Here is a 115,343-nt window from a genome sequence, read left to right as displayed (position 1 = left end):
GGTGGTGACGATGCGCCCGGGATGCCCCTGCTTGGCGAAGATGCGTCGCGCGAGGCCGCCCACCAGCTCCAGACGGTCGGCGGCCGGGTCGACGAGGACGAGCTCCTCGATCGGCAGGGAGTCCCTCAACCGCGCGAATCCGTCGATGAGTTCTGGTGTGTAGGTCGACCCTCCGCCGACCACTGCGAGCTTCATATCGGTTCTCAGCCCTTTACTCCGGTGAGGGTGACGCCTTCGACGAAGGCCTTCTGTGCGAAGAAGAAGATGACGATGACGGGCGCCATGACGAGCAGGGTCGCGGCCATGGTCATGTTCCAGTTGACGCTGTGGGCGCTCTTGAACGACTCAAGGCCGTAGCTGAGCGTCCACGCGCCGGGGTTCTGGGCCGCGTAGATCTGCGGTCCGAAGTAGTCGTTCCAGCAGTAGAAGAACTGGAAGAGCGCGATGGCGGCGATGCCCGGCTTGGCCATCGGCACGACGATCTTGACCACGGTGCGGAACTCACCGCAGCCGTCCACCTTGGCCGACTCGATGTACTCCTTGGGGATGGTGAGCAGGAACTGCCGGAGGAGGAAGATCGAGTACGCGTCACCGAACGCCATGGGGATGATGAGCGGCCACAAGGTGCCCGACAGATGGAACTGCTGCGCCCACACCAGGTACATCGGAATGACGATGACCTGCGGCGGCAGCATCATCGTCGAGATGACGAGCAGCATCGCGGCGCGCCGCCCGCGGAAGCGGAACTTGGCGAGCGCGTACGCCACGGGGATGGCCGAGCAGACCGTCAAGAGGGTGCCGAGACCCGCGTAGATGAGCGAGTTGCGCCACCAGTCGAGGAAGCCCGGCGTCTCGAACACGGCCTTGTAGTTCGACCAGTGCCAGGTGTCGGGCCACAGGTCGCCGCTCATGGCCTGCGCGTCGCTCATCACCGACGTCAGGAAGACGAAGACGAACGGCAGGATGAACAGCAGCGCGACGGCTATCGCGACACTGTGTACGGCGATCCAGTGCAGGACGCGCTTGCGGCGGGCGCGGGCGGCGGCGGGGCCGCGCAGCTGCTGTGCGGCGGGGGCGGGCGCGGCGGGCGCGCCGAGAGTCGTGGTCGTCATGGGGAATCCTCAGTCCTCCGCCGAGAGCAGCCCGGAGCGCTTGCGCATCAGGAGCAACGTCACGGCCATGGCGATGGCGAAGAGCACGAGCGAGAGCACGCACGCGGCACCGGTGTTGAAGTTCTGGAAGCCCATCTGGTAGACGAGCTGGGGGACCGTGAGGGTCGAGTGGTCCGGGTAGCCCGGCTGGATGACGGACCCCGGCCCGATGTTGACGCCGGAGGCGACCTTTCCGGCGACCAGGGCCTGCGTGTAGTACTGCATGGTCTGCACGACACCCGTGACCACCGCGAACATCACGATCGGCGTGATCGCGGGCCACGTGACGTAGCGGAACTTGGCCCACGCCCCGGCGCCGTCCAGGTCGGCGGCCTCGTACTGCTCCTTGGGCACGTCGAGCAGCGAGGCCATGAAGATGACCATCAGGTCGCCGATGCCCCACAAGGAGAGCAGCACGAGTGAGGGCTTGGCGGTGTCCGGGTCGTTGAACCAGTTGGGCCCCGAGATCCCGACGGCGCCCAGCATCTCGTTCACCGGACCCGTGCCCGGGTTGAGCAGGAAGACGAAGGCGACGGTGGCGGCCACCGGCGGGGCGAGATACGGCAGGTAGAAGGCGGTGCGGAAGAACCCGGCGCCCGTCTTGATCTTCGTGATCAGCAGCCCCAGCGAGAGCCCGAAGACCACCCGCACGGCCACCATGACCACGACCAGCCAGAGCGTGTTCCACAGGGCCGGCCCGAACAGGGGCATCCGCTCGAACACATACGTCCAGTTCCGAAGACCCACGAAGGTGGGCTCCTTGATCTGGTTGTAGTGCATGAACGAGAAGTAGACGGTGGCGATCAGCGGATACGCGAAGAAGACGCTGAAGCCGACCAGCCAGGGGGAGAGGAAGCCGAGCGTGCGCAGTCTGCGGCGCGCGGGGTTGGAGAGGGTCATTGCCATGACAGGGTCCTTAGGCTCTTCATCGCTTCAGCTCTTCGACTGGAGGGTGTCGGCGTCGATCTGCTCGTCGAGCTTCCGCAGGCCCTTGCGCAGGTCACCCGAGCGCCCGGACTCGACGGAGTATGCGAAGTCCATCAGCGAGACGACGTACGCACCGCCGTTGACCGAGGGCGGCAGGGCCTCGCTGTGCTTGTTCTCCAGGATGTCGAAGAACGTCCGGAAGGTCGGATCGGCGTCCAGCTTCGGCGACTTGAGCGCGGCGAACGTGGAGGGCACGTTGTGGATGGCGTTCGCGAAGCTGACGACCTGCTCGGTGTCCGCGGTCAGGAACCGCACCAGCTCCCAGGCGGCGTTCTGGTGCTTGCTGCTGTGCGCGATCCCCGCGACGGTCCCGGTGATGAAGCCGCGCCCGTACGTCTCGGCCTGGTCGTCGGGAACGGGCAGCGGGGCCACGCCCCAGTCGAAATCGGCCTTGGCCTCCTTCAGCATGAGTCCGCGCCACTCACCGTCCAGGTGCATGGCGACCTTCCCGGTCAGGAAGGCGTTCTGGCTGGACATCTCGTCACCGAAGGTGAGCCGGAACCGTTCGAGATCGTCGAAGCCGCCCTGTGCGCGCGCCAGCTCACGCGTGGTCTTGAAGAACTCGTACGCGGCGGGCTCGTCGGCGAGCCGCGATCGGCCGTCCGCGTCGAAGTACTTCGGCCCCCACTGGGCGAAGAGCCGGTCGGGGCTGTTCTGGTAGAAGCGGAAGTTGGGCAGGTACCCGACCTGCTTGTACGAGTCCTTGCCGCTGCGGATGGTCAGCTTCTTGCTGACCTCCTGGAACTCGGACATGGTGCGGGGCGGGCGCTTGATGCCCGCCTTCTTGTAGGCGTCCTTGTTGTAGTACATGCCGAAGGCGTCGGCGAGCAGGGGAAGGGCGCACTGGTTGCCGCGGTAACTGGTGTAGTCGAGCAGCGTCTTGGGGAAGGTCTTGCGCTTGTCGAGCCCGGTCTTCTCCATGAAGGGATCGAGGTCCGCCCACATCCCGGAGTCGCAGTACTGGCCGACGTTATTGGTGGTGAAGGACGACACCACGTCCGGGGCCTTGTCGCCACCCGCGCGCAGAGCCTGGTTGACGGTCGCGTCGGAGACGTTCCCGGTGGCCTTCACGTCGATGTTCGGGTGCAGCTTCTCGAACCGGGCGATGCTGTCGTCGACGGCCTTGACCTCGCCGGGCGTCGCCCAGCCGTGCCAGAACTTCAGGGTGACCGGCTTGCTCGGGTCGTCGTTCGCGCTGCCGACGCTCGGGTTGGCACAGCCGGCGAGCAAGATCCCGGCTGCGGCGAGCGCCGCGGGTATGCGCCATCGCGGCATGGCGGACTTCCTTTACGGGGTGCGGGGAAGGGGTGCGGGGTGCGGGGTGCGGGGAAGGAGTGGCGTGGGGCTTTGGGGGCTCAGGCGGTGTCGAAGACCTGGTCGCGGGCCTGGGTGAGGGCCTCGCGGAGGGCACCGGTGAGGATCGGGTCACCGGCGAGTTCACTGATGCGGACCTGCGGGCGCGGCAGGGCGAGCCCGGTCAGCTCCTCCTCGACGCGTACGCGCAGCTTGTCGCCGCCCGCCTGGGCCACGGACCCGGAGAGGACGACGAGTTCGGGGTCGACGACGGCGATGACGGCGGCGATGCCGGTGGCGAGACGGCGGGCCACTTCGGCGAGGACCGTGTCGTCGGCGAGGGCGGCCTCCAGGGAGGCGCCGGGGCCGCCGAGTTCGCGTACGACGGGTGCGGAGACGAGGCTCTGGAATCCGCCGCCGCCGTCGGGCCCGCGGGTCGCCTCCGGGCCGCCGCGCGCCAGGGGGGCGCCGGGGAGGGGCATGTAGCCGATCTCGCCGGCGCCGCCGGTGGCGCCGCGCAGCAGGGTGCCGCCGAGCACGATGGCCGCGCCCACGCCGTCGTCGACCCAGGTCAGCACGTAGTTGTCGTGGTCCTGGGCGGCGCCTTCGTACTGTTCGGCGACCGCGGCCAGATTGACGTCGTTCTCGATGGCGACGGGGGTCCCGAGGACCGCGGCGAGGTCGTCGCGCAGGGTGCGGGAGTGCCAGCCGGGCAGGTGAGGGGCGTAGCGGAGCTGGCCGGTGTGCGGGTCGATGGCGCCGGGGGTGCCGATGACGGCGGCCCGCAGGTCTTCGTGGCCGAGGCCCGCCTGACGCAGGGCGCCGTCGACGGCCTCGGTGACGAGCTGGGCGGTGCGGTGGCGCACGTCCTCGGCCACGGCGTCGGCCTCCACGCGTTCCCTGCCGAGGACGGTGCCGGTGATGTCGGCGACGAGGGCGGTGATGCCGGTGGGGTCGGCGGACAGCGCGGCGACGTGCCCGGCGCCGGGGTCGATCTCGTACAGCAGGGCGTTCGGCCCCGGGCGCCCGCTGAGGCTGCCGGTGGTGTGCACGAGGCCGGCCGCTTCGAGCCGCCCGAGGAGCTGGGAGGTCGTCGGCTTGGACAGCCCGGTCAGCTCTCCGATGCGGGTACGGGTGAGGGGGCCGTGCGCCACGAGAAGATCCAGCACGGCCCGGTCGTTCATGGCCCGCAGGACGCGGGGCGTGCCGGGGGTGCCGGGGGTGCCCGTGCCCGTGCCCGGAGCTCCCGGGGTGCTGCCTGCTGCCATGACGCCACCTGCCTGTGCGGGTCGGCTCGCGCCGCCGGTTAACTGTTAGGAAACTTTCCAAACGTTCTGACGGGTGTGGACGCTAGGCCTGGCGTGAATATGCCGTCAAGAGAAGACGGCTCTGCGGCAACCAAGTCGTTACCTGGGAGGGGGCGGCGTTGCAGGGGCTGCGTTTCTGGCCGTGCTTACGGGGCTGGGGGGGGTGCGGGCGGTGGGGTGGGGTGGTCCGGGGGCGTTGCTTGGCTGCCGGGGCCGCCCGGTTCTCCGGAAGTGTGGCGCCTCCGCCCCGCCAGTAAAGGGCGCTCCGCGTCGGCTCCGCCGATTCCGCTCCGCTCCACCCTTGACTGCCGCGGCTCCACCGCAGGGGATTTGTTGGCCGGGCGGCCACGGGGGTGGGGCGACGGGGACGGTGGGGTGGGCGGTGCGGGTTGGCTGCCGGGTGCGGACTGGTTCTTCCGGGGCGGACGCCAAGGGGCGAGGTGGGCGGGGGCAGACCGGCTTCTCTGCTCGGGCCATCGGGTTTGGCTGCCGGGTGCGGACTAGTTCTTCCGGGGCGGACGCCAAGGGGCAGAGCGGGCGGGGGTGGAGCGGCCACTCTGCTCGGGTCATCGGGTTTGGCTGCCGGGTGCGGACTGGTTCGTCGCGGCCTCGCCGAGGGTGAGGTTGCTCGGCCGGGCGGGGTGGCTCTGGTCCGGTGGTGGTGTCGGGTGTGGCTGCCGGATGCGGGCCGGTCCATACGGGGCGCGGGTCAGCTTGTACGGACTCAGCCCGGCGGGACCGGCTGCGCTCTGGTGGTGGTGTCGGGCGTCGCGGCCGGATGCGGATCGGTCCGTCGGGTGCGGGCGTTACGGGGGGTGGGCTCGGCTTGGCGGGGCGGTCGGCTTCTCCGGCCGGGCCTCGGAGTGGGGCGCCGGATGCGGACTGGACTGGTTCTTCTGCTTCCGGCGCCGAAGGGCGAGGGCAGGGGCCGATGTCGGCGTCGGCGTCGGTCGGAGCTGAGCTCGGCTTTCCGGCTCCACCGTCGCCGGTACGCGGTACGCGGTACGCGGTGCGCGGGCGCGTAGGCCGTTCGCCGTTCGCAGGCGTGCTGGCCACGGCGATGCAGGAAAGTCCCGCTGGTCGGCTTGGTTACCTGCTTCTGACCTGTCGTTTCTCTGGCGAGGGTGGGGACTTTTCTGCAATCCCTGCGGTCAGCACGTCCGGGGCGGCCGGGGTGTGCTCGTGAAGCCGCAGATGTAGGGGCAACGGGCGGGGAGTTAACGGGCGGGGAGTTGGGGCGTTACGCCTTCCGGCTGCGCGGGCTGCGAGGGTTGCGCGGGCTGCGAGGGCTGGGCCGGGCTGTGTGGGCTGGCTGGCGGGGACCAACTTTGCTGACAGCGCACTCGCCGCCGCGTGCGCCCCCCGCTGGTCGAAACGCAACTTGCGCAAAGTTGGTCCCCGCCCCCGGCCCCCGTCCCCTTCCAAGAGGGTCGACCTCCCGCTCGCCACGCACCTTCCCGAACCTGCGTCCCGTACCGGCCCATCCATCCGCACCCAGCCACCTCAGCTGGCCCACCCCACCCAACCGGCCGGGCGCTGCTCCTGACCTGCGTCCCGTAGGGGGCCGGTCCGCACCCGGCCGCGATGCCCGGCGCCGCCACTGGAGCGCTGCCGCCCCGCCCCGCCGAGCGTCCCCGGCGACGGACCAGTCCGCACCCGGCCGCGATACCCGATGGCCCGAGCAGAGTGGCCGCTCCACCCCCGCCCGCTCTGCCCCTTGGCGTCCGTCCCGGAAGAACTAGTCCGCACCCGGCAGCCAAACCCGATGGCCCGAGCAGAGTGGCCGGTCTGCCCCCGTCCACCTCGCCCCTTGGCGTCCACGCCGGAAGGACTAGTCCGCACCCGGCAGCCAAACCCGATGGCCCGAGCAGAGAAGCCGCTCCACCCCCGCCCGCTTTGCCCCTTGGCGTCCGCCCCGGAAGGACTAGTCCGCACCCGGCACCCAACCCGCACCGCCCACCCGACCGTCCCCGTCGCCCCACCCCTGTGGCCGCCCGGTCAGCAATCCCTCTGCGGTGGAGCCGCGGCAGTCAAGGGTGGAGCGGAGCGGAATCGGCGGAGCCGACGCGGAGCGCCCTTTACTGGCGGGGCGGAGGCGCCACACTTCCGGAGAACCGGGCGGCCCCGGCAGCCAAGCAACGCCACCGGCCCAGCAAGGCTCCCGCTCCGGGCGGCCGCGTTCAGCGGAGTACCACCGCGTAGGCGCGACAGTGTCGGCGTGGACCACGTCCATCGCCGCGGACTCCGCGAAGAGGGGATCGTGGTACTTGGAGGCGTACGTTCGGAAGATCTGCCACCTTGAGCAGGTGCTTGAGCTTGAGCCGGCCCCTCATCGTGTCTGGGCCGGCCGCCGATCAACCGCCGATCATCCGCCGATCAACCGCCGAACATCTGGCGTAGGGCCGTTTCTCACACGCGCCCACGCCTTCGCTCACAGCGAGCGAACCGGCGTACTCGGACGTCTGGAACAGGCCTGGTACCAGTGAGAGTTGCCATGAGAGTTGCCAGGAGCGAACGTGGGACCGTGCCGTCACCGAGAAGGTGCGCCGCCCGTGGCGCCAGCCGTACGAGGACGGACTACTTCGCCAAGTTCGGCGGCGGCGTAATCGGCGCGGTGGCCAGCGACTGCGGGGACGTGGCCGAGGCGTAGGCCGAGGGGGCCGCCACGCCTGCCGAGGGGTCGGCGGCGTTCTCGGCCACCGCGACCGGCAGGCCGCCCACGATACGGATGCCCGCCTCGTCGAAGGCGCGCTTGATGCGCCACCGCAGCTCCCGCTCGACGCTCAGCGACTGGCCCGGCATCGTCCGGGCCGAGACGCGGACCACCATCGAGTCGAGCAGCACGCTGTCCAGGCCGAGGATCTCCACCGGACCCCACAGGCGCTCGTTCCACGGCTCGTCCTTCGCCATGGCCTCGCCGACCTCGGCCAGCGTGGCCCTGACCTTGTCCAGGTCCTCGTCCGGGCGGACCGTCACGTCGACGCCGGCCGTGGACCAGCCCTGGGAGAGGTTGCCGATGCGCTTGACCTCGCCGTTGCGGACGTACCAGATCTCGCCGTTGTCGCCGCGCAGCTTCGTGACGCGCAGGCCGACCTCGATCACCTCGCCGGAGGCGACACCCGCGTCGATCGAGTCCCCGACGCCGTACTGGTCCTCCAGGATCATGAAGACGCCGGAGAGGAAGTCCGTGACGAGGTTCCGCGCGCCGAAGCCGATCGCGACGCCCGCCACACCCGCCGAGGCGAGCAGCGGGGCAAGGTTGATCTCGAAGGTGCCGAGCACCATCAGGGCGGCGGTGCCGAGGATCAGGAACGACGCAACCGAGCGCAGCACGGAACCGATGGCCTGCGAGCGCTGACGGCGCCGCTCGACGTTGACCAGGAGACCGCCGAGCGCCGTGCCGTCCACGGCCTGCGCCGTGCGGTTCATGCGGTCGATCAGCTTGGTGATGGCCCGGCGGACCAGGATGCGCAGAGTGATCGCTATCGCCACGATGAGCACGATGCGCAGGCCGATGCCGAGCCACGCGGACCAGTTCTGCTCCACCCAGCTCGCCGCGTTCGTGGCGCTGTCCTGAGCGTCCTCGAAGGTGGGTGGCTTCGGCGATGACGTGTCGTCCGGGTTCGCTCCGGCTGCCGGAATGACGGACAAGAGCACGGCAGTACCTCCAGGAATAGCGGCCTGCCCGGCGAACGAAGAGCGATCCGCAGGGATCAACGATGAGCAGGGGGGAACCGGGCAGACCCACCACACTAACGGGGCATCGTGTGTGGATCGTTGTGATGTTCGAAGGAGGAGGGCGGGAGAGACGGTGCTCACCTGGGAAAGAAGGAAGTGACGCATCATCGCCGGACGACCTGTGGTCGAAAACACTTCAAGCCCGTTACCGGCACATGGTGGCGCTTCGACCAGGCATGAGGGGAGACTGGCAGCAGATCGTCTCGGCGCGAGCCACGCGCCGCCGGCGTACAAGGAGGCATCCGTGCCGCATGTCCTGGTCCTCAACGCGTCGTACGAGCCTCTCGGCGTCGTACCGCTCCGCCGTGCGCTCGTCCTCGTCCTGGAGAACAAGGCTCTCTGCCTCGAGGAATCCGGCGCCTTCATGCACAGTGCCACCCGCACCGTCCCCGCACCCAGCGTGGTCCGCCTCAAGCGGTTCGTACGGGTTCCCTACCGCGGCCCCGTTCCGCTGACGAGGCGGGCGCTGTTCGCCCGCGACGGCGGTCGGTGCATGTACTGCGGTGGCGTCGCAACCAGCGTCGACCACGTCATCCCCAAGAGCCGAGGCGGCCAGCACGCCTGGGACAACGTGGTGGCTTCCTGCCGCCGATGCAACCACGTCAAGGCCGACCGGCACCTCATGGAGCTCGGCTGGCGGCTGCGGCACAAGCCCGCGCCGCCCTCGGGCCTCGCGTGGCGCATCATCGGGACCGGGCATAGGGATCCGCGCTGGCTGCCGTATTTGCAGCCGTTCGGCGCGGACGACGCGATGGCTCGGATCGATGGCATTTCTGCCTAGCAAACGATCCGGGCCATTGTTGTGAAGACGTATGTGGGGACGCCTCCACGCGCGCGCGTACGCGCGCGCACGCGCTCGTAGAGGCGTCCCCGCTAGTCCTCCGCCACCGCGTACGCCTCCACGGACCAGAGCGAGTAGCCGTACCGCGTGGCGCGCTCGTCGCCCTGGACGCGGATGTAACGCGTGTCACGCGCGTCCATGCGGATCGCCTCGCGACCGCCCCTGCCGTCCCTCACGGTCGCCGCCGTGCGCCAGGTCTTGCCGTCGGTGGACGTCTGGACGCGGTAGCCGGCGGCGTAGGCGTCCTGCCAGCGCAGGACGACCTGGCCGAGCCTGACCGGCTCCGCCAGCTCCGTCTGCCACCACGCGCCGTCCTCCACCGGTGAGGACCAGCGGGTCTTCGGGTCGCCGTCGTTGGCGGCCGTCGCGGGGAAGTCCTTCGTCTCGTCGCCCGACGACGTCGCCCGCGTGCCGCGTGCCACGTCCGGGCCCGCCGTACGCGGGTAGGCGCGCACCGAGACGGTGCGGGTCTCGTCGCCGAAGGTCAGCGGGATGTCGTACGTCCCCGCGCGCGTGCCCGCCTTGACGGTGATGTCGACCGGCACCTCGACCTGTGTGCCGCGCGGCAGCGTGGACTCCTCGGGCAGCCGCACCTGGATGCCCTTCGGGGCCTCGGCGGTGAGTCTGCCCCTCATGTCCGCGGGGCGCTGGGCGAGCAGCCTCGCCGTGACGCGCCGGGGACCGCCGCCGATCTCCGCGTCCGCCTCGGTGCGGGCCAGCGAGAGGCGGGCCTCGGGGGCGTCGGCGTACCAGGGGACGAGGTGGCGGACCGTGCCGTCGGTGAGAGTGGTGCGCACGGCGTCGGCGCGCAGGCCCTTGCTCGCGGCGCCGACGGGCCCGTCCTCGCCACGCTCCTTCGCACGGCCCTCCGCACGGCCCTCCGCACGTGCCCCCGTACGTGCCCCCGTACGTTCCTTCGAGAGGTCGATCTCGGTGAAGCCGCTCTTCGAGAGCGTGCCGATCCGCCGCCAGCCCTCGCCCGGCACATGCGCCTCGACGCTGCCCTCGGTGCCGGGGTCGGTCAGCGCCGTCACCGCGGCCAGCGTGTGCGTACCGCCGAACCGTGCCGTCGGGCGGTCCGAGGCCCGCTCGCTGTCGGTGCCCGCCCAGCTCGCGTACGCCTTCTCGGCCCGCGTCAGGAACGGGTCGAGCACGCCTTCGCCGACGGTCACCCGGCCGTCCTTCAGCTCCTTGCGCAGCTCCGTCAGCTTGCGCGCGGCACGCCAGGCGGCGGCCCCGTCACCGGCGGACTGGGCCCGCAGCATGTCGACGGCGGTCTCACCGGCCTCGCCGTAGGTGCCGAGCTTCTCGATCCAGGGCCGGACCTCGTCGTCGAGGGCGGTGTCGGCGAGCCGTCGCGGCGCCTCACGCATGACGCCGAACGCCGCACGCAGGGCCTTGGCCGACTCCTCGGCCCCGGCCCGGTCCGTCGTCGTACGGGCCTGCCACAGGTCCCGCATGAGAGGGCGCAGATACGCGGATTCGTCGGCGCCGAGCACGGACGAGGCGTCATTGCCCGCGAGGGCCCGCAGCGCGCCCCGCACCTCGGGGTCGCCGCCCGCGAGGTCGTCGATGGCGGCGAGCCAGGACTCGTGGGGGCGGTAGGCGCGGGGGTTCCAGGCGTAGTCGGCGGCGGTGAAGAGCGGGATGCGGGAGGCCGACGGCTGCTCCATGGCGTTGCCGAGGAGGGCGGCCGAACCGGTGGCGACGGCGGGCTCACGGCCGGTGTAGGGGCCGAGGAAGATTCGGTCCTGCGCGAAGTCGTTGACGGGGTAGTTGTCCATCGTGACCAGGGCGTGCGGGCCGAAGGCCTCCCTGGCGCCCGCGAGTTCGCGCCCGGTGATGGTCCTGGGGACCACTCCCACGCCCGTCCACGCCACCTGGACGCGGCGGTCGAGGTCGTCCGAGAGGGCCGCGCGGTACTCCGTCGTACCCCGCTGGAAGTACTCGGTCGGCATCAAGGAGAGCGGCTCCGCGTCCGGGTGGCGCTCGGCGAGGTGCGCGGCGACGGCGTTGGCCACCCGGGCCTGCGCCTTCGCGGCGGCCTTCGGGCCCCTGCCGAACGTCTCGGCGTCCCGCTCGCAGTGCCACTCGCTGTAGCTGACGTCCTGGAACTGGAGCTGGAAGGCGCGTACCCCGAGCGCCCACATCGCGTCCATCTTGCGGGTGAGGTCCTTGACGTCCCGGTCCGAGGACATGCACATGGCCTGGCCGGGCGCGACGGCCCAGGCGAGCGTGACGTGGTTGGCCTTCGCCCGCTCGGCGAGGGCGCGGAAGTCGGCGCGCTGCCCGGCCGGGTAGGGCTCGCGCCAGCGGGCCTGGCGGTACAGGTCGTCGCCGGGGGCGTAGAGGTAGCGGTTCTGCTTCGTGCGGCCCAGGAAGTCGAGCTGGGCGAGGCGCTGGGCGCGGGTCCACGGGGTGCCGTAGAAGCCCTCGGTCATGCCGCGCACGGCGGTGCCGGGCCAGTCCCTGATCCGCACGCCCGGGATCGTGCGGGTCTTCGCCGCGGTCAACTGCCGCAAGGTCTGCACGCCGTGGAAGAGGCCGTCGTCGCCGGTTCCGTCGAAGGCGACGGTGTCCCGGCCCTCGAAGCGGCCGACGGCCAGGCGGTAGCCGCCCGGCGGGAGGTCGGCCCGGTCGCGGACGCCGAGGGAGCGCAGGGCCCGGTCGGCGCCCGAGCCGCCGGCCCGCACGACGAGGGTGCTGCCCGCGGGCAGCGGGTCGCCGTCGCGGACCTCGGTGACGCGCTGGACGCCGGCGTCGCTCAGCAGGGCGCGCAGCGCCTTCAGGGCGTACGGGTCGGAGCCCGCGCGCTCGCTTCGGGCGCCGTCGGCGGCGGCGGTCACGAGGACCACCTCGTCCCCCACGGTGACGGCGTTCCCGGCGGGGTCCATCGTCTGGGGGCGCGGCCAGACGGGCGGCAGCTTCGGCTCCGCCACGCGGTCGCCGCCGTCGCTCCCGGGGGAGGCGTCGGGGGAGGTGGCGGGGGTGCCGGGCACCCCCGGGGCCGCGAGTGCGCCCGGGGCGCCGCCGAGGGCGCCCGCGATGACGGCGATCGCGATGGCGGCCGCACTCTGCCTGCGCCGCAACTGCACGGTCGCTCCCTGTTTCCCTTGGACCCAGTGGCCCCTGACGTCACATGTGGCAGTGAGCCCACCACTGAGGCGGCTGGGGTGTCAACGGGAGGAGGTGTGCGAGGGGTGATTCTTCGCTGAACCCGCGCGAACGCGAGCCGGGGAGCCAGGGCGAGCGGGGCCGCCCGAGGCTCTGGCTCCGTTCCTCGGGCGGTGGACGATTTCCCGGCGGAGGTGCCGTCCCCGCTTGATCTTCCGGGGTGAGCCGGGCCACGGGAAGAACAACTCCCGCGCCGGGAACCTGACGTGACCAGCGTCACGTTGATACAACGTATACGTCTGCGGCCCCGCGTATTGGGTAGGGCTGCCGTGACCTGCCCCCTGACAAGGAGCTCCCACGTGGCCGCTTCAGCCAATCTTCTGCTCGACGCCCTCTCCAAACAGGTGCCCGGGCCGGTCTCCGGACAGGTGCCCCGGCAGTCGTCGGGACCCGACTGGGCCCGGGTGACAGGACCGGACTCGGCGCAGCTCTCCGGACCCGACTCGGGCCTGGACGGATCCTGCTCCTGCGGCTGCTTCGAGCCGCCCCTGACCAGCGAGCCCCCGCTCGCCGACGCCGCGCCGCTCACCAGCGAGCCGCCCCTCGCCGACGCCGCCCCCCTGACCAGCGAGCCCACCTCCACCGGCATGGCCTCGGGCCTGGACTACATGGGGGTCTGATGGCCCTACCCCGGCTGGCCGCTTCGTACGGCGTGGCCACCTCCTACTCCCCGTCCCCGGGCCGCACGGTCCCGGCCGCCGACACCGCGGTGATCGCGGCACTCGCCGCGCTGGGTGTGGACGCGAGCAGCCCCGACGCGGTCTCCGCCGCCCTCGCCGCGCGCGAGGCGGAGCTGTCCGGGCGTCTGCTCCCGCCGACCGTGGTGGTCTGGACGGACGGCGCGCCGTCCGACGCCCCCTGCCTCGCGGAGCTGCCGAGGGGCACGCGCGTGCGGGTCGAGGCGGAGGAGGGCGGGACGCACGAGTGGGTGGCCGGCTCCGACGCGGGCCCACCGCTGCCGCCGGGCGTGCACACGCTTCACGTACGCGGTCCCGACGGGCGCGAGGCCAGGGCGCACCTCATCGCCGCCCCCCGCCGGATCAAGACCCCGGAGCGCCGCGCGCACGGCCTCCTGGTCCAGCTCTACTCCCTGTTGTCGCACCGCTCCTGGGGCATGGGCGACCTCGGCGACCTGGCCGAGCTCGCCGCCTGGTCGGGCCACGCCCTGGACGTCGGTTTCCTCCAGGTCAATCCGCTGCACGCGGCCGTGCCGAGCCCGCCCGAAGGGCCGGGCGGCGACCCCTCTCCGTACCGCCCCTCCTCCCGCCGCTTCCCCGACCCCGTGCATCTGCGCGTCCAGGCCGTCCCGGAGTTCGCGGAGCTGCGGGGCGCCGCCCGGGAGCGGGCCGAGGAGCTGTGCCGCCTCGCCGACGGGCTGCGCGAGGGGGTTATCGAGCGGGGCGAGCTGATCGACCGTGACGCGGTCTGGGCCCTCAAGCGCGAAGCGCTCGAACTGCTCGCCGAAGTCCCCGTGGGCCCCGGCCGCTGCGCCGCCTACAGCGCCTTCCTCGCCGAGCAGGGCCCGGCCCTCGAAGACCACGCCACGTGGTACGCCCTCGCGGAGATGTACGGCTCCGACTGGCACTCCTGGCCCGCCGCGCTCCGCGACCCCGCGTCGGCCGCGACCACCCGCGCGCGGCGCGAGCTCCTCGGCCGCGTCGACTTCCACTGCCGCCTCGCCTGGCTCACCGACACCCAACTGGCCACCGCCCAGCGCACCGCCCGCGAGGCGGGCATGGACATCGGCCTGGTGCACGACCTGGCGGTCGGCGTGCACCCCGGCGGCGCCGACGCCTGGGCCCAGCAGCGGCACTTCGCCCGGCGCATGTCGGTCGGCGCGCCGCCGGACGCGTTCAACGCGCGCGGCCAGGACTGGGGCCTGCCGCCCTGGCGCCCCGACCGCCTCGCCGAGTCGGGGTACGCCCCGTACCGCGCCCTGCTCCGCGGTCTCCTGCGCCACGCGGGCGCCCTGCGGATCGACCACGTCATGGGCCTGTTCCGGCTCTGGTGGGTCCCCGAGGGCCACGACCCCACCATGGGGACCTACGTGCACTACGACGCCGAGGCGATGCTCGCGGTGCTCGCCCTGGAGGCCGGCCGCGCGGACGCCCTCGTCATCGGCGAGGACCTCGGGACCGTCGAGCCCGGCGTCCGGGAGACCCTGCGGGAGCACGGCGTCCTCGGCACCTCCGTGCTCTGGTTCGAGCGGGACTGGCAGGGCACGGGCCGCCCGCTGCCCGCCGAGCGGTGGCGCGCCGACTGCGTCGCCACCGCCACCACGCACGATCTGCCCCCGACCGCCGCCCGCCTCACCGGCGAGCACGTCCAACTGCGCCACGATCTCGGACTGCTGACCCGCCCCCTCGCCGAGGAGCAGGGGGAGGCCGCCGCCGACGTCCGTGAGTGGCTCGGGCTGCTCTCCCGGCTCGGCATGCTGCCGGGCGGCGTGGGCTGCGAGGAGGACGAGATCCGCGCCGTGCACCGCTTCCTGCTCGCCACCCCGGCCCGCATGGTCGGCATCTGGCTGCCGGACGCCGTCGGCGACCGCCGCCCGCAGAATCTGCCGGGCACCTGGGACGAGTATCCCAACTGGCGGCTGCCGATCGCCGACGCCACCGGACGCCCCGTCACCCTGGAGGACCTCGCGGCGTCCCCGCGGCTGCACGCGCTCCTCGCGGTGTTCCGCGAAGCCGCGCGGGACGGCGCGAAGACCCGTACGGCACCCCCGGGCGCGCACCCCGTTTAGGAGTTCGCTACGTTTGCACCGTGGACAAGAAGAACGCTCTGCGCGCCGGCGCCCTGGCTTCCGGCACGACGCTGATGATGCTGCTCATGTCGTCCCCCGCGCTCGCGAACATGCGGGACGACGGCGACGACCCGGGCCCCGGCCTGAGCGTCATCGACACGCTCGGTCTCTATGTCGCGGCCCCCATCGTGCTGTTCCTGGTCATCGCGGGCCTCGTGATGGTCGGCGACAAGACCCGCAAGCAGCACAAGTAGGGCTGACGCGCCGCCGCGGGCCCCGTCCCGCGCCGTCACGACTTTCGCGCCGAGGGCGCCCCTCACCGACGTACGTACGCCTTCCCGCGTACGCCATCGGCGAGGGGCGCCCTCGGCGCGTTCTGTTCCCGGGCCGCCGCGAGGATTCCGGCGCGGGCCCGCCGTCCTACATTGCCCACAGGCGTTGACCAACCAGCGTTGGCATCAGGAGGCAGTCATGAACGGCACGACTGAGGGCAAGAGCACCACCGCCGGGCACGCGCGGGACACCGACCGCACCGTCGTCGTCGTGGGCGCCGGCCCCACCGGCCTGCTGCTCGCCGGTGATCTGGCCGCCGCGGGCGTCGACGTCACCCTCGTCGAGAAGCGGCCGCACGGCATCAGCAACCTCTCCCGCGCGCTGGTCGTGCACGCCCGCACTTTGGAGCAGCTCGACGCCCGCGGCCTCGCCGACGAGCTGGAGGCCGCGGGGGAGCCGCTGGACAAGCTGCGCCTCTTCGACCGCCTCACCCTCGACCTCACCGGCCTGCCCTCCCGCTTCCGGCACGTCCTGGTGCTGCCGCAGTACGAGGTCGAGCGGGCCCTGGAGCGGCGTGCGGTGAAGGCCGGGGCGCGCTTCGTGTACGAGGCCGAGGTCGTCGGGCTCACCCAGGGCGCGGACGGCGTACGGCTCGACGTGCGCGACGCCGAGGGCGGCTCCCGCACCCTCACCGCCGCCTACGTCGTCGGCGCCGACGGGATGCGCAGCGGCGTGCGCAAGGCCGTCGGGCTGCCCTTCCCCGGCAGGTCCGTCATCCGCTCGCTGGTCCTCGCCGACGTCAAGCTCGCCGAGCGGCCGCCGACCCGGCTGACCGTCGACACGGTCGGCGACGCGTTCGCCTTCATCGCCCCCTTCGCCGACGGCTACCACCGCGTCATCGGCTGGGACCGCTCGCGGAACGTCCCCGACAGCGATCCGCTCGACCTCGACGAGGTCAAGGACATCGTCCGGCAGGCGCTCGGGCGCGACTTCGGGATGCACGACGCCCGCTGGATGTCCCGCTTCCACAGCGACGAGCGGCAGGCGCCCGCGTACCGCGTGGGCCGGGTCTTCCTCGCCGGGGACGCAGCGCACGTCCACTCCCCGGCCGGCGGCCAGGGCATGAACACCGGTCTCCAGGACGCCGCGAACCTGAGCTGGAAGCTGATCGCCGCCGTCACCGGCCGGGCGCCGGACGGGCTGCTCGACACCTACCAGGCCGAGCGGCACCCGGTCGGCAAGGCGGTCCTGCGCAGCAGCGGTGGCCTCGTCCGGCTCGCCATGGCCAAGCGGCCGTGGACCCGGGCGGCGCGTGCCGGGCTCGCCACCCTCGTCGGCCGGGTGGGCCCCGCGCGCGTCAGGATGACGGGGCAGATCACCGGCATCGGCATCTCCTACCGCGCCCCGAGGGGCGCCCACCGCCTGGTCGGCCGCCGGGCGCCGGACATCGCGCTGGGGGACGGGCGGCTCCACGAAGCCCTGCGCGCGGGCGAGTTCGTGCTCGTCGCGCCGCGGGGCGTGACGTTCGGGGCGGGCCGGGCGGTGGCCGCGCACTGGGCGAGCGCCCGCCGCACGACGCTCCTCGTCCGGCCCGACGGTTACGTGGCGTGGGCCGCGGAGGAGGCGGACGCGGGGGACGTGGAGGCGGCACTGAGGGAGTGGGGGTGCGGGGCGGATGCCGGGGGTCAGGGGTCGGTCGACGAGTGACGAAGTATTCGTTTCTGCTTAACAGAACAGGCGTAAAGTTTCGATGGACCTGATGGGTGGCTCGCTGTCACGGTAGTCCCGCAACGCACTCGATGTCCCCGCCGCGGCGCGGCGGGGAAGACAGGCAAGGGATACCCAGTGACAGTCCTGGACCGGACGCCCCCACACCGCACCACCCCGGCCCGGCCCGTCGGCGTGGGCGTCGGCCTCGCGCTCGCGGCCCTGGCCACGGTCGTCTGGTCGGGCAGCTTCGTCACCTCGCGGGCGCTGCACGACAGCGTGCCGCCCGTCCAGCACGCGTTCTGGCGCTGGGTCATCGCCATCGCGGCCGTGGCGCCCTTCGCGGTACGGGAGACCTGGCGGCAACGGCGGCTGCTCCGCGGACACCTGCGCTTCCTGCTGCTCGCCTCCCTGCTGGGCGTCACCGTCTACAACACCCTGGTGAACCAGGCAGGGACGACCACCACCGCGGGCAACATGGGCATGATCATGGCCGCCTCGCCCGTCCTGATGGCCGTCCACGAACGCGTCGGCGGCACCCGGCTCGGGGCGCGCCGCGTGACCGGCATGACCGTCGCCTGCGCCGGCGTCCTGCTCCTGGTCAGCAAGGGCTCCCTCGCCATGGACTTCGCGGTCGGCGACCTGTGGATCATCGCGGGGGCGCTCTCCTTCGGCTCCTACAGCGTGCTCCTCAAGCGCAGGCCCGCGGAGATCGGCGGACTGCCCTTCCTGTTCTCGACGTTCGTGCTCGGCGCGCTGATGCTCCTTCCGGTGTTCGTGGTCAGCTACGCCGTCCAGGGCGGCTTCGAGCCGACCGTCGCCACCGTCTCCCCGCTCCTGTACGTGGGCGTGGTCTCCTCGGCGGTGGCCTTCTTCGCCTGGAACAAGGCCATCTCGGTCATCGGCGCCGCCCGCGCCGGTGTTGTCTACTACCTCCAGCCCGTCTGCGTCGCCCTGCTCTCCTTCGCGCTGCTCGGCGAGGCGATGGGGTGGCTACAGGTGCTCTGCATGGGCCTGATCCTCGGCGGGGTCGTGCTCGGCTCGGCCCGCGCCACGTAGGGCACGGCCGATGGGATCGACCCCTGTGGACAGTCGGTACGTTGGCCCCATGAGCGAGTGGGACATCAAGAAACTGCAGATCCTGCGGACGTTGAGCGAGCGGGGCACCGTCACGGCGACGGCCGGGGCGCTGCAGATGACGCCGTCCGCGGTCTCCCAGCAGTTGTCCAACCTCGCCAAGCAGCTCGGCGTGCCGCTCCTCGAAGCCCATGGACGCCGGGTCAGGCTCACCGACGCCGCGCACCTCGTGCTGCGGCACGCCGAGGCGGTCTTCGCGCAACTGGAGCGGGCGGACGCGGAGTTGGCCGCGTATGCGCACGGCGAGGCGGGTCAGGTGCGCGTCGGGGCCTTCTCCACCGCCGTGCCCGCGCTCGTCGTGCCCGCGGTGCGGGCGCTGCGGTCGGCGGCGCCGGGCATTTCGGTACGGGTACGGGAGGTCGAGGCGGCGGAGGCGTACGAGCTCCTCGCGGCGGGGGAGGTCGACGTGGCGCTGTCCCTCGCGGTGCAGGCGCCCGCCTCGCCCGACGCCGACACGCGCTTCACGCGGGAGTCGCTGGTCGCCGACCCGCTGGACGTGGCGCTGCCCGCGGGCCATCCGCTGGCGGCGGCCGAGGGGCTGCGCCTCGCCGATCTGGCGGGGGAGCCGTGGATCTTCGGGGGCAGCGGGCCGTGGTCCGAGATCACGCGGGCGGCCTGCGAGGGGGCGGGGTTCAGCCCCGAGCAGGCGCATTCCGCCTCCGGCTGGACGGCGATCCTCGCGATGGTGGAGGCGGGGATGGGCGTGGCCCTGGTGCCGCGGATGGCGGCGGTCCGCAGGGACGGGGTCGTGATGCGGGACCTCGCCGCGGACCGGCCCCGGCGGCATGTGATCGCCGCGGTGCGCAAGGGCGCCGCCGGGGGAGCGGCCGTGGCCCGGGTCCTGGCGGAGCTCCGCGAGGCGGGCCGTGCACCGGCTCCTCCGGAGCGGACGGCCGCTCCCGGGGCTACCGGAAACCCGGAGTAACGGACACCCCGACAGCGCCGGGCGGGGAAACCGCTCCCCGCCCGGCCGGAGGGGCCGGCTAGTCCGCCGACTGGGCCCGCAGGGCGCGCTCGATGCCCGCTCGGGACTCCGTGATCAGGCGGCGCAGGGCCGCGGAGGGGTTCTCCGCGGCGAGCCACGCGTCCGTGGCGTCCAGCGTCGCCCGGGAGACCTGGAGCGAGGGGTAGAGCCCGATGGCGATCTGCTGCGCCATCTCGTGGGAGCGCGAGTCCCACGCGCCCTTGACCGCGGCGAAGTACTTCTCCGTGTACGGCGCGAGCAGCTCCCGCTGGTCCGTCTGGACGAAGCCGCCGATCACCGCCTCCTGGATCGCGTTCGGCAGCGTGTCGGAGTCGACGACCGAGGCCCAGGCCGCGGCCTTGGCCTCCGCCGTGGGCCGCGCGGCCCGGGCGGACGCCGCGTGACGCTCGCCCGCGGCGGTCTTGTCCCGCTCCAGCTCCGCCGCGATCCCCGCCTCGTCGAGACGCCCCGTCGCCGCGAGGCGGTTCACGAACGCCCAGCGCAGCTCCGTGTCGACGGCCAGGCCCTCGATGGACTCCGTGCCGGAGAGGAGCCCCTCAAGCAGCGAGAGCTCCGCGTCCGTACGCGCCGTCGCCGCGAAGGCCCGCGCCCACGCGAGCTGATGGTCGCTGCCGGGCTGCGCGGAGCGCAGGTGGGAGAGGGTCTCCTCGGTCCAGCGGGTCAGCGCGGCCGTGCGGTTCGCGGGCGCCGCGTACAGGTCGAGCGCCAGCTTCACCTGCCGGTGCAGCGACTGGACGACGCCGATGTCGGACTCCTTGCCGATGCCGGAGAGGACCAGCGAGAGGTAGTCCCGCGTCGGCAGCTCCGCGTCCCGCGTCATGTCCCACGCCGATGCCCAGCACAGCGCCCGCGGCAGCGAAGCCTCGAAGTCGCCGATGTGGTCCGTGACGAACGCCAGGGACTCGGCGTCCAGGCGGACCTTCGCGTACGAGAGGTCGTCGTCGTTCAGCAGGATCACCGCCGGACGGCGCTTGCCGACGAGCGCGTCCACGGCCGTCAGCTCGCCGTCCACGTCCAGCTCCACGCGGTCCGTGCGCAGCAGCTTGCCGGACGCCTCGTCCAGGTCGTAGAGGCCGATCGCGATCCGGTGCGGCCGCAGCGTCGGCTCACCCTTGGCGCCCGCGGGCAGCGCGGGGGCCTCCTGCTTGACCGCGAAGGACGTGATGACACCGGAGGTGTCGACGTCCACGACGGGGCGCAGCACGTTGATGCCGGCGGTCTCCAGCCACTTCTTCGACCAGGTCTTCAGGTCGCGCCCGCTGGTCTCCTCCAGGGCACCGAGCAGGTCGGACAGGCGCGTGTTGCCGAACGCGTGCGCCTTGAAGTAGGCCTGCACGCCCCGGAAGAACTCGTCCGTCCCGACATAGGCGACGAGCTGCTTGAGCACCGACGCGCCCTTGGCGTACGTGATGCCGTCGAAGTTGACGAGCACGTCGTCCAGGTCGCGGATGTCCGCCATGATCGGGTGCGTGGACGGAAGCTGGTCCTGACGGTACGCCCACGTCTTCATGGAGTTGGCGAACGTCGTCCAGGAGTGCGGCCAGCGCGAGCCCTCCGCGTACGCCTGGCAGGCGATGGACGTGTACGTGGCGAACGACTCGTTCAGCCAGAGGTCGTTCCACCACTCCATCGTCACGAGGTCGCCGAACCACATGTGGGCCAGCTCGTGCAGGATGGTCTCCGCGCGCGTCTCGTACGCCGCGTCCGTCACCTTCGAGCGGAACACGTACTGGTCGCGGATGGTGACCGCGCCCGCGTTCTCCATCGCCCCCGCGTTGAACTCCGGCACGAAGAGCTGGTCGTACTTGGCGAAGGGGTAGGCGTAGTCGAACTTCTCCTGGAACCAGTCGAAGCCCTGCCGTGTCACCTCGAAGATCGCGTCCGAGTCGAGGAACTCCGCCAGCGAGGGGCGGCAGTAGATGCCGAGCGGCACCGACTGGCCGTTCGGACCCTCGTACGAGGAGTGCACCGAGTGGTACGGGCCGACGATCAGGGCGGTGATGTACGAGGAGATGCGCGGCGTCGGCTCGAAGTGCCAGACGTCGTCCTTGGGCTCGGGCGTCGGCGAGTTCGAGATCACCGTCCAGCCCGTGGGCGCCTTCACGGTGAACCGGAAGGTGGCCTTCAGGTCCGGCTGCTCGAAGGAGGCGAAGACGCGGCGGGCGTCGGGCACCTCGAACTGCGTGTAGAGGTACGCCTGCTGGTCGACCGGGTCGACGAAGCGGTGCAGGCCCTCGCCGGTGTTGGTGTAGTCGCAGTCGGCGACGACCCGCAGCTCGTTGGCGCCCGCCTTGAGGTGCCGCAGCGTGATGCGCGAGTCGCGGAACACCGCGGCCACATCGAGGGCGTGACCGTTCAGGACGACCTCGTGGACCGCGGGGGCCACCAGGTCGATGAAGGTCTCCGCGCCCGCCTCCGCGGAGTCGAAGCGCACCGTGGTCGCCGACCGGTAGGTGCCCCCCTCCTGCGCTCCGGACAGATCGAGGTCGATCTCGTACGAGTCGACGGTCAGCAGCTTCGCCCGCTGCTGCGCCTCTTCGCGGGTCAGATTGGTGCCGGGCACGCGGTCATCTCCTCGGGTACGACGGATGGGATCTCGGGGATCTCGGGGATCTCGATGGTGTGGACCCCTGGGTCCAAGCGGGTGCACTTGTGGTGTTTCCGGCCATCCTTCCATGCGGGTTCGCCTGGCCGCCCGGCCCATTGTTCTCCCCCTGCCGGTCCCGCTACGCTCCGCGCGTCCGCAGGTGACCACTGGGACCACAAAGGGCGGCGGCCATGATCGACGTACTGGTGGCGGGTGCGGGCACCGGCGGGCTCACGGCCGCCCTGAGCCTGCACGCGGCGGGCATCGGCGTACGTGTGGTGGACGCGGTCGACGAGCCGCGGCCCGACGGCGTCGGAGTGGCACTCATGCCGTACGCGGTGGGCGTGTTGACGCAGCTCGGGCTCGGCGGCGAACTGGCGGGGACCGCGGTGGCGCCCGAGGCCACGGTCTACTTCGACCGGCACGGCGACCGCGTCCGCAGCGAACCGTGCGGTCTCGCGCTCGGCCACCCCTGGCCGCAGTACTCGCTGCGCCGCGGGGCCCTGCGGCTGATGCTCCTGGAAGCCGTCCGCGCCCGGCTCGGCGACCATGCCGTGCAGACCGGGACCGCCTTCGTACGCCTCGCCGAGCGCGAGGGCGCCGGGCTGCGCGTGATCCTGCGGGACGTGGCACGCGGCCGGGAGTACCGGGTGCGGGCGCGGGCCCTCGTGGGGGCGGACGGGCTGCACTCCGCGGTGCGGGCCACGCTGCACCCCGGCGAGGGGCCGCCGCTGTGGAGCGGCGTGCGCATGTGGCGCGGTGTCACGGAATGGCACCCCGTGCTTGGCGGGCGGACGGTCGTGGTGGCGGGCGACGACACCGCGAAGCTCGTCGTCCAGCCGGTGTCGCGGGGGGCCGGGGAGCGGGGGCGGTCACTGCTGAGCTGGGTGGCGGAGGTCCGGTTCCCCCCGGCGCACCACCAGGCCGTCGCCGGGCCCGCCGACTGGAACCGCTCCGGGCGGCTCTCGGACGTCCTGCCGCACTTCGCCGGGTGGCGGATGGCGGAACTCGACGTGCCCGCGCTGCTCGCCGGTACCCGGCAGATCCTGGAGTGCCCGATGGTGGACCGGGAACCGCTGTCCCGGTGGGGGCGGGGGCCCGTGACGCTGCTGGGGGACGCGGCGCATCCCGTGTACCCCGTGTACCCCGTGGGCTCGGAGAGCGGCTCCCAGGCGGTCGTCGACGCGCGGGTGCTCGCGCAGTGCCTGGCGTACGCGGGGCCCGACCGGGAGGCGGGACTGCGGCATTACGAGGACGTGCGGGGGGCGGCGGCCAACGCGGTGGTCCTCGCGGCCAGGGCCGGCCCCTGGGCCGCTGGGCGGTCCTTGCCGTTGCCTTCGGCCTGGCGAGGGGATCTCGGCTCGGCCGACCGCCGGCCGCGGCGTCCTCAATCGCCGGACGGGCCCGTGTAGCAGGACAGAGCCGCGCACCGCGCGAGGTCGTCGTCCGGAAACCGCCAGCCCCGTCGCCCGTCCCGCGCGAGGCTCGGACCATGAAGACCGCTTACGCGCCCCGGCCCATCGACCCCGAAGCCCTCGCCGAGCTGCGGCGGCGTGACGATGCCGGGCGGGACTGCGTCCCGTACGCCGATCACGAAGGCGGCAGCCCCCTGCGGTGCTGTCTGCGGCCCGTCGCCCCCGGCGAGCGCGTCGCGCTCGTGTCGTACGCGCCGTTGCGGCGCTGGGCCGCTCGGACCGGGGCCGCGCCCGGCGCCTACGACGAGCAGGGGCCCGTCTACATCCACGCCGAGCCGTGCGCGGGGCCCGAGGAGGGGCGGGCGGGGTATCCGTTCTCGCGGGCCGGGGCGCTGCGGACCCTGCGGCGGTACGACGCCGGTGGCCGGATCGTCGGCGGGCGGCTGCTGGAGATTCCCGAGGCCGAGGCGGACGGCTTTGACGCCGCGCTAGGCGAGGCCTTCGCCGATCCCGCCGTCGCCCTCGTACACGTGCGTGCCGTGGAGTACGGCTGCTTCCACTTCGAGGTGCGACGAGGGGACTGACCAGCCGAAGTCAAAGTCAAAGCCGAAGCCGAAGCCGACGTCAGCAGGGAGCCAGGGCGCGGGCGAACTCCCTCACCCGCGCCGTCTCCCCGTCCCGGTGCCACACCATCCCCAGGACGGAGTCCGGAACCCCGTCCACCGGTACGAAGACGACGTCCTTGCGGCCGTGGTACTCCGCCGTCGGCCGGCACAGCAGCATCGCGCCCCGGCCCGCCGCCACCAGCGTCAGACCCTCCTGGAGCGTACGGACCTCCGGAGCGGGCGCGTCCGAGGGGGCGTGGGCCGCACGCCAGTACGCGGGGGCCGGGGCCGTCGCCGCTATCAGCGGGATCTCCCGCAACTCCGCGGCCGTCAACGACTCCCTCCCCGCGTACGGGTGCCGCACCGACACGGCCACCGTCTGGCGCTCGCGGGAGAAGACCGGGCCCAGCACCAGATCCGCCTCCGCCACCGGCAGCAGCACGACCGCCGTGTCCACCTCACCGTGCCGCACCGCGCCGAAGGGGTCGGAGAAGGGGATCTCCAGGATGTGGGTCGTGCAGGCGGGGTGGCGTTCCTGGAACGCCGCTATCGCTGCCATCAGACGGGCGTCCGCCGTGCCCTGGAAGCCGATCCGCAGCGTGCCCTCCACGCCCCGCGCCGCCGCCCTCGCCCGTTCGACCGTCGACGCCAACTCCCCGTAGGCGGGCGTCAGTTCGGAGAGGAACCGCTTGCCGAGCGGGGTCAGCGCGACCCGGCGGCTCGTACGCTCGACGAGCCGGGCGCCGATCCGTTGCTCCAGGGCGGCCAGCAGTTGGCTGACGCGGCTCTGCGAGACGTACAGGCGCTCGCCGGTCCGCCCGAAGTGCAACTCCTCGGCGAGCACCAGAAAGCACTCCAGTTCGCGGATCTCCAGGCCACGCTCCACTGCGCCCACGGAGCGCCTCCTCTGCCACTGCTCGCCGGATCGATGAACCCGGCTCATACAAGGATGAGACCTGCGGCGTTGTTCCCCCCTACGGGCTCACCACAAGGTGGGTGACATGCCACAGAGCACACACAGCACCGCACACACCACTCCCCGTGAGGCGGGCGCGGCGGGCGAGCGGCGGGCGCGCACCGCCGTTCTCGCCGTCGCCGCCGCCACCTTCTCCGTCGTCACCACGGAGATGCTTCCCGTGGGGCTCCTCACCTCCATCGGCTCCGGGCTGGGCGTCTCCGACGGCAGCGCCGGTCTGGCCGTCACCCTGCCCGGGATCGTCGCGGCGCTCGCCGCCCTGCTGCTGCCCGTCGTGGTGCGCCGCGCCGACCGGCGTACGGTCCTGTGCGCGCTGCTCGTCCTGCTCGCCGCCGCCAACCTGGTGTCCGCGCTCGCCCCCGCCTTCGGCGTGCTGCTCGCCGCGCGTGTCGTGGTGGGCGTGTGCATCGGCGGGGTGTGGGCCATCGCCGCGGGGCTCGGGGTGCGCCTCGTCCGTGCGGAGGGCGCGGGGCGCGCCACCGCCGTGATCTTCAGCGGGATCGCCGTGGCCTCCGTGCTCGGCGTGCCCGCCGGGACGCTCCTCGGTGAGCTGGCCGGATGGCGCTGGGGGTTCGCCGCCCTCGCGGGGCTCGCCCTCGTGGTGGCCGGGCTGCTCGCCACGCTGCTGCCCGCGCTGCCCGCGGGCGAGGCGGTGCGGCTCGGCGTCTTCGCCGGGCTGCTGCGGCTGAGGCGGCTGCGGGGCGGGCTGCTCGCCGTCACGCTGCTCGTGACCGGGCACTTCGCCGCGTACACCTACGTACGGCCCGTCCTGGAGCGGGTGCCCGGCATCGGCGCGGGGCTGATCAGCGGGCTGCTCCTCGCCTACGGGGCCGCCGGCATCGTCGGCAACTTCGCGGGCGGCGCCGTCGCGGCCCGCGATCCGCGCAGGGCGCTGCTCGCCATCAGCGCGGGGCTCGGGACGGTGGTGCTCCTGCTGGTCCCGGCGGACGGCTCGCTCGCCGCGTCCGTGGTGCTGCTCGTCGCCTGGGGCCTGGCGTACGGCGGAGTCTCCGTCTCCGCCCAGAACTGGGTGATGGCCGCCGCCCCGCACGCCCGCGAAGCCGCCTCCGCGCTCTTCGCCGGGGTGTTCAACGTGGCGATCGCGCTCGGTGCCTTCACCGGCGGCCGGGTCGCGGACAGCGGCGGGGCCGGCGCCGTGCTGTGGCTCGGCGGGGCGCTCGCCGTGCTCGCACTGGCCGCCGTGGCCCACGCGAAGGGGACGGCCACCGACGAACGGTGACCGCCCCCTCCACACCGGGCGTACGACGGGCGGCGGTGGGACTCAGCCCTTGAGCTCCGCCGCGACCAGCTCCGCGATCTGGACGGCGTTCAGCGCCGCGCCCTTGCGGAGGTTGTCGTCGGAGATGAAGAAGGCCAGGCCGTTCTCGACGGTCTCGTCGGACCGGATGCGGCCCACGAAGGCGTCGTCCTTGCCCGCGGCGACCAGCGGCGTCGGCACCTCCGTGACGACGACGCCCTCGGCGGCCTCAAGGATCTCGGTGGCGCGCTCGGGGCTCAGCGGACGCGCGAAGCGGGCGTTGACCTGGAGGGAGTGCCCGGTGAAGACGGGGACGCGCACGCACGTGCCCGAGACCTTCAGCTCCGGGATCTCCAGGATCTTGCGGGACTCGTGGCGGAGCTTCTGCTCCTCGTCCGTCTCGTTCAGACCGTCGTCGACGATGGAACCGGCCATCGGCAGGACGTTGTACGCGATCGGCGCGACGTACTTGTCCGGCTCGGGGAACTCGACCGACGAGCCGTCGTGGGTGAGCTGAGGAGCGTCCTCGCCGACCTTCTTGACCTGCTCGAACAGCTCGTCCACCCCGGCGAGGCCGGAGCCGGAGACCGCCTGGTAGGTGGCGACGACGAGCGCTTCGAGGCCCGCCTCCGCGTGCAGCGGCCTGAGGACGGGCATCGCGGCCATCGTCGTGCAGTTCGGGTTGGCGATGATGCCCTTGGGGCGGTTCTTGATCGCGTGCGGGTTCACCTCGGAGACGACGAGGGGGACCTCGGGGTGCCGGCGCCAGGCGGAGGAGTTGTCGATCACGACGGCGCCCTGCGAGGCGACCTTCTCGGCGAGGGCCTTGGACGTGGCGCCACCGGCGGAGAACAGCACGATGTCCAGGCCCGTGTAGTCGGCCGTGGAGGCGTCCTCGACGGTCACGCCGTCGATGACCGTCCCGGCGCTGCGGGCCGAGGCGAACAGGCGCAGCTCGTCCGCGGGGAACTTCCGGTCCGAGAGGATCTTGCGCATGACCGTGCCGACCTGACCGGTGGCTCCGACGATTCCGACCTTCACAGGGACTTCCTCCGTATGTGCGTGCGGCCTCGTGACCTCGGCCGGTCTGTGCGGGGTGGCTCCATGATGCGTCTCTCCAGTGCCGCGTTGTCCAATCCATTGTCCGAGGTGCGGGACGCCACATTCGCCGCGCCCCCGGAGCGAACCTTTCGGACGTCCCGGGCGTCGTAGGGGAAACGCGGGGGAGGGGAGGCGCACATTGCTGCGCGGAAAGGCGCGCCGCGCGCCACAGACGCAGGAGGCGGATCCGCTCGGTCCGGACCCGCTCGGTCCGGCGCAGGAGGACCGGGTGCGGGCGGTGCTCGCGCTCGGCGGCGTGCCGTACGCCGACCTCCCCGACGGCGTCCAGCAGGTGCGGCTGAAGCTCCTGGAGCGGGCCGCGGACGGGCGTGAGGCGCCGCGGGACGTCTCGGCGTGGGCGGCGGTCGTGGCCTCCAACCTGGCCATGGACTGGCACCGGGCCCGGCGCAGGCAGGAGCGGCTCGGGGAACGCCTCGCCGTGCTGTGGCGGGAAGCGACGGACGAGGACGGCGCGGAGACGCGGGCCCTGTCGATGGCCGTGGCGCAGGGCCTCGGCGCGCTGCCCGCCGCCCAGCGGCAGGTCGTGGTGCTCCGCTTCTACGCCGACCTGCCGGTGCGCGCGATCGCCGCTGAGCTGGGCATCCCCGAGGGCACGGTCAAGAGCAGGCTGCACACGGCGGTACGGCTCCTGCGGGCGCGGCTGCACGAGGGGGAGGTGGTGTGACGGTGCCGGAGAAGGAGTTCGACGCGCTGATGTCCGCGATCACGGACGAGCCCGTCCCCGACGGGGCCCTGGACGATCCGGGCCGCGCAGCCGAGCACGCGGCGGCCCTGGCGGACGTGGCCCTGCTGCGGGAGCGGCTCGCCGTGGTGGGCGACACCCTGGCGGCGGCCCCCGCGCCCCCGCGGCAGGCGGTCGTACCGATCCGCTCCCGGCGCACGGCCCGCCGCCGCGTCACGGTCGCGCTCGGCGCGGTCGCGGCCACGGCGGCCGCCGCCATGCTCGGCGGGCTCGCCTGGCTCGCGGTGGACGCCGGGCAGGGGGCAAGTGGCATGGACGACAAGGGGGGCGCGGCGTCCGACGCGCGGAGCCGGCCCGACGGCGGCGCGGACGCGGACCTCAGCCCCGAGGGCTTCGTGGCGTGCTCGCGGCTGATCGTGGAGGGCACGGTCACGGCGGTCGACCCGCTGCCGGGAGGGTCGCGGGAGCGGGTCACGCTCGACGTGACGCGGTACGTGAAGCCGCGGGAAGGCGAGGGCACCGTCCGCTTCCCCATGGACCGCGACGCGGCCCGGCCGCTGAAGGTGGGGGACCACGCCCTGATCACCGTAGACAAGGGCGCGACGGAACCCGCCAACTGGGCCGTCGGCAAGGACCGCGACCGCCTGCGCAAGCTGATCCTCAAGGCCCTACCGCCCTCAAAGAAGATCCACTGCGGCTGAGCGGAGGGTAGACGAACGGTGATTGCAGAAAAGTCCCGCTGGAATGCCGCTTTTGGGCGGATTCCAGCGGGACTTTTCTGCAATGCCTGCGGTTACGGCGTGACCTTCTCGATCTTCACGCTGCCGCTGCCCGCCGCCGTGCCGCCCGCGTTCAGGAGCGACACCTCGCCGAACAGCTCGCGGCCCTCGGCGGCCGGGGCCTTCGCCTCGACCTTGGCCTCGACCTGCGCCGTTTGGCCGTTGCCGAGCTTGATCTGCTGGGCCTCGTCGACGGTCACGCTGCCGAGGGCGCCCGAGAAGAAGACGTCACGGTAGTCGTACGCGGTCGTGCCGGACGGCACCGAGTAGCCCGTCACCTCGATCGTGTACGTACCGGCGGCCGGCTTCGTCAGCGTCACGGACTCCTCGGAGTCGCCTCCCGCCGACGAACCGACGACCGCGCCGTTCCGCTTGACGGTCAGGTCCAGGTCGGCGGCGATGTCCGCGGGCGAGCCGATGACGGCGTCGAGCCGCTCGGCGCCGGCGGGCACGACGACCGTGGACGTCTGCGTGGCACCCTGGGCGATGCTGGGCCGGGCCGACTTGGCCGAGCCGAGCGAGCCGCCCTTCAGCTTGCCGTCGACGGCCGCGAAGTTGTTCGTGGCCTTCCAGGAGACCGGCGCCGGGGTGCCGACCTTGGCCTCGGGGAGTGTCTGCACGGCCGGGTCGAAGTCGACACCGAGCGCGGAGACCTTCAGCTCGTACGGGTTGTCGAGCAGCGGCGACGTGCGGCGCGACTCGACCTCGATCTCCCAGACGCCCGCCTGCGGCTCCGCGTACGAACGCAGGTCCGGGCGGCAGGTGTTGGCGGGGTTCTCGTAGTTCGGGTAGCAGACGATCGACGAGGTGGAGTCGACCGGGACGCCGTACGGGTGGATCGCTATGAAGCGGGTCTGGCTCTTGTCCTTCAGGCCGCCGAGGGCGACTTCGAGGGACTTGGCGCCCTTGGGCACGGTCACGAAGTACGACTGCGGGGTGTTGCGCTGCGTCGAGCCCTTGGCCGAGAACGTGTGCGACGGCTTCGCGAGCGGCGCCGAGACGACGACCGTCGACATGATCTGGTGGTCGATGCCCTCGGTGCGCTCGTCGTCGACGGTCAGGATCGCGCTGTGCAGACCGGCCGTCCTGGCCTTTGCCTGGACCTTGACGGTGACCGGCTTGTCCAGCGGCAGCGTGATGTCGTCGTCGCCGAGCAGCTTGAAGGTGCCCTCGTGGTTGTTCTCCAGCTCCAGCTCGTGGCGGACGCCGCGGTCCGGGCCCGAGGTGCGGGTGATCGTGACGTCGTACGTCCGCTTCTGGTCGGTCTTCAGGCCGCCCTCACGGTCGTAGATGCCGGTGCCGGGCTTCTTCAGCTCCTGCTCCAGGGCGGTGTCGACCGGGGCCTTCACCGTGTACGTGTGCGCCTTCGCGTCGTCCTCGATGGCCTCCCACGCGTCGACGACGTCGATGAGGCCGGTGCCCTGCGCGTACGCCTGCTCGCCGCGGATGCGGTCCGCGGTGGAGGTGAGGGCGGTGCGCAGCTTCGCCGGGGTCAGGTCGATCTTCTCGCGCTTGGCGGCGGAGAGGAGGAGCGCCGAGGCGCCCGCGGCCTGCGGGGACGCCATCGACGTGCCCTGGAGCATGGAGTAGCCGGCCGGGAGCCGGTAGCCCGCCTCGGCGACCGGGGAGCCCGGCAGCCAGGTCTGGGTGGTGTTGATGGCCGAGCCGGGGGCCGAGATGATCGGCGCGAAGCCGCCGTCCTCACGCGGGCCGCGCGAGGAGAAGGGCATCATCGCGTACTTCTTCTCGACCGTGGAGCCGTAGTTGGCGGCCCAGGTCTCCTTGGAGATGGCGGCGCCGACCGAGATGACCTTGTCGGCCAGGGCGGGGTCGCCGATGGTGTTGGCGCCGGGTCCCGAGTTGCCCGCGGAGATCACGAGCTGCACGCCGTAGGTGTCGATGAGGCGCTTGTAGAGCTCGGTGCGCGCGTTGTTGCCGTCGTTCAGCGCGGGGAGGCCGCCGATCGACATGTTGACGATGTCGACGCCGCGCTGGGTGACGAGGTCGATCATGCCCTCGGTCAGCGCCACGTTCGTGCAGCCGCCGGACCAGGTGCAGGCGCGCGAGGAGACCAGGTTGGCGCCGGGGGCGGCGCCGTTCATCCTGCCGCCGAACAGGCCGTTGGCCGCGGTGATGCCCGCGACGTGCGTGCCGTGCTCGGACTCGATGACGCCGATGTTGACGAAGTCGGCCTTCTTGCCGACCCAGTCGCCGCCGTACGGGTCGGTGGGGACGTCCTTGCGGATCTCGACGACGAACGGGACGCGCTCGACGACGTCGGTCGCCGGGTCGTCCTTGCCGAAGTAGGCGACCTGGTGGTCGTCCTTGTACGGCTTCATCGTCTCGTCGTCGGTGAAGTCGTTGTTGTCGTTCAGGTCGACGCGGACCGTGCCGGCCGCCGGGTCGTACAGGACGCCCCAGCTGTCGGTGGTGTCGCCGTCGCGGTTGATGTCGCCCTTGGCGTCGCCGCCGGTGGTGGCCGACTCGCGGAAGCGGTTGACCTGGAAGGAGCCCGCCGGGGCCTTCCACGTCTCGCTGTCCCAGGTGAAGACCGGGCCGCTGACGGGGTTGGTCATGCGGCGCCAGGTGTCGTCCGCGTCGACGATCGGGTCGGTCGCCGTCACCCAGTCGGTGATCTTGCGCTCGCCGGTGGTCGTCTTCTTCAGCGCCGGGTGACCGAGGTCGACGCCGGAGTCGAGGATGCCGATGGTGACGCCCCGGCCGTCCGCCTTGCGGTGCTTCTTCACGAAGTCCACGGCGCCGGTCTCGGCGGACGGGTTGTACGGGTTGTCCGCCGGGGTGTCCTTGCCCGGGCCCGCGTACGTGCCGCGCTCGCCGCGCTCCGCGCCCTTGGCGCGGTCGGCGGCCGGGGTCGGGTCGTCCAGCCGGATCTCGTGCCGCAGGTCGATGGCGTGCACGGACGACAGCTTGGCCGCGGACTTGATCGCCGCGTCGGCCTTGCCGGTCGGCACGGTCGCGCGGACGTAGCCGAGCTTGTCGTAGGTGCGGCCGACCGAGCCGCCCTTGACGTCGTCGAGCTGGTCGGCGACCTGCTCGGTGGCGCCGGGCGCGGTGGCGACCATCATCGTGACGGTCTTGTCGCCGTCCGCCTTGGCGTCGGCGAGCAGATCGGCGTCGGCCGAGCCGAGCTTGCCGCCCGTCGACTTGGGGGCCGGCACGGGGGACTCGTCCGCCGCGAAGGCGAGGGGGACGGCCCCGGTCGCGCACAGCGCGGCGGTGAGACCGACGGCTATCGCGAGACGGGGCGCGCGTCTGGCGCTGGAACTGGATCTGGGCATCGGCATCCCTGTACGTGAAGGTCGGGAGAGGGTGATCCGGCACCGTTTTTCGAACGGGTCCGAAATCCGGGGTCGGATGACCGCTCAGCTTTACTTAAGTGACAGGTGTTTGGGGAGAGTTGTCCGAGCTGTGATCAGTGCGTGACGCAATTCCGCCATACGCCATCGCGGACATGGCGGTGTATGGCAGGACATGCACCAGGGTCCGCGGCGGCGACGCGAGGCGGGCGGGGACTTGACGACAGGGCCTAGCGTCAACCTGTGCAGAAAGAACTTCGGGTGGCGGCCTACGCCGTATGCGTACGGGACGGGCGGATCCTCCTGGCCCGCTGGGTGGCCCGCGACGGCAGCAAACGCTGGACGCTGCCGGGCGGCGGCATGGACCACGGCGAGGACCCCTACGACACGGTGATCCGCGAGGCGGACGAGGAGACGGGCTACGTGGTGGAACCGCTGGCCCTCCTCGGCGTCGACAGCCTGCGCCGCCGCTACCCCCGCAGGCTCGGTGCCGTCGCCGACTTCCACGGCCTGCGGATCGTGTACGAGGGCCGCGTCACCGGCGGCGAACTGCGCCACGAGACCAACGGCTCCACCGACCTCGCGGCCTGGCACCCCCTGGAGTCCGTCCCCGGCCTCGACCGCGTGGGCCTCGTCGACATCGGCCTCGAACTGTGGCGCGACCGCCCCGCAGACGGCCGGAGCCGGGGCACGGACCACACGTCCTGAGCCTTCGCTTCCCCGAAAGATGAACGCGGAGTGACCGCCTCCTCTCCATTCGCGGAGAGGTGGATGACCGCGCAGGGTGCCCGGTGATCCACGTACGGTGATCGGTGCTGCGCGTTGCTGTCTCGTTCACGCGCAGGTCATCCCCGCTGCCAACGATCCAGTAAGAGCGAGGAATCCACGGGTCCGGTCGGACTCCGGGGCCCTCGCGACCACTGCCGACGCGTTCGCACCCGGGGAGACCGCGCCATGTCGCGCATACGCACCGTCGCCACCGCAACCGCCGCCATCGACCGCCGTGTCCTCCTCGCCGCCGCCGGAGCCGTCGCGCTCTCCGCGGGCATCGGCCACACCCTCGGCCCCGGCGCGGGCTCCGGCAACGCGGTGTCCCCGGGCCGCGCCGCCGTGGCCCGCTCCCGGCAGGCGCCCGCCGCGCCCCTCGCGCCCTACAAGGGCGGCACCACCCTGCTCACCGTCGCCGCCCCGCGCGGCACCTCCGGCTACCGGCGGCTCGGCGACGGGCCCGCCTGGCCGCGCGTCGTGCGCGGGGACCTCGCGGCGGCCAAGGCCGGGCGGGCGGAGCGGCGGACCGCGCTCGCCGCGTTCGTGCAGTTCACCGACCTGCACCTGGTCGACGTACAGCACCCGCTGCGGTACGAGTACCTGCGGGCGCAGACCGCGAGCGCCTGGCGGCCGCACGAGTCCCTCTCGGTGGCCGGCGCCGTCTCCCTGGTCGAACGCGTCAACGCCCTGCGCGGCGCGCCCGCCACCGGCTCCCCTCTGCACTGTGTCGTGACGACCGGCGACAACACCGACAACAACTCCCGCGCCGAACTCGACTGGTACCTCAAGGTCATGAGCGGCGGCCGCATCACCCCCAACACCGGTGACCCGCGCCGCTACGAGGGCGTACAGGCCAGCGGCAGCACGCTGTACTGGCACCCCGACGACCCCCTGCGCGACGCCGACAAGAGCCTCGGCTTCCCGCGTCTGCACGGCTTCCTCGACGCGGCGATCCGCGAGGTCAACAGCCCGGGCCTCGCCCTGCCCTGGTACTCCACGGTCGGCAACCACGACGCGCTGCCCGGCGGCTGCTGGGCGCCCAGGGACTCGTACCTCACCGACTTCGCCGTCGGCGGCAAGAAGCTGATGTCCCTCGACGAGACGCGGGGCGCCGCCCTGTGGAAGGCCGTGAAGAAGGGCCGCGACCCCAAGGGGGCCATGTTCAAGGACGTGCTGAAGTCCGAGGCGCGACGCATGCGTTCCGTCACCCCGGACCCGTCACGGGCACCCTTCACCCCCGCCGAGTACGTCCGTGCGCACCTGGACCCCGCCCACGCGGGCGCGGGCCCCGCAGGGCACGGCTACACCGAGGAGAACCTCGCGGCGGCCACCCAGTACTACTCCTTCCGCATCAGCGACGACGTGCTCGGCATCAGCCTGGACAGCACCGACCCCGCCGGGCACTACGAGGGCTCCCTCGGCACCCGGCAACTGCGCTGGCTGGAGCGTGAGCTCGCGGCCAACGAGCGGCGGGCCGGCGGGCCCTCGTACGTCGTCGTCCTCAGTCACCACACCAGCCGGACCATGCGCAACCTCCGCCAGGACCCGGCGCGGCCCGCCGAGGCGCGCCACGGCGGCGAGGAGATCGTCTCGCTGCTCGGCCGGTACCGCTCGGTCCTGGCCTGGGTCAACGGGCACAGCCACAAGAACGCGATCACCCCGCACCGGACCGCCCACGGCTCCTTCTGGGAGGTCTCCACCGCCTCGCACATCGACTTCCCGCAGCTCGCGCGGGTGGTGGAGGTCGCCGACAACCACGACGGCACGGTCTCCCTCTTCACCACCCTCATCGAGTCCTCGGCCCCGCACCGCACGGACTTCGCCGACCTCTCCCAGACCGGCCTGGCCGCGCTGTACCGCGAGCTGTCCTTCAACGCCCCCGGTGCCAAGCCCGCGCTCGGCGGCGAGGCGGGCGACAGGAACACGGAGCTGATCCTGCGGAAGGGCTGAATCACGCTCAACCACGGCGCCACCGCTCAACCCCGGCCGTCGGCCAGAGGTCTCCCGGCCCGACAACCAGCACGTACGGGAGGGGCAGCACATGACAGTGCGCGGGAAATGGGCCTCAGTGGCGGCGGCGTTGGCCGCGACGGTGGCGGCGGGGGCACTTTCGGCGCCCGCGTTCGCGGCGGACACCGGGGGCGGGGAACGGCACCGCGCCACCCAGCGGGCGATGGAGGCCGCACTGAAGGACGACGTCCCCGGTGTCACCGCGCAGGTCAAGGACCGCCACGGCACCTGGAACTCCGCCGCGGGCATCGGTGATCTCGTACGGCAGAGCCCGCGCGGCGCCCACGACCACTACCGGATCGGCAGCATCACCAAGACCTTCGTCGCCACGGTGCTCCTCCAACTGGAGGCAGAGGGCGGACTCGACCTCGACGACAAGGTCGGCCGATGGCTGCCCGGGGTCGTGGAGGGGAACGGGCACGACGGCGACCGGATCTCGCTGCGGCAACTCCTGAACCACACCAGCGGCATCTACAACGTGACGTCCGACCCCTCGTTCCGGCGCAAGGTCTTCAGCGAGGAGTTCCTCGTCCACCGCTACGACACGTGGACCGCCGAGCAGCAGGTCGCCCTCGCGATGGGCCACCGGCCGGACTTCGCTCCCGGCGAGGGCTGGAAGTACTCCAACACCAACTACGTGCTCGCCGCGATGGTCATCGAGAAGGTCACGGGGACGTCTTACGCGCACCAGATCGGGCAGCGCGTCATCAAGCCGCTCAAGCTGCGCGGCACCAGTGTCCCCGGCACCCGGTCGAACATGCCGAAGCCCAGCTCCAAGGCCTACACCAAGCTGTCCGACGACGCGGACGCCGAGATCCAGGACGTGACGCTGCTCAACCCCTCCGTGGCCGGCGCGTCGGGCGGGATGATCTCCGACTCGGCCGACCTGAACCGCTTCTACTCCGCGCTGCTGCGCGGCAAGCTCCTGCCGGAGAAACAGCTCGCCGCGATGAAGACCGCCGTGCCGAAGGGCGAGAACCGGCCGGGCGAGCGCTACGGACTCGGCCTCGAACCCGTCACCACCTCCTGCGGCACCGTGGTGTGGGGTCACGGCGGCGACATCCACGGCTCGTCGTCCGCGGCCATGACGACGGCGGACGGCAGGCATTCCCTGGCAGTCAACACGAACGGCCCCTCGGATGACCTGCCCTCGGTCATCGACGCCGAGTTCTGCGGCAAGCGGTAGGGCGGGCCGCTACCGGGCCGGGCCGCTACCGGAGCGTGCCGTTACCGGGGGAGCGCCACGACGTACGCCGCCGGGTCGCGGTCGTGCGACGCCATCAGGGCCGTCCGTACGACGGTGGCCTGCTGGTCGGGGGCGTCCCTGAGCTTCTTCGGGGTGAGGTGTACGACCGTGACGCCGAGCCGCTCCAGGTGCTCGCGCTTGCGTGCGCACTCCGACCACAGGGCGTCGTCGTCGTGCTGCGGGCCCTGCCGGGGCGTGCGGGTGTCGAGCTCGACGGCGACGGCCTGGTCGGGCCAGTAGGCGTCGACGCCACCGAGGTACGGGCCGCCCGGCAGCCGCAGGTCGACGTTCCACAGGGGGTCGGGCAGGGCGTGCTCGGCGACCATGCGGTAGAGCCGGTCCTCGGCGATGGCGCGCCCCTCGGCGAGCAGCGAGTCGACGGCGTCCACGACATGCGGCAGGGACAGCAGCCGGGCGCGGCGCAACTCGCGGACGACTGCCGCCGGTTCGCAGTGGCCGCCGCGCACCGCCTCGGTGAGCAGCCGGCGCACGGTGGCCGCGTCGACGAGCTGGGCCACCGCGTCGGCGAGGGCGCGCGGCACCGGCGCCACCGGAACCCCCGCGATCCGCTGGGTGGTCGGCATCTCGGGGCTGCGCACGAGCCGGGCGAACCCCACGGACCGCAGGCGGCGCGTGCGGGGCACCAGGATGTCGATGCGGTCGAGCGAGAGCGGCGGGGGAGCGGCGGCGAAGCGGTGCAGGGCCAGGGCGGCGAGGCCGGTGACCATCGCGTCGGCGTACGGGGCGTGCGGCTCGCCCGCGCCGGGCTGCGCGGGCACGGACCTGGCCTGGCGGGTCGGTGGGCGTCCCGCGTACAACAGGGCGCAGTGCAGCCGTTCGTCACTGGTCGGTGGGCCCGGGTGCAGCAGCCATACGCCGGGCAGGAGTTGCTGCCAGGGGCCGCCGGGCAGGCACTGGGCGTTGGCGTCGGCGGCGGAGACGCCGTGCGCGCGGAGCTGGGCGGCGCTCATGACGCGGGGGCGGGCGTCGGCGGCGAGGTGCTGGAGGGGAAGGGGGGAGAGCGGGGTCTCGTGGTTCATGCCCGGGTCGTTCCCTCACGTGACCGGCGCTCTAACCCACCGCCGACCCCTGTTACAAGCTCGTCGACAAACCTGGACAACCCTGCCCTAAAGCACGGACGTTCGACCGCCGATGATCTCTGGCCCCTGGGCCTCCCGGGAAACCCCCCGGCGCCCTGTTTCACCTGGGCGGCCTCGGGGGGGCGGCGTTCAGGGCTGCCGGTCCGCCACGGGCACCCCGGGGTGGAGGCGCGGGATGCCCGTGGGGCAGGTCAGGCGGGGGTCATGACGCGTCGCAGGCCTGCGCCCGCAGGGAGCGGGCGAGGTCGTCACGGGCTTCCAGGACCAGGCGGCGCAGGGCGGGGGCCGAGGCTTCGTGCTCGGTGAGCCAGGCGTCGGCCGCCGCCAGCGTCGCCTCGTCGGACTGGAGGTGGGGGAACAGGCCCCGCACCACGTCCATGCCGATCTGGATGGACCGCTCCGCCCACACCCGCTCGATCGCGTCGAAGTACTTCGAGACGTACGGCGCGGCGAGCTCCCGCTGCGACGGCTGCGAGAACCCGGAGATCGTCGCCTCGACCAGCGCGTTCGACAGGGTGCTCGACTCGACCACGGAGGCCCACGCCTGCGCCTTGACCGCAGCCGAGGGCCGGGCGGCCAGGCACCGCACCTGGTGCCGCTTGCCGGAAGCCGTGTCGTCGCGGGCCAGCTCCGCCGCGATCGCCTCCTCGTCGGCGGCACCGTGCGCGGCCAGCGGGCCGAGCAGCGCCCAGCGCATCTCCTGGTCGACATCGAGGCCGTCGATCTTGGCCGTGCCGTCGAGCAGTCCCTGAAGGAGCTGGAGATCGGCCGGGGACGAGGCCACGGCGGCGAAGAAGCGGGCCCACGTCAGCTGGTTCTGGCTGCCGGGACCGGCGTTCCGCAGCTCCCGCAGGGCCCCTTCGGCGAGCGCCCGGGCGCCCTCCTCGCGCCACTCGGGCGCGGTGTAGTGCGTGAGGGCGGAGTTGGCCCACGTGTGCAGCATTTGCAGTACGCCGATGTCGCTCTCGCGCCCGGCGAAGCGCAGCACGAGCCCGATGAAGTCCCGCGCGGGCATCAGCGCGTCCCGCGTCAGGCTCCACAGGGCGGACCAGCACAGGGCGCGGGCGAGGGGGTCCGTGAGGTCGCCGAGGTGTTCCCGCAGCGTGACGAGGGAGTTCTCGTCGAAGCGGATCTTGCAGTAGGTCAGGTCGTCGTCGTTGACCAGGACCAGGTCGGGAGCGTGTTCACCGGCCAGCTCGGCCACGACCGTGCGCGGCCCCTCGACGTCGAGCTCGGCGCGGGCATACCGCTCCAGGGGGCCGGAGGCCGTCCTGCGGTAGAGGCCCACCGCCACGCGGTGCGGACGCAGTTCGGGGTGGGACTCGGCGGCCTCCTGGAGCACGGAGAGCTCGGTGATGCGGCCCTCCGCGTTCAGGATGACCTGCGGGGTCAGGGAGTTGACGCCCGCGGTCTGGAGCCAGGCGCGCGACCAGCCCGCCATGTCACGTCCCGAGGTCTCCTCCAGGACGGAGAGCAGATCGCCGAGGACCGTGTTGCCGTACGCGTGGCGCTTGAAGTAGCGGCGGGCGCCCTCCAGGAACGCGTCGCGTCCGACGTACGCCACGAGCTGCTTGAGCACCGAGGCGCCCTTGGCGTACGTGATCCCGTCGAAGTTGAGCTTCGCGTCCTCCAGGTCACGGATGTCGGCGGTGACCGGGTGGGTGGAGGGGAGCTGGTCGGCGCGGTAGGCCCACGCCTTGCGGTTGTTGGCGAAGGTGATCCAGCCGTTGGTGAAGCGCGTCGCCTCGACCATGGAGAAGGAGCCCATGAAGTCGGCGAAGGACTCCTTGAGCCACAGGTCGTCCCACCACCGCATGGTGACGAGGTCGCCGAACCACATGTGCGCCATCTCGTGGAGGATGACGTTGGCCCGGCGTTCGTACGACGCCTGGGTCACCTTGCCGCGGAAGATGAACTCCTCGCGGAAGGTCACGAGGCCCGGGTTCTCCATCGCGCCCAGGTTGTACTCCGGCACGAAGGCCTGGTCGTACTTCCCGAAGGGGTAGGGGTAGTCGAAGTTGTCGTGGAAGAAGTCCAGGCCCTGCTTGGTCACCAGGAAGACGTCGTCGGCGTCGAAGTGCGGGGCGAGGCCCTTGCGGCACATCGCGCCGAGCGGGATCTCCAGGAGCGAACCGTCGTCGAGAACGCGTTCGTACCGGTCCTCCACGTAGTGGTACGGGCCCGCCACGACCGCCGTGATGTACGTCGAGATCGGCTTGGTCTCGGCGAACTTCCAGACGCCGTCGGCCAGTTCACCCACGCCGTTGGACCACGCCGTCCAGCCGTCGGGGACCTGCACCTGGAAGCGGTAGGGCGCCTTCAGGTCCGGCTGCTCGAAGTTGGCGTAGACACGCCGGGAGTCGGCCGGTTCGTACTGGGTGTAGACGTAGACCTCGCCGTCCTCGGGGTCGACGAAGCGGTGCATGCCCTCGCCGGTGCGGCTGTAGGCACACTGCGCGTCCACCACCAGTTCGTTCTCCTCGGCCAGGTCTTCGAGCGCGATCCTGGTGCCGTCGAAGACCTCGGAGGGGTCGAGGTCCCTGCCGTTGAGGGAGAGAGCCGTGACACTCGGCGCGACGAGGTCCGCGAAGCTCGTGGCGCCCGGCTCGGCGCGGAAGCGGATCGTGGTCACCGAACGGAACGTGCGCGGCTCCTGACCGCTCTCACCGACTGCCGAGCGCAGGTCGAGGAAGACCTCGTAACCGTCGACGGACAGCAGCGCGGCCCTCTCATGGGCCTCGTCGCGGGACAGATTCTCACCGGGCACGGGCGGCACTCCTTCGTGACTCGCTTGACGAATGGCTACGATCCTCGCATGTGCCGTCGGCAGCCGACATCCGGGAATGCCCTGGTGGACCCCCGACGTTCCCCTCCCCAGGCGCCGAACACATTCCTTAGGGAGAGACATGTCAGAGAACACCGGTAAGACACCCGTCGACTTCTGGTTCGATCCGCTGTGCCCCTGGGCGTGGATGACGTCCCGCTGGATGCTCGAAGTGGAGAAGGTCCGCGACGTAGAGGTCCGCTGGCATGTGATGAGCCTCGCCGTCCTGAACGAGGACAAGATCGACGAGCTGCCCGAGGAGTACCGCGAGATGCTCGCGACCCAGGCCTGGGGCCCGGTCCGCGTCGTCATCGCCGCCCAGCAGAAGCACGGGGACGAGATCACCGGGAAGCTGTACACCGCGCTGGGCACGCGCTTCCACAACCGCGGCGAGGGCCCCACGCGTGAGGCGGTCGCCGGAGCCCTGGAGGACGCCGGCCTGCCCGCCGACCTCGTCGAGTACATGGATTCCGACGCCTACGACGCCGAGCTGCGCGCCTCCCACAAGGAAGGCATCGACAAGGTGGGCCAGGAGGTCGGCACGCCGGTCATCGCGGTCCCCGGCGCCGACGGCGAGCAGATCGCCTTCTTCGGCCCCGTGGTCACCCCGGCCCCCAAGGGCGAGGCCGCCGCCAAGCTCTGGGACGGCACGCTGCTCGTCGCCTCGACGCCGGGCTTCTACGAGATCAAGCGCACCCGCACGCAGGGCCCGATCTTCGACTGACCGGCCCCTTTGACCGGCCCCTTCAAAAAGGCCCCCGTGAGTCACGTCCTCACGGGGGCCTTTCCTTCATCCGCCCGCCCCGGCGAAGGTTGAGAAGACGATCACGAGGCGGGACGTTCTCACGGGGTCAGCAGGAGGCTGTTCACCCGCTGCTTGGCGGCCTCGTAGCGCTTGGCCACGTCCTGCCAGTTGACGACCTGCCACATGGCCTCGATGAAGTCGACCTTCTGGTTCTTGTACTGCAGGTAGAAGGCGTGCTCCCAGGCGTCGAAGACCAGGATCGGCGTGGAGCCCTGGCCGATGTTGCCCTGGTGGTCGTAGACCTGCTCGACGATGAGGCGGCCGCTGAGCGGCTCGTAGGCGAGCACGCCCCAGCCGGAGCCCTGCGTGGTCGCCGAGGCCTTGGTGAGCTGCGCCCTGAACTTGGCGAAGGAGCCGAACGACTCGGTGATCGCGTCCGCGAGCTCGCCCACGCCGTCGTCGGCCAGCGGCTCGCCGCCGCCACCGTCCTTGGGGCTGTTCATGTTGTGCCAGTAGATGCTGTGCAGGATGTGGCCGGAGAGGTGGAAGGCCAGGTTCTTCTCCAGGCCGTTGATGGCGCCCCACGTCTCCTTGTCGCGCGCCTCCTCCAGATGTTCGAGAGTGTCGTTCGCGCCCTTCACGTACGCCGCGTGGTGCTTGTCGTGGTGCAGCTCGATGATCTGCGGGTTGATCACCGGCTCGAGCGCCGCGTAGTCGTACGGAAGTTCAGGAAGCGTGTAAATGGCCATGATCCGAGCCCTCCGACTGCTGCTCTGCTGCGTGCGGTCGCTTATTGCAACCTATATGCAAGTGCAGGCTAACAGCAGGAGGGCTACGAAGTTGATCAGCCGTTCGTCCTAGGACCAGGCCCCGCGACGCCGAGGTGGCACCGCGTTACTCGGCGGCCGATGCCGCCGACCGCTCCGCCGCCTTCTGGCGCACGTAGCCGATCACGGCGAGCACCAGCGTGAGCGAACCCGTCGCGATGAGCTGCTTGCGCGTGTCGGGCTGCTCCGTCATCAAGTAGAAGATGTAGGCCATCGCGGCCAGCGCCACCCAGGTCAGGAAGGGGTAGGCCCACATCCGGACGACCAGCTTCTGCGGCTCGTCGCGTTCGGTCCTGCGGCGCAGGATGAGCTGCGAGACGGCGATGAAGATCCAGACGACGAGGATCATCGCGCCGATCATGTTGAGCAGCCAGGGGAAGACGTCGTCGGGGCGCCAGTAGCTGAGCAGCACGCAGACGAAGCCGAAGACCGAGGAGGCGAGTACCGCCAGGCGGGGCACGCCGCCGTAGACCCGGCCGAGCGCCTTGGGTCCCTGGCCGCGCTCGATCAGGGAGTACGACATGCGCGAGGCGCCGTAGATGTTGGCGTTCATCGCGGAGAGCAGGGCGACGAGGATGACGACGTTCATGATCTGGCCGGCGCCGGGGATGCCGAGGTGGTCGAGGGTGGCGACGTAGGGGCCCTTGTCGACGACTTCCTTGTCGTCCCACGGCAGCAGCGTGACGACGACGAGCATCGAGCCCACGTAGAAGAGGGCGATGCGCCACATGGCCGTGCGGACGGCCTTGGCGACGCTCTGGACCGGGTTCTTGGACTCGGCGGCGGCGATCGTGACGGTCTCCAGGCCCCCGTACGCGAAGACGGAGGCCAGCAGGCCGATGATCAGGCCGTCCGTGCCGTGCGGCATGAAGCCGCCCTCGCCCGTGAGGTTCGCGGTGCCGGGGGCGGAGGTGTCCGAGCCGGGCAGGATGCCGAGGGTCGCGAGGACGCCGATGCCGAGGAAGAGCGTGATGGCGCCGACCTTGAGGGCGGCGAACCAGAACTCGAACTCGCCGAAGTTCTTCACGGCCGTCAGGTTCGCGCCGCAGAACACCAGCATGAACAGCGCGACCCAGGCCCACTGTGGGGTACCGGGGAACCAGCCCACCATGATCTCCGCGGCACCGATGCCCTCGATGCCGACGGCGACGCAGAGCAGGAACCAGAAGCCCCAGCCGGCCGTGAAGCCCGCCCAGGGGCCGATGGCCCGCTCGGCGTGGACGGAGAAGGAGCCGGAGGCCGGGTTGGCGGCCGACATCTCGCCCAGCATGCGCATCACGAGCATGACGAGCGCGCCGGACACGGCGTAGGCGAGGACGATCGAGGGGCCCGCGGCGGCGATGCCCGCTCCGGAGCCCACGAAGAGCCCGGCACCGATCACACCGCCGAGGGCGATCATCGAGAGGTGCCGCTGCTTGAGGCCGTGGACGAGCGGGGAGTCGGCCGTGGGCGCCGAGCCGGGCGCTCCGTCGGGTGCTTCGCCGGGAGGGGTGTCCTGGGAGGCGGACGTCCGAGACATGGGCGGGCCCTGTTCAGTAGCCGAGACGGGGGACGAGCGGGCCCACAGTCTGAAGTCCGGCACCGCTGACAGGGAACAGCGGACCGCTATACGGACACGACGCTCACACCTGGTGAAGAAGTCACCACATTTTGTTCACGTGTCGTTTACGTGTGCCCCACACGGTCCCGGCCCTGGTGCGCTCCGCGCCGCCCGCGCCACTCCCGCAGCCCCGCGATCACCAGGACGAGCGCCGTGGCGCCCGCCGACCACAGGAGCTGGGGCCGCGCCCCGTCGTCGTCCAGCATCAGGCCGATCACGACGGCCATCGCCACCAGCGTCGCCCACGTCAGATACGGGAAGGCCCACATCCGCAGGACCAGCCGCTCGGGGGCCTCCCGCTCGATGCGCCGCCGCAGCCGCAGCTGCGACACCGCGATGAGCGCCCACACGAACAGCAGCACGGCGCCGACCGAGTTGAGCATGTAGAGGAAGACCGAGTCGGGCCACTCCAGATTGAGCAGGACCGAGACGAAGCCGAAGGCGACGGAGGCGAGGACCGCGCGGCGCGGCACCCCGCCGCCGGAGACCTTGAGCAGGGCCTTCGGTGCCTCGCCGCGCTCGGCCAGCGAGAAGACCATGCGGGAGGACCCGTAGAGGTTGGCGTTGAGCGCCGAGAGCAGGGCCACGAAGACGACGATGTTCATGATCGTCCCGGCGGACGGCACCCCGACCGAGTCGAGCACCGTGACGTACGGGCTGACGCCCGCCTGCTGCGCCGTCCAGGGCAGCACCGTCACGATGACCAGCATCGAGCCGACGTAGAAGAAGAGGATGCGGTAGACGGCGCTGCGCACGGCGCGGGCGACCGCGCGGACCGGGTCGTCGGACTCGGCGGCGGCGATCGTGACGACCTCCAGGCCGCCGAAGGCGAAGACGACGGCGAGCACTCCGGAGACGACGCCCTCCCAGCCGTTGGGCAGGAAGCCGCCGTCACCGCTGAGGTGGCTGAGGCCGACGGGGTCAGTGTCGGGGAGGACCCCGAAGACCGCGAGCAGGCCGAGCACGAGGAAGGCGACGATCGCGCAGACCTTCAGCGTGGCGAACCAGAACTCGAACTCGCCGAAGTTCTTCACCGAGGTGAGGTTCGCGCAGGTGAAGACCAGCATGAAGATCAGCACCCAGGCCCACTGCGGCACGGCGGGCGCCCAGCCATGGGCGATCTGCGCGGCGCCGGTCGCCTCCACGGCGAGCACGACCACGAGCAGGAACCAGTAGAGCCAGCCGACGCTGAACCCGGCCCAGCGGCCGAGCGCGCGCTCGGCGTGCACGGAGAACGAGCCCGAAGCGGGCATCGCCGCCGACATCTCGCCGAGCATCCGCATCACGCACATCGCGAGCGCCCCCGCGATGAGGTACGAGACGACGATGCCGGGCCCGGCGACCGCGATCCCGGCCCCCGACCCGACGAAGAGCCCCGCCCCGATGACCCCGCCGAGGCCGAGCATGGTGAGGTGCCGCTGCTTGAGACCGCCGGCGAGCGGTTCTCTGCCGTCCCCGAGGGGGTCGTTGCCGTCCCCGAGGGGTTCGTTGCCGTCCCTCACGGGTTCGACGGCGGCCTTGGGGTCGTGCATGGTGCTCAGCCGGCTTTCAGGATGCTCAAGAAGGTTTGGCGGGACTCCACAGTCTCCCCGCGTGGCGGCCCCCCGCGCAAAACGAGGCACCCACCCGCCGACCTCCGTGACGAGCGTCACGCCGGGCGAGGTGTACAAGGAGCCCTTTGTGCGGAGCCCACCAATGCCCTGCCCCCGGGTTGTCGCCCGGAGACCGTGTTTCGGGGCCCCAGCCTGGGATAGCGTCGGTCCGTCCCAGCCTGCCCACGTCCCCGCGGAGTCCCGATGAGCATCGCCGCTGCCACCACCCGCCCCGGCCAGGTCCTCGCGGACCTGCTGCCCGCGTCCCGTGCGAAGGACGCGGTCCTCGTGCTCGGCGGCGCCGCGTTCACCGGGATCGCCGCCCAGATCGCGGTGCCCGTGCCGGGCTCCCCGGTGCCGGTGACCGGTCAGACCTTCGCCGCGCTCCTCGTCGGCACCGCGCTCGGCGCCCGCCGCGGCTTCCTCTCGCTCGCGCTGTACGCCCTCGTGGGCATGGCCGGCATGCCGTGGTTCGCGCAGGCGGGCTCGGGCGTCGCGGCCCCGTCCCTCGGCTACGTCCTCGGCATGCTCCTCGCCGCCACGGTGGTGGGCGCCCTCGCCCGCCGCGGAGGCGACCGCTCGGCGCTGCGCACGGTGGGCACGATGGTCCTCGGCTCCGCGATCATCTACGCGGTCGGCGTCCCCTACCTCTCCGCCGCGACCGGCATGTCCCTGACCCAGGCCGTCGCCGCCGGGCTCACGCCCTTCCTGATCGGCGACGCCCTCAAGGCCGCGCTCGCGATGGGCGCGCTGCCGACGGCGTGGAAGCTGCTCGACCGCTAAAGAACGCCGTAGTTCCGCCTGAAGAGGTTCGCCGGGTCGTACGTGGCCTTCAGCTCGGCGAGCCTCTTCCGCGTCCTGGGGTCGTAGAGGCCATCGGGGCGGTCGCCGCCGCCGAACGCGAAGTTCAGCGAGCGCCCCATCGCCTGCCCCGCGAGGTGCCCGAACGCCTCGGCGTGCACCGCGCGTACGGACGCGACGTCCGTGCCGTCCAGCGGCGAAAGGACGCGCACGAGCCAGCCCGCGTCGCGGTGGGGCACCGCGTTGGCCGCGGGCCGCGCGAGCGCACCGCCCAGGTGGTTGACCTGGACGACGTGCATGGACGCGGCGTCGGGGCCCGTCAGGGCGAGCAGCTCACCGGCGGCCGCCACGTCGAGGCCGCTCAGGACCACGTTGTCCCCGTAGTAGGCGTGCGGGAAGTCGGGGTCGCTGTGGATGGTGTGGCTCTCGGCGTACGGCATCTCCCGCAGGGTGTCCGACACGGCGGGCCCGAGCTGCCGCAGCGGCGCCACGAGGCGTTCGCCGTCGGCCGCCGAACCCGTGGACGCCACCCGTACCGAGACGAGGTAGCGGCCCCGCAGGTGCGGCGGGAGCTGCGGGATGTCCGGGTAGGGCAGCGCGGACACCGACGAGGTCAGCGTGTCGGGGAGGGTCCGCGTCCACCGCTCGTAGCCGCTGAGCAGGGCGGCCGGGTCACTCGCGCGCCCGTCGAAGCTGATCGACCCGCCGTACAGCCGCGTCACGGGCACCAGGCCGACCTCCAGTTCCGTGACGACGCCGAGGTTCGCGCCGCCCCCGAGGAGGCCCCAGAACAGCTCCGGGTCGCGGGCGGCGGTCACCTGGCGCGGCGTGCCGTCGGCCGTGACGACGCGCAGCGAACGTACGTGGTCGGCGGTGTAGCCGAACTCCCGGGCGAGGAGTCCGAGGCCACCGCCGAGCGTGTACGAGACGGCGCCCACGCTCGGCGCCGAGCCGTTGAGCGGGGCGAGGCCATGGGGCGCGGCGGCCTCCACGACCTGGCCCCAGCGGGCCCCGGCGCCGACGGTGGCGGTACGGGCCGCGGCGTCGACGCGGACGCCGTTCATCCGCCGCGTACTGATCAGGACCCCGCCCTCCGACGCGCCCGGCAGTCCGTGCCCGGTGGCCTGTACGCCGATCGGCAGGCCGTGCCCGGCGGCGTGGGACACCGCGGCGACGACGTCGTCGGTGCTCCCGGCGCCGAAGACGAGGGCGGGCCGCGCCGCGAAGCCGGTCTGGAACCCGGCGACTTCGTCGTCGTATCCGGTGTCACCGGGCCGGAACACGAGTCGCTGTGCGGTGAAGTCCACGAGATGCCTCCGTTGGGCCGTACGTGCGCGACCACGGCCGCGCGTTCCTGCCTGACGCCGGAGAGCCTCCCGCAATAACCTGACAGCGCCCGTCAGCTTTTCTCCGCGGCCGCCGAGCCGTCGCGAGGGCGGAGCCGCTCGCGGACCAGTGAGAAGACGACCACGAAGGCGGCGGCGAGGAGGGAGAGGAGCACCTGCTTGCGCCCGGCCTCGTCGGTGAGCATGTAGACGAGGACGAACGAGATCATCGCGATCGTGACCCACGTCAGGTACGGGAAGAGCCACATCTTCACGACGAGCTTCTCCGGCTCCTCGCGCAGGATGATGCCGCGCATCCGGAGCTGCGTGAAGCTGATGATCAGCCAGACGAAGAGGGCCACCGCGCCCGAGGAGTTCAGCAGGAAGTCGAAGACGGTGTCCTTCCACTGGTAGTTGAACCAGACGGCGACGAAACCGAAGACGACCGAGCCGAGGATCGCGGCCCGCGGCACACCGCGCGCGTTGGTGCGCGCGAAGGCCTTGGGCGCGTCGCCGCGCTGGCCGAGCGAGAAGGCCATGCGGGAGGCGGTGTAGAGCCCGGAGTTGAGGCAGGAGAGCACGGCGGTGAGCACGATGACGTTCATGACCTGACCGGCGTGCGGAATGCCGATCGAGTTGAGCGCGGCGACGTACGAACCGTCCTTGAGGATCGACTTGTCGTCCCAGGGGAGCAGCGTGATGACGACGAAGATCGAGCCGAGGTAGAAGACGCCGATGCGCCAGATCACGCTGTTCGTCGCCTTGGTGACGGCGCGCTGCGGGTCCTCGGACTCACCGGCGGCCAGCGTGACGATCTCGGAGCCCATGAACGAGAAGACGACCATGAGCACGCCCGTCAGGATGGCGCCCGCGCCCTTGGGCATGAATCCGCCCGCGTCGGTGAGGTGCGCGAATCCGGCGCCGGGGTTGTCGGAGCCGGGCAGCAGGCCGAAGACGGCGAGCAGGCCGATGACGACGAACCCGCCGATGGCGACGACCTTGATGCCCGCGAACCAGAACTCGAACTCGCCGTAGGAGCCGACCGAGACGAGGTTCGTCGCGGTGAGCACCACCATCACGATGAGCGCCCAGCCCCACTGGGGGACCGCCGGTATCCAGCCGTTGAGGATCACCGCGCCCGCGGTGGCCTCCACGGCGAGGACGACCACCCAGAAGAACCAGTACAGCCAGCCGATGGAGAACCCGGCCCAGCGGCCGAGCGCCTGGTCGGCGTAGGTGGAGAAGGAGCCGGAGGCGGGCCGTGCGGCGGCCATCTCGCCCAGCATCCGCATCACGAGGACGACCATCGTGCCGACGAGGGCGTACGAGATGAGGATCGCGGGCCCCGCGGCGGCGATGCCGGAGCTCGAACCGACGAAGAGGCCGGCTCCGATGACGCCACCGATGGCGATCATGGAGAGGTGCCGGTTCTTCAGACCCGCCTTGAGGCCGTCGCCGGTGTCACTGCCGCCAGTCTGCGGATCGCCAGGCTGTGGCGGGGTGCTGTCTGGCTTCGCAAGGGAGGGTTGCGAGGTCATGGACGATTCCTTAAGTTCTCGGGTCGCGAGCCCCCGCATTCAAACTCAGGGGTCAACGGGACGGAAGTCCTGAATCCGGATCGTTGTATTCCGGACGATGGCCTGGACCAATGCCCTGACCCGCGGGATCAAGGTCCTGCCCCGGTCGCGGCTACCCGGCTCTCGACGTGCCACACTCGGACGCATGCGCGTGTACCTCGGCTCGGATCATGCCGGCTACGAACTCAAGAACCACCTGGTCGAATGGCTCAAGAGCCACGGCCACGAGCCCGTCGACTGCGGGCCCCACATCTATGACGCCCAGGACGACTACCCCCCGTTCTGCCTGCGTGCCGCCGAGCGGACCGCCGCGGACCCGGAGTCGCTCGGCATCGTCATCGGCGGCTCGGGCAACGGTGAGCAGATCGCCGCGAACAAGGTGAAGGGCGTCAGGGCCGCCCTCGCCTGGAGCGAGCAGACCGCGGCGCTGGGGCGTGAGCACAACGACGCCAACGTGATCTCGGTCGGCGGCCGGATGCACACGCAGGAGGAGGCGACGAAGTTCGTCGAGATCTTCCTGGCCACGCCGTACTCGGGCGAGGCGCGCCACACGCGTCGCATCGACATGCTGTCGGCCTACGAGAGCACCGGCGAGCTGCCGCCCATCCCCGCCGGCCACCCCCAGCAGTAGCCACCCCCACGGGGCTCCGCCCCGGACCCCGCTCCTCAAACGCCGGAGGGGCTGAATTACGGCCCCCCGGCGCTATATCCCCCTGGGCCCGAGCCGGCGGATCTCAGCCCGTCCGGCGTTTGAGGACGAGCCCTCAAGGCGATTGAACCGAAACACCCCCGGAGGGACCCCGTGCCGGAGGGGCACACCATTCATCGGCTGGCCCAGGACCATCTGGCACGGTTCGCGGGGAAGCCCGCGGCCGTACGCAGTCCGCAGGGCAAGTTCTCCGACAGCGCCGCCCTGCTCGACGGGCGGACGATGGACACCGCCGAAGCCCACGGAAAGCACCTCTTCCTCGGCTTCGGGGAGGACTGGGTCCATATCCACCTGGGTCTTTTCGGCAAGTACGCCCTCGGCGAGGCCCCCGCGCCGCCGCCCACGGACACCGTCCGCCTGCGGCTGCGCAACGACTCGTACTACTCCGATCTCCGGGGGCCGACCGCCTGCGCCCTCGTCACGGACGAGGAGAAGCGGGCGATACACGACCGCCTCGGCCCCGACCCGCTGAGGGAGGGCGACGACCCGGCGAAGGCGTACCGGCGGATCTCCCGCAGCCGGACCACGGTCGCCGCGCTCCTCATGGACCAGAAGGTCATCGCGGGCGTCGGCAACGTCTACCGCGCCGAGGTCCTCTTCCGGCACGGCGTCGACCCGTACACCCAGGGCAAGGACCTCGGCGAGAAGCGGTGGAACGCCATCTGGGCGGATCTGGTGGAGCTGATGCGCGAGGGCGTGCGCCTGAACCGCATCGACACCGTCAGGCCCGAGCACACCCCGGAGGCGATGGGCCGCCCGCCGCGCGTGGACGACCACGGCGGCGAGGTGTACGTCTACCGCAGGGCGAACCAGCCCTGCCACATCTGCGGCGGCGAGATCCGCACCGCCGACCTCGCCGCACGCAACCTGTTCTGGTGCCCCGCCTGCCAGCGACCGGCCTGAGCCCCCGCTCGCAGCCCGCGGCTAGAACCCGTGCGGAAGCCAGGGGGCCACGTCCGAGCCGAAGGCCGGCGAGGCCTCGGCGAGAGCGCCCCGGCGCAGCTCCCGCACCCGGCCCGCGCCCGCCAGCGACGTCAGGGAGGTGCCGCCGAGGTAGGCGGCGCCCAACTCCCGCACCGACAGGGCGAGGTCGGCGGCGTCCTCGGTGCGGTCGCACGAGGCACCCTTGGCGTCGCCGGTGAGCCGCCAGCGCCCCGCGTTCCAGGGGCAGAAGGCGTCCTCGACGTCGAGGACCACGTCCAGGGGTATCTGGTACGTACGCGCGGCGAGGGCCGCGCCCACGTCCACGAGCCGTACGTACAGCGAGTCGCGGACCGACACGTCGCACCGCCGGACGTCCGAGACGAGGTGGAGCAGCGGGTCGTCCACGGGGAGGTTGTTCGCGAGGACCGAGGACGTCAGGTCGATGCCGAAGAGGAAGCGCCACAGCGCCGCGTACGCCGCCGGGTCGAGGGCCTCGATGTCGCGCAGGTGGACCACGCCCTTGGGGCCCTTCGCGTCCCATTCGGGCTTGACGCAGAAGCGTACGTACCCGATGAGTTCGCCGCCCCGCTCCGCGACCACGCACTGCAACGGTGACGCGCCGGCCCGGTTCTCCTTGGGGTCCAGCAGCCCGAGCCGCTCCCAGCCGGGCTGCCGGGCCAGCATCCCCGGGCGCCCGGGGACCGCGCGGGCGTACAGCTCCTCGCAGGCTTCGTGGACGTCGGCGGGCTTGGCGTACCGCAGCTCTACGTCATCCGTACCCGCGGGGGTGGACAGACGTACCCGGGCCGTGTCGATGTCGGCCTTCGCCTGCTGGGTCGCGGCGCCGTACCCGAACCGGCCGTAGATGGCCGGTTCGGACGCGGTGAGCACCGCGAGGGGTTCGCCGAGCGCGCGCACGTCGTCGAGCTGGCGCCGCATCATCGACGTCAGGATGCCGCGCCTGCGGTGCGTGGCCGCCACGCCGACCATCGTCACGCCCGCCGCGTCCACCAGGGCCCCACCCGGCACGGTGAGCCGGAAGGAGAACGACCCCGCCGTCCCCACGCAGGCTTCCCCGTCCCAGACGCCGATCGACCGCTCGCGCTCGGTGAGCGACTGCCACAGCTCCTGTTCGTCGGGCGACTCGGGAACACCTCCGAACGCCACGTCCAACGCCTGGTACCACGTGTCCCATTCGTCCTTCGCGAGCACCCGCAAGTCTGTTGTCATATGCCATGCCTACCAGTGCGGTACGAGCCGGGGCGACAGGGTTTTCGGGGTCCATTCCGGCCACCGCGTCCCGCGCCGCGGCACTCTTCGACGAGGGACAAGTGGGACCTCCCGTGCGAAGCGCACGGCCCGCTGGATAAGGTCCACGAGCAATGGCGGTACGAGGAGAACGTCGCGAGCGGCGCGCGGAAGCCGAGACATTCACGGCCCGGATGAAAAAGCGGATGCACCGGGCCCGCACAGTGCTGCGCAAATCCGGGGTCGACTACTTCCGCGGGGACGGCTCCGACTGGGTCGCCCTGGCCGGGCTGCTCCTGACCGTCCCGCTGATCACCTGCGGCACGGTCATGAACAGCGTGTGGTGCGCGCCCGCCGCCCTGGTCCTGCCCATCGTCGCGGGCGGCCTGCTGCTGCGCCCCGCGAGCCTCCTGGGTCTCTACGCGGCCTCGGCGGGCGCCCTGATCGTGGAGTCGGTCCTGCTCGGCCCCTACACCGAGGGGAACTCACGCGTCACCCCTGGCGTGGTCCTCGTGGTGGCCGCCTGCGGTTTCTTCGGGCTCGTCATCGCCCAGTTCCGCAGCCGCGTCGGCGTGCCGTGGCGCGGCGGCGGCACGATGCTGTTCGACCTGCGCGAGCGCATCCGCGTACAGAGCAAGCTGCCCGGGCTGCCGCGCGGCTGGCACCGTGAGATGGCGCTGCGCCCGGCCGGCGGCCAGTCCTTCTCGGGCGACTTCGTCGTCGCGGCCCGTACGAACGGCGGCCGCACCCTGGAGGTCGTCCTCACCGACGTCTCCGGCAAGGGCATGGACGCCGGTTCGCGGGCGCTGCTCCTGTCCGGCGCCTTCGGCGGCCTCCTCGGCTCGCTGCCGCCGCACTCCTTCCTGCCCGCCGCCAACGGCTATCTGCTCCGCCAGGACTGGGACGAGGGCTTCGCGACCTCCATCCACCTGGTGCTCGACCTGGAGACCGGCGACTACGAACTCTTCTCCGCGGGCCATCCGCCCGGCCTCCAGCTCAGCGCGGGCACCGGCCGCTGGGAGGAGAAGACGGGCCAGGGCCCGCTGCTCGGCGTCTACGACGGCGCCCAGTTCGACCCGGTCAAGGGTCTGCTGCGCCCCGGCGACGTCCTGATGCTGTTCACCGACGGCCTGGTGGAGACCTCGGACCGCGACATCGCCGAGGGCATCGACCGCCTGACGGGCGAGGCCGACCGGTATGTCGCCGGCGGCTTCCACGGCGCCGCCTGGCATCTGATCGAGGCGGTCGCCAAGGACGTGAACGACGACCGCGCGCTGCTGCTCATCTGCCGGGAGACGTGAACCGCGACCGCCCCCACGGCGTCAGGGGCGGTCGCGGTGACACACAGGCCTTCACGGGACGGTGATACAGGCCCTTACGGGACGGTGTCCGCCGTGGCCCGTTCCTTCCGGCCCCCGGGGCCCGGGCCGTCCGCCGGGGCCAGGTCGCGGCCGCCGGGCAGCACCCGGGCCAGCCACTCCGAGCGTCCGGCGGCCAGCGGCCCGAGGACCGCGAGCAGCAGGACATAGCCCGCGATGAAGGGGGAGAGGCGCTCGTCGAGGCCCGCGCCGGCCGCCATCGTGGCGAGGATCAGCGCGAACTCGCCGCGCGCCAGGAGCGTCGTGGAGATGTTCGCCGCGGGGCCCGCCCCGAAGCCGTACACGCGCGCCGCCCCGAGGCCCGCCAGGACGTTCATCAGGAGCGTCACCGCGACCGCCGCGAGGACCGGCCACACCACCACCGGCAGATCGCCGGGGTCGATGGAGAGCCCGAACGCGAAGAAGAAGATCGCCCCGAACGCGTCCCGCAGCGGGTGCACCAGGGCGCGGATGCGGTCGCCGGACGCCGTGCTGCCCAGCATCAGGCCGACCATGAAGGCGCCGATGGCGTCGGCCACGCCGAACCACTCGGAGACTCCGGCGACGAACACGGCGGCGCCCAGGAAGGAGATGACGAGGAGCTCGTCGTCCTTGGTGTCGAAGAGGCGGCCCACGAGCCGGGTGCCGAAGCGCGCCGCGAGGGCGAGCAGCAGCAGGAACCCGAAGGCCTTGCCGCCGTCCATCACGGCCGCCGCGAGGCTGTCCGCGCCGGACAGGACGGGCTGGAGCGCCGCGAGGTAGAGGGCGAGGAAGATGTCCTCGACCACGATGATGCCGAGGATCGGCTTCGTCTCGGGGTTGCCGAGCCTGCCGGTGTCGACCAGGACCTTCGTGACGATCGCGGAGGAGGAGATGCCGAGCACCCCGGCGAGGACCAGCGCCTCGGAGGTGCCCCAGCCGAGCGCGAAGCCGAAGCCCAGGCCCGCGCCGACGTTCAGCGTCAGATAGGTGCCTCCGGCGAGGGCCATCTTGCGGCCGCCCGACCTGAGGTCGTCCATGTGGAATTCGAGGCCCAGGTAGAAGAGCAGCAGGACCAGGCCGAGCGCCGAGAGCATTTCCAGGTCGTGGGGGTCGGAGACCAGGACCACGCCGGGGGTGTGGGGGCCGAGGAGGATCCCGGCCAGGATGAAGAGGGGAATCGTGGGGAGACCGATGCGGCCGCCCAGGCGGGCGAGCACGGCGGCGGCGAGAAAGGCGCCGCCCATGGCTATCAAGGTGTCTGCGTGTCCGATGGGCCCGTTCCTGTCTGTGGGGTCGGCAAGGCAAAGAGTGCGTCAAGAACGCGTCAATAATTAGGTTACCAAACGAATTTCCGGGCCCGCCTGTCACGGAGCGCGCCGGCTCCGGGGTGGGGTTCTCCCCACCAACGGTTCGCCAGCCGCCCTCATGGTCCGCACCACCCCTTGATCCGTACGTTCGAGACATCGACGGGAACACCGGTCGGCGACGAACGAACGGAAGGCGGGCACAGCCATGGGGCTGCGACGGAAGAAGCGGGCCGAAGAGGGGACACGCGCGGTCCCGGCACCGCCGATGCCGGGCGTCCGCCCCGGTGACTGGGCCGTCGAACTGCGCGCGGTCCGCCGCCAGTACGGCCGCGGGAACTCCGCCGTGCACGCCCTGGACGGCATCGACCTCGCCCTGCCGCGCGGCAGCTTCACCGCCGTCATGGGCCCCTCGGGCTCGGGCAAGTCCACGTTTCTCCAGTGCGCGGCGGGCCTCGACCGGCCTAGCTCCGGCACCGTCCACCTCGGCGGGACCGACATCACCGGCATGAGCGAGAACAAGCTCACCGCCCTGCGCCGCACCCGCCTCGGCTTCGTCTTCCAGGCGTTCAACCTGCTGCCCTCGCTGACCGTCGAGCAGAACGTCGTCCTGCCGATGCGCCTCGCGGGCCACCGCCCCGACCGGCGCAAGGCCGCCGAGATGCTCGGCCGCGTGGGCCTGGGCGACAAGGGGCGCCGCCGCCCCGGCCAGCTCTCCGGCGGTCAGCAGCAGCGCGTCGCCATCGCCCGCGCCCTGGTCACCGAGCCCGACGTGATCTTCGCCGACGAGCCGACCGGCGCCCTCGACACCACCACCGCCACCGAGATCCTCGCCCTGCTGCGCTCGGCCGTCGACACCCTGGGCGCCACCGTCGTCATGGTCACCCATGACCCGGCGGCCGCCGCCCACGCCGACCGCGTCCTCTTCCTGGCCGACGGCGCCATCGTCGACCACCTGGAGCGCGCCTCCGCCCAGCGGATCGCCGCCCGCATGACCACCCTGACGGCCCCCGTCCACGCGGGGGTGGCCGCGTAATGGCGTACGCGCCCAACGGCCTCGCACGTGCGGCCGTCCGCTTCAAACCCGCCGCCTTCGCGGGCACCTTCGTCGCGCTGATGATGGCCTCGCTCATCGTCGCCGCCTGCGGCATCCTCCTGGAGACCGGCCTGCGCGCCTCCGTGCCGCCCGCCCGCTACGCCGGAGCCCCGGTGGTCGCCGCCGCCGACCAGGCCGCGCACCACGTCTCCGGCAGCGGCGAGGACCGCACCGAGGAATCCACGCCCCTGCCCGACCGGGCCCGCCTTGACGACTCCCTGGTGGCCAGGGCCGCCGCTGCGCCCGGCGCCCGTACCGCCGTCGCCGACGTCACCTTCCCCGTGCGCTCCGGCGGCAAGGCCCTCACCGCGCACAACTGGGGCTCCACCGCCTTCACCGGCGAGAAGCTGACCGCGGGCCGCGCCCCGCACCCCGGCGAGGTCGTCCTCGCCGCGCCCGGCGCCTCCGTGGGCGAGCGCACCACCCTGATCACGGCCGAAGGGCCGCGGGACTTCCGCGTCTCCGGCACGGTCGCGCCCTCGCGGGGAGCGCCCACCGCCTGGCTCGCCGACTCCGAGGCGATCCGGGTCTCCGGGCACCCCGGGCGGATCGACGCCATCGCCGTACTGCCGAAGGCCGGCGTCCCGGCCGACACCCTCAAGGCCCAGGTGGCGCACGCCGTCGGCGGCAAGGCCCAGGTGCACACCGGCGACGACCGCGGCACCGCGGAGAGCGCCTCCCTCGCCTACGCCAAGGAGATGCTCACCGCGCTCGGCGGCTCCTTCGGCGGCATCGCCGCCCTGACCGCCGTGTTCACCGCCGCCGGTACCGTCGCCCTCTCCGTCGGCCAGCGGGCCCGCGAGTACGCGTTGCTGCGCGCCATCGGCACCACCCCGCGCCAGATCCGCCGCACCATCGCCACCGAGACGCTGCTCGTCGCGCCGGCCGCCGCCGCGGTGGGCCTGCTGCCCGGCATCGCGCTCGCGTCCTGGTGGTTCGGGCAGCTCAAGGAGAAGGGCGCGGTCCCCGAGGCCGTGGACCTGGCGGTCTCGTTCATCCCGCTCGTCGCCGCCATCGGCGTGGCCGTCGTCACCGCGCTCGGCGCCGGCTACCTCGCGGCCCGCCGCCCCTCCCGCATCAAGCCGGGCCAGGCGCTCAGCGAGGCCTCCGTGGAGCGGGTGCGGCTCGGCTGGATCCGGACACCCCTCGGCGTCGCCGCCGCGGTGGGCGGCTTCGTCCTCTCCGGGGTGGCGGCCAACGCCGCCGGCGACGACGCGGCCAACGCCGCCCTCGGCGTCGTCATGCTCTTCATGCTCGCCGTGGCCCTGCTCGGCCCCCTGATCGCCCGCGCCTGCGCGGCCGTCCTCGGCCTCCCGCTGCGCGGAGCGGGCCCGGCGGGCTCCCTCGCCGCCGCCAACTCCCGTACGAACGCACGCCGGCTCGCCTCGGCCATCACCCCGATCGTGCTCGCCATGGCCTTCTCCTCCGTCCTCGTCTTCATGCACACCAGCGAGGACAGGGCCGCCGCCGACCAGCAGCGCGCCGGCATCACCGCCGACCACATCGTCACCTCCGATGCCGGCCTCGCCCCGGACGCGGTGCGCCGGGCCGCGGGCGCCGACGGGGTCACCTCGGCCGTCGGGCTGCTCAAGACGTCGGTGCTCGTCCCGGTCGGCTCGGCGGGCGACCACTGGCTGGAGCCCGCGTCCGCCCAGGGCATCACCGGCTCGGCCGCCGACCTGGCGAAGGTCCAGGACCTGAAGGTGGAGACGGGGACCCTGACGCTGGGCAGGAACGAGATCGCCCTGGACACGGCCCTCGCCCGCTCCGCCGACGTCGCGACCGGCGACCGTATCGCCATCCGCCTGCCCGACGGCACCAAGGCCGAACCGGAGGTCGTGGCGACGTACGGCAGGGGCCTCGGCCTCTCCCAGGTGACGCTGCCGGCCGCCGACGTACGCCGCCACGTCACCTCGCCCCTGCCCTCCGAGATCTGGACGAAGGGCGGCTCGGCCCGGTCGCTCTCCGCCCTGGGCACCCTGAGCACCCGGGACGGCTACACCACCGCCCAGTCCATGGACCGCGAGCTCAGCGCCTGGGCCAACACCACCATGGCGGCCGTACTCGGCGGCTTCGCGGCGGTCGCCGCCGTCAACACCCTGGTGATGAGCGTCCTCGACCGCCGCCGCGAACTCGGCATGCTGCGCCTGATCGGCTCCACGCGCCGCCAGGTCCTGCGGATGGTCCGCTGGGAGGCCCTGATCGTGGCGGTCGCGGGCACGGTCATCGGCTCGGCCATCGCCCTGGCCACCCTGATCCCCATGATGAACGGCCTCACGGGCGAAGCCCCGTACATCCCCCCGCAGATCTACGGCTCCTTCGTGGCGGCGATCCTGCTGGTGGGGCTGGCGTCGGCGACGATCCCGGCGAGGGCGGCCCTGGCCCGGCCGCGCGGCGGCCACTGACCCCCGGGCGGTTTCGGGACGGGGCGCGGGCTCATGCGGCAGGATTCGCGCATGAGCCCACGCCCCGTCCTCCCGCTCGCCGCGGTGGAAGCCCTGGCCCGCGAGGCCCACGCCGCCCAGCAGGACAAGGCGGGCCGTCCCTACGTGGAACACCTCCAGGCCGTGGCGGACGGCGTGCGGGACAGGGGCGGCGACGAGGAGCAGATCGCCGCGGCCTGGCTGCACGACGCGGTCGAGGACGGGGCCCTGACGGAGGAGTGGCTGAGGGACGCCCCCCTGACCGACCGCACGAAGGCCATGGTCCTGGCGCTGACCAAGCGCGAGGGAGAAGACAAGGAGGCCTACGCGGAACGCGTCAGGAGCACCCCCGGCGCCCGCCTGGTGAAGGAGGCCGACCTGGCCCACAACGCCGACCCCGCCCGTCTTGCGGCGCTGGACGAAACGACAAGGGCGCGCCTGACGGCGAAGTACACCGTCATGCGCGCCCTGCTGGGTCTGTAGGACAGGCCCGCTACGTCGACCTGGCCCGCTCCCGGGCGAGCTCCGCGGCGTCCCGTTTGAAGGCCCACTCCATCGTGGGCTCCATGGCGAAACGGAACACCCGCCGCACCGGGGGCGTGCACAGCAGCGTCACCACGGTCGCGGCGACCGCCGTCACGAAGAGCTCGCCGAGCGGCTTGTGCAGCCACTCGTACTCCTCGAACCAGCCCCAGAAACGGGAGCCCTTGGCGAGGAAGCCGTGCAGCAGGTAGCCGTACAGCGTGCCCGCGCCCAGCACCGTGAACCACATCCTGCGGCGGGGCACCCACGCGAAGAAGCACGCGGTGAGCACCACCGAGCAGCCGAAGAGCGCCAGGGTCATCACGATGCCGACCCACCACGGCACGCCCAGCTCATGGGCGCTGTCGCGGCGGTAGAACCACACGGACGTCATGCGCGGCGCCGCCCAGTAGGCGAGCAGCAGGGCGGCGGCGAAGACCGGCACGGAGAGGATCCGCACCTCGCGGCGGCGCACGAGCTGGAAGTACTCGGGCTTCATGAAGAGGCCGAGCACGAAGAACGGCAGGAACTGGAGCACGCGCTGGAGGTCGAGGTCGTCACCGATGTCCGGGGAGAGCACGGCGAGCATGGCGATGGCCAGAGCGAGCGGCACCGGCCAGCGCACGATTTTCCACAGCGGCACGGTGAGCCGCCACACGAACAGCGCGACCAGGAACCAGGTGAGGTACCAGGGGTCGAGCAGGCTGATCGGCTGGCTCGGGTCGTCGTCCGCCCAGCGCTTGAAGAACGTGTACGCGACCTCGAAGATCACGTACGGCACGGCGACGCCGGTCACCAGGCGCTTGAGGCGGTCCGCACGCATGTCGAAGCTGCGCGAGAAGTAGCCGGAGATCAGGATGAACGCCGGCATGTGGAAGGTGTAGACGGTCATGTACAGCGCTTCGGCCGTACGGCTGTGGTCCGTCAGGGGTTCCCACGCGTGGGCCATCGCCACGAGGACGATCGCCAGGTACTTGGCGTTGTCGAAGAACGCGTCGCGCTGCTTGGCGGGCTTCGCCGCGCCTTCGGCCGCGCGGTGACCGCTGGAGGCGGGGGGAGCGGCGGCGGCCTGTGGGGTCGGATGGTCGAGGGTGCGGGAGGCGCCTTGCGCCGTCGGCATCTGGGCCGGGGGGAGCGGCGTCCGATGGCGTCCGTGCGGGTGCACCGAGTTCGTCACAGGCCCTCCCGCCCAGAGCTCGGGGAGACGACCCGGGACCGCACTGCGCCTGGGGGGATGGTGGCAGCGTGGAACATCTGACGCACCCTAGCGGCGCCGCGCTGTCTTCGTAAAACCCTGGTCACTTTCGCCAGTCCTATCCGTGTCTATCCCTGAGGGGATTACCGCTTATCGAGGCCGGGTACCCGCGATTCGGTCACGCACTACAGGAAGATCTCACAACTCGACGCCCGATACGTCACATTTCATCCGGTTTAAATGGTGCATAACGCCCGCAGGCGACTCCGGTCGAATGTCCGTTACGTCGGCGGATGAAGTCCCCCGATGTGCCTCCGACGACAATTCGAATTTCCTGCGAACATCGTGTGTGGTGACGGCAACGATCAAGCCGAATTACGCATGCCCGCAGGTCGTCGAATTGCCGTGGCGGGCCCCCGTGCGCATACGCCCCTAGGGCATCGCCGCGGACGCGGTCGCGGAAGCGTTGGCCGACGATGCGTCACCCGGCGCATATGCGGGGCGCGTTGGTGGCACGATGGTCGTGGCGGGGGCGTGCGGGGCCGTACCCCCCGGGCCGGGAGAGCGACCGACCTAGGGTGTGATCAGTGTGGCTATTTCGCTGTCAGTGGTACTGCTGTTTGCGATCATCCTCGTGATGCTGTTCCGCAGGGGGTCGATCAAGGTGGGCCCCGCGATCGTCGCTGTGCTCTTCGGCTTCTTCCTGGCATCCACAGGGGTGGCGCCGTCCATAAACCGCGTCTTGAACGACCTGGCGGAGACCATCAACTCCATCAGCTTCTGACCCGGCGGAAACGCCACCGGCCCGGCCGCTGGGGTTCAGCGGCCGGGCCGGTGGTCGTGGAGCGGGCGACGGGAATCGAACCCGCGTAGCTAGTTTGGAAGACTAGGGCTCTACCATTGAGCTACGCCCGCACAGCTCGTGCCAGGCCCCACGGGGGCCGCGGCACGACAGGCATCGTAGCGGGTCATCGCCTCTCCCCGCACACCCCTTCGCGCGACCCCTGTCGACGAGGGGCCGCACCGCCTGCGGGCATGTACCCTACGTGTCGCACCGACGGGGTGTGGCGCAGCTTGGTAGCGCGTCCGCTTTGGGAGCGGAAGGCCGTGGGTTCAAATCCCGCCACCCCGACCAGCACGATCTGCCTCACGGGTTCACATCAAGATCGCATTGTGGCTCGACTCCCGCTTGCCGTTACTATGCAAGCTGTGTGCCCGTGTGTCTCTGAGCCGGGCTCAATCCCAAGAAGTCAGCCCCAAGGAGACCGAACCGTGAAGAGCGCCGTGGAGACCCTGAACCCGACTCGGGTTCGGCTCACTGTTGAGGTGCCCTTCGAGGAGCTCAAGGACAGCCTCGACGCGGCCTACAAGAAGATCAACCAGCAGGTCACGGTGAAGGGCTTCCGCAAGGGCAAGATCCCGGCCCGAGTCATCGACCAGCGGTTCGGGCGCGGCGCCGTCCTCGAAGAGGCCGTCAACGACGCGCTCCCGAAGTTCTACACCGAGGCCGTGAACGAGGCCGAGCTCAACGTCCTGGGCCAGCCCGAGGTGGACATCACCGAGCTGAAGGACAACGAGACCCTCAACTTCACCGCTGAGGTCGACATCCGTCCCGCGATCGAGATCCCGGACTACTCCGGCATCGAGGTCGAGGTGGACGCGGTCGAGGTCAGCGACGAAGACATCGAGAAGGCCGTCGAGGAGCTCCGTGAGCGCTTCGCGTCCACCTCGCCGGTCGAGCGTGCCGCCGAGGACGGCGACGTCGTGACGCTGGACCTGGAGGCCAAGGTCGAGGGCGAGGTCCTGGAGGACGGCGTCGCGTCCGGCGTCTCCTACACCATCGGCTCCGGCGAGCTCCTCGAAGGCATCGACGAGGCCGTGAAGGGCCTGGAGGCCGGGGCCGAGGCCACGTTCACCTCCGAGCTCAAGGGCGGCTCCGCCGCCGGCAAGGAGTCCGAGGTCACCGTCAAGGTGACGCAGGTCGCCAAGCGCGAACTGCCCGAGCTGGACGACGACTTCGCGCAGCTCGCCTCCGAGTTCGACACCCTCGACGAGCTGAAGGCCGACAGCCGCAAGCGCCTCGAGAACATGAAGCAGTACGACCAGGCGACGCAGGCCCAGGAGCGCGTCCTGGAGAAGCTGCTCGAACTGGTCGAGGTCCCCGTCCCCGAGAAGCTCCTCGCGGACGAGATCCAGACCCGCAAGCACAACCTGGTGAACCACCAGCTCGGCCAGATGGGCCTCGACCTCGCGAAGTACCTGGAGATCCAGGGCAAGACCGAGGAAGAGTTCGACGCCGAGACCAAGGAGCAGGCCGAGAAGGGCATCAAGACGCAGTTCGTCCTCGACGAGCTCGTCAACAAGGAGAAGCTGAACGTGAACCAGGAGGAGCTCACCGAGCACCTCATGCGTCGCGCGCAGTCCTCCAACATGTCCCCCGACCAGTTCGCCCAGGCCGTCGTCGAAGGCGGCCAGGTCCCGATGCTGGTCGGCGAGGTCGCCCGCGGCAAGGCCCTCGCGGTCGTCGTGGAGGCCGCGACGGTCAAGGACACGAACGGCGAGGTCGTTGACCTCGACGACGACGAGGAGGAGACGGCTGCCGCCGAGGGCGAGCAGCCCGAGGCCGCCGACGCCTCCACCGAGGAGAAGACCGAGGCCTGAGCTTCGCTCTGACGCGCGTACGACGAGGCCCCCGGGAGCACGGCTCCCGGGGGCCTCGTCGTGCCTCTGACGGGGCGCTCGGCGGCGTTGTGCTACCTGCGCTCACAGCGAACAGCTCACTCTGCGGGATTCTCCGAAGGGGTCCGCGCGTTAGGGTCCATGAATACGAGGGCAGGGGAGTTCCCGGAGCCGCCCCGGAGCGGCGAGCACGCGGGGTCCCAGCCCCAGCTGAAGACGTGAGACGGCCCGGCGCCGTCGTAAGACGAGCAGGTGGATACGTGACGAATCTGATGCCCTCCGCCGCCGGCGACCCCTCCATCGGTGGTGGCCTCGGCGACCAGGTCTACAACCGGCTGCTCGGCGAGCGGATCATCTTCCTCGGCCAGGCCGTGGACGACGACATCGCCAACAAGATCACTGCGCAGCTTCTGCTTCTTGCCGCAGAGCCGGACAAGGACATCTTCCTCTACATCAACAGCCCCGGCGGCTCGATCACAGCCGGCATGGCGGTCTACGACACCATGCAGTACATCAAGAACGACGTCGTGACGATCGCGATGGGCATGGCGGCCTCCATGGGCCAGTTCCTGCTCAGCGCCGGTACGCCCGGCAAGCGCTTCGCCCTGCCGAACGCCGAGATCCTGATCCACCAGCCCTCCGCGGGCCTGGCGGGCTCCGCGTCGGACATCAAGATCCACGCCGAGCGTCTGCTGCACACCAAGCGGCGCATGGCCGAGCTGACCGCTCACCACACCGGTCAGACCGTCGAGCAGATCACCCGCGACTCGGACCGCGACCGCTGGTTCGACCCGCAGGAGGCCAAGGAGTACGGCCTCATCGACGACATCATGCCCACCGCCGCCGGCATGCCGGGCGGGGGCGGCACGGGAGCCTGAGGCATCCCCTCAGCACCTCCCAGCCGAAACCTCAGCCCACGCTCCTCAGGAGACCAAGAGAGATGAACCACTTTTCCGGCAGCGGCCCGCTCGCGAGCACCCAGGCCGAGTACAGCCAGGCCGCGCAGGCCGAGTTCACCGGCGCCCGCGCCGAATCCCGCTACATCATCCCGCGCTTCGTCGAGCGCACCTCGCAGGGCGTGCGTGAGTACGACCCGTACGCGAAGCTCTTCGAGGAGCGCGTGATCTTCCTCGGCGTGCAGATCGACGACGCGTCGGCCAACGACGTCATGGCGCAGCTCCTGTGCCTGGAGTCGATGGACCCCGACCGTGACATCTCCATCTACATCAACAGCCCCGGCGGCTCGTTCACGGCCCTCACGGCCATCTACGACACGATTCAGTTCGTGAAGCCGGACGTCCAGACCGTGTGCATGGGCCAGGCGGCCTCGGCCGCCGCCGTCCTGCTCGCGGCCGGTACGCCGGGCAAGCGCATGGCGCTGCCGAACGCCCGGGTCCTGATCCACCAGCCCTACAGCGAGACGGGCCGTGGCCAGGTCTCCGACCTGGAGATCGCCGCCAACGAGATCCTCCGGATGCGTGCGCAGCTGGAGGACATGCTGGCCAAGCACTCCACGACGCCGATCGAGAAGATCCGCGACGACATCGAGCGCGACAAGATCCTCACGGCCGAGGACGCGCTCGCGTACGGCCTCATCGACCAGATCATCTCCACCCGGAAGATGAACAATGCCGCGGCGGCCTGATACGGCGCTGTAGCATCTGCCGCTCCTTGGCAAGGTTCGCGGACGACTCGCGTCGAAGCGAACCGTGCCAAGGGGGGCCCGTACGGGGCCTCCGGCAAGGTACCGTCGGATATGAGGCACCAGGAGCCGCTGAACGTGGCGTCTCCCAGGCGAAGGGGAAGCACCTCGTGGCACGCATCGGTGACGGCGGCGATCTGCTCAAGTGCTCGTTCTGCGGAAAGAGTCAGAAGCAGGTCAAAAAGCTCATCGCAGGCCCCGGTGTGTACATCTGCGATGAGTGCATCGACCTCTGTAACGAGATCATCGAGGAAGAGCTCGCGGAGACGAGCGAGGTGCGCTGGGAGGAACTGCCCAAGCCTCGCGAGATCTACGAATTCCTTGAGGGCTACGTGGTGGGCCAGGAGCCCGCGAAGAAGGCCCTCTCGGTAGCGGTGTACAACCACTACAAGCGCGTCCAGGCCGGCGAGAACGGCGGGGCGCAGGGCCGTGACGACGCGATCGAACTCGCGAAGTCCAACATCCTCCTGCTCGGCCCGACCGGCTCCGGCAAGACGCTGCTCGCGCAGACGCTCGCCCGCATGCTGAACGTGCCGTTCGCCATCGCGGACGCGACGGCGCTGACGGAGGCGGGCTATGTCGGCGAGGACGTCGAGAACATCCTGCTGAAGCTCATCCAGGCCGCTGACTACGACGTCAAGAAGGCCGAGACGGGCATCATCTACATCGACGAGATCGACAAGGTGGCCCGCAAGAGCGAGAACCCGTCGATCACGCGCGACGTCAGCGGCGAAGGCGTCCAGCAGGCCCTGCTAAAGATCCTGGAGGGCACCACCGCCTCGGTCCCCCCGCAGGGCGGCCGCAAGCACCCGCACCAGGAATTCATCCAGATCGACACGACGAACGTGCTCTTCATTGTGGGCGGCGCCTTCGCCGGCCTGGAGAAGATCATCGAGTCGCGGGCGGGCGCGAAGGGCATCGGCTTCGGTGCCACCATCCGCTCGAAGCGCGAGATGGAGGAGAAGGACCAGTTCGAGGACATCATGCCGGAGGACCTGGTGAAGTTCGGGATGATCCCCGAGTTCATCGGCCGCCTCCCCGTGATCACCTCGGTCCACAACCTCGACCGCGAGGCGCTGCTCCAGATCCTCGTCGAGCCGCGCAACGCCCTGGTGAAGCAGTACCAGCGCCTCTTCGAACTCGACGGCGTGGAGCTGGACTTCGAGCGCGAGGCCCTGGAGGCCATCGCGGACCAGGCGATCCTCCGCCAGACCGGCGCGCGCGGCCTGCGCGCCATCATGGAGGAGGTCCTCCAGTCGGTGATGTACGAGGTGCCGTCCCGCAAGGACGTCGCCCGCGTCGTCATCACCTCGGACGTCGTCCGTTCGAACGTGAACCCGACGCTGGTGCCGCGTGAGGTGCGCGGCCCTGGTGCCGGAGAGCAGAAGTCCGCGTAGGCGAAAGCCGAGCGCGCGATACGGCGTGAGTCGGAGGGGCGCCCCCGCGAAGTGATTCGCGGGGGCGCCCCTCCGTCGTACCCGGCCGTACGCCCGTGTGCGCGGGGCTACTCGCCGCGGGCGGCGGCCCTGCCGCTCGTCACAGCTTGACGCGGACTTCCTCGCGGACCTTCAGCGTGGTGGCCGAGGCGTCGTCGAGCGACACCTTGCCCGCCATCGCGTCGGCGACCCCGACCGGGACCACGACGGCGACCGTGCTGTGGTCGCCCCACATGCAGACCGGCATACGGATCTCCTTGGGGGCAGAGGCGCCCGCGTTCTCGTTCTTGATCACGGATTCCTGGCACTTGAGGACCGCGTCGTCGGTGCTGAAGTCCTTCAGGGGGCCGACCAGGCTGCCCGTATCCGTGCTGCTCTTCTCGGAGTCCTTCTTGATCTTGGCGAACATGCCGTCGACGGCCTTCTCGGGGTCGTCGACCTCGCCGTAGACGCCCATGTACTGAATGGCCTTCTGCGCCAGGGGGTTGCTCTCGTCGCCCGTCTCGTAGCCGGCGTTGACGTCCTTGGGGTCCTTCACGCCGGCCTTCTCCGCGGCGGCCATGTCACTGGAGTTGAAGCCGTCACCGCTCTGGCCCTCCTGCTTCTCGTAGTCACCGAGGAGCGTGGCGGGCGCGGACAGCTTGTGCGGGCCGTCGTCGGCGACCGAGGAGGAACCGCCGTCGCTGTCGCTGCCGCCGAGGACGAAGTACGCGCCGACGCCGATCGCGGCCACGACGGCGACCGCGCCGATGACGATCCCGGCCTTCTTCCCGCCGCCACCGCCGGCGGGCGGCGGGGGCGGCACCTGCCCGTAGGGCGCCTGCGGCGGGAGTTGTCCGTAGGGGCCGGGCTGCTGCGGATGGCCGTATCCGGGCTGCTGCTGCGGGTATCCGTAGCCGGGCTGGGGCGCTTGGGGCGGCTGCCCGTAGGGACCCGGCTGCTGGGGGTGGCCGCCGCCGTAGGGGGCGGGCTGCTGGCCGTACGGGTTCGGCTGCTGGGGCTGGCCGCCGTACGGGCCCGGCTGGTTGTGGCTCATCGCGTGGGTTCCCCCTTGGAGCGTTATGTGATGCCGACATCCTGACGCAAAGGCCCCGGTCCGCCGACCGGGGCCCCACATTCCGTCGTCATGCGGCGGCGTGGCGTCAGAGCTTGACGCGTACGTCCGTACGGAACTTGGCCGAGGTCGTCGCGGCCTCGTCCAGGTCGACGGACGTGCCGGACAGGGCGCTCGCCACGTCCGTGCCGACGACGTAACCGATGGTGCTGTGGTCGCCCCAGATGCAGGTCGACGCGGACATGTTCTTCGGGGCGGAGGAACCGGTGGTGGTGCCGGTGGTGCCCGCGCCGCCGCCGATGTCGACCTTCATCTCCTGGCATTTGAGCACGGCGCCGTCGAGTCCGCTCGGCGTGTACTCCTTGGGGCTGCCCACCAGCGTGACCTTCCCGCCGTTGGCGGTGGCGCCCTCCTGCTGCTTCTTCTCGGCGTTGGCGAACATCTTGTCGACGACGTCCTCGGGGTCGTCGATGTCGCCGTAGACACCACCGAAGCTCACGATCTTCTGCGCCATCGGGTTGTCGTCACCGCCCGACTTGTACTGGGCCGACACGTCCTTGGCGTTCTTCACCCCGGCCGCCTCGGCCTTGTCGAGGTCGATGCCGCTGGAGCTCGAACCGCCGCCGGGCTCCTTCTTGTAGTCCACGAGGACCGTCTCCGGCGTCGTCAGCTTGTGCGGGCCGTCGTCCTTGACGCCGCCGCCGTCGTCGCCACCGCCGCCCGCCACGTTCGAGGAGCCGTCCTTCTTGCCGCCCTTGTCGTCGTCACCGCCCGCGAAGGCGAAGTAGCCGCCGACCGCCGCCGCGGCGACCACGACGACCGAAGCGATGATCAGGCCGACCTTCTTGCCGCCGCCTCCGCTCGGCGGCGGGGGCGGGACCTGACCGGGGAACTGGCCGGGGACCTGCCCGTAGGGGCCCGGCGGTTGAGGCTGGCTGTAGCCCTGCTGCGGGGCCTGCTGGGGATAGCCGTAGCCCTGCTGGGGCTGCGGCGGGGGAGCCTGCTGCGGATAGCCGTAGCCGGGCGGCGGAGCCTGCGGCGGCTGGCCGTGGGGGCCAGGCTGCTGCGGCTGCTGGCCGTAGGGACCGGGCTGCTGGGGCTGCTGCCCGCCGTACGGGCCCGGCTGGTTGTAGCTCATTACTGGGGTTCCCTCCCGATGCTTATGTCTGACGAACATCCTGGCGGATGCGGACAGGGCACGGGGCGGGCGGACCGGATCGATGCGCAGTTGTTGAGGGGCTGTACCAGAGACCGGACCGACGTCCGGCGCACGAGGGCCCGGGAGCACGGCGGCGCTCCCGGGCCTTTCGTTCGCGTACGTGTACGTACAGGTGGTATGCGCGCTCACGCCTTGACGCGGGCCGCCTTGCGCAGATCGGTGGCGAACTGGGCCACGTCGTCCGTGACGATGCCCTCGCCGCCCTTGAGCATCGCGGCGACGTCGAGGCCGAAGACGATGCCGTACGTGCTGTGGTCGGCCCACATGCAGATCGGCACGGTCGTCTCCTTGTCGCCCTCCTTGAAGGCGGCCGACTGGCACTTCATGACGGCGCCTTCGAGACCGGAGGGCTCGACGGTCTCGGGGTCGCCGACGAGCTTGAACTCCTCGGGGTCGCCGGTGTTGTCGCCCGTGCCCTTCTTGGAGTTCTCGTCGGCCTTGGCGAAACCGTCGTCGACGGACTTCTCCGGGTCCTCGATCTCGCCGTACATGCCCTGGAAGCTCATCTGCTTCCCCGTGAGGCCCTGTCCCACCTGGTACGCCGCCGCCACGTTCTCGGGGTTCTTGATGCCTATCTCCTCGGCGTTCTTCTTGTCGCCGGAGCCGAGCGGGCCGTCGTCGGGCGTGTCGCTGCTCTTGTCGCTCTTCTGGTAATCGCCCACCGAGGCCGGCGGCACCAGCTTGTGCGCCCCGTCGTCCTCGACCGAGGCGGAGCCGCCGCCCCCGCCGCCGAAGACGAAGTACGCGCCCACGCCGATGGCCGCGACCACGGCCACGGCACCGATGATCAGGCCCGTCTTCTTCTTGCCGCCGCCGGACGGCGGGGGCGGCGGCGTGACCTGCCCGTACGGGGCCTGGGGCTGCTGCCCGTAGGGGCCGGGCTGCTGCGGCTGGCTGTAGCCGGGCTGCTGCGGGGGCTGCTGGGGGTAGCCGTAACCGGGCTGCTGCGGCTGCTGGCCGTACGGTCCGGGCTGCTGCTGCGGCTGCTGGCCGTAGGGACCGGGCTGCTGGGGCTGCTGGCCGTAGGGTCCGGGCTGCTGGGGCTGCTGGCCGTACGGACCCGGCTGGTTGTCGCTCATGCTGTGGGTGTCCCCCCGTGAATGCTGATGTGTCCCGGACATCCTGAAGGAAGCCGCGGCCCCGTGGGGAGCCCGGAGGGAACCGTTACCGAAGATTCCGGTTTCGGGACCGCTCGGTCACCCCTCTAAACTGACCGCGTGACCGAGAACGCTCAGCAGCAGCCCACAGCGACCACTCCCGAACTGCCGACCCAGTACGCGCCGGCCGAGGTAGAGGGGCCGCTGTACGAGCGCTGGGTGGAACGGGGTTACTTCTCCGCCGACGAGAAGAGCGAGAAGCCGCCGTACACCGTCGTCATCCCGCCGCCGAACGTGACCGGCGCGCTCCACCTCGGCCACGCCTTCGAGCACACGCTCATCGACGCCCTCACCCGCCGCAAGCGCATGCAGGGCCACGAGACGCTCTGGCAGCCCGGCATGGACCACGCGGGCATCGCCACGCAGAACGTGGTGGAGCGTGAGCTCGGCAAGGAGGGCAAGTCCCGCCACGACCTCGGGCGCGAGGCGTTCATCGAGCGCGTCTGGAAGTGGAAGGGCGAGTCCGGCGGCCAGATCTCCGGCCAGATGCGGCGCCTGGGCGACGGCGTCGACTGGGACCGCGAGCGCTTCACCATGGACGAGGGCCTCTCCAAGTCCGTCCAGACCATCTTCAAGAAGCTCTACGACGACGAGCTGATCTACCGCGCCGAGCGCATCATCAACTGGTGCCCCCGCTGTCTCACGGCGATCTCGGACATCGAGGTCGAGTACCAGGACGACGACGGCGAGCTCGTCTCGATGAAGTACGGCGAGGGGGACGACACCATCGTCGTCGCCACCACCCGCGCCGAGACGATGCTCGGCGACACCGCCGTCGCGGTCCACCCCGAGGACGAGCGGTACAAGCACCTCGTCGGCAAGCAGATCAAGCTGCCGCTGACCGACCGCACGATCCCGGTCGTCGCGGACGAGCACGTCGACCCCGAGTTCGGCACCGGCGCCGTCAAGGTGACCCCGGCGCACGACCCTAACGACTTCGAGATCGGCCAGCGCCACAGCCTGCCGAACATCGCGGTCATGGACGAGCACGCGGTCATCACCGTGCCCGGGCCGTTCCAGGGCCTCGACCGGCTCGAAGCCCGCTCCGCCATCGTCGGCGCCCTGCGCGCCGAGGGCCGCATCGTCGCCGAGAAGCGCCCGTACGCGCACTCGGTCGGCCACTGCTCCCGCTGCAAGACCACCATCGAGCCGCGCCTGTCCATGCAGTGGTGGGTCAAGGTCGGCCCGCTCGCGAAGGCCGCCGGTGACGCGGTCCGCGACGGCAAGGTCAAGATCCACCCGCAGGAGATGGAGAAGCGCTACTTCGACTGGGTCGACAACCTCCACGACTGGTGCATCTCGCGCCAGCTCTGGTGGGGCCACCGCATCCCCGTCTGGTACGGGCCGAACGGCGAGGTCGTCTGCGTCGGACCCGACGACGAGGCCCCGACCGGCGAGGGCTGGACGCAGGACCACGACGTGCTCGACACGTGGTTCTCCTCCGGCCTGTGGCCGTTCTCCACCCTGGGGTGGCCCGAGCAGACCGAATCGCTCGCGAAGTTCTACCCGAACTCCGTCCTGGTCACCGGCTACGACATCCTCTTCTTCTGGGTCGCCCGGATGATGATGTTCGGCCTCTACGCGATGGACGGCACCCCGCCGTTCCACACGATCGTGCTGCACGGCATGGTCCGCGACCAGTTCGGCAAGAAGATGTCGAAGTCCTTCGGCAACGCGGTCAATCCGCTGGACTGGATGGACAAGTACGGCTCCGACGCCCTGCGCTTCACGCTCGCCCGCGGCGCCAACCCCGGCACCGACGTGCCGATCGGCGAGGACTGGGTCCAGGGCTCGCGCAACTTCGCCAACAAGATCTGGAACGCCACGCGCTTCGCGATGATGAACGGCGCCACGATCGAGGGCGAGCTGCCCCCGGCCGAGAAGCTGTCCGCCACCGACCGCTGGGTGCTCTCCCGCCTCAACGCGACGGTCGCCGAAGTCGACGCGCTCTACGACGACTACCAGTTCGCCAAGCTCTCCGACGCCCTCTTCCACTTCGCGTGGGACGAGGTCTTCGACTGGTACGTCGAGCTGTCCAAGACGACGTTCATGGCGGGCGGCGACGGCGCGAAGGTCTCGGCCCGTGTGCTCGGCGAGGTCCTCGACGTCACCCTGCGGCTGCTCCACCCGATCGTCCCGTTCGTCACGGAGACGCTCTGGACGGCGCTGACCGGCGGCGAGTCGCTCGTCATCGCCGACTGGCCCGCCGACAGCGGCTTCCGTGACGCGGGTGCCGAGCGGGAGATCGAGACCCTCCAGCAGGTCATCACCGAGGTCCGCCGCTTCCGCGCCGACCAGGGCCTCCAGCCGGGCCAGAAGGTCCCGGCCCGCCTCACGCTCGACGGTACGGCGCTCGCCCCGCACGAGGCCGCCATCCGCCAGCTCCTGCGCCTCCAGCCGGAGGGCGACGCCTTCACGGCGACGGCGACGCTGCCGGTCTCGGGCGCCACCGTCGCGCTCGACCTGTCCGGCACGATCGACGTGGCCGCCGAGCGCAAGCGCCTCGCCAAGGACCTGGCCGCCGCCGAGAAGGAGAAGGCGCAGGCCACCGCCAAGCTCGGCAATGAGGCGTTCCTCGCCAAGGCGCCGGACAACGTGGTCGACAAGATCCGTGGCCGCCTGACCAAGGCGGACGCCGACATCGCCCGCCTCCAGGCCCAGCTGGAGGCCCTGCCGGCGGCGTGACGCCCGGCCGTACGACGGCGTACGTGGACGAAGGCCCCCGGAACCGACTCGGTTCCGGGGGCCTTCGGCGTACGGAGGAGGGCCTTCGCCGTACGGAGGAGGGCCGAGCGGTCAGCTCACGCCCTGCCTGTCGGGGGCCCGGTCGTCGGCGGGGGCCGAGGGCGCGACGAGTTCCACCGGCTCGGCGGGTGGTTCCGCGGGCGCCGGCTCCGGGGCGTCCGGCGGCGGCTCCAGGCCGAGCCGGTGGAGCTCCGCGCACGCGAGGGCGTCGAGGATCTCCGGGTCGCCCTGGCGCCAGCCCCGGGCCAGGCTGCCCGGAGTCGCGCCGGAGATCTCCGTCGCGGTGACGGCCAGCTCGTCCAGCGGCTGGAGCAGGGAGCGCAGGGCGAGCAGATCGCGGCCGTCGGCGGAGGCGGCGAGGTCCTTGGCCGTGCCCGCCTGCCGGACCCAGCGGAGCCTGCGCGGCAGCCAGACCGCGACGAGCAGGCCGGCCGGCACGACGAAGAGAGCGAGGGCGCCCATGGACACGCCCACGCGGACGACCACCGGGTCCATGGTGTCGACGGCGGCCGTCACGCGCCGCACGGCGGTGTCGAAGGGCCCACCGACCAGGGGGAACGGCGCGCGGTGCTCCTGGACGGCCTGGGGGACGGCGAGGGAACCGGCCAGCCGGTACGTGCCGACCGCGGCGGCGGCCCACAGCGCGGTCCACAGGAGGACCACGGCGTCACCGACGAGCTGATGGGTCCTTCGCGCGGAATTCTGGGCATACCACATGGTCAGATTTGACCCATGGCGGGCACGGGAACCCGTGAGCCGCGCGGCGACCGGTGCCGCACATCACCACATCAGGGTCATAAGTCCGATGATAGGGGCGAGGGGCTGGGGGCCCGTTGGACCCTGGATGAGGGGGACCGGCCTGAGGCCGCCGCGGCTACGCGGCCGTCGTCGCCTTCTCCAGGGCGTCGAAGTCCTCCACGCACTTGCCGCAGCCGAGGGCCACGCTGTCCAGCGGATCGTCGGCCACGAAGACCGGGATGCCGGTGGCGGAGGCGATGCGGAGATCGAGGCCGGGCAGCAGCGCGCCGCCGCCGGTCAGCACGATGCCGTGCTCCATGATGTCGCCGGACAGCTCCGGCGGGCACTCCTCCAGCGTCGCCCGGACCGCGGCGATGATCTGCTCCACCGGCTCGTCCAGGGCCGAACGCGCCTCACGCACCGTCAGGTCCAGGGTCTTGGGCAGGCCCCGCACCTTCTCCCGGCCCCGCAGGGTGAACGTCCGCTGCTCGAACTCCTCCTCCCCCGGCACGGGCCACGCCGAGCCGATGGCGACCTTGACGTCCTCGGCGGTGCGCTCGCCCACCAGGAGCCCGTGCTGCTTGCGCACGAAGTCGGTGATCGCCTGGTCGAAGCGGTCCCCGCCCACCCGCAGCGACTGGGCCGTGACGATGCCGCCGAGCGAGATGACGGCGACCTCGGTGGTGCCGCCGCCGATGTCGACGACCATCGAGCCGCGCGGCTCGGCGACCGGCAGCCCCGCCCCGATCGCGGCGGCCATCGGCTCCTCGATCAGGTGCACGGCCTTCGCCCCGGCCCGCTGCGCCGCGTGCACGATGGCCCGCCGCTCGACGGGCGTCACCCCGCTGGGCACGCACACCACCATGCGCGTACGGGGACGCCGGCCGGACAGGGCCTTGCGCACGAAGTGCCGGATCATCTCCTCGGCGGCCTCGTAGTCGCTGATCACGCCGTCCCGCAGCGGCCGGATCGCGGTGATGGACCCTGGGGTGCGCCCGATCGTCTCCTTGGCCTCGGTCCCGACGGCGAGCACCCCGCCCTTGCCGCCCTCCCGCACGGCGACGACGGACGGCTCGTTGAGCACGATGCCCTTTCCGCGTACGTAGAGAAGGGTGTTCGCAGTGCCGAGGTCGATACCTATGTCCATGATCACCAAGTTTGCCCGGTAGTCCTGTGAAGCGGAGGGACTTTGGTCCCGAATCGGACGGGCCAAAGGTCCCGACGAGGGCCGCTCGCGGCGCCTCGGAGGTCCCGGGCGGGGCCTGACCGCATGTGTCGGTGGCGCTCCGTAGACTGGCGTGCGTGAGTGACCTCCCCCCGCACGACGACGACCGACCCATCGAGCCCACCGACAGCTCCGACGCCTTCGAGGACATCGTCGGCGCCGAGACCGACCGGGACCCCGACCTCGCGGTGATCGAGGCGGGCAGCCGCACCCTGCGCGCCCAGGCGGGCCCGCCCGAGGGCGACATCCCCGCCCGCCCCACCGACCCCGAGGTGGACAAGGCGCTGCGCGAGGTGGAGGCCGAGCTCGCCGGGCGCTGGGGCGAGACGAAGCTGGAGCCCTCCGTCCGGCGTATCGCCGCGCTGATGGACGTCCTCGGCGAGCCCCAGCGCGCGTACCCCTCGATCCACATCACGGGGACGAACGGCAAGACGTCCACGGCCCGGATGATCGAGGCCCTGCTCTCCGCCTTCGAGCTGCGCACCGGGCGGTACACCTCGCCGCACGTGCAGTCCATCACCGAGCGGATCAGCCTGGACGGCGCCGCCATCGAGGCCGAGCGCTTCGTCGAGGCGTACCACGACATCAAGCCGTACGTGGAGCTGGTCGACGCCAAGGAGGAGTTCCGCCTCTCCTTCTTCGAGGTCCTCACCGGCATGGCGTACGCGGCCTTCGCCGACGCCCCCGTGGACGTGGCCGTCGTCGAGGTCGGCATGGGCGGAAGCTGGGACGCGACGAACGTCATCGACGGCTCCGTCGCCGTCGTGACCCCCATCGACCTGGACCACACCGACCGCCTCGGCTCCACGCCGGGCGAGATCGCCGCGGAGAAGTCCGGGATCATCAAGCAGGACGCGACGGTGATCCTCGCCCAGCAGCCGGTGGACGCCGCGCAGGTGCTCCTGAAGAAGGCCGTCGAGGTCGACGCGACCGTCGCCCGCCAGGGCCTCGAATTCGGTGTCGTCTCCCGGCAGGTCGCCGTCGGCGGCCAGCTCCTGACGCTGCGTGGACTCGGCGGGGAGTACGAAGAGGTGTTCCTGCCCCTGCACGGCGAGCACCAGGCGCACAACGCCTCGGTCGCGCTCGCGGCCGTGGAGGCGTTCTTCGGCATCGGCGCGCAGCACGCGCGCCCGCTCGACATCGACGTGATCCGCAAGGCGTTCGCCGCGGTCGCGTCGCCGGGCCGCCTGGAGGTCGTGCGCCGCTCGCCCACCATCGTGCTCGACGCCGCGCACAACCCGTCGGGCGCGCGGGCCGCCGCGGCGGGCATCAGCGAGGCCTTCGACTTCAGCAACCTCATCGGCGTGGTCGGCGCGAGCGACGACAAGGACGTGAAGGGGCTCCTCGAAGCCTTCGAGCCCCTCTTCGCCGAGGTCGTCGTCACGCAGAACAGCAGCCACCGCTCGATGGACGCGGACGACCTGGCCGCCATCGCCGTCGAGGTCTTCGGCGACGAGCGGGTCCAGGTCGAGCCGCGGCTTCCGGACGCCCTGGAGGCCGCGATCACCCTGGCCGAGGAAGAGGGGGAGTTCGCGGGCGCCGGAGTCCTCGTCACCGGTTCCGTCATCACGGTCGGCGAGGCCCGGCTGCTCCTGGGGAGGGGCTGACCCCTTATGCGTACGCTCTGCGCTTCGACCCTGATCGGCGAGTTCTTCGTCATCGGCTTCGCGGGTCTCGTCGCCATGAAGGACCCGGACCTGTCCATGGGCACGGTCTGGACGGTCTGCGGCATCGCGATGCTGCTGTCGGTGCTGCTCTGCGGTGTCATCACCCGGCCCGGCGGGGTGCAGCTCGGCTGGGCCCTGCAGATCGGGCTGATCGCCAGCGGCTTCGTGGTCCCGGTGATGTTCTTCATGGGCGCGGTGTTCGCCGCCCTGTGGTGGGCCTCGGTGCACTTCGGACGCCAGATCGACGAGGCGAAGGCGAGGTTCGCGGCCATGGCGGAGGGCCAGGCGGAGGCCGGAGGTAACACCGCGTAGCCGCCCCCGGTATCGTGCGGGCCATCCCACGTGATCGTAAAGATCGTGAAAACACTTTGGAGCCGCACATGAGCCAGCGCACCCTCGTCCTGCTGAAGCCCGACGCCGTCCGTCGTGGCCTGATCGGCGAGATCATCGGCCGTATCGAGCGCAAGGCGGGCTGGACGATCTCCGCGCTGGAGCTGCGGTCGCTGGACCAGGACACCCTGGAGCAGCACTACGGCGAGCACAAGGGCAAGCCCTTCTACGAGCCGCTGGTCGCCTTCATGGCGTCCGGTCCGGTCGTCGCGCTCGTCGTCGAGGGCGAGCGGGTCATCGAGGGTGTGCGCGCGCTCGCCGGTCCGACCGACCCGATCGCCGCGGCGCCGGGCTCCATCCGCGGTGACTTCGGCACCATCGTGCGGGAGAACCTGATCCACGCCTCGGACTCCGAGGAGTCCGCCGAGCGGGAGCTGAAGATCTTCTTCCCGGGCGTGGCGTGACGCTCCCCGGCGAAGCGAACTGACAATACGTCAGGAAGAAACCTGCCTTACCTCGGACGGCCGAACAAATTCGGCCGTCCTTTGGCATATGCGCCCCAATCGGGGGAACGTGTGGCCCTTATGGCACGTCTCTATGGGCGAGGCGGCACGTCATCTGCTGACAATGGCGAAGACCCTCGCGTCGTGCTCGCGCGGCCGAGACTACGATGGAAGCCTCCACTGCCACACAGCACCCACCTCGCCTACCTAAAAAGCCATCAAACGCTCCAATAGGGAAGGCCAGACGCATCCTCATGGGGAACAACATGTCGTTCATCGGCCGTGACATGGCTGTCGACCTCGGGACCGCCAACACGCTGGTGTACGTCAGGGGTCGGGGGATCGTGCTCAACGAGCCGTCCGTCGTCGCGATCAACACCAACACCGGTGGCATTCTCGCGGTGGGCGCGGAAGCGAAGAAGATGATCGGGCGCACGCCCGGCAACATCGTCGCGGTGCGTCCTCTGAAGGACGGCGTGATCGCCGACTTCGAGATCACCGAGCGCATGCTCCGCTACTTCATCCTGAAGATCCACAAGCGGCGCTACCTCGCCCGTCCGCGCGTCGTCGTCTGCGTGCCCTCCGGCATCACCGGTGTCGAGCGCCGCGCCGTCATCGAGGCCTCCTCGCAGGCCGGCGCGCGCCAGGTGCACATCATCGAGGAGCCCATGGCCGCGGCCATCGGCTCGGGCCTGCCGGTCCACGAGGCCACGGGCAACATGGTGGTGGACATCGGCGGCGGCACCACCGAGGTCGCGGTCATCAGCCTCGGCGGAATCGTGACGGCACAGTCGATCCGCGTCGCGGGCGACGAGCTGGACAACGCGATCATCCAGCACATCAAGAAGGAGTACTCCCTCCTCCTCGGCGAGCGCACGGCCGAGCAGATCAAGATCACCATCGGTTCGGCGTACGACATGGACGCCGACGAGCACACCGAGATCCGCGGCAGGGACCTGGTCTCCGGCCTGCCCAAGACCGTCGTCATCTCCGCCGCCGAGGTCCGCAAGGCCATCGAGGAGCCGGTCAACGCGATCGTCGACGCGGTCAAGACGACCCTCGACAAGTGCCCGCCCGAGCTGTCGGGCGACGTCATGGACCGCGGCATCGTCCTCACCGGCGGCGGCGCCCTGCTCCGCGGTCTCGACGAGCGGCTGCGCCGCGAGACCGGCATGCCGATCCACATCGCCGAGAACCCGCTGGACAGCGTGGCGCTCGGCTCCGGGAAGTGTGTCGAGGAGTTCGAGGCGTTGCAGCAGGTGCTGGACTCCCAGCCGCGCAGATGATCTGACGCGCGAAGATCCGCCGTACGAGTGCCTGCCACTTCGTGCGGCGGATCGTTGATATAGAGGCAGGACAGAAGATTCCCGGCAAGGCAGAGGAATTTCCCCGAACTCCGTGGAACTCGCATATTCCACGTCATTCCGATTGAGGAAGGCACGCCGCCGCACGTGAGGGACACACGAGAGAGCCGGCTGCTCCTGGTGCTGCTGATCGCCATCGCGTTCGCTTTGATCACGGTGGACATCCGCGGAGGCGAGGACTCACCGGTCGACGGTGCCCGCCGGGCCGCCGCCACCGTCTTCGGTCCGGTCGAGGAGGGAATGTCCTCCGCCGTCGACCCGATCGGCAACGCCATCGGCGCGGTCCGCGACTCCGGCGAGCGGCACGACCGCATCGCCGAACTGGAGCGCCAGAACGCCGCGTTGAAGGCCAGGCTCGGCAGCGACGACCGCAACCGCAGCCGGGTGCGCCAGCTCGACAGCATGCTCAAGAAGGCGGGCGCGGGACAGTACGGCATCAAGGGCGCGGAGGTCATCGGCATAGGAGCGGCCCAGGGCTTCTCCTGGACCGTCACCATCGACGCGGGCGCCAACGACGGGCTCAAGCGCGACATGACCGTTCTGAACGGCGAAGGCCTGGTCGGCCGCGTCACCACGGTCGGCCCCAGCACCGCGACCGTCCTGCTCGCCAACGACCCCGACTTCACGGTCGGCACCCGCATGGAGAAGTCCGACGAGCTCGGCTTCGCCACCGGACAGGGCGACCGCCCGCTCTCCGTCCAGCTCCTCAACGGCAAGTCCGACGTCAAGAAGGGCGACCGCCTCGTCACCTTCGGCTCCCGCAAGGACAAGCCGTTCGTGCCCGGCGTGCCGGTCGGCGAGGTCGTCCGCGTCGACCCCTCCGGCGGCGACCTGACCCGCACCGTCTACGTGCGGCCCTACGTCGGCTTCAGCCGGCTCGACATCGTCGGCGTGGTCGTCGAGGCGCCCCGCGAGGACCCGCGCGACACGGTCCTGCCGAAGAAGCCCGAGAAGCCCAAGCCGACGCCGACGGTGACCGTGACGGCCACCCCCTCGGGACAGGCCCCGGCCGACGGCGCTGCCGACCCGGCCGACGGCGCTGCCGATCCGGCCGACGGTGCCGCCAACGACGACGAGCAGTAGGAGACCGGACCCATGCGCTTCAACCGAATCCTGCTCTCCGCCGCGCTGGTCGTCGTGGCCCTGGTGATCCAGGTCAGCGTCCTCGCCCGGCTCCAGCTCCCGGGCGCCGTGCCCGACCTGGTGCTGCTCACCGTCCTCGGCCTCGCCCTGGTCTACGGCCACGTCGGCGGCGCCCTCGTCGGCTTCGGCGCGGGCCTCCTCGCCGACCTGGCCCCGCCCGCCGACCACGCCGTGGGGCGCTACGCCCTCGTGCTCTGCGTCATCGGCTATCTGGCGGGCCTCGCGAAGCCCGACACGGGCAGACTGCGCTCCGTCAGCGGTCCGCTCCTCGTGGTCGTCGCCGCCGCCATCGGCTCGACCCTGCTGTACGCGGGCGTCGGCTCCCTGGTCGGTGACACCGCCGCCCGCCACGTGGGCCTGGTCGGGCTGCTCTTCACCGCCGCGCTCTACGACCTGCTGCTCGCGCCGTTCACGGTGCCGCTGATCATCGCGCTCGCCAGACGTGCCGACAACGACCCGCTGGGCGAGAACGGCCCGGCCAACCAGGGGGCCGACGTCACCTCCGGCTGGCTCTCCTCCGGCACCGGACTGCGCATCGGCAAGCAGCGCGGCGGCCTGCGCATGAAGACCGCCAAGGCGCGGGCCGCCCGCGCCGGACGCATCAAGGGGGTCAAGCGGCTGTGACCAACATCCCCGAGACGGGACGCACGCCCCGCGTGCAGATCCGCCTGATGATCATCCAGGTGCTCGTCGTCTCCCTGCTGCTCACCCTCGGCGGCCGGCTCTGGTACCTCCAGGTCCGCAACGGCGACGAGTACGCCAAGGAAGCCTCGGGCAACCACGTCCAGCAGGTCGTCCAGCCCGCCGTGCGCGGCTCGATCCTGGACGCGCGCGGCGTGCCGATCGCCGACAACCAGACCCGCCTCGTCGTCTCCGCCTCCCGCACGGACCTGATGAAGATGAAGGACGACGGCAAGGCGGTCCTCGCCAAGCTCGCCGACGTCCTCGACATGACGCCCGAGGAGGTCGAGGGCAAGGTCCGCCTCTGCGACGCCAAGACGCCGCAGCCCTGCTGGAACGGCTCGCCCTACCAGCCCATCCCGATCACCGACGAGGCCACGCCCAAGCAGGCCCTTCAGATCCGGGAGCGCTCCGAGGACTTCCCCGGCATCACGGCCGAGCCCACCGCCGTGCGCCGCTACGCCGCCCCCGGCAAGTCCAACACCGCCCAGGTGCTCGGCTACCTCTCGCCCGTCACGGACGAGGAGATCAAGAAGGCCGAGGACACCGACTCGCCGTTCCTGCGCTCGGACATGGTGGGCCGCTCCGGCCTTGAGCGTACGTACGACAAGCAGCTCCGCGGCAAGGCCGGCGTCACCCGCTACGAGGTCGACAACCTGGGCCGCGTCATCGGCAAGGCCAAGGACGACAAGGCCAAGCCCGGCGCGAACGTCGTCACCAGCATCGACGCGCGCGTGCAGGCGGTCGCGGAGTACTGGCTGAACGACGCCATGAAGCAGGCCCGCAAGGAACACGACAAGAACACCAACCAGAACTACAAGGCCGACGCGGGCGCCGTCGTCGTCATGGAGAACAAGACCGGACGCGTCGTCTCCATGGCCTCCAACCCGACCTACGACCCGAACGCCTGGGTCGGCGGCATCTCCGGCAAGGACTACACCGAGCTCACCGGCAAGAAGTCCAACTACCCGCTGCTCAACCGCGCCATCCAGGGCCAGGCGGCCCCCGGCTCGATCTTCAAGGTCATCCCGACGACCGCCGCGGTCAACGCGGGCTATGACTTCAACGGCAGCTACCCCTGCCCCAGTTCGTACTCGGTCGGCGGCCAGACCTTCCAGAACTACGAGTCCAAGGGCCACGGCACGATCAGCCTCGGCAAGGCCCTGGAAGTCTCCTGCGACACCGTCTTCTACAAGCTCTCGCACGACCAGTGGGCGAAGGACGGCGGCAACAACCCGAAGAAGAACGCGCAGGACTGGTTCTACAAGACCGCCCACCAGTTCGGTCTCGGCAAGGAGACCGGCATCGACCTGCCCAACGAGGTCACCGGACGCGTCCCGGACCGCCAGTGGAAGAAGGACTACTGGAAGGCCAACAAGAACGCCTGGTGCAAGCAGGGCAAGAAGAGCGGCGAGTACGCCGAGCGCATCGCGTACGAGAACTGCCTCGAAGGCATGAAGATGCGCGCCGGTGACTCCATCAACTACTCCATCGGACAGGGCGACACCCTCGTCACGCCGATACAGATGGCGACGATCTACTCCGCCATCGCCAACGGCGGCACGATGTACGACCCGACGGTGGGCAAGGCGATCGTCAGCGCCGACGGCAGGCAGGTCCAGGAGATCAAGCCGCGGTCGCACGGCAAGCTGCCGATGGACGAAAAGCTGCGCAAGGACATAGACGGTGCCCTGGAGGACGTCGCCACGCGCGGTACGGCCGCCTGGCGGTTCCAGGGATGGCCGCAGGACAAGATCCCGATGCACGCCAAGACGGGTACCGCCGAGGTCTACGGCAAGCAGACCACCTCGTGGTTCGCGACGTACACCAAGGAGTACACGATCGTCATGACGATCTCCCAGGGCGGTACGGGCTCCGGTGCGTCGGGACCCGCCGTCCGCCAGATCTACAACGCCATCTACGGCCTGGACGACAAGGGCAAGCAGAACCTGAAGAAGGCCCTCCTGCCCGAGCCGCAGAAGTCCCTGCCCAAGATCAAGAGTGACGGCTCCATCCACTCCCCGAAGATCAAGCCGTACAAGCCGGAGGCGCCCAAGCCCCCGACGCCGCAGGAACTGGCGGGCCCCCCGGCCGACTGGAGGCGGGACTGACCCATGGCCATGAACAACGGCTTCTCCGTCTCCGGGTACGGCCCCGAGCGCTCCCAGCTGTCGCGACTCCTCGCCCGCGACTCGATACTGCGCCGGCTCGACTGGGTCATACTGCTCGCCGCCATCGCGCTCTCCGCGCTCGGCGCCGCGCTCGTCTACTCCGCGACCCGCGGCCGCACCGAGCTGGTCGGCGACGACCCGTACTCCTTCCTGCTCAAGCACCTGCTGAACACCGGCATCGGCTTCGCCCTGATGATCGGCACGGTCTGGCTCGGCCACCGCACCCTGCGCACGGCCGTGCCGATCCTCTACGGCATCTCCGTCTTCCTGGTGCTGCTCGTCCTCACCCCGCTCGGCGCCACCATCAACGGCGCGCACGCGTGGATCGTGATCGGCGGCGGCTTCTCGCTCCAGCCCTCGGAGTTCGTGAAGATCACGATCATCCTCGGCATGGCCATGCTGCTCGCGGCGCGCGTCGACGCGGGCGATCGGGAGCACCCCGACCACCGCACGGTGGTGCAGGCCCTCGGCCTCGCGGCCGTGCCGATCGCCATCGTCATGCTGATGCCCGACCTCGGTTCGGTCATGGTCATGGTGATGATCGTGCTCGGCGTCCTGCTCGCCTCGGGCGCCTCCAACCGCTGGGTCCTCGGGCTCCTCGGCACGGGCGCGCTCGGCGGCGTCGCCATATGGCAGCTCGGCGTCCTCGACGACTACCAGATCGCCCGCTTCGCGGCGTTCGCCAACCCCGCGCTCGACCCGGCGGGCGTCGGCTACAACACCAACCAGGCACGCATCGCCATCGGCTCCGGCGGTCTCACCGGCACCGGCCTGACCAAGGGCTCCCAGACCACCGGACAGTTCGTCCCCGAGCAGCAGACGGACTTCGTCTTCACCGTCGCGGGCGAGGAACTGGGCTTCGTCGGCGCGGGTGCCATCCTGCTGCTGCTCGGCGTGGTGCTCTGGCGGGCCTGCCGCATCGCGCGCGAGACGACCGAGCTGTACGGCACGATCGTCGCCGCGGGCATCATCGCCTGGTTCGCCTTCCAGGCCTTCGAGAACATCGGGATGACCCTCGGCATCATGCCGGTCGCGGGGCTTCCGCTGCCGTTCGTCAGTTACGGAGGCTCGTCGATGTTCGCGGTCTGGGTGGCGGTCGGCCTGCTCCAGTCGATCAAGGTGCAGCGCCCACTGTCGGCCTGAACGCTTGGCGTCTAGATTCGGTCCATGGCGGAGACGAAGCGCGAGATCGAACGGAAGTACGACGTGGCGGCGGGCGCCGAGCTGCCCGACCTGACCGGCGCGGCCGACGTCGCGGACTCCGTCGACAGAGGCGTCGCGGAGCTGGACGCCGTCTACTGGGACACCCCCGACCAGCGCCTGGCCGCCGCGTCCATCACGCTGCGCCGCCGCACCGGCGGCGCGGACGAGGGCTGGCACCTGAAGCTGCCGGTGTCCCTCGCGGAGGGGGTGCGCGACGAGATCCACGAGCCGCTCTCGGACACCGTGCCGCGCCCCCTGCTCGGCCTCGTGCGCTCCCGCGTCCGCGAGGCCGAGCTGATCCCCGTGGTCCGGCTGCTGTCCTCCCGCCGGGTGCGCCACCTCGTCGACGCCGAGGGCGCGCTGCTCGCCGAGGTCAGCGTCGACGCGGTCATCGCCGAGCGGCTCACCGACGGCGGTGGCACGGCCGCGTGGACCGAACTGGAGGTCGAGCTCGCCGACGGCGGCGACCCCGCGTTCCTCGACAAGGTCGAGAAGAAGCTGAAGAAGGCGGGCGTACGGAGGGCGGGCTCGTCGTCGAAGCTGGGCCGGGCCCTCGCCGAGACGGCACCGGCATCACGTACGGCCGACGGGAAGACCGCCCCAGTGGCCCCCTCCGAAGGGGCCGTCAGCAGCGGTGGACGGGCCGGCAAGGCCGAGGCCGTGGAGCAGGCGGTGCGCGAGGCGGTGGGGGACGGGACCGGCACCGCGGGGGACCACCTCGTCGCCTACCTCCGCGCCCAGCGCGACGCCATCGTCTCCCTCGACCCCGCGGTCCGCCGCGACCTGCCCGACTCCGTCCACCAGATGCGGGTCGCCACCCGCCGGATGCGCAGCGCCTTCAAGTCGTACCGGAAGATCCTGGACCGGACGGTCACCGACCCCCTGGGCGAGGAGCTGAAGTGGCTCGCGGGGGAGCTGGGTGTCGACCGCGACCAGGAGGTCCTCGCCGAGCGGTTCACCGCCCGCATCGACGAGCTCCCCAAGACGCTGCTGCTCGGCCCGGTCCGCGGCCGGCTCCGCGTCTGGGCCGTGACCCGCCGCACCGGATCGCGCGGCAGGACCGTCGCCGTGCTCGACGGCGGCCGCTACCTCGCGCTCCTCGACGCCGTCGACGCCCTGCTCGCCGAGCCGCCGCTGCGCCCCGCCGCCGCGCGGCCGCCGGCCGACGTGCTGCCCAAGGCGCTGCTCAAGGACTACGCCCGCCTCGCGGCCCGCGTCGAACACGCCCTCGGCCTGCCCGCGGGCCAGGAGCGCGACCGCGCCCTGCACGACGCCCGCAAGGCCGCGAAGCGGGCCCGGTACGCGGGCGAGGCGGCGACGCCCGCCCTCGGCAAGCCGGCCAAGCGGTTCGCGAAGGAGATGAAGGCCGTGCAGAGCGTGCTCGGCGACCACCAGGACAGCGTGGTCGCGCGCGAGGCGCTGCGGGCCCTGGCCGTCCAGGCCCACCTGGCGGGGGAGAACGCCTTCAGCTGGGGCCTGCTCCACGGCCAGGAGGAGGCGTCGGCCGCCGACCGCGAGCGGGAACTTCCGCAGGTGTGGGCCAGGGCCTCGCGCCGGAAGCTGCGGGCGCCGCTGGGCGGCTGAGCGGCGGCGTCACGACGGCCCGTGCGGGAGGACTCCTCAGCCGCGTTAGTCTTGAGGGTCCCCCCTGCCGGCTCATGAAGGTTCGCGATGTCTGTCGAATCGGTCTTCCCACAGCTCGAAGCCCTGCTCCCGCATGTGCAGAAGCCCATCCAGTACGTCGGCGGTGAGCTGAACTCCACCGTCAAGCCGTGGGACAGCTGCGACGTCCGCTGGGCGCTGATGTACCCCGACGCCTACGAGGTGGGGCTGCCCAACCAGGGCGTCATGATCCTCTACGAGGTGCTCAACGAACGCCAGGGCGTCCTCGCCGAGCGCACCTACAGCGTCTGGCCGGACCTGGAGGAGCTGATGCGCGAGCACCGGGTCCCGCAGTTCACGGTCGACAGCCACCGCCCGGTGAAGGCCTTCGACGTCTTCGGGCTCAGCTTCTCCACCGAGCTCGGCTACACCAACATGCTCACCGCCCTGGACCTCGCGGGCATCCCGCTGGAGTCCAAGGACCGCACCCTCGACGACCCGATCGTGCTCGCGGGCGGCCACGCCGCGTTCAACCCCGAGCCGATCGCCGAGTTCATCGACGCCGCGATCATCGGCGACGGCGAGCAGGCCGTGCTCGACATGACGGAGATCATCCGCGCCTGGAAGGCCGAGGGCCGCCCCGGCGGACGCGAGGAGGTCCTCTTCCGCCTGGCGAGGACCGGCTCGGTGTACGTCCCCGGGTTCTACGACGTCGAGTACCTCCCGGACGGCCGCATCGGCCGCGTCGTGCCGAACCGCAGCGGCGTGCCGTGGCGGGTCTCCAAGCACACCGTCATGGACCTCGACGAGTGGCCCTACCCCAAGCAGCCGCTCGTCCCGCTCGCCGAGACCGTCCACGAGCGCATGTCCGTGGAGATCTTCCGCGGCTGCACCCGCGGCTGCCGTTTCTGCCAGGCCGGCATGATCACGCGCCCCGTGCGGGAGCGAAGCATCACCGGCATCGGCGACATGGTGGAGAAGGGTCTGAAGGCGACCGGCTTCGAGGAGGTCGGCCTGCTCTCGCTCTCCTCCGCGGACCACAGCGAGATCGGCGAGATCGCCAAGGGCCTCGCCGACCGGTACGAGGAGGACAAGATCGGTCTGTCCCTCCCCTCGACCCGCGTCGACGCCTTCAACGTGGACCTCGCCAACGAGCTGACCAGGAACGGCCGCCGTTCGGGCCTGACCTTCGCCCCCGAGGGCGGCTCCGAGCGCATGCGCAAGGTCATCAACAAGATGGTGTCCGAGGACGACCTCATCCGCACCGTCGCGACCGCGTACGGCAACGGCTGGCGCCAGGTGAAGCTGTACTTCATGTGCGGCCTGCCGACCGAGACCGACGACGACGTCCTCCAGATCGCCGACATGGCGACGAAGGTCATCCAGAAGGGCCGCGAGGCCTCGGGGTCGAACGACATCCGTGCCACGGTGTCGATCGGCGGCTTCGTCCCCAAGCCGCACACGCCCTTCCAGTGGGCCCCACAGCTCTCGGCGGAGGACACGGACGCCCGCCTCCTGAAGCTGCGCGACAAGATCCGCGGCGACAAGAAGTACGGCCGCTCGATCGGTTTCCGCTACCACGACGGCAAGCCCGGCATCGTCGAGGGCCTGCTCTCGCGCGGCGACCGCCGCGTCGGCGCCGTCATCCGCGCGGTCTACGAGGACGGCGGCCGCTTCGACGGCTGGCGCGAGCACTTCAGCTACGACCGCTGGATGAGCTGCGCCGCCAAGACGCTGCCCGAGATGGGCGTCGACGTCGACTGGTACACCACGCGTGAGCGCACGTACGAAGAGGTCCTGCCCTGGGACCACCTGGACTCCGGTCTCGACAAGGACTGGCTCTGGGAGGACTGGCAGGACTCGCTCGACGAGACCGAGGTCGAGGACTGCCGCTGGACGCCGTGCTTCGACTGCGGCGTGTGCCCGCAGATGGACACCCACATCCAGATCGGCCCCACCGGCAAGAAGCTGCTGCCGCTCACGGTCGTGAAGTAGCGGCGGAGCGGGAGAAGAGAAGCAGAGGCCGAGCGTCACGTCGCCGCAGATGCCCGAACTCGTCCTGCCCACCGGCCTGGTGCACCGCTCCTTCATCGAGGCGATGGAGGAGTTCCGGGCCGAGGGGCGCGGCGGGGAGGACGACGACACGACGCTCGGCCACACCCTGCGCGAGTACGGCGCGAAGTGGCACGACCCCGCGGTCTTCGAGCGGTACGTGGCCGAGGCCCGCGCCGCCGCGTACCCGGCCGAGCCGTTCTCCGTCCCCGTCACGTCCCTCTGGTACGTCGACGGCACCGACTACCTCGGCCGCATCGCCGTACGGCACACCATCGCCACCCGCTTCCTGCGTGAGTACGGCGGCCACATCGGGTACGACGTCAGGCCCTCCGCGCGTCTGCGCGGTCACGCCACCGGCATGCTGCGCGCCGCACTGCCGTACGCCGCCGGCCTCGGCCTGGAATCCGTCCTGGTGACCTGCGACACCGACAACACCGGATCGCGCAAGGTGATCGAGGCGGCGGGCGGCCGGTTCGAGGACGAGCGGGGCGGAAAGCTGCGGTACTGGATCCGAACGCGACCGGCGGGCGTCTAGGACGACATGGACCTGGAAAAACGCCCGGCGCCCACCGAGGGCCGGCCCGCTTCCGTCGACCGGCAGCCCGCGCAGGCGGAGGGCTGCCTCGCCGTCGCCATCCGTGTTCCGGTGCGCATCGTGGTCCTGGTGCTCGTCGTGCCGGTGCGCCTCGTGTGGGACGCGCTCGCCGTGGCGGGGCGCTTCGTGTACCGCGGCGCGCTCCGACCGGTCGGACGTGGCATCGGCGCCGCCCTGGCCTGGCTGTTCAGGGCGGTGTTCGTGTGGCCGTGGGTGGGGCTGTGGCGGTACGTGATGGTGCCGCTGGGCCGGGGTGTGGCGTGGCTGGGCCGGGTGCTGGTCGTGGTGCCGGCGGTGTGGCTGTACCGGGCCGTGCTCACGCCGGTCGGACACGGCATCGCCTGGCTGGGGCGGACCCTGGTCGTGACCCCGGCGGCCTGGCTCTGGCACCACCTCGCGGTGATCCCGGCCCGCTGGTTCCACGCCCGCGCACTCACCCCGCTCGGTCACGCGCTCACCTGGCTGGCCCGCGGACTCGGCACCGGTGTCATGGCCGCGGGGCGCGGCATCGGCGTCGCCTTGGTCTGGCTGTTCAGGGCGGTGTTCGTGTGGCCGTGGGTGGGGCTGTGGCGGTACGTGATGGTGCCGCTGGGCCGGGGTGTGGCGTGGCTGGGCCGGGTGCTGGTCGTGGTGCCGGCGGTGTGGCTGTACCGGGCCGTGCTGACGCCGGTCGGGCACGGGATCGCCTGGTTCTGCGGGGGGATCGGCGCGGTGACCGTGTGGCTGGTGAGCGGCGTCGGGGCAGGTTTCTCGTGGGTGGCGCGGGGGCTCTGGTCCGGTGTCTCGTGGCTGGGGCGCGGCCTGTGGACCGTCGTCGCCACGCTCTGCCGCTGGATCTTCGTCGTACCGGCCGTCGCGGTGTGGCGCTGGGTGCTCGCACCCGTCGGGCGCGCGGTCGCCGTCGTCGCCCGGGAGGTCTGGGCCGCGCTGGGCCACGCGTGGCGCGTCGCCGGATACGTCTCGCTGGCCATCGGCCGCTTCCTCGCCGCACTGTTCCGGTGGATCTTCGTCGAGCCGGTGCGCTGGGCCTACCGCTCCGTGCTCACGTCCATCGGCCACCTGGCCCGCGACACGGTGTGGCGCCCCGCCGCCAGGGCGGTCAGGGAGGTGCGCGCCGCGACCCGGCAGGCCCTGACCTCCGCGCGGACGAGCATGCGACAGGCACGGGCCGACGTGCGCCGCATGCTTTTCGGGGCACCCGTACCGCCGGACCCGGCACCCGTGCAGCAGGTACCGGCACCCGTACCGGTGGCCCGGCGGGAACCTGATACGCCGATGGCACGTACTCTAGGTAGCAGTACGACCGCACTCACGAAGGACTGAGCGACACTGGGCAAGCGACAGCCCGAAGGCCCGCCGCCCGCACCCGCGGTGCAGCGCATCCGACTGCGCTACACCAAGCGCGGCCGCCTCCGGTTCACCAGCCACCGTGACTTCCAGCGCGCCTTCGAGCGTGCGCTGCGCCGCGCCGAGGTGCCCATGGCGTACTCGGCGGGGTTCACCCCGCACCCGAAGGTGTCGTACGCCAATGCCGCACCCACCGGCACGGGCAGTGAGGCCGAGTACCTGGAGATCGCGCTCACCGCACCGCGCGACCCCGAGCTCCTGCGCGACCTGCTGAACGAATCGCTGCCGGACGGTCTGGACATCACCGACGCCGTCGAGTCCCGCACCTCGGGCCTCGCCGACCGGCTGACCGCCTCGGTCTGGGAGCTGCGCCTGGTCGGCGTGGAGACCGCGGACGCGGCCCGCGCCGCCGAGCTGTTCCGGGACGCGGAGAAGGTCGAGGTGCAGCGCCGCACGAAGAACGGCATGCGCACCTTCGACGCGCGCGAAGCGGTCGCGAGTCTGGAGGTGGTCGCCCGGGAAGAGGCGGTCACGCACGACACCGATAGGCCGAGCGACAAGCCCTGTGCGATACTGCGGCTGGTTGTTCGGCACGTAACACCTGCCGTACGACCTGACGACGTCCTGTCCGGTCTCCGAGCTGTGGCCGACCTGGCGCCGCCGGTCCCCGCAGCGGTGACCAGGCTGGCGCAGGGGCTTTTCGATGAAGAGACCGGCACGGTGACCGACCCGCTCGCGCCCGACCGCGAGGCAGTCACGGCCGCATCAACCACGGCCGCCGTGCCCGCCGCCGCGAAGGCGCCTGCGACGGAAGGCCCCCGGTAAGGACGTACGTCAAAGCGCCGCCCTCGTACTCGGGAGCCACCTGGGTCGGGCAGCGCACTGACCGAGACTTTCGCCAGGCCGTACGCATTTGGGCGTACGGAACCGGCGAGACAAGACACAGAGAGCTCCCGTGCGGCGCCCACGCCCCCGGATGACGGCCCCGCGCATCTAGCGCGAGCCGTGGACATCACCGGACCAGGCGCGGCGCCCGGGAGCGTGACGGGAGAACCGCCCGCATGCTTGAGCCGAACGACCCCACTGAGGGCTCGCAGAACAACAGTCCCAGCGACACCCTGCCGCCGCGCCGCAGGCGCCGCGCCGCGTCGCGTCCGGCGGGTCCGCCCGCCGGCACGACCGGGGCCGCCGCTCCGGCCATACCGGCCACCCCCGCGGCCGATGCGGCCGAAGAGACCGTGGCGGCCGCCGAGGCCCCCGCGCCCGCCGCCGAGGAGAGCACCCCGGCGCCGCGCACGCGCCGCCGTGCCACCCGCCGCGCCTCCGCGCCCGCCGGTGCACCGGGGACCGCCGAGGTGGCGGAGCCCGCCGCGCCGGCCGCCGAGCCGGAGCCGGAGCCGGCCGCCGAGGAGGCCGCACCGGCCCCCCGCACGCGCCGCCGTGCCACCCGCCGTGCCTCCGCGCCCACGGGTTCCCCGCAGCCTGTGGCCGAGGAGACGGCCGTCGCCGCTGTCGAGCAGGCGCCCGCCGCCGTTTCGGAGCCGGTGGCCGAGGAGCAGCCCGTGGATGCCGCGCCGCGCCGTGCGCGTCGCCGTGCCTCCGCGCCCACGGGCTCGCCGCAGCCTGTGGCCGAGGAGACGGCCGTCGCCGCTGTCGAGCAGGCGCCCGCCGCCGTTTCGGAGCCGGTCGCCGAGGAGCAGCCCGAGGAGGCCGCGCCGCGCCGTGCGCGTCGCCGTGCCACCCGTGGTGCCTCCGCGCCCGCCGCCGAGGCATCGGCCGCCGCTGAGCCGCGTGCCGAGGAGAAGGCGCCCGCCAAGGCCGAGGCGAAGGCCGCGGGGAAGGCCAAGGCCGCCCCGGTCGAGGAGCCCGCCGCCGGGCCCGCCGGGCCCGCCGAGTCCGTCGAGCCCGCCGAGTCCACCGAGGACGAGGCCCCGCGCGGCCGTCGTCGCCGTGCCACCCGCAAGGCCGCGGCCGGTTTCTCCGCGCCCTCGGGTCACAAGGCCCGCAAGGCCGCGAGCGCCGACGAGTCCGGTGAGGAGGGCCGCCGCAAGCCGGCCAGGCCCGCCGTCGCCGTCTTCCAGGCGCCCGTGTTCGCCGCGCCGATGTTCCAGACCCCGGAGAGCGCCGCCGCCGCGGCCGCTGCCGCCGAGGCCGCCGAGGAGCCCGAGGAAGAGCAGCCCGCCGCCGCTGCCGCCCCCGTCGCCCCCGCCGCCCCCGTGGCGGAGGAGGAGCCGGCGCCGCGCCGTCGTCGCCGCCGTCGGGCCGCCGAGGAGCAGCCCGTCGCCGTCGAGGAGCGGGAGCCCGTCAGGGCCGCCGTCGAGGAGCAGCCCGCCGAGGAGCCCGACGACACCGCCGCCGAGGCCGAGCAGGCCGACTCCGAGGACGACAGCGAGGACTCCGGCGAGCGCCAGGGCCGTCGCCGCCGTCGCGGTGGCCGCCGCCGTCGCCGCGGTGACTCCGCCGACCAGGACGGCGAGCAGCACGACGCCGCCGACTCCGACGACACCGCCGAGCAGGCGGAGCACGCCGACGAGGACACCGCGGAGCACGACGACGACGCGGACGAGTCCGGCGCGGACTCCAACGGCTCCAGCAGCAGCCGCCGCCGCAGGCGCCGCCGCCGTCGCGCCGGTGACTCCGCCGAGGGCGAGCCCGGCGACGGCGACCCGGAGCGTACGGTCGTCAAGGTCCGTGAGCCGCGCAAGAAGGAGGAGCGCGAGCTCGGCACCGGCGCCGACGAGGTCCAGTCCATCAAGGGCTCGACGCGCCTGGAGGCGAAGAAGCAGCGCCGCCGCGAGGGCCGCGAGCAGGGCCGCCGCCGCGTGCCGATCATCACCGAGGCCGAGTTCCTGGCCCGCCGCGAGGCCGTCGAGCGGGTGATGGTCGTCCGCCAGAACGGCGAGCGCACCCAGATCGGCGTCCTCGAGGACAACGTGCTCGTCGAGCACTACGTCAACAAGGAGCAGGCCACCAGTTACGTCGGCAACGTCTACCTGGGCAAGGTCCAGAACGTGCTGCCGTCCATGGAGGCCGCGTTCATCGACATCGGCAAGGGCCGCAACGCCGTGCTGTACGCCGGTGAGGTCAACTTCGAGGCGCTGGGCATGGCCAACGGCCCCCGGCGCATCGAGTCGGCCCTGAAGTCCGGCCAGTCGGTCCTCGTGCAGGTCACCAAGGACCCGATCGGCCACAAGGGCGCCCGCCTGACCAGCCAGGTCTCGCTGCCGGGCCGCTACCTCGTGTACGTGCCCGAGGGCTCGATGACCGGCATCAGCCGCAAGCTGCCCGACACCGAGCGCGCGCGTCTGAAGACCATCCTCAAGAAGATCGTCCCCGAGGACGCGGGCGTCATCGTGCGCACCGCCGCCGAGGGCGCGAGCGAGGACGAGCTCCGCCGTGACGTCGAGCGGCTCCAGGAGCAGTGGGAGGACATCCAGAAGAAGGCCAAGATGTCCACCACCAGCTCGCCGACCCTGCTGTACGGCGAGCCGGACATGACGGTGCGTGTCGTCCGCGACATCTTCAACGAGGACTTCTCCAAGGTCATCGTCAGCGGCGACGAGGCGTGGGAGACCATCCACGGCTATGTCGCGCACGTCGCGCCCGACCTGTCGGACCGCCTCTCGCGCTGGACGTCCGAGGTCGACGTCTTCGCGACGTACCGGATCGACGAGCAGCTCGCGAAGGCCCTCGACCGCAAGGTCTGGCTGCCGAGCGGCGGCTCGCTGGTGATCGACAAGACCGAGGCGATGATCGTCGTCGACGTCAACACCGGCAAGTTCACCGGTCAGGGCGGCAACCTCGAAGAGACCGTGACGAGGAACAACCTCGAGGCGGCCGAGGAGATCGTGCGTCAGCTCCGGCTGCGCGACCTCGGCGGCATCGTCGTCATCGACTTCATCGACATGGTCCTCGAGTCCAACCGTGACCTGGTCCTGCGCCGTCTGCTCGAATGCCTCGGGCGCGACCGTACGAAGCACCAGGTCGCCGAGGTCACCTCGCTCGGCCTGGTCCAGATGACCCGTAAGCGTGTCGGCCAGGGGCTCCTGGAGTCCTTCTCCGAGACCTGCGTGCACTGCAACGGCCGCGGTGTCATCGTGCACATGGAGCAGCCCACCTCCGTCGGTGGCGGCGGCAAGCGCAAGAAGCGCGGGCGTGGCGGTGTCGACCAGCAGGACCACGGCCACGAGCACACGTACGAGCACGAGGTTCCGGACGGCGCCGAGAGCGCCGAGACCGAGACCGAGGCCGAGGTCGCCGCGGAGGCCGCCGCTCCGGTGGCCCTGCCCGAGCCGGAGTTCGTCGCGGACGAGGAGCTGTACAGCAGCGCCGCCGAGGCGGAGGCCGCCGCTGCCTCCCGCGGTGGCCGCTCCCGCCGCCGTGCGACCCGCAGGGCATCGGCTCCGGCGGGCGCTCCCCGCACGGAGTCCGCACCGGTCGAGGCCCCGCGTGCGGAGGCTTCGCACGCCGAGGCCGAGGTGGCGCAGGAGGAGGCCCCGAAGGCGCGCGGCCCGAAGAAGTCGGGCAAGCGGGCCAAGGCCGCCGAGAGGGCGGCCGAGAGGGCCGCGCAGGCCGAGATGGAGGCCGCCGAGGCCGAGGTCCCGGTCGTCGAGTCCGACGTGGCGCGCACCGCGGCACCGGCCGCCGAGGACCCGGTCGTGGGCACCCCGGAGGCCGTGCAGGCCGCTCACGAGGCCCCCGCGGCTCCCGAGGCCCCCGTGGACGACGCCGCGCCGAAGGGACGTACGCGCCGCCGTGCCGTCCGTAAGGCGACGTCGCCCGCCGGTTCGCCGAAGGCCGCGGAGAGCGGGCCCGAGGCCGCCGATGTCGTCGTGGCCCCGGCGCCCAAGGCCGAGCCGGTGGCGGAGCCCGTCGCCGAGCCCGTGGCCGAGCCTGTGGCCGAGGCGCTCGTGGCGGACGCCGCTCCGGCCCGTCCGCGCCGCCGTGCGGTGCGCAAGGCCACCGCGCCGACCGCGCCCGAGGAGGCGGCCGTCGTGGTCGTCCCCGCGGCGGAGAAGCCGCAGGCCGCCGAGGAGCCCCAGGCCGCCGAGGAGCCCCAGGTCTCCGAGGAGCCCGTGGCGGAGGCCGAGGCCGCCGCTCCGGCCAAGAAGACGGCGCGCAAGGCGGCGGCCAAGAAGGCGCCCGCGAAGAAGACGGCGGCCAAGAAGACCGCCGCCAAGAAGACGGCCGCCAAGAAGACGACGGCCAAGAAGACGACGAAGGCGACCGCCAAGAAGACGGCGGCCGCCGAGCAGACGGCGTCTTCCGTCTCCGCCTCCAGCGAGAGCTGACACCCGGCGCGACCTGTGCCCCTCCGCCCGGCCACCAGGCCGGACGGAGGGGCACACGCGTGTCCGCCCAGAGGCGTCGCGCGACCCGAAAGCGTGAACCGCGCCACCCTGCTCTTGGTGCACGGGTGGATACCTGTAAAACTCATGCGGTCTGACGAATGAACAGAGGCTTGAGTACCCGGTTGGGGAGACCGCGTCTCGGTCTCAGGGGAGGGATGACAGATGGCGCAAGTGCGCCTGCGTGGCACGGGACGACACCGTGCGGTGAAGCCGGTCAAGGGCGGACGCCAGGCGGTGGCCCTGGCCACGGTCCTGTCCGCGGCCGGGATCCAGGCCACGGGTTCCGTGGGCACCGCGGCCGCGGACACGCCGCGGACCTGGACCGAGGGGCCGATCTTCAACGATCCGAAGGGCAGCCCCGACGAGCAGTACGCGATCCGCAGCCGGCTCGTGGAGCTGACCGAGTCCGCGGTGCGGGGCTCGACGATCAAAGTCGCGGTCTACCACGTGTGGGAGGCCACGGTCGTCAACGCTCTGGTGGACGCCAAGAAGCGGGGCGTCCGCGTCCAGGTCCTGCTGGACGAGACCAGCAAGAGCGACCGGCCGACCAACACGTCGTACGCCACGCTCAAGGAGGCGCTCGGCACCGACAAGAGCAAGTCGTCCTTCGTGACGCTCTGCCCGACCGCGAAGTCGTGCCTCGGCAACCCGCAGTACGGCAAGTCGATCATGCACAACAAGTTCTGGCTGTTCTCGGAGGTCGAGGGCGCCAAGGACGTCGTCGTGCAGACCACGTCGAACTCGACGCCGTCGGCGCACACGAAGTTCTACAACGACGCGCTGCTGCTCCCGGACAACCCCGCGATGTACGACGCCTACGCGGAGTACTTCACGGACATGCTGGGCAAGCGCTGGCAGGACTGGGACTACCGCACGGTCAGCAGCGGGCGCTACAAGTCGTACTTCTTCCCGCGCAACGGCTCGGTCAACGAGACCGACACCATGTACTCCGTCCTGAACAACGTGAAGTGCACGTACAAGGACACCGCGGGTGTGACACAGCACACCAAGGTCCGCGCCGCGATCTTCAAGATCACGCGGAAGCAGATCGCCGACAAGCTGGTCTCGCTGAAGAAGGCGGGCTGCTCGGTGAGCATCCTGTACGCCGAGACGGACAGCGCCAAGAGCCAGAACGGCACCCCGGGCACCTGGGAGCAGCTCCACACGTCCGGAGGCCCCTCGGCGCGCTGCTTCAACGACGACCGGGACCCCTCACGCCCCGGCTCCCGGCTGACGACGCCGTACATCATCCACTCGAAGTACCTGCTGATCGACGGCATGTACGACGGCAAGCGGAACAAGGTCTCCTTCACCGGCTCGCAGAACTACACGGCCCCCGCGCTGCGCGAGAACGACGAGGCGATCGTGAAGATCGACGACGACTCGGTGCAGAGCACCTACCGCTCGCACTTCAACCGCACGTGGAACGTGGCCTGGCCGGGCAAGGCCGACAAGACCGACCTGTGCAAGGGCGTCAAGCCGCTGCCGCCGGACGGTGAGCCCACCTGAGCGGGGGTGCGGGGCCGGTTTGACCCTTTCGGGTCAGCCCCGTAACCTTGACCATCGGCGTGTTCCTATACACCGCCACCCCCTGTAAACCTTTTTCCTCCCGTTTCGTGGGCACTGTTCCGGGCCGGGAGAGGCCGTCCGCTCTGTGGGCGGCTGGACTGCGGGGGCACCGTTCCGAGCGAGAGAGAGATCCGCGTGTACGCCATCGTGCGCAGCGGTGGTCGTCAGCACAAGGTTGCTGTCGACGACATCGTTGAGGTTGACAAGATTTCCACTGCCAAGGTTGGCGACACGGTCGAGCTCTCGACCCTGCTCGTTGTCGACGGTGACGCCGTGACCAGCGACCCGTGGGTCCTGGCCGGCATCAAGGTGCAGGCCGAGGTCGTGGACCACCACAAGGGTGTCAAGATCGACATCCTTCGGTACAAGAACAAGACCGGCTACCGCCGTCGTCAGGGTCACCGTCAGCAGTACACGGCGATCAAGATCACCGGCATCCCCACGGCTGCGAAGTAAGGGACTGAGACAAGATGGCACACAAGAAGGGCGCATCGTCCACTCGGAACGGGCGCGATTCCAATGCTCAGCGGCTCGGCGTGAAGCGCTTCGGCGGTCAGGTCGTCAACGCCGGTGAGATCCTGGTCCGCCAGCGTGGCACCCACTTCCACCCGGGCTCGGGCGTCGGCCGCGGCAAGGACGACACCCTGTTCGCGCTGGACGCCGGTTCGGTGGAGTTCGGTACCCACCGTGGCCGCAAGGTCGTGAACATCGTTCCGGTCGCCTGAGTCCGTCTTACCGACTGACTGGCGCTCGTCGAGCGATTTCTGCGAGGGCGGACCTCTCTTCCCGGTTTCCGGGAAGCGGGTCCGCCTTTCGCGTGTTCTAGATAGACGTGTATTCCGGATGGGTGTGAGTTCCGGATGGACACACCATCCCCCGCAGTAAGCAATTCCCAGGAGGCACCCCGCTATGACCACCTTCGTGGACCGCGTCGAGCTGCACGCCGCCGCGGGTAACGGAGGCCACGGCTGTGCCTCCGTCCACCGTGAGAAGTTCAAGCCGCTCGGCGGCCCGGACGGCGGCAACGGCGGCCGTGGCGGTGACGTCATCCTGGTGGTCGACCAGGACGTCACGACGCTGCTCGACTACCACCACAGCCCGCACCGCAAGGCCACCAACGGCCAGCCCGGCGCCGGCGACAACCGCTCCGGCAAGGACGGTCAGGACCTGGTCCTGCCCGTTCCCGACGGCACGGTCGTCCTCGACAAGGACGGCAACGTCCTCGCGGACATGGTCGGCCAGGGCACCATCTTCGTCGCGGGCCAGGGCGGCCGCGGCGGCCTCGGCAACGCGGCGCTGGCCTCGGCCCGCCGCAAGGCCCCCGGCTTCGCGCTGCTCGGCGTGCCCGGTGAGGAGCGGGACCTCGTCCTGGAGCTCAAGTCCGTCGCCGACGTCGCCCTCGTGGGCTACCCGAGCGCGGGCAAGTCCTCGCTGATCTCCGTGCTGAGCGCCGCGAAGCCGAAGATCGCCGACTACCCCTTCACCACGCTGGTGCCCAACCTGGGCGTGGTGACGGCGGGCTCGACCGTCTACACCGTCGCCGACGTGCCCGGCCTCATCCCGGGCGCCAGCCAGGGCCGCGGGCTCGGTCTGGAGTTCCTGCGGCACGTCGAGCGGTGCAGTGTGCTCGTCCACGTGCTCGACACGGCGACCCTGGAGTCCGACCGCGACCCCGTCTCCGACCTCGACGTCATCGAGGCCGAGCTGCGGGAGTACGGCGCGGGCCTGGAGAACCGGCCGCGCCTGGTCGTCCTGAACAAGATCGACGTACCGGACGGGCAGGACCTCGCCGACCTGGTCCGGCCCGACCTGGAGGAGCGCGGCCACCGCGTCTTCGAGGTGTCGGCCGTGGCGCACAAGGGCCTCAAGGAGCTCTCGTTCGCCCTGGCCGAGCTGGTCGCCGAGGCACGCGCCGCGAAGCCGAAGGAGGAGGCGACCCGTATCGTCATCCGGCCCAAGGCCGTCGACGACAGCGGCTTCACGGTCGTCCGTGAGGAGGACGGCATCTACCGCGTGCGCGGCGAGAAGCCGGAGCGCTGGGTGCGCCAGACCGACTTCAACAACGACGAGGCCGTCGGCTACCTCGCGGACCGCCTCAGCCGCCTCGGTGTCGAGGACCAGTTGATGAAGGCGGGCGCGCGCAACGGTGACGGCGTCGCGATCGGCCCCGAGGAGAACGCGGTCGTCTTCGACTGGGAGCCGACGATGATGGCCGGCGCGGAGATGCTGGGCCGCCGTGGCGAGGACCACCGCCTGGAGGCCCCCCGTCCCGCCGCCCAGCGCCGCCGTGACCGTGAGGCGGAGCGGGACGACGCCGAGCGCGAGTACGACGACTTCAAGCCCTTCTAGGCCCGCAGGGCCCCGCAGGGCACGTCACAGGCACAAGAGAAGGGCCCCCGGAGCGCGAAGCTCCGGGGGCCCTTCTCTTGCCTCTGTGTACCGCTACGCGGTGACCGAGTCCTCCGCGCCGGGGGACTCCGCCGGGTCCTGCTCCGTCTCCTCCGCGGCTTCCTCGGCCACGCGCTGGCCGGGGATGTCCGCGTCGATGCGGGAGGCCATGCGGGCGCGCCGGGCGTCGGCCTGGGCGGACAGGGCGAGGGCCGCCGCGTTGAAGCGGACCAGGGACGGCGGGTCCGAGGGGCCCAGGAGGTGCTCCTTGAGCTCGGCACGGGCCTCCGCGCGGGTGTCCAGCTCCGGGGTGCGCACGGACTCCAGGAGGGCGGCCACGCCGTCCGCCTCGGGCGCGAGGATCGTCCCCGCGGACGCCGTCGGGAAGCTCGCGCGGAACTCCGCCTCGGACATCCCGGCCGTGTTGGCGACGGCGTACGGCTTCTCGCTGCTCAGCCAGTCGGAGACGACCGAGGAGACGTCACTGATCAGCAGGTCCGCCTGGTTGAAGCAGGAGAAGATCGGCGGGCGCGCCGTCGTGATGATCTGGTGCTCCCACTCCGGCAAGGACGCCCAGTACGCGGCCTCCCAGGCGGCCGTCGCCTCGGCCACCAGGGCCTGCTGGTCGCCGTCGGGCGAACTCTGGAGCATCATCCGCTCCTGTTCGTCCGCGCTCTTGCGGAAGGAGGTCGCCGTCAGCGTGTCGAGCGCGGCGGTCCGCCGGACCAGCTCGGCCGCGACCTCCGGGCCCGGGCGGGCACCGGAGCGCTTGGTGTTGGCCGCGAGGATCATCGCCTTGATGCGCTCGTTGGCGGCGCCCGCGCGCGGGTCCTGGGAGCCGGTCATCGGGTGTGGCTTGTACAGGAGGCGTACGGCCGGGTCGGCGAGGAGCTCGCGGACGATGTTCTCGCCGGCCAGGACGACCGAGGTGTTGCCGGGGTTGCCGTCCCAGCCCTCCCAGGTCGGGGCGTACAGGACCGTGGTGAAGGGGCCCGTGGGCGCGCCCGAGAACGGCTTGATCGGGGAGAGCTGCGGGCGGCCCACCTCGACGACGTCCTTGTCGTCCACGCCGATGTCCGCGAGCTGGTAGCGGTCGCGGGCCGCGGGGCCCGCCACCCACACCTGGTCGTACGCCTTCGCGTACGGGTTGCAGGAGGACAGCTTGTCGCTCTCGCCGTGGTTGATGAAGGCGTGCTTGATCGTCGGGATGCGCAGGACCTGGGAGGTCTTCGCGGCGTTCGCCGGGTGCAGCAGCATCTTCAGCGTCGACGTCTCCAGCGAGAACATCGTCGCGACCTTCGGGAAGCAGATGATCGGGACGTCGGTCGCGTCGATCTTCTGGACCATGAACCGCTCACGCAGCACGATCAGCGGGTTGCCGTCGAGCTGGGAGAGGGTCGAGAGCCACATGTTGGCCTGGTACGCGGACGTCGTGCCGCCCGAGAAGTACATGCCGACGGTCGGCTTGTACTCGGCCAGCCACTCGTCGAGCCACTCCATGACCTTCTGGTCGTTCATGGCCCGCTTCTTCGGCAGCAGCCAGGTGCCGAGGTAGAGCGCGCCACCGGCGATCAGGGCGATCGACACGCCGAGGCCGATGCCGCCCCAGTAGGCGTCGGTGGTGGCCGCGGCGGTCAGCAGACCGGCCGTCCCCGGCACCGAGAACGTCAGCAGGCGGTGGGCCTGGCGGCGGGAGAGGATGCGCGGCGGCGCGGCCGTCAGGTGCAGCGCCGAGGTGTCGATGTTCCGCGTGACGATCGGCAGCGACCGCGTACGGCGTACGAGCACGGCGACGGCCTGGCAGCAGAAGTGCAGGGCGTAGAAGGCGAGCAGCGCGATGGTCAGCGGCGACTGCTCGGCCAGCGGCTCGATGCCGTCTATGCGCAGCAGGCCGACCAGGATCAGCATGTCGCGCAGGAGCTGGCGGACCGTGACGTCGAACCGGATCTTGCCCAGGAGCGACAGGAGGCCCGGCTGCTTGTACTGCAGATAGATGTCGAGCGCGAGGTTCGCGGCCGCCGCGGCGACGAACACCGGGACGTAGGGGAGCAGCGCGCTCACGAGCTGGGCCGTGAAGAGCGCGAACATCGCGAACAGCGCTGTCAGCTGCACGATGCGTCGGGGAACGAGTCCGGCAGAGGGCACGGGTGTGGGCTCCTGGCGGGGGAGGGAGAGGGAGGGCGAGGGAATGGGGGGAAGTCGACCACTGACCGTATGACGCGCGGTACCTCCGTAGCAATCTTCCGTGACAACAATCACCGAAAACTGGGGCAAACAAGACTGAACCAAGGCGCTGTTTTCTCCCTCGTCACCCGTTCGGCGGTGTCAGGTCCGCCCTTCGGAATGCACGGGCGCTTCTCCCGGGTGCTCACGTAGATTGCTTCCCCGGAACATTCCGGACCCCGGATCGCGGGTCCCGGAGCACCAGATCATTTGGGGAAGAGCGTGGCAGCGGCAGCGGCAAGGCAGTCGGTGGCAGAGGCCCAGCGGGTCGTCGTCAAGGTCGGGTCCTCGTCCCTGACCACCGCGTCGGGGGGCCTGGACGCGGACCGCGTCGACGCGCTCGTCGACGCGCTCGCCAAGAGCAGAGGGGCCGGCGCGCGCGAGATCGTCCTGGTCTCCTCCGGCGCCATCGCGGCGGGCCTCGCCCCGCTGGGACTCGCCGAGCGACCCAAGGACCTGGCCCGCCAGCAGGCCGCCGCCAGCGTCGGCCAAGGGCTGCTGGTGGCCCGCTACACCGCCTCCTTCGCGCGGTACGGCGTACGCGTCGGACAGGTGCTCCTCACCTCCGACGACATGGCGCGCCGCGCCCACCACCGCAACGCGTCCCGCACCCTGGACCAGCTCCTCGCCATGGGCGCGCTGCCCGTGGTGAACGAGAACGACACGGTGGCGACCGACGAGATCCGCTTCGGCGACAACGACCGCCTGGCGGCCCTCGTCGCCCACCTCGTCCGCGCCGACCTCCTCGTGCTCCTCTCCGACGTGGACGGCCTCTACGACGGCGACCCCGCGAGGCCGGGCACCTCCAGGATCTCCGAGGTCACCGGGCCCGCCGACATAGCGCACGCCCAGATCGGCAGCGCGGGCAGGGCCGGGGTCGGCACCGGCGGCATGGTCACCAAGGTCGAGGCGGCGCGGATCGCCGCGGCCGCGGGCATCCCGGTCGTGCTGACCTCCGCGAGCCAGGCGGGCGACGCCCTCGCGGGCCGCGCGACGGGCACGTACTTCCACCGCACGGGACGCCGCTCGGGCGACCGGCTCCTCTGGCTCCAGCACGCCTCCGAGCCGCGCGGCGCGCTCACGCTGGACGACGGGGCCGTGCGCGCGGTCGTCGAGGGGCGCAAATCGCTGCTGCCCGCGGGCATCGCGGCGGTCGAGGGCGACTTCACCGCGGGCGACCCGGTCGAGCTGCGGGACACCGGCGGCCGGGCCGTCGCGCGCGGCCTGGTGAACTTCGACGCCAAGGAGCTGCCGCAGCTCCTCGGCCGCTCGACGCGCGACCTCGCGCGGGAACTCGGACCCGCGTACGAGCGGGAGGTCGTGCACCGGGACGACCTGGTCCTGCTGCACGGGTGACGGACCGGGCCCGCCCCACCCGTCGCACCAGCCCCGTCCGCCCCGGCTGAAAACCGTCGCGAACCGTCCTCGAAGGCCGCCCCGCGGGAGGTGAAACTCCCCAAAACCGCCCCGCGGGCCGGCTTGGCCTGCTCAACTTTGTCGAGAACGGTTCCGCTGAACCCCGCTGAACCGTTGCGTATCCGCATCGCCATCGCGTGAAGGAGGCCGTCGTGAGACGAGTGCGCCCTGGGGTGGCGTCCCGCGGCTCCGCGGAGCGGGCGCTGACGAGCGTCGCCGCGGGCGAGGCGTACGAGAGCGAGCCGCAGGCCGCGCCGGAGGGCGCCGCGCGCGAGAGCCGGGACGGCGAACCGGTGGAGGCGCCCCGGCTGTGGCACGTCACGCTGAGCGTCTCGGGGGCGAAGACCCCGTTGCAGGAGGTCAGACGCGGTCTGGAACAGCTCGCCCACGACCACCCCTTCCTCCTCACCAGCCGTTACGCACCCGACCACGCCGAGATCCGCTACTGGGAGGAGGCCCGCGATCTGCACGACGCCGCCGCGGTCGCGCTCCGTCTCTGGGGCGAGCACCGGCACAGCGCGCGGCTGCCCCCGTGGGAGATCGTGGGGCTCGAAGTGATCGACCGCGACACCTATCACCACCGGGTGGCCGAGGGCTACGGTCCGTTACCCGCCACCCCGGTGGGCGTGCACCCGTTTTGAGCCGACGTCCCACAGCCGCCCGCCGGTCTCGGGTACTGGAATACCGGGTGGACGCCCCGCGCGCGGGGATTACGCTGCGGACATGACGTCGCTCTCTCCCGTCTCGCCGTACGACAACCTCTCACCGGTCGCCCGGGCCGCCTACCGCTCCCGTGGCGCCGCCGCCACGCTCGCGCCGCTGCCACGGGCCGCCAAGGACGACGCGCTCCTCGCGATCGCCGACGCCCTCGAGGTGCGGACCAGCGAGATCGTCGCGGCCAACGCCGAGGACATCGCGCGCGCCCGTGAGGCGGGCACGAGCGAGGGCATCATCGACCGGCTCACCCTGACCCCCGAGCGGGTCCGCGCCATCGCCGCCGACGTGCGCGACGTGGCCGCCCTGCCCGACCCGGTCGGCGAGGTCGTCCGCGGCTCCACGCTCCCCAACGGCATCGACCTGCGCCAGGTCCGTGTCCCCCTCGGCGTCGTCGGGATCATCTACGAGGCCCGTCCCAACGTCACCGTGGACGCCGCCGCCCTCTGCCTGAAGTCCGGCAACGCGGTCCTGCTGCGGGGCTCGTCATCGGCGTACTCCTCGAACACGGCCCTGGTGCGCGTCCTGCGCGACGCCGTGCACGGCGCGGGCCTGCCCGCGGACGCCGTCCAGCTCGTCCCCGGCGAGAACCGCGACTCCGTACGCGAGCTGATGCGCGCCCGCGGCCTCGTCGACGTGCTCATCCCGCGCGGCGGCGCCTCGCTGATCAAGACCGTCGTCGAGGAGTCCACCGTCCCGGTCATCGAGACCGGCACCGGCAACTGCCACGTGTACGTGGACGCCGCCGCCGACCTCGACATGGCCGTCGACATCCTGATCAACTCCAAGGCCCAGCGCCCCAGCGTCTGCAACGCCGCCGAGACGCTGCTCGTGCACCGCGACATCGCCGGGGCGTTCCTGCCGCGCGCCCTGGACGCCCTCGCCGAGGCCGGCGTCACCGTCCACGCCGACGAGCGCGTCCTCACGTACGCCGAGGGCAGCAAGGCCACCGTCGTCCCCGCGACCACCGAGGACTGGGAGACCGAGTACCTCAGTCACGACATCGCGGCCGCCGTCGTCGACACCCTGGAGCAGGCCGTCGAGCACATCCGCCTGTGGACCTCGGGGCACACGGAGGCCATCGTCACCACCTCGCAGCAGGCGGCCCGCCGCTTCACCCAGCTCGTGGACTCCACCACCGTCGCCGTGAACGCCTCGACGCGCTTCACCGACGGCGGGCAGTTCGGCTTCGGCGCCGAGATCGGCATCTCCACGCAGAAGCTGCACGCGCGGGGACCGATGGGGCTGCCCGAGCTGACCTCCACCAAGTACATCGTGACGGGCGACGGCCACATCCGCTGAATTCCCCTGCGCCCTGCCCAAATTGCCCCTTCCAGGTCTAGTCTGGAGGGGTGCCGGAGGACGTGGGGGGCACGCCGTCGTTCCCTGACGGCTGGGAGCCCGACGACGACCGCGACCGCGGGGGTGCGGACGAAGAGTTCGCCTCCGTGGTCTTCGACGAGGACTTCGTACGGGCCGCCGAGATCAAGGAGCCGTCCGCCGTGGAGCGGCTGCTCGCGGCCGCCCGGGCGCGCGCGGAGGCCACCGAGGCCGAGAACCGCAGGGCCCGCATGCGCGGCCCGGCGCGCGACGCCCCGGACGACGAGTACTACGACGACGGCTTCGACCCCGAAGAGGGCGAGTTCGCCCACGACGACCTCGACGAGGGCTACGAACACGACACCGACGCCCGGCGGTACGGCCGCGCGGGCCGCCACCCCGGCCAGGCCCGCTGGCACCGCCCCGTCGCCTGGATGCTGGCCCTCCTGATGGGCGTCGGCATGGTCGCCCTCGCCTTCACCGCGGTCTACCGCGGCGCCTCGTCGGGCCGCCAGGACCAGGTGCCCGCGCCCGCCTCCACCGAGGTCGGACAGAGCGCCGACAGCGAGGTCGCGGTCAGCCCCTCGGCCTCCGCGGAGTTCGGCCGCCCGGCGGTGCCCGCGACGCCGCGCACTCCCTGAGCCGCCGGAAGAACTTGTGGCGTAACCGGGCGTTTACTTGCCCGCCGGGAGACCTACTCTCAAGGTATGGGCGGGCCAGAAGACCCGCCGGCGGGTACACCCGAGGGCGCTCCCGGCGGTGGCGAGGACGAGTACCGATCCGTTGTCTTCGACGAGTCGTTCGTCCGCGCTGCACGCCTCCAGGAGTACTCCGCGCAGGAGCGCATGGCCGACCACGAGCACGCCGTGCGCCGCCGCCCCGCCCTGTCGCGCCGCCGCCTGTCCCGCCAGGCCGTGATCCTCGTCGTGCTCATCGCGCTGGCCTTCGGCACGGCGATCTTCGTGGGCGTACGGCAGCCGTACCCCAGCCCGCCGGCCAAGCGCTCCGATCCGCTGCGGATGACGGTGGTTCCGCTCTCGCCGCAGGGCCGCGTGCCGGGGGCCGAGAGCGTCGCCGACCTGTACGCGCACAGTCCCGCCGCGCAGTTCCGGGTGGGCGCGGGCGGCGTGAACCTCCCCGCCGCGCGCCGTACCGCGCACTTCTCCGACAGCCAGGTGACGTCCGCGCTGACCACCGCCAAGGACTACCTGGTCGAGTCCGCCCTCGACCCCGACGTGCTCACCGGCGGATCACCGCGCTCCGTCCGGCTGCTGCTCGACCCGGAGCAGTACGACCAGTTCGACCGGAGCTTCGCGCACCCCGCCGCGGACGGGCGGCACGCGCCCACCGGCTGGCTGGTGCGGTTCGACCCGAAGCGGACCGCCCTCGCCGACCAGCGCGTCAGGGTCGAGGGCACGCTGCGGGCCGCCGAGACGGACAAGGGCACGCTTGAGGTGTTCACCGATCACACGTTCGTGTACGCGGTACGGGGGGCCGAGCCGGGCAAGGCGTCCGGCAAGGCTTCGGGCAAGGCGTCCGGCAAGGCGTCGGGCGAGGCGGAGGCGTCCGGGGAGGCGAAGGCCTCCCTGTTCACCGTGCGGCGGGAGCTGCACTTCCGCTTCGACCGTGACGACCTGCGGATGCACCAGGCCGAGCTGGTCACGTCCGACACCCAAGCCGGGCCGCTGACCTGCGCCGACGACTCCGTGAACCATCTGCGGCCGCTGCTCGCCGGGGAGCGCGCGAAGGCGGGCGGTCCGGCGGGCACCGACCCGTACGCCACGGGCCGTGCCCCGGCGCTCTGCGGCACGCTGGCGGCCGCCGCCCAGCCCTCGCTCTAGCGGGCCGCTACTTCGGGTCGGCGGGGCCCTCGGAGCCGCCGCCCTGGCCGGTGAACCTGCCCCGCAGCTTGCCGCCGAGGTCGCCCGCGCCGCCCGCGATGTCGCTGACCAGCTTCATCAGCGGGTCCTTGCTGTTGCGCACGTCGTCCGCGTAGGCGGAGGCCGACTGCCGGAAGGAGTCGGAGACGGAGGTGTCCCCGTCCTCGTCCCGGCGCGGGTAGTGCCCGTCCATGATCCGCTGGAAGTCGCGGGACTCGCCCCACTTCTTCAGCTCGGCGGCCCGCACCGTGGCGAAGGGGTGCGTGCGCGGCAGCACGTTGAGGATCTTCAGCACCGAGTCGCGCAGGTCGCCCCCGGCCTCGTACTCCTCGGCCTGCTCCAGGAACGCGTCCACGTTCATCTCGTGCAGGTGGTTGCCGCCCGCGAGCTTCATCAGGCCGCGCATGGAGCACCGCAGGTCCTGTCCCACGAGGAGCCCCGCGCGGTCCGCCGAGAGCTCGGACTTGCGGAACCACTCGCGCAGCGCCGTCACGATCGCCATGATCGCGACGTTGCCGAGCGGGATCCACGCGACCTTCAGCGCGAGGTTGGTGAGGAACAGCAGGATCGTGCGGTACACGGCGTGGCCCGACAGCGCGTGGCCCACCTCGTGGCCGACGACCGCCCGCATCTCCTCCTCGTCGAGCAGCTCGACGAGGCCCGTCGTCACCACGATGATCGGCTCGTCGAGGCCGATGCACATCGCGTTCGGATTCGGGTCCTGGTTCACGTACATCGGCGGGACCTTCTCCAGGTCCAGGATGTAGCAGGCGTCCCGCAGCATGGTGTTGAGGTGCGCGAACTGCGCGTCCGAGACCCGTACGGAGTCGGACAGGAAGAGCAGCCGCAGACTGCGCTCGGGCAGCAGGCCGCTGAGCGCCTTGAAGACCGTGTCGAAGCCGCTGAGCTTGCGCAGGGCCACCAGGGCCGAGCGGTCCGCGGGGTGCTCGTAGGCGCGCGACGAGATGCCGGGGAAACGCCTGCGCTGCCGGCTGGGCACGTGCTCGTGGCCTTCGCCGCCCGTGCCGCCGCCCGTGCCGCCGGCTGTGCCGCCGTCGTGGTGGTTGTCGTCGGTCATGCCGATTCCCCCATGTGTCGTCCTCCGATGCCCCCGAGGTGGGGCCCAGCCTAGGCGGAGATACCGTGACAGGGCAGCACACAGAAGGAGTCATCCGTCATGGCCATGGATCCCATGGAGTACAACACCGGGGCCGACTGGCTCACGGAGGCGGCCAAGGCCGCCGGACAGCAGGGGCCGGGCAATCTGCTGCGGATCGTGCTGATCGTCATGGTCGTCGGCTGCGTCCTCGGGGGCTGGTTCCTGCTGCGCGGGTACCGCCGGGGCGCCGACGAGGACCGCAACAGCTGAGTCGGCGTGAGCCGGAGAAGCGCCCACGCTTACGATGGCCCGGAAGTTCTTATGTCCATCCCTCCCCCGGATAGGTCCTGCCTGAGATGAGCCTCCACGCCAACGCCGCCCAGCTGGTCACTCTCGCCTCCGAGGGCGGCGAGCACGGCGGCGAGCACACGAGCCTGAGCCCCTTCCTGACCGGCGGTGGCGCGTTCCTCGCCCTGCTGCTGCTCCTGTGGATCACCACGCGCTTCAACCGGGACCGCTGAGCACGGTGCCCGTGCGGGGCCGCTGAGCGGGTTCCCGTAAGCGGGTTCCCGTAGGGGAGCGTTGCGCATGTTCCCGTGCGGGCTGCTGCGTGGATGCTGCCCGTAGGAGCTGCTGAGTGTGTGCCCGTGCGGGTTGCTGCGTGCGTGCCTGTGCGGGGCTTCTACGTGCGTGCCCGTGCGGGTTGCTGCGCGCGTGCCCGTGCGGGGCTGCTGCGCGCGTACGTTCCCGTACGCCGGGGCCGTTGAGCCGTCCTGCCCGGGGGCTTCGGCAGGGCACCGCCCGGGCCGAGCCCGTCGACCGGGCCGGTAGGGTCTGCACGCATGGGAGAGCAGGACATGCCCACCGGTCCGGAGACCGGTCCGGCAGCCAACGGCAAGCGCCGCCTCGGCGTCATGGGCGGCACGTTCGACCCGATCCACCACGGACACCTGGTGGCGGCCAGTGAGGTCGCCGCGCAGTTCCACCTCGACGAGGTGGTGTTCGTGCCGACCGGGCAGCCGTGGCAGAAGAGCGACAAGCAGGTGTCACCCGCCGAGGACCGCTATCTGATGACGGTCATCGCGACCGCCGAGAACCCGCAGTTCTCGGTGAGCCGCATCGACCTCGACCGCGGCGGCGCGACCTACACCACGGACACGCTGCGCGACCTGCGTGCCCTCAACCCCGACACGGACCTCTTCTTCATCACGGGCGCGGACGCGCTCGGCCAGATCCTCACCTGGCGGGACACGGAAGAGCTGTTCTCCCTCGCGCACTTCATCGGGGTCACCCGGCCAGGCCACACGCTGACCGACCCCGGGCTGCCCAAGGGCGGCGTCTCCCTCGTGGAGGTACCCGCCCTGGCCATCTCGTCCACCGACTGCCGCGCGAGGGTCCACAAGGGCGACCCCGTCTGGTACCTGGTGCCCGACGGCGTGGTGCGTTATATCGATAAGCGCGAGCTGTACCGCGGCGAATGAGCCGAGAGGGGCACCGGTGAACGACCGACAGTACGACCCTTATGCGGGCAGCGACCCGTATGCGGGCGAGTACGCGGGCGAGTACGCGGCTGATCAGTACCAGGATCAGTACCAGGTCGTCGGGTACGACGAGTATGGGCAGCCGGTGTACCAGCAGGTGCCTCAGCAGCAGTCCCGCCGGCCCCAGCAGCATCAGCAGCCCCAGCAGCAGGCTTCCGGGTACCAGGAGCAGGCTCCGCAGTACCAGCAGCCTCAGGGGTACGGGTACGACCCCTACGGGGGCGGGCAGCAGCAGGGCTACGACGCGCATGCCTACGGCACGGGGACGACGTCGACGCCTGACGCGTACGGCGCCGGGACCTCGTACGACAACGCCGGGGGGGCCGGGTACGGCACCGGTGTGACGCGGGACGCCGGGTGGATCCCTGAGCAGCAGCAAGGGCCACAGGCTGAGCCCCAGCAGCCCCAGCAGCCCCAGCAGCCCCAGCAGCCCCAGCAGCAGTCGCGGCGGGAGGCGCGGGAGGCGCGGGCGGCGCGGGCGGCGCGGGCGCAGGGTGTGGCCGAAGCCGGGCCTACGCCTGCCGGGTCCGTCCCGGCGGGGCCGAGCGCCGCGCCGCAGCGCGAGGCGCAGCCCGAAGCGCATCCCGAGTACAAGACCGAGCAGTTCTCGTTCATCGAGGAGCCGGACGAGGACTCCGAGGACGTCATCGACTGGCTGAAGTTCACCGAGAGCCGTACCGAGCGGCGCGAGGAGGCCAAGCGACGCGGGCGCTCCCGCGTCGTCGCGCTCGTCGTCGTCCTCGCACTGGTGATCGCGGGCGGTGTCGGCTACCTGTGGTTCGCCGGCAAGCTGCCGGGCCAGTCGGGCGGCGACGGCGGCGCCGCGGCGGCGAGCGGCCCGCAGAAGCGTGACGTGATCGTCGTCCACCTGCACAACACCAAGGGCGGCGGCACGTCCACCGCGCTCCTGGTGAACAACGCCACCACGGGGCAGGGCGCGACCGTACTGATCCCGAACTCCCTCGCCGTCTCGGACGACAACGGCTCGGCGACCACGCTCGGCAAGTCCGTCGACGACGACGGCTCGACCGGCACCCGTGAGTCGATCGACACGGCCCTCGGCACCGAGGTCGAGGGCACCTGGCGGCTCGACACGCCGTATCTGCAGAACCTCGTCGAGCTCGTCGGCAACATCGACGTCGACACCGACGCCGATGTGCCCGACCCCAAGGCCAAGAAGGGCGAGGCCCCGCTGGTCAGGAAGGGCGAGCAGCAGACCCTCAGCGGCCCGATGGCCGTCGCCTACGCCACCCACCGCGGTTCCGGCGAGACCGAGGCCGCGCAGCTCAACCGCTTCGGCCAGGTCATGCAGGGCATCCTGCGCAAGCTGTCGTCCGACGCGAAGGCGGCCACCACCACCGTCGAGTCACTCGCGCAGATCCTCGACCCGTCGCTCAAGGAGAAGGACCTCGGCGCCTTCCTCGCCAAGCTCGCCGACCGGGCCAAGGGCGGCGACTACAAGACGACGCTCCTCCCGGTGCAGCAGGACGGCACGCTGACCGAGAAGACCGGGGACAGCGTGGTCAAGGACATCCTCGGCGGCGCCGCCCGGAGCCCGGAGGAGGGCGCGGCCGTGCGCGTGGGCGTCAAGAACGCCTCCGGCAGCAAGGGTGCGGCCCAGGAGGCCCGCGTCACCCTGGTCAACGGCGGCTACGCCTTCGTCGACGGCGGCACGGACTCCGCTGCCCAGCCGGCCTCGCAGGTCATCTACGCCGACGCGGCCAAGAAGTCGCAGGCCACCGAGGTCGCCAAGACCCTCGGCCTGCCCGCCGGCGCCGTCCGCAAGGGCAAGACGACCGCGAACGCCGACGTGTCCGTGGTGCTCGGCCAGGACTACGAGACGGAGTGAGGACCGGCCGTCGAAACCGAGCCGCACGGGCATGCGGAGCCGTACCGGACAAGGCCGGGCGGCCGTGCCGGACAAGGCCGCGGGGCCGTGCCGGACGGGTACGAGCCGGGGCCGGCGGAGCCGTGACGTAATCGTCTGGGGCTCCGTCGGCTGTCCGTGAGACCCTTGGGGTGTCTTGACCATCTGAAGGAAAGCTCACCAGTGACCGCCACGGACCGCTCCATCGAGCTCATCAACGTCGCCGCCCAGGCGGCTGCCGACAAGCTCGCGCACGACATCATCGCGTACGACGTCAGCGACGTGCTGTCGATCACGGACGCCTTCCTGCTCGCCTCCGCGCCCAACGACCGCCAGGTCAAGTCGATCGTCGACGAGATCGAGGAACAGCTCAGCAAGCAGCTCGGCGCCAAGCCGGTCCGCCGCGAGGGCGACCGCGACGCCCGCTGGATCCTCCTCGACTACGTCGACATCGTGGTGCACGTCCAGCACAGCGAGGAGCGTGTCTTCTACGCCCTCGAACGCCTGTGGAAGGACTGCCCCGAGATCGCGCTTCCCGAGGAAGCCACGGCGACCCGCGGCAAGGCCGCCGAGCACGCCGAGCAGCGTGCCGCCGAGGAGGCGGACCTGGACGGTGAGTTTCGGTGAGCAACCGCGGCTGCCGGGTCATCCTGTGGCGGCACGGCCAGACGTCCTGGAACCTTGAGCGCCGCTTCCAGGGCTCCACGGACATCGAGCTGACCGAGACCGGCACCGGCCAGGCCAAGCGCGCCGCCCGGCTGCTCGCCTCCCTGAAGCCGGACGCCATCGTGGCGTCCGACCTCAAGCGGGCGGCGGCCACGGCGGACGAGCTGGCGGCCATCACCGGCCTCCCCGTCACCCATGAGGAAGGCCTGCGGGAGACGTACGCGGGCAAGTGGCAGGGCCTGACGCACGACGAGATCATCGCGCGCTTCGGCGACCAGTACGACGCGTGGAAGCGCGGCGAGTCGGTGCGCCGGGGCGGCGGTGAGCTGGAGACCGAGGTCGCCGACCGGGCGGCGCCGATCGTCCTGCGCCATGCCGAGAAGCTGCCGGACAACGGCACGCTGGTCGTCGTCAGCCACGGCGGCACCATCCGCACCACCATCGGTCGCCTCCTCGGTCTGGACTCCCACCACTGGGAAGGTCTCGGCGGTCTCTCCAACTGCTGCTGGTCGGTCCTCGGCCAGGGCGCGCGCGGCTGGCGCCTGCTCGAGCACAACGCAGGCACCCTGCCGGAACCGGTGCTCGGCGACGACGACTGAGCGCCCCGGACGCCCGTGACGTCGGCCGGACGGCTCGCGGCGGGCACCGGCACCCGGATTTCACATTCCGGCTGGTCGCAGGCTAAAGTTCTTCTTGTTCGCCCGCCGAGCGGGAAGAACGCAAGGGGCTATAGCTCAGTTGGTAGAGCGCCTGCATGGCATGCAGGAGGTCAGGAGTTCAATTCTCCTTAGCTCCACAGTTCCGGAAATCCCGTCCCCGTCAGGGGGCGGGTTTTTTCATGCGCTCACCCTTCGCCCATGCAGCCCTTCGCCCGCGCAGCCCTTCGCCCGTGCAGTTCCATGGTCTGGCGTCTGCTCTCCTCGTCGTCCGGGGTGTAGGCGACGATCCGGCACTCCGGCATGCCGTTGACGCTCAGGGAGACCGAGGCCATGCGCAGCTCGCCTATCGCCTTGTGCCGGAACGTCTTCACCCGGGGGCCGGGCGGTATGACGTTCCCGCTCGCCCATAGCTCGGCGAAGTACGGGCTCGCGGCGGAGAGCCGGTGGATGAAGCCCTCCCACTCGGGCTCGCCCACATGCCGGCCGTACGCGTTGCGCAGGGTCGCCACCATCACCGGCAGTTCCGAGTCGCGGAAGACCAGCGGGCACTCCACCTCGGGGACGGTGAACAGCGACCACAGCACATTCGGGACGCCCACCTCGGCGCTCCGCGGGATCAGGAAGAGGTCCCGGTACGCGGGGTTGGTGGCGAGGATGTCGTACCGCGCGTTGTAGACCACCGCGGGGAGGGGGTCCATCGCGTCGATGACGTCCTGGACCTCCGGGCCCACCACGGCCACCACGGCCTCCGGATCCGGCTCGTAGGGCACCTCGGCCAGGTGGTACAGATGCTCGCGCTCCGGCCGGCCCAGGCGCAGCGTGCGCGCCACGGCGTCCAGGACCTGCGGCGACGCGTTGATCGGTCGGCCCTGCTCCAACCAGGTGTACCAGGTTTGCTGTCGGTACCAGCATCGGCGGGCTCTCGTCACCCGTACCGGATCGCCCGCACGCTCGACGGCATGACGACGACCACCTCACCCGCCCCCGCGGGTCCGACTCCCGGTCCAACTCCCACGACCAGTAAAGCCCCCGGCACTGACAATCGGCGCGGACGGCTGCTCGCGGTCGTGCTGGCCGCCCAGTTCATGGCGCTGCTCGACGTGTTCATCGTGAACGTCGCGGCGCCGACCATCCAGTCCGAACTGCACGCGTCCGGCGCCGGATTGCAGCTCGTCATCGCCGGCTACACCATCACGTACGCCGTCCTGCTGATCACCGGCGCCCGGCTCGGTGACCGCCTGGGGCACCGGCGGGTGTACCTCTTCGGCCTCGCCGTCTTCACCGTCGCCTCGCTGGCATGCGGACTCGCGCAGGGGACGGGGGAGTTGATCGCCTTCCGGCTGCTGCAAGGGGCCGGCTCGGCGGTCCTCATCCCGCAGGTGCTCAGCCTGATCCAGCGCAACTTCGCCGGCGAGGCGCGGATCAAGGCGCTCGGCGCGTACTCGGCCGTCCTCGCCACCGGCGCCGCCGCCGGACAGGTGCTGGGCGGTGTCCTCGTCAGCGCCGACCTCTTCGGCACCGGCTGGCGGCCGGTCTTCCTGGTGAACGTGCCGGTCGGCGTGGTCCTGCTCGCCCTCGCGGCCCGTGTGCTGCCGCGCGACGACGCCGCGGCGCGCGCGGCCGGGCGGGCTCGCGGGTTCGACCTGCCGGGTCTCGTGCTGCTCGGCGCCGCGGTCTCGCTCTTCACCGTGCCGCTGGTCCTCGGGCAGGAGGAGGGCTGGCCGCTGTGGTCCTGGCTCTCGCTGGTCGCGGCAGTGGTCCTCTTCACCCTGTTCTGCGCGTACGAGTCCCGTCTCGCCCGGCGGGGCGGGGCGCCGCTGATGGCGCCGCGGCTCCTGCGGTCGCCGGGCATGGGGCTCGCCGTCTTCCGCATCGCCGCCGTGATGGCCGTGAACGCGGGCTTCCTCTTCGCGCTCACCCTGCACATCCAGGGAGGCCTCGGATACAGCGCGCTGCGGGCCGGGCTCACCTTCGGGCCGACCGCCGTCGTCTTCGGCGCGGTCGGACTGACGTGGCGGCGCTGGCCCCAGCCGGTGCAACGGGCACTGATCCCCGGCGGCTTCGCGCTGACCGCGGTGGCGACGGCCGCCGTGGGCCTGCTGCTGCGTGACGGCGGCGACGGCGGGCTCTGGCTGTACGTGGCTTTCGTGGGCGTGGGCGCCGGACTCTCCCTCGGTTTCGGCCCGACGCTGACGCGGGCGCTCGCGACGGTGCGCGCCGAGGACGCGGCGGACGCCAGCGGTCTGCTCGCGACGGTCACGCAAATCGGCCAGTTGACCGGAGTCGCCTGTTTCGGAGCGCTCTTCTTGCACCGGCTTGAGTCGTCAGGGGCCCGGGGGGCGTATTCATCGGCGGACGCGCTCCTGGTGTGCGCATACGCGCTCGCCTCAGTGGCCGCACTGGGTGCCGTGTCCGGACTGGTACGACGGCGTCGCTGACCGTGTCGCTCAGGCCGTGGCAGAATCGGACGGCCGGAAGGGGACGCAGCCCGACGGGAGGGAGAGCGCGATGCCCGCGAGCATCATCGGAGAGGGCGACCGCCTCTCCGGCGAGGCGGCGATGCGAGAACGTGCCGGGCGCCGCACGCTCCTCAACTGCCCTTCCTGCGGCTCGTCCCATGTCGCCCAAGTACTCGGTGACAACGGCGGAGTCTCGTACGTGTGTACCGCCTGCGGCCACAGCTGGAGCTGATCGATGGGTGCACACAGGCGGAAATGCGACTGGTGTGACAGCGGCACACCGATCGTCCGCGACATGGAACCGGTCAACGACGAGTACCAGTACTGGTGCGAGGAATGTGCCCGGGCGCTGATCATAAAAGGCGACCCCATCGAGACCTACCGAGAGCTCGAAGGGGAGCCGATCTACGGCCGGCTGCTCGACGAGCACTGCACCCTCAAGCGGTTCTACTCGTTCGCGACCGCCTGACCCCGATCAGCAGAAACCCGAAAGCGGTCACCACGTAGAGGGCGGACAGCAACATCTGGCCATAATTCTGGCCGAGTTCGAGCCGTCCCGCACCGTGCGGCACCCACCACAGGGCGTACGAGACGAAGACCAGCGAGGCGCCCCCGGTCACCGCCCAGCGCCCCCGCCCACCCCGTCGCACCGCATCGGCGCCCAGAAGCAGCAGCATCGGCACGCACCACACCCAGTGGTGCGACCACGACACCGGGCTGACCAGGAGGGCCGTCACCGCGCAGCAGAGCGCGGCCCACGCCCGCTCCCCGCGCAGCGCCGCCGCCACCGCGACCGCGAGACCGCACGCGCAGCTCACCGCGGCCGCTGCCGCCCACCAGACGCCGGGCTCGGCGGTGTGCAGCAGCCGGGCGAGGACGCCCCGCAGCGACTGGTTCGCGGTGTCCTCCGTCAGGCCGACCCGGCCGGCCTCGAAGACCATGCGGGTCCAGAACCGCCACGAGTCGCGGGGCAGCACGGCGGCCGCGAGGAGCGTCGCCCCGGCGAACGAGACGGCCGCCACGCACGCGTGCCGCACGGCGGGCCGCCACGGGCCGCGCCGCAGGGCCTCGGCGGTCCCGGTCAGGAGGAGGAACACGACGAAGAGCGCGGGCGTGAGCTTGATCGCCGCGGCGATCCCGATGCCCACGCCGGCCCAGCGGTGGCCGGGGCGCCGGGAGAGGTCCCACAGGACGAGGACGCCGAGCAGCAGATTGATCTGTCCGTACCGCAGCGTCGTCCATACCGGCTCGCACCAGACGGCGACCGCGGACAGGCCGAGGGCGGTCCGCACGCGCGCGTGGCGCGCGTCACCGCCGATGAGCCGCAGGGAGAGCCCCACGAACACGACGAGCAGGAGCAGGTTCCCCAGCGTCGTGAGAACGCGTATGTCCGGGACGTCCAGGAGCGTCAGCGGAGTGAACAGGAGCGCGGCGAACGGGGGGTAAGTGGTGGGCAGGTGCGCTTCGGTGGTGCGCAGCGCGTAGAGGTCGCCTCCCGCGCGCACGGTCTCGCCCTCGGCCCGGTAGACCATCAGGTCGATCATGGAGACGTCGGCGGCACGCTGGGCGAGCCAGAAGGCCGTGAAGGACAGCAGGCAGGCCCCGGCGGCCACGGGGACGCGGCGGCGGGTGGCGGCGAGCGCGATCACGGTCACGGGGGCTGACAGTACCGGCCGAATCGGGCTGTACCGGTGCAGACCGGAAACGATTTGGTGGAGCACGGGGATGACCGTGTAATGTTGGCGGAGCCGCCGGGGAAACCGGGCGGACAGGCAAGGGGCTATAGCTCAGTTGGTAGAGCGCCTGCATGGCATGCAGGAGGTCAGGAGTTCAATTCTCCTTAGCTCCACAGTAAATGGAAGCGGGTCACCCGGATCGGGTGGCCCGCTTCTTGTGTGCCGTCTCTCTTCTTGTTCGCGTCTCTTCCTTTCTTCCTTGTCGTCGTCTTCCTTGTCGTCGTTTTCGTGGGCGTGGCCCTACTTGTTACTGCCGTCCGCTGCCGAGTGCCCTGCGTCCCCGGCCGGGCGGCAGCGCGGCGGGCAGTGCGGGAAGCCGCCGTGGCGCCGCCTTCGGGTCCTCCTCGATGCGCAGGGCGAGCGCGGGACAGCGCCGCACCGCGCGCGCAGCACGCGCTTCGGAGTAGCGCGGTACGGAGGCTTCCGCCACCGAGGGGAAGCCGTCGGGGCCGAGTTGGAGCAGCTCGGGGACGATGTCCGCGCACAGCCCATGGCCCTGGCAGAGCGTCCAGTCGACGGCCAGCTTGCGGCCGCTGGGCGCCTCACCCCGCGGAGCCTCCGTCTGGAGGGGCAGGACACCTTC

The 115,343-nt window shown here is 71.4% G+C and carries 91 protein-coding genes, 4 tRNA genes and 1 pseudogene (2 of these 96 only partly in view); 64 read left to right on the top strand and 32 right to left on the bottom strand.

Translation table 11 applies throughout. The features are described from left to right. The 6 genes from ACRAKF_RS14410 to ACRAKF_RS14385 form a co-directional block, all read right to left on the bottom strand. Positions 1-195 carry the 5' portion of a 6-phospho-beta-glucosidase gene (locus ACRAKF_RS14410; protein ID WP_447037485.1) on the bottom strand. It extends 1,071 nt beyond the left edge of the window, so the window shows 195 of its 1,266 coding nt (coding positions 1-195); the start codon lies at positions 193-195; the stop codon falls past the left edge of the window. Positions 196-203: 8 nt separating this feature from the next. Further along, on the bottom strand, positions 204-1,112 hold the full coding sequence (locus ACRAKF_RS14405) for a carbohydrate ABC transporter permease (protein WP_447037483.1): 909 nt from the start codon (positions 1,110-1,112) through the stop codon (positions 204-206). A gap of 9 nt (positions 1,113-1,121) precedes the next feature. Continuing rightward, complete coding sequence (locus tag ACRAKF_RS14400) at positions 1,122-2,057, bottom strand: carbohydrate ABC transporter permease (RefSeq protein WP_447037482.1); 936 nt, start codon at positions 2,055-2,057, stop codon at positions 1,122-1,124. A gap of 27 nt (positions 2,058-2,084) precedes the next feature. Continuing rightward, the gene (locus ACRAKF_RS14395; protein ID WP_447037481.1) at positions 2,085-3,413 is read right to left on the bottom strand and encodes an ABC transporter substrate-binding protein; all 1,329 of its coding nucleotides are present in this window, start codon (positions 3,411-3,413) and stop codon (positions 2,085-2,087) included. Between the two features lie 80 nt (positions 3,414-3,493). After that, on the bottom strand, positions 3,494-4,699 hold the full coding sequence (locus ACRAKF_RS14390; protein ID WP_447037480.1) for an ROK family transcriptional regulator: 1,206 nt from the start codon (positions 4,697-4,699) through the stop codon (positions 3,494-3,496). Between the two features lie 2,616 nt (positions 4,700-7,315). After that, a complete protein-coding gene (locus ACRAKF_RS14385; RefSeq protein ID WP_447037478.1) occupies positions 7,316-8,395 on the bottom strand; it encodes a mechanosensitive ion channel family protein in 1,080 nt (359 codons plus the stop codon). Positions 8,396-8,720: 325 nt separating this feature from the next. On the opposite strand from ACRAKF_RS14385, the gene ACRAKF_RS14380 reads away from it, so the two are divergent. Then, positions 8,721-9,257, top strand: coding sequence for an HNH endonuclease (locus ACRAKF_RS14380; protein ID WP_150184145.1), 537 nt, complete (start codon positions 8,721-8,723; stop codon positions 9,255-9,257). A gap of 92 nt (positions 9,258-9,349) precedes the next feature. On the opposite strand, the gene ACRAKF_RS14375 is transcribed toward ACRAKF_RS14380, so the two are convergent. Beyond that, positions 9,350-12,412: a beta-N-acetylglucosaminidase domain-containing protein gene (locus ACRAKF_RS14375; protein WP_447037476.1), complete on the bottom strand. Its 3,063-nt coding sequence runs from the start codon at positions 12,410-12,412 to the stop codon at positions 9,350-9,352. A 378-nt stretch (positions 12,413-12,790) separates the two neighbouring features. Between ACRAKF_RS14375 and ACRAKF_RS14370 the strand changes: the two genes are divergently transcribed. From ACRAKF_RS14370 to ACRAKF_RS14345, 6 genes are all read left to right on the top strand, one after another. Continuing rightward, a complete protein-coding gene (locus ACRAKF_RS14370) occupies positions 12,791-13,111 on the top strand; it encodes a hypothetical protein (RefSeq protein ID WP_447037475.1) in 321 nt (106 codons plus the stop codon). Further along, the gene (gene malQ / locus ACRAKF_RS14365; protein ID WP_447037473.1) at positions 13,111-15,237 is read left to right on the top strand and encodes a 4-alpha-glucanotransferase; all 2,127 of its coding nucleotides are present in this window, start codon (positions 13,111-13,113) and stop codon (positions 15,235-15,237) included. Before ACRAKF_RS14370 ends, malQ begins: the two co-directional genes overlap by 1 nt. 20 nt (positions 15,238-15,257) lie before the next feature. Further along, positions 15,258-15,491, top strand: coding sequence for a hypothetical protein (locus ACRAKF_RS14360; RefSeq protein ID WP_447037472.1), 234 nt, complete (start codon positions 15,258-15,260; stop codon positions 15,489-15,491). A gap of 217 nt (positions 15,492-15,708) precedes the next feature. Next, positions 15,709-17,217, top strand: a complete 1,509-nt coding sequence (locus tag ACRAKF_RS14355; protein WP_447037471.1) for an FAD-dependent monooxygenase — start codon at positions 15,709-15,711, stop codon at positions 17,215-17,217. A gap of 138 nt (positions 17,218-17,355) precedes the next feature. Next, the gene (locus ACRAKF_RS14350) at positions 17,356-18,276 is read left to right on the top strand and encodes a DMT family transporter (RefSeq protein WP_447037470.1); all 921 of its coding nucleotides are present in this window, start codon (positions 17,356-17,358) and stop codon (positions 18,274-18,276) included. 49 nt (positions 18,277-18,325) lie between these two features. Continuing rightward, complete coding sequence (locus ACRAKF_RS14345) at positions 18,326-19,279, top strand: LysR family transcriptional regulator (RefSeq protein WP_447037469.1); 954 nt, start codon at positions 18,326-18,328, stop codon at positions 19,277-19,279. Positions 19,280-19,337: 58 nt separating this feature from the next. On the opposite strand, the gene pepN (ACRAKF_RS14340) is transcribed toward ACRAKF_RS14345, so the two are convergent. Beyond that, positions 19,338-21,902, bottom strand: a complete 2,565-nt coding sequence (pepN, locus tag ACRAKF_RS14340) for an aminopeptidase N (RefSeq protein WP_447037468.1) — start codon at positions 21,900-21,902, stop codon at positions 19,338-19,340. 215 nt (positions 21,903-22,117) lie between these two features. Here pepN (ACRAKF_RS14340) and ACRAKF_RS14335 point away from each other — a divergent pair, with 215 nt between their 5' ends. Both ACRAKF_RS14335 and ACRAKF_RS14330 read left to right on the top strand, forming a co-directional pair. Further along, positions 22,118-23,338: an FAD-dependent monooxygenase gene (locus ACRAKF_RS14335; protein WP_447037467.1), complete on the top strand. Its 1,221-nt coding sequence runs from the start codon at positions 22,118-22,120 to the stop codon at positions 23,336-23,338. An 80-nt stretch (positions 23,339-23,418) separates the two neighbouring features. Further along, positions 23,419-23,925, top strand: a complete 507-nt coding sequence (locus ACRAKF_RS14330) for a DUF1203 domain-containing protein (RefSeq protein ID WP_447037465.1) — start codon at positions 23,419-23,421, stop codon at positions 23,923-23,925. Positions 23,926-23,965: 40 nt separating this feature from the next. Here ACRAKF_RS14330 and ACRAKF_RS14325 read toward each other — a convergent pair whose 3' ends face one another. After that, on the bottom strand, positions 23,966-24,841 hold the full coding sequence (locus tag ACRAKF_RS14325) for a LysR family transcriptional regulator (protein WP_447037464.1): 876 nt from the start codon (positions 24,839-24,841) through the stop codon (positions 23,966-23,968). A gap of 106 nt (positions 24,842-24,947) precedes the next feature. Between ACRAKF_RS14325 and ACRAKF_RS14320 the strand changes: the two genes are divergently transcribed. Next, on the top strand, positions 24,948-26,162 hold the full coding sequence (locus tag ACRAKF_RS14320; RefSeq protein ID WP_447037463.1) for an MFS transporter: 1,215 nt from the start codon (positions 24,948-24,950) through the stop codon (positions 26,160-26,162). Positions 26,163-26,204: 42 nt separating this feature from the next. Here the strand turns inward: ACRAKF_RS14320 and ACRAKF_RS14315 are convergent, their stop codons facing one another. Beyond that, positions 26,205-27,221 (bottom strand): aspartate-semialdehyde dehydrogenase, encoded by a 1,017-nt coding sequence (locus ACRAKF_RS14315; protein ID WP_447037461.1) that lies wholly within the window; start codon positions 27,219-27,221, stop codon positions 26,205-26,207. A gap of 199 nt (positions 27,222-27,420) precedes the next feature. Between ACRAKF_RS14315 and ACRAKF_RS14310 the strand changes: the two genes are divergently transcribed. Both ACRAKF_RS14310 and ACRAKF_RS14305 read left to right on the top strand, forming a co-directional pair. Continuing rightward, positions 27,421-27,966, top strand: coding sequence for an RNA polymerase sigma factor (locus tag ACRAKF_RS14310; RefSeq protein WP_447037460.1), 546 nt, complete (start codon positions 27,421-27,423; stop codon positions 27,964-27,966). Then, positions 27,963-28,685, top strand: a complete 723-nt coding sequence (locus tag ACRAKF_RS14305; protein ID WP_447037459.1) for a hypothetical protein — start codon at positions 27,963-27,965, stop codon at positions 28,683-28,685. The genes ACRAKF_RS14310 and ACRAKF_RS14305 overlap by 4 nt, the downstream gene beginning before the upstream one ends. A 92-nt stretch (positions 28,686-28,777) precedes the next feature. Here the strand turns inward: ACRAKF_RS14305 and ACRAKF_RS14300 are convergent, their stop codons facing one another. Then, complete coding sequence (locus ACRAKF_RS14300) at positions 28,778-32,068, bottom strand: S8 family serine peptidase (protein WP_447037458.1); 3,291 nt, start codon at positions 32,066-32,068, stop codon at positions 28,778-28,780. 255 nt (positions 32,069-32,323) lie between these two features. On the opposite strand from ACRAKF_RS14300, the gene ACRAKF_RS14295 reads away from it, so the two are divergent. From ACRAKF_RS14295 to ACRAKF_RS14285, 3 genes are all read left to right on the top strand, one after another. Beyond that, positions 32,324-32,788 carry an NUDIX hydrolase gene (locus ACRAKF_RS14295; protein ID WP_447037457.1) on the top strand — a complete coding sequence of 155 codons (465 nt, stop codon included), beginning with the start codon at positions 32,324-32,326 and terminating at the stop codon, positions 32,786-32,788. Between the two features lie 246 nt (positions 32,789-33,034). Continuing rightward, entirely contained in the window at positions 33,035-34,798 is a 1,764-nt protein-coding gene (locus ACRAKF_RS14290) for a TIGR03767 family metallophosphoesterase (protein ID WP_447037455.1), read from the top strand. Between the two features lie 91 nt (positions 34,799-34,889). Then, positions 34,890-36,044 carry a serine hydrolase domain-containing protein gene (locus tag ACRAKF_RS14285; protein ID WP_447037454.1) on the top strand — a complete coding sequence of 385 codons (1,155 nt, stop codon included), beginning with the start codon at positions 34,890-34,892 and terminating at the stop codon, positions 36,042-36,044. 41 nt (positions 36,045-36,085) lie between these two features. Here ACRAKF_RS14285 and ACRAKF_RS14280 read toward each other — a convergent pair whose 3' ends face one another. Together ACRAKF_RS14280 and pepN (ACRAKF_RS14275) are read right to left on the bottom strand one after the other, a co-directional pair. Further along, entirely contained in the window at positions 36,086-37,144 is a 1,059-nt protein-coding gene (locus tag ACRAKF_RS14280) for a hypothetical protein (RefSeq protein WP_447037453.1), read from the bottom strand. Between the two features lie 262 nt (positions 37,145-37,406). Then, a complete protein-coding gene (pepN, locus tag ACRAKF_RS14275; RefSeq protein ID WP_447037452.1) occupies positions 37,407-39,971 on the bottom strand; it encodes an aminopeptidase N in 2,565 nt (854 codons plus the stop codon). Between the two features lie 139 nt (positions 39,972-40,110). Between pepN (ACRAKF_RS14275) and ACRAKF_RS14270 the strand changes: the two genes are divergently transcribed. After that, positions 40,111-40,752 (top strand): mycothiol-dependent nitroreductase Rv2466c family protein, encoded by a 642-nt coding sequence (locus ACRAKF_RS14270; RefSeq protein ID WP_447037451.1) that lies wholly within the window; start codon positions 40,111-40,113, stop codon positions 40,750-40,752. Positions 40,753-40,871: 119 nt separating this feature from the next. Here the strand turns inward: ACRAKF_RS14270 and ACRAKF_RS14265 are convergent, their stop codons facing one another. The 3 genes from ACRAKF_RS14265 to ACRAKF_RS14255 form a co-directional block, all read right to left on the bottom strand. Continuing rightward, positions 40,872-41,522 (bottom strand): superoxide dismutase, encoded by a 651-nt coding sequence (locus ACRAKF_RS14265; protein WP_447037450.1) that lies wholly within the window; start codon positions 41,520-41,522, stop codon positions 40,872-40,874. Between the two features lie 145 nt (positions 41,523-41,667). After that, the gene (locus ACRAKF_RS14260; RefSeq protein ID WP_447037449.1) at positions 41,668-43,119 is read right to left on the bottom strand and encodes an amino acid permease; all 1,452 of its coding nucleotides are present in this window, start codon (positions 43,117-43,119) and stop codon (positions 41,668-41,670) included. A 146-nt stretch (positions 43,120-43,265) separates the two neighbouring features. Further along, a complete protein-coding gene (locus ACRAKF_RS14255) occupies positions 43,266-44,732 on the bottom strand; it encodes an amino acid permease (protein WP_447037448.1) in 1,467 nt (488 codons plus the stop codon). Positions 44,733-44,996: 264 nt separating this feature from the next. Between ACRAKF_RS14255 and ACRAKF_RS14250 the strand changes: the two genes are divergently transcribed. Further along, positions 44,997-45,575, top strand: coding sequence for a biotin transporter BioY (locus ACRAKF_RS14250; protein ID WP_447037447.1), 579 nt, complete (start codon positions 44,997-44,999; stop codon positions 45,573-45,575). Here the strand turns inward: ACRAKF_RS14250 and ACRAKF_RS14245 are convergent. Further along, positions 45,572-46,900, bottom strand: coding sequence for an FAD-binding oxidoreductase (locus ACRAKF_RS14245; RefSeq protein ID WP_447037446.1), 1,329 nt, complete (start codon positions 46,898-46,900; stop codon positions 45,572-45,574). The two genes, ACRAKF_RS14250 and ACRAKF_RS14245, sit on opposite strands and share 4 nt — an antisense overlap. A gap of 92 nt (positions 46,901-46,992) precedes the next feature. Continuing rightward, on the bottom strand, positions 46,993-48,456 hold the full coding sequence (locus ACRAKF_RS14240; RefSeq protein ID WP_447037445.1) for an amino acid permease: 1,464 nt from the start codon (positions 48,454-48,456) through the stop codon (positions 46,993-46,995). A gap of 184 nt (positions 48,457-48,640) precedes the next feature. Between ACRAKF_RS14240 and ACRAKF_RS14235 the strand changes: the two genes are divergently transcribed. Together ACRAKF_RS14235 and ACRAKF_RS14230 are read left to right on the top strand one after the other, a co-directional pair. After that, a complete protein-coding gene (locus ACRAKF_RS14235) occupies positions 48,641-49,126 on the top strand; it encodes a ribose-5-phosphate isomerase (protein ID WP_447037444.1) in 486 nt (161 codons plus the stop codon). 171 nt (positions 49,127-49,297) lie between these two features. Next, positions 49,298-50,107, top strand: a complete 810-nt coding sequence (locus tag ACRAKF_RS14230; RefSeq protein ID WP_447037443.1) for an Fpg/Nei family DNA glycosylase — start codon at positions 49,298-49,300, stop codon at positions 50,105-50,107. A gap of 21 nt (positions 50,108-50,128) precedes the next feature. Here the strand turns inward: ACRAKF_RS14230 and ACRAKF_RS14225 are convergent, their stop codons facing one another. After that, entirely contained in the window at positions 50,129-51,358 is a 1,230-nt protein-coding gene (locus ACRAKF_RS14225) for a GNAT family N-acetyltransferase (protein ID WP_447037442.1), read from the bottom strand. Positions 51,359-51,510: 152 nt separating this feature from the next. Between ACRAKF_RS14225 and ACRAKF_RS14220 the strand changes: the two genes are divergently transcribed. Beyond that, positions 51,511-52,677 (top strand): PP2C family protein-serine/threonine phosphatase, encoded by a 1,167-nt coding sequence (locus ACRAKF_RS14220; RefSeq protein WP_447037441.1) that lies wholly within the window; start codon positions 51,511-51,513, stop codon positions 52,675-52,677. A 74-nt stretch (positions 52,678-52,751) separates the two neighbouring features. On the opposite strand, the gene ACRAKF_RS14215 is transcribed toward ACRAKF_RS14220, so the two are convergent. Then, positions 52,752-53,960 (bottom strand): cation:proton antiporter, encoded by a 1,209-nt coding sequence (locus tag ACRAKF_RS14215; protein ID WP_447037440.1) that lies wholly within the window; start codon positions 53,958-53,960, stop codon positions 52,752-52,754. Between the two features lie 268 nt (positions 53,961-54,228). Between ACRAKF_RS14215 and ACRAKF_RS14210 the strand changes: the two genes are divergently transcribed. Genes ACRAKF_RS14210 through ACRAKF_RS14200 form a run of 3 tightly spaced genes read left to right on the top strand, consistent with a single transcriptional unit; the run spans position 54,229 to position 58,022 of the window. Next, complete coding sequence (locus ACRAKF_RS14210) at positions 54,229-55,056, top strand: ABC transporter ATP-binding protein (protein ID WP_447037439.1); 828 nt, start codon at positions 54,229-54,231, stop codon at positions 55,054-55,056. After that, entirely contained in the window at positions 55,056-57,521 is a 2,466-nt protein-coding gene (locus ACRAKF_RS14205; protein ID WP_447037437.1) for an FtsX-like permease family protein, read from the top strand. Before ACRAKF_RS14210 ends, ACRAKF_RS14205 begins: the two co-directional genes overlap by 1 nt. Before the next feature lie 51 nt (positions 57,522-57,572). Further along, a complete protein-coding gene (locus ACRAKF_RS14200; protein WP_447037436.1) occupies positions 57,573-58,022 on the top strand; it encodes an HD domain-containing protein in 450 nt (149 codons plus the stop codon). A gap of 10 nt (positions 58,023-58,032) precedes the next feature. Here the strand turns inward: ACRAKF_RS14200 and ACRAKF_RS14195 are convergent, their stop codons facing one another. Further along, positions 58,033-59,238, bottom strand: coding sequence for an acyltransferase family protein (locus ACRAKF_RS14195; protein ID WP_447037434.1), 1,206 nt, complete (start codon positions 59,236-59,238; stop codon positions 58,033-58,035). A 607-nt stretch (positions 59,239-59,845) separates the two neighbouring features. On the opposite strand from ACRAKF_RS14195, the gene ACRAKF_RS14190 reads away from it, so the two are divergent. Then, the gene (locus ACRAKF_RS14190; RefSeq protein ID WP_447037433.1) at positions 59,846-60,040 is read left to right on the top strand and encodes a hypothetical protein; all 195 of its coding nucleotides are present in this window, start codon (positions 59,846-59,848) and stop codon (positions 60,038-60,040) included. Positions 60,041-60,097: 57 nt separating this feature from the next. Here the strand turns inward: ACRAKF_RS14190 and ACRAKF_RS14185 are convergent. Further along, positions 60,098-60,171, bottom strand: a tRNA-Gly gene (locus ACRAKF_RS14185). Positions 60,172-60,314: 143 nt separating this feature from the next. Between ACRAKF_RS14185 and ACRAKF_RS14180 the strand changes: the two genes are divergently transcribed. The 5 genes from ACRAKF_RS14180 to clpX all read left to right on the top strand — a co-directional run bounded on the left by ACRAKF_RS14180 (position 60,315) and on the right by clpX (position 65,034). After that, a tRNA-Pro gene (locus ACRAKF_RS14180) sits at positions 60,315-60,391 on the top strand. A 137-nt stretch (positions 60,392-60,528) separates the two neighbouring features. Beyond that, complete coding sequence (gene tig, locus ACRAKF_RS14175; protein ID WP_447037432.1) at positions 60,529-61,917, top strand: trigger factor; 1,389 nt, start codon at positions 60,529-60,531, stop codon at positions 61,915-61,917. Positions 61,918-62,207: 290 nt separating this feature from the next. Further along, entirely contained in the window at positions 62,208-62,813 is a 606-nt protein-coding gene (locus ACRAKF_RS14170; RefSeq protein WP_062774006.1) for an ATP-dependent Clp protease proteolytic subunit, read from the top strand. 62 nt (positions 62,814-62,875) lie between these two features. Further along, positions 62,876-63,580, top strand: coding sequence for an ATP-dependent Clp protease proteolytic subunit (locus ACRAKF_RS14165; protein WP_447037431.1), 705 nt, complete (start codon positions 62,876-62,878; stop codon positions 63,578-63,580). 167 nt (positions 63,581-63,747) lie between these two features. Beyond that, positions 63,748-65,034, top strand: a complete 1,287-nt coding sequence (gene clpX, locus ACRAKF_RS14160) for an ATP-dependent Clp protease ATP-binding subunit ClpX (protein ID WP_447037430.1) — start codon at positions 63,748-63,750, stop codon at positions 65,032-65,034. Between the two features lie 139 nt (positions 65,035-65,173). Here the strand turns inward: clpX and ACRAKF_RS14155 are convergent, their stop codons facing one another. From ACRAKF_RS14155 to ACRAKF_RS14145, 3 genes are all read right to left on the bottom strand, one after another. Beyond that, the gene (locus ACRAKF_RS14155) at positions 65,174-66,109 is read right to left on the bottom strand and encodes a hypothetical protein (RefSeq protein WP_447037429.1); all 936 of its coding nucleotides are present in this window, start codon (positions 66,107-66,109) and stop codon (positions 65,174-65,176) included. 106 nt (positions 66,110-66,215) lie between these two features. Then, a complete protein-coding gene (locus ACRAKF_RS14150; protein WP_447037427.1) occupies positions 66,216-67,265 on the bottom strand; it encodes a hypothetical protein in 1,050 nt (349 codons plus the stop codon). Between the two features lie 206 nt (positions 67,266-67,471). After that, the gene (locus ACRAKF_RS14145) at positions 67,472-68,425 is read right to left on the bottom strand and encodes a hypothetical protein (protein ID WP_447037426.1); all 954 of its coding nucleotides are present in this window, start codon (positions 68,423-68,425) and stop codon (positions 67,472-67,474) included. 138 nt (positions 68,426-68,563) lie between these two features. Here ACRAKF_RS14145 and ACRAKF_RS14140 point away from each other — a divergent pair, with 138 nt between their 5' ends. Next, entirely contained in the window at positions 68,564-71,188 is a 2,625-nt protein-coding gene (locus tag ACRAKF_RS14140) for a valine--tRNA ligase (RefSeq protein ID WP_447037425.1), read from the top strand. A gap of 111 nt (positions 71,189-71,299) precedes the next feature. On the opposite strand, the gene ACRAKF_RS14135 is transcribed toward ACRAKF_RS14140, so the two are convergent. Both ACRAKF_RS14135 and ACRAKF_RS14130 read right to left on the bottom strand, forming a co-directional pair. Then, positions 71,300-71,965 (bottom strand): hypothetical protein, encoded by a 666-nt coding sequence (locus ACRAKF_RS14135; protein ID WP_447037424.1) that lies wholly within the window; start codon positions 71,963-71,965, stop codon positions 71,300-71,302. Between the two features lie 157 nt (positions 71,966-72,122). Next, positions 72,123-73,133 carry a rod shape-determining protein gene (locus ACRAKF_RS14130; protein ID WP_447037423.1) on the bottom strand — a complete coding sequence of 337 codons (1,011 nt, stop codon included), beginning with the start codon at positions 73,131-73,133 and terminating at the stop codon, positions 72,123-72,125. A gap of 155 nt (positions 73,134-73,288) precedes the next feature. Between ACRAKF_RS14130 and folC the strand changes: the two genes are divergently transcribed. The 18 genes from folC to obgE all read left to right on the top strand — a co-directional run bounded on the left by folC (position 73,289) and on the right by obgE (position 97,141). Next, positions 73,289-74,818 (top strand): bifunctional tetrahydrofolate synthase/dihydrofolate synthase, encoded by a 1,530-nt coding sequence (gene folC / locus ACRAKF_RS14125; RefSeq protein WP_447037421.1) that lies wholly within the window; start codon positions 73,289-73,291, stop codon positions 74,816-74,818. Between the two features lie 6 nt (positions 74,819-74,824). Continuing rightward, positions 74,825-75,190: a DUF4233 domain-containing protein gene (locus ACRAKF_RS14120; RefSeq protein ID WP_447037420.1), complete on the top strand. Its 366-nt coding sequence runs from the start codon at positions 74,825-74,827 to the stop codon at positions 75,188-75,190. Between the two features lie 68 nt (positions 75,191-75,258). Further along, a complete protein-coding gene (gene ndk / locus ACRAKF_RS14115; protein WP_447037419.1) occupies positions 75,259-75,672 on the top strand; it encodes a nucleoside-diphosphate kinase in 414 nt (137 codons plus the stop codon). A gap of 305 nt (positions 75,673-75,977) precedes the next feature. Beyond that, entirely contained in the window at positions 75,978-76,997 is a 1,020-nt protein-coding gene (locus ACRAKF_RS14110; protein WP_447037417.1) for a rod shape-determining protein, read from the top strand. A gap of 165 nt (positions 76,998-77,162) precedes the next feature. After that, a complete protein-coding gene (mreC, locus tag ACRAKF_RS14105; RefSeq protein WP_447037415.1) occupies positions 77,163-78,158 on the top strand; it encodes a rod shape-determining protein MreC in 996 nt (331 codons plus the stop codon). A 12-nt stretch (positions 78,159-78,170) separates the two neighbouring features. After that, positions 78,171-78,842, top strand: a complete 672-nt coding sequence (gene mreD, locus ACRAKF_RS14100) for a rod shape-determining protein MreD (RefSeq protein WP_447037414.1) — start codon at positions 78,171-78,173, stop codon at positions 78,840-78,842. Continuing rightward, entirely contained in the window at positions 78,839-81,010 is a 2,172-nt protein-coding gene (mrdA, locus tag ACRAKF_RS14095) for a penicillin-binding protein 2 (RefSeq protein WP_447037413.1), read from the top strand. The genes mreD and mrdA overlap by 4 nt, the downstream gene beginning before the upstream one ends. Before the next feature lie 3 nt (positions 81,011-81,013). After that, complete coding sequence (rodA, locus tag ACRAKF_RS14090; RefSeq protein WP_447037412.1) at positions 81,014-82,213, top strand: rod shape-determining protein RodA; 1,200 nt, start codon at positions 81,014-81,016, stop codon at positions 82,211-82,213. Between the two features lie 24 nt (positions 82,214-82,237). Then, positions 82,238-83,857 (top strand): CYTH and CHAD domain-containing protein, encoded by a 1,620-nt coding sequence (locus tag ACRAKF_RS14085; protein ID WP_447037410.1) that lies wholly within the window; start codon positions 82,238-82,240, stop codon positions 83,855-83,857. A gap of 87 nt (positions 83,858-83,944) precedes the next feature. Further along, entirely contained in the window at positions 83,945-85,870 is a 1,926-nt protein-coding gene (locus ACRAKF_RS14080) for a TIGR03960 family B12-binding radical SAM protein (protein ID WP_447037409.1), read from the top strand. Positions 85,871-85,919: 49 nt separating this feature from the next. Next, positions 85,920-86,465, top strand: a complete 546-nt coding sequence (locus tag ACRAKF_RS14075) for a GNAT family N-acetyltransferase (protein ID WP_447037408.1) — start codon at positions 85,920-85,922, stop codon at positions 86,463-86,465. Positions 86,466-86,471: 6 nt separating this feature from the next. Then, positions 86,472-87,848 carry a hypothetical protein gene (locus tag ACRAKF_RS14070; protein WP_447037407.1) on the top strand — a complete coding sequence of 459 codons (1,377 nt, stop codon included), beginning with the start codon at positions 86,472-86,474 and terminating at the stop codon, positions 87,846-87,848. Between the two features lie 48 nt (positions 87,849-87,896). Continuing rightward, positions 87,897-88,697 (top strand): TIGR03936 family radical SAM-associated protein, encoded by an 801-nt coding sequence (locus tag ACRAKF_RS14065; protein ID WP_447037406.1) that lies wholly within the window; start codon positions 87,897-87,899, stop codon positions 88,695-88,697. A gap of 236 nt (positions 88,698-88,933) precedes the next feature. Continuing rightward, complete coding sequence (locus ACRAKF_RS14060) at positions 88,934-93,163, top strand: Rne/Rng family ribonuclease (protein ID WP_447037405.1); 4,230 nt, start codon at positions 88,934-88,936, stop codon at positions 93,161-93,163. 222 nt (positions 93,164-93,385) lie between these two features. Beyond that, a complete protein-coding gene (locus ACRAKF_RS14055) occupies positions 93,386-94,732 on the top strand; it encodes a phospholipase D-like domain-containing protein (RefSeq protein ID WP_447037404.1) in 1,347 nt (448 codons plus the stop codon). Between the two features lie 195 nt (positions 94,733-94,927). Beyond that, positions 94,928-95,248: a 50S ribosomal protein L21 gene (gene rplU, locus ACRAKF_RS14050; protein ID WP_055555985.1), complete on the top strand. Its 321-nt coding sequence runs from the start codon at positions 94,928-94,930 to the stop codon at positions 95,246-95,248. Between the two features lie 14 nt (positions 95,249-95,262). Next, positions 95,263-95,517 (top strand): 50S ribosomal protein L27, encoded by a 255-nt coding sequence (rpmA, locus tag ACRAKF_RS14045; protein ID WP_062773847.1) that lies wholly within the window; start codon positions 95,263-95,265, stop codon positions 95,515-95,517. 184 nt (positions 95,518-95,701) lie between these two features. Next, positions 95,702-97,141, top strand: a complete 1,440-nt coding sequence (gene obgE / locus ACRAKF_RS14040) for a GTPase ObgE (RefSeq protein WP_447037402.1) — start codon at positions 95,702-95,704, stop codon at positions 97,139-97,141. Positions 97,142-97,234: 93 nt separating this feature from the next. Here the strand turns inward: obgE and ACRAKF_RS14035 are convergent, their stop codons facing one another. After that, positions 97,235-99,325, bottom strand: coding sequence for a hypothetical protein (locus ACRAKF_RS14035; protein WP_447037401.1), 2,091 nt, complete (start codon positions 99,323-99,325; stop codon positions 97,235-97,237). Between the two features lie 327 nt (positions 99,326-99,652). Here ACRAKF_RS14035 and proB point away from each other — a divergent pair, with 327 nt between their 5' ends. The 5 genes from proB (at position 99,653) to ACRAKF_RS14010 (ending at position 104,694) form a co-directional block, all read left to right on the top strand. Beyond that, a complete protein-coding gene (gene proB / locus ACRAKF_RS14030; RefSeq protein ID WP_447041974.1) occupies positions 99,653-100,759 on the top strand; it encodes a glutamate 5-kinase in 1,107 nt (368 codons plus the stop codon). A gap of 212 nt (positions 100,760-100,971) precedes the next feature. Continuing rightward, complete coding sequence (locus ACRAKF_RS14025; protein ID WP_447037400.1) at positions 100,972-101,460, top strand: hypothetical protein; 489 nt, start codon at positions 100,972-100,974, stop codon at positions 101,458-101,460. A gap of 82 nt (positions 101,461-101,542) precedes the next feature. After that, positions 101,543-102,835 (top strand): glutamate-5-semialdehyde dehydrogenase, encoded by a 1,293-nt coding sequence (locus ACRAKF_RS14020; protein WP_447037399.1) that lies wholly within the window; start codon positions 101,543-101,545, stop codon positions 102,833-102,835. A gap of 50 nt (positions 102,836-102,885) precedes the next feature. Continuing rightward, on the top strand, positions 102,886-103,494 hold the full coding sequence (locus tag ACRAKF_RS14015; protein ID WP_447037398.1) for an SCO2584 family spore wall biosynthesis protein: 609 nt from the start codon (positions 102,886-102,888) through the stop codon (positions 103,492-103,494). Between the two features lie 66 nt (positions 103,495-103,560). Further along, on the top strand, positions 103,561-104,694 hold the full coding sequence (locus ACRAKF_RS14010) for an SCO2583 family membrane protein (RefSeq protein ID WP_447037397.1): 1,134 nt from the start codon (positions 103,561-103,563) through the stop codon (positions 104,692-104,694). 7 nt (positions 104,695-104,701) lie between these two features. Here ACRAKF_RS14010 and ACRAKF_RS14005 read toward each other — a convergent pair whose 3' ends face one another. Further along, positions 104,702-105,811 carry a M48 family metallopeptidase gene (locus ACRAKF_RS14005; protein WP_447037395.1) on the bottom strand — a complete coding sequence of 370 codons (1,110 nt, stop codon included), beginning with the start codon at positions 105,809-105,811 and terminating at the stop codon, positions 104,702-104,704. A gap of 99 nt (positions 105,812-105,910) precedes the next feature. On the opposite strand from ACRAKF_RS14005, the gene ACRAKF_RS14000 reads away from it, so the two are divergent. From ACRAKF_RS14000 to ACRAKF_RS13970, 7 genes are all read left to right on the top strand, one after another. After that, complete coding sequence (locus ACRAKF_RS14000; RefSeq protein WP_447042312.1) at positions 105,911-106,102, top strand: hypothetical protein; 192 nt, start codon at positions 105,911-105,913, stop codon at positions 106,100-106,102. A gap of 86 nt (positions 106,103-106,188) precedes the next feature. Continuing rightward, positions 106,189-106,353 carry a hypothetical protein gene (locus ACRAKF_RS13995; protein WP_447037393.1) on the top strand — a complete coding sequence of 55 codons (165 nt, stop codon included), beginning with the start codon at positions 106,189-106,191 and terminating at the stop codon, positions 106,351-106,353. A 321-nt stretch (positions 106,354-106,674) separates the two neighbouring features. Beyond that, entirely contained in the window at positions 106,675-107,313 is a 639-nt protein-coding gene (gene nadD / locus ACRAKF_RS13990) for a nicotinate-nucleotide adenylyltransferase (protein WP_447037392.1), read from the top strand. A 145-nt stretch (positions 107,314-107,458) separates the two neighbouring features. Then, the gene (locus ACRAKF_RS13985; RefSeq protein WP_447041973.1) at positions 107,459-109,222 is read left to right on the top strand and encodes an LCP family protein; all 1,764 of its coding nucleotides are present in this window, start codon (positions 107,459-107,461) and stop codon (positions 109,220-109,222) included. Positions 109,223-109,423: 201 nt separating this feature from the next. After that, positions 109,424-109,867: a ribosome silencing factor gene (gene rsfS / locus ACRAKF_RS13980; protein WP_447037390.1), complete on the top strand. Its 444-nt coding sequence runs from the start codon at positions 109,424-109,426 to the stop codon at positions 109,865-109,867. Beyond that, positions 109,864-110,505, top strand: coding sequence for a histidine phosphatase family protein (locus ACRAKF_RS13975; RefSeq protein WP_447037389.1), 642 nt, complete (start codon positions 109,864-109,866; stop codon positions 110,503-110,505). The genes rsfS and ACRAKF_RS13975 overlap by 4 nt, the downstream gene beginning before the upstream one ends. A 124-nt stretch (positions 110,506-110,629) precedes the next feature. Continuing rightward, positions 110,630-110,702, top strand: a tRNA-Ala gene (locus ACRAKF_RS13970). A 48-nt stretch (positions 110,703-110,750) separates the two neighbouring features. On the opposite strand, the pseudogene ACRAKF_RS13965 reads toward ACRAKF_RS13970, so the two are convergent. Then, positions 110,751-111,458, bottom strand: a pseudogene (locus ACRAKF_RS13965) (helix-turn-helix transcriptional regulator); the annotation flags it as partial. 66 nt (positions 111,459-111,524) lie between these two features. Here ACRAKF_RS13965 and ACRAKF_RS13960 point away from each other — a divergent pair. From ACRAKF_RS13960 to ACRAKF_RS13950, 3 genes are all read left to right on the top strand, one after another. Continuing rightward, entirely contained in the window at positions 111,525-113,003 is a 1,479-nt protein-coding gene (locus ACRAKF_RS13960; RefSeq protein ID WP_447037388.1) for an MFS transporter, read from the top strand. A gap of 70 nt (positions 113,004-113,073) precedes the next feature. Then, positions 113,074-113,256 (top strand): hypothetical protein, encoded by a 183-nt coding sequence (locus tag ACRAKF_RS13955; RefSeq protein ID WP_447037386.1) that lies wholly within the window; start codon positions 113,074-113,076, stop codon positions 113,254-113,256. Between the two features lie 3 nt (positions 113,257-113,259). Further along, positions 113,260-113,493 carry a hypothetical protein gene (locus ACRAKF_RS13950; RefSeq protein ID WP_062773809.1) on the top strand — a complete coding sequence of 78 codons (234 nt, stop codon included), beginning with the start codon at positions 113,260-113,262 and terminating at the stop codon, positions 113,491-113,493. Here the strand turns inward: ACRAKF_RS13950 and ACRAKF_RS13945 are convergent. Further along, entirely contained in the window at positions 113,462-114,679 is a 1,218-nt protein-coding gene (locus ACRAKF_RS13945; RefSeq protein ID WP_447037385.1) for a glycosyltransferase 87 family protein, read from the bottom strand. The two genes, ACRAKF_RS13950 and ACRAKF_RS13945, sit on opposite strands and share 32 nt — an antisense overlap. A 121-nt stretch (positions 114,680-114,800) precedes the next feature. Between ACRAKF_RS13945 and ACRAKF_RS13940 the strand changes: the two genes are divergently transcribed. After that, a tRNA-Ala gene (locus ACRAKF_RS13940) sits at positions 114,801-114,873 on the top strand. A 134-nt stretch (positions 114,874-115,007) separates the two neighbouring features. Here the strand turns inward: ACRAKF_RS13940 and ACRAKF_RS13935 are convergent. Then, positions 115,008-115,343 carry the end of an NADH-ubiquinone oxidoreductase-F iron-sulfur binding region domain-containing protein gene (locus tag ACRAKF_RS13935; protein ID WP_447037383.1) on the bottom strand. It continues 1,257 nt past the right edge of the window, so only the last 336 of its 1,593 coding nucleotides appear in the window; its start codon lies beyond the right edge, outside the window; the stop codon is at positions 115,008-115,010.

It is taken from the genome of Streptomyces sp. DSM 118878 (genome assembly GCF_052936595.1).
Note: the sequence above shows the minus strand (reverse complement) of the source record. Positions and strands in the feature narration are given on the sequence as shown.

Excerpts from the sequence above, each read along its gene's own strand:
- ACRAKF_RS14405 (WP_447037483.1), bottom strand. The coding sequence starts at position 1,112 with ATGACGACCACGACTCTCGGCGCGCCCGCCGCGCCCGCCCCCGCCGCA.
- ACRAKF_RS14400 (WP_447037482.1), bottom strand. The coding sequence starts at position 2,057 with ATGGCAATGACCCTCTCCAACCCCGCGCGCCGCAGACTGCGCACGCTC.
- ACRAKF_RS14395 (WP_447037481.1), bottom strand. The coding sequence starts at position 3,413 with ATGCCGCGATGGCGCATACCCGCGGCGCTCGCCGCAGCCGGGATCTTG.
- ACRAKF_RS14390 (WP_447037480.1), bottom strand. The coding sequence starts at position 4,699 with ATGGCAGCAGGCAGCACCCCGGGAGCTCCGGGCACGGGCACGGGCACC.
- malQ (WP_447037473.1), top strand. The coding sequence starts at position 13,111 with ATGGCCCTACCCCGGCTGGCCGCTTCGTACGGCGTGGCCACCTCCTAC.
- ACRAKF_RS14355 (WP_447037471.1), top strand. The coding sequence starts at position 15,709 with ATGAACGGCACGACTGAGGGCAAGAGCACCACCGCCGGGCACGCGCGG.
- ACRAKF_RS14345 (WP_447037469.1), top strand. The coding sequence starts at position 18,326 with ATGAGCGAGTGGGACATCAAGAAACTGCAGATCCTGCGGACGTTGAGC.
- ACRAKF_RS14335 (WP_447037467.1), top strand. The coding sequence starts at position 22,118 with ATGATCGACGTACTGGTGGCGGGTGCGGGCACCGGCGGGCTCACGGCC.
- ACRAKF_RS14330 (WP_447037465.1), top strand. The coding sequence starts at position 23,419 with ATGAAGACCGCTTACGCGCCCCGGCCCATCGACCCCGAAGCCCTCGCC.
- ACRAKF_RS14320 (WP_447037463.1), top strand. The coding sequence starts at position 24,948 with ATGCCACAGAGCACACACAGCACCGCACACACCACTCCCCGTGAGGCG.
- ACRAKF_RS14300 (WP_447037458.1), bottom strand. The coding sequence starts at position 32,068 with ATGCCGATGCCCAGATCCAGTTCCAGCGCCAGACGCGCGCCCCGTCTC.
- ACRAKF_RS14290 (WP_447037455.1), top strand. The coding sequence starts at position 33,035 with ATGTCGCGCATACGCACCGTCGCCACCGCAACCGCCGCCATCGACCGC.
- ACRAKF_RS14285 (WP_447037454.1), top strand. The coding sequence starts at position 34,890 with ATGACAGTGCGCGGGAAATGGGCCTCAGTGGCGGCGGCGTTGGCCGCG.
- ACRAKF_RS14280 (WP_447037453.1), bottom strand. The coding sequence starts at position 37,144 with ATGAACCACGAGACCCCGCTCTCCCCCCTTCCCCTCCAGCACCTCGCC.
- ACRAKF_RS14270 (WP_447037451.1), top strand. The coding sequence starts at position 40,111 with ATGTCAGAGAACACCGGTAAGACACCCGTCGACTTCTGGTTCGATCCG.
- ACRAKF_RS14265 (WP_447037450.1), bottom strand. The coding sequence starts at position 41,522 with ATGGCCATTTACACGCTTCCTGAACTTCCGTACGACTACGCGGCGCTC.
- ACRAKF_RS14260 (WP_447037449.1), bottom strand. The coding sequence starts at position 43,119 with ATGTCTCGGACGTCCGCCTCCCAGGACACCCCTCCCGGCGAAGCACCC.
- ACRAKF_RS14255 (WP_447037448.1), bottom strand. The coding sequence starts at position 44,732 with ATGCACGACCCCAAGGCCGCCGTCGAACCCGTGAGGGACGGCAACGAA.
- ACRAKF_RS14250 (WP_447037447.1), top strand. The coding sequence starts at position 44,997 with ATGAGCATCGCCGCTGCCACCACCCGCCCCGGCCAGGTCCTCGCGGAC.
- ACRAKF_RS14240 (WP_447037445.1), bottom strand. The coding sequence starts at position 48,456 with ATGACCTCGCAACCCTCCCTTGCGAAGCCAGACAGCACCCCGCCACAG.
- ACRAKF_RS14235 (WP_447037444.1), top strand. The coding sequence starts at position 48,641 with ATGCGCGTGTACCTCGGCTCGGATCATGCCGGCTACGAACTCAAGAAC.
- ACRAKF_RS14225 (WP_447037442.1), bottom strand. The coding sequence starts at position 51,358 with ATGACAACAGACTTGCGGGTGCTCGCGAAGGACGAATGGGACACGTGG.
- ACRAKF_RS14220 (WP_447037441.1), top strand. The coding sequence starts at position 51,511 with ATGGCGGTACGAGGAGAACGTCGCGAGCGGCGCGCGGAAGCCGAGACA.
- ACRAKF_RS14215 (WP_447037440.1), bottom strand. The coding sequence starts at position 53,960 with ATGGGCGGCGCCTTTCTCGCCGCCGCCGTGCTCGCCCGCCTGGGCGGC.
- ACRAKF_RS14210 (WP_447037439.1), top strand. The coding sequence starts at position 54,229 with ATGGGGCTGCGACGGAAGAAGCGGGCCGAAGAGGGGACACGCGCGGTC.
- ACRAKF_RS14205 (WP_447037437.1), top strand. The coding sequence starts at position 55,056 with ATGGCGTACGCGCCCAACGGCCTCGCACGTGCGGCCGTCCGCTTCAAA.
- ACRAKF_RS14200 (WP_447037436.1), top strand. The coding sequence starts at position 57,573 with ATGAGCCCACGCCCCGTCCTCCCGCTCGCCGCGGTGGAAGCCCTGGCC.
- ACRAKF_RS14170 (WP_062774006.1), top strand. The coding sequence starts at position 62,208 with ATGCCCTCCGCCGCCGGCGACCCCTCCATCGGTGGTGGCCTCGGCGAC.
- ACRAKF_RS14165 (WP_447037431.1), top strand. The coding sequence starts at position 62,876 with ATGAACCACTTTTCCGGCAGCGGCCCGCTCGCGAGCACCCAGGCCGAG.
- ACRAKF_RS14155 (WP_447037429.1), bottom strand. The coding sequence starts at position 66,109 with ATGAGCCACAACCAGCCGGGCCCGTACGGCGGCCAGCCCCAGCAGCCG.
- ACRAKF_RS14150 (WP_447037427.1), bottom strand. The coding sequence starts at position 67,265 with ATGAGCTACAACCAGCCGGGCCCGTACGGCGGGCAGCAGCCCCAGCAG.
- ACRAKF_RS14145 (WP_447037426.1), bottom strand. The coding sequence starts at position 68,425 with ATGAGCGACAACCAGCCGGGTCCGTACGGCCAGCAGCCCCAGCAGCCC.
- ACRAKF_RS14135 (WP_447037424.1), bottom strand. The coding sequence starts at position 71,965 with ATGTGGTATGCCCAGAATTCCGCGCGAAGGACCCATCAGCTCGTCGGT.
- ACRAKF_RS14130 (WP_447037423.1), bottom strand. The coding sequence starts at position 73,133 with ATGGACATAGGTATCGACCTCGGCACTGCGAACACCCTTCTCTACGTA.
- ACRAKF_RS14120 (WP_447037420.1), top strand. The coding sequence starts at position 74,825 with ATGCGTACGCTCTGCGCTTCGACCCTGATCGGCGAGTTCTTCGTCATC.
- ndk (WP_447037419.1), top strand. The coding sequence starts at position 75,259 with ATGAGCCAGCGCACCCTCGTCCTGCTGAAGCCCGACGCCGTCCGTCGT.
- ACRAKF_RS14110 (WP_447037417.1), top strand. The coding sequence starts at position 75,978 with ATGTCGTTCATCGGCCGTGACATGGCTGTCGACCTCGGGACCGCCAAC.
- mreD (WP_447037414.1), top strand. The coding sequence starts at position 78,171 with ATGCGCTTCAACCGAATCCTGCTCTCCGCCGCGCTGGTCGTCGTGGCC.
- rodA (WP_447037412.1), top strand. The coding sequence starts at position 81,014 with ATGGCCATGAACAACGGCTTCTCCGTCTCCGGGTACGGCCCCGAGCGC.
- ACRAKF_RS14085 (WP_447037410.1), top strand. The coding sequence starts at position 82,238 with ATGGCGGAGACGAAGCGCGAGATCGAACGGAAGTACGACGTGGCGGCG.
- ACRAKF_RS14080 (WP_447037409.1), top strand. The coding sequence starts at position 83,945 with ATGTCTGTCGAATCGGTCTTCCCACAGCTCGAAGCCCTGCTCCCGCAT.
- ACRAKF_RS14075 (WP_447037408.1), top strand. The coding sequence starts at position 85,920 with ATGCCCGAACTCGTCCTGCCCACCGGCCTGGTGCACCGCTCCTTCATC.
- ACRAKF_RS14070 (WP_447037407.1), top strand. The coding sequence starts at position 86,472 with ATGGACCTGGAAAAACGCCCGGCGCCCACCGAGGGCCGGCCCGCTTCC.
- ACRAKF_RS14060 (WP_447037405.1), top strand. The coding sequence starts at position 88,934 with ATGCTTGAGCCGAACGACCCCACTGAGGGCTCGCAGAACAACAGTCCC.
- ACRAKF_RS14055 (WP_447037404.1), top strand. The coding sequence starts at position 93,386 with ATGGCGCAAGTGCGCCTGCGTGGCACGGGACGACACCGTGCGGTGAAG.
- rpmA (WP_062773847.1), top strand. The coding sequence starts at position 95,263 with ATGGCACACAAGAAGGGCGCATCGTCCACTCGGAACGGGCGCGATTCC.
- obgE (WP_447037402.1), top strand. The coding sequence starts at position 95,702 with ATGACCACCTTCGTGGACCGCGTCGAGCTGCACGCCGCCGCGGGTAAC.
- ACRAKF_RS14020 (WP_447037399.1), top strand. The coding sequence starts at position 101,543 with ATGACGTCGCTCTCTCCCGTCTCGCCGTACGACAACCTCTCACCGGTC.
- ACRAKF_RS14010 (WP_447037397.1), top strand. The coding sequence starts at position 103,561 with ATGGGCGGGCCAGAAGACCCGCCGGCGGGTACACCCGAGGGCGCTCCC.
- ACRAKF_RS14005 (WP_447037395.1), bottom strand. The coding sequence starts at position 105,811 with ATGACCGACGACAACCACCACGACGGCGGCACAGCCGGCGGCACGGGC.
- ACRAKF_RS14000 (WP_447042312.1), top strand. The coding sequence starts at position 105,911 with ATGGCCATGGATCCCATGGAGTACAACACCGGGGCCGACTGGCTCACG.
- ACRAKF_RS13995 (WP_447037393.1), top strand. The coding sequence starts at position 106,189 with ATGAGCCTCCACGCCAACGCCGCCCAGCTGGTCACTCTCGCCTCCGAG.
- nadD (WP_447037392.1), top strand. The coding sequence starts at position 106,675 with ATGGGAGAGCAGGACATGCCCACCGGTCCGGAGACCGGTCCGGCAGCC.
- ACRAKF_RS13960 (WP_447037388.1), top strand. The coding sequence starts at position 111,525 with ATGACGACGACCACCTCACCCGCCCCCGCGGGTCCGACTCCCGGTCCA.
- ACRAKF_RS13955 (WP_447037386.1), top strand. The coding sequence starts at position 113,074 with ATGCCCGCGAGCATCATCGGAGAGGGCGACCGCCTCTCCGGCGAGGCG.
- ACRAKF_RS13950 (WP_062773809.1), top strand. The coding sequence starts at position 113,260 with ATGGGTGCACACAGGCGGAAATGCGACTGGTGTGACAGCGGCACACCG.